This window comes from Acidobacteriota bacterium (assembly GCA_016716905.1).
Classification (GTDB): domain Bacteria; phylum Acidobacteriota; class Vicinamibacteria; order Vicinamibacterales; family SCN-69-37; genus SYFT01.
In genome coordinates, this window is sequence record JADJUS010000022.1 from 632,567 (window position 1) to 747,909 (window position 115,343).

General features: G+C 65.0%; 96 protein-coding genes and 2 pseudogenes (2 of these 98 running past the window's edge). 45 read left to right on the plus strand and 53 right to left on the minus strand.

Annotation, left to right across the window (positions count from 1 at the left end):
• A protein-coding gene (locus tag IPL75_18760) for a hypothetical protein (protein ID MBK9242238.1) crosses the window boundary here: on the plus strand, positions 1 to 1,755 show its 3' portion. The gene continues 6 nt to the left of window position 1, outside the view; only the last 1,755 of its 1,761 coding nucleotides appear in the window; the start codon falls outside the window, past its left edge; its stop codon occupies positions 1,753 to 1,755.
• An 8-nt stretch (positions 1,756 to 1,763) separates the two neighbouring features.
• Positions 1,764 to 4,115, plus strand: a complete 2,352-nt coding sequence (locus IPL75_18765) for a hypothetical protein (protein ID MBK9242239.1) — start codon at positions 1,764 to 1,766, stop codon at positions 4,113 to 4,115.
• Between the two features lie 62 nt (positions 4,116 to 4,177).
• Here the strand turns inward: IPL75_18765 and IPL75_18770 are convergent, their stop codons facing one another.
• Positions 4,178 to 4,348, minus strand: a complete 171-nt coding sequence (locus IPL75_18770) for an Rdx family protein (GenBank protein MBK9242240.1) — start codon at positions 4,346 to 4,348, stop codon at positions 4,178 to 4,180.
• A 261-nt stretch (positions 4,349 to 4,609) separates the two neighbouring features.
• Between IPL75_18770 and IPL75_18775 the strand changes: the two genes are divergently transcribed.
• Positions 4,610 to 4,840, plus strand: coding sequence for a hypothetical protein (locus tag IPL75_18775; GenBank protein ID MBK9242241.1), 231 nt, complete (start codon positions 4,610 to 4,612; stop codon positions 4,838 to 4,840).
• A gap of 67 nt (positions 4,841 to 4,907) precedes the next feature.
• On the opposite strand, the gene IPL75_18780 is transcribed toward IPL75_18775, so the two are convergent.
• From IPL75_18780 to IPL75_18815, 8 genes are all read right to left on the minus strand, one after another.
• Positions 4,908 to 5,651, minus strand: coding sequence for a hypothetical protein (locus IPL75_18780; protein ID MBK9242242.1), 744 nt, complete (start codon positions 5,649 to 5,651; stop codon positions 4,908 to 4,910).
• Between the two features lie 87 nt (positions 5,652 to 5,738).
• Positions 5,739 to 6,239: a nuclear transport factor 2 family protein gene (locus IPL75_18785; protein MBK9242243.1), complete on the minus strand. Its 501-nt coding sequence runs from the start codon at positions 6,237 to 6,239 to the stop codon at positions 5,739 to 5,741.
• A 40-nt stretch (positions 6,240 to 6,279) separates the two neighbouring features.
• Positions 6,280 to 8,694 (minus strand): ABC transporter permease, encoded by a 2,415-nt coding sequence (locus IPL75_18790; GenBank protein MBK9242244.1) that lies wholly within the window; start codon positions 8,692 to 8,694, stop codon positions 6,280 to 6,282.
• Positions 8,695 to 9,114: 420 nt separating this feature from the next.
• A complete protein-coding gene (locus IPL75_18795; GenBank protein ID MBK9242245.1) occupies positions 9,115 to 10,506 on the minus strand; it encodes a tryptophan 7-halogenase in 1,392 nt (463 codons plus the stop codon).
• A gap of 10 nt (positions 10,507 to 10,516) precedes the next feature.
• Positions 10,517 to 13,015 carry a hypothetical protein gene (locus tag IPL75_18800; protein MBK9242246.1) on the minus strand — a complete coding sequence of 833 codons (2,499 nt, stop codon included), beginning with the start codon at positions 13,013 to 13,015 and terminating at the stop codon, positions 10,517 to 10,519.
• Positions 13,012 to 13,266 (minus strand): acyl carrier protein, encoded by a 255-nt coding sequence (locus IPL75_18805; GenBank protein MBK9242247.1) that lies wholly within the window; start codon positions 13,264 to 13,266, stop codon positions 13,012 to 13,014. Before IPL75_18805 ends, IPL75_18800 begins: the two co-directional genes overlap by 4 nt.
• A gap of 15 nt (positions 13,267 to 13,281) precedes the next feature.
• Complete coding sequence (locus IPL75_18810; GenBank protein ID MBK9242248.1) at positions 13,282 to 14,430, minus strand: acyl-CoA dehydrogenase family protein; 1,149 nt, start codon at positions 14,428 to 14,430, stop codon at positions 13,282 to 13,284.
• Positions 14,430 to 16,004 (minus strand): amino acid adenylation domain-containing protein, encoded by a 1,575-nt coding sequence (locus IPL75_18815; GenBank protein MBK9242249.1) that lies wholly within the window; start codon positions 16,002 to 16,004, stop codon positions 14,430 to 14,432. Before IPL75_18815 ends, IPL75_18810 begins: the two co-directional genes overlap by 1 nt.
• A gap of 219 nt (positions 16,005 to 16,223) precedes the next feature.
• On the opposite strand from IPL75_18815, the gene IPL75_18820 reads away from it, so the two are divergent.
• Positions 16,224 to 16,733, plus strand: a complete 510-nt coding sequence (locus IPL75_18820) for a hypothetical protein (GenBank protein MBK9242250.1) — start codon at positions 16,224 to 16,226, stop codon at positions 16,731 to 16,733.
• 88 nt (positions 16,734 to 16,821) lie between these two features.
• On the opposite strand, the gene IPL75_18825 is transcribed toward IPL75_18820, so the two are convergent.
• The 8 genes from IPL75_18825 to IPL75_18860 all read right to left on the minus strand — a co-directional run bounded on the left by IPL75_18825 (position 16,822) and on the right by IPL75_18860 (position 22,087).
• Complete coding sequence (locus IPL75_18825; protein ID MBK9242251.1) at positions 16,822 to 17,784, minus strand: fatty acid desaturase; 963 nt, start codon at positions 17,782 to 17,784, stop codon at positions 16,822 to 16,824.
• Positions 17,785 to 17,819: 35 nt separating this feature from the next.
• Positions 17,820 to 18,461 carry a hypothetical protein gene (locus tag IPL75_18830; GenBank protein MBK9242252.1) on the minus strand — a complete coding sequence of 214 codons (642 nt, stop codon included), beginning with the start codon at positions 18,459 to 18,461 and terminating at the stop codon, positions 17,820 to 17,822.
• Between the two features lie 57 nt (positions 18,462 to 18,518).
• The gene (locus IPL75_18835; GenBank protein ID MBK9242253.1) at positions 18,519 to 19,412 is read right to left on the minus strand and encodes a DMT family transporter; all 894 of its coding nucleotides are present in this window, start codon (positions 19,410 to 19,412) and stop codon (positions 18,519 to 18,521) included.
• Positions 19,413 to 19,589: 177 nt separating this feature from the next.
• Positions 19,590 to 20,090 carry a F0F1 ATP synthase subunit B gene (atpF, locus tag IPL75_18840; GenBank protein MBK9242254.1) on the minus strand — a complete coding sequence of 167 codons (501 nt, stop codon included), beginning with the start codon at positions 20,088 to 20,090 and terminating at the stop codon, positions 19,590 to 19,592.
• A 60-nt stretch (positions 20,091 to 20,150) separates the two neighbouring features.
• A complete protein-coding gene (locus tag IPL75_18845; protein MBK9242255.1) occupies positions 20,151 to 20,414 on the minus strand; it encodes a F0F1 ATP synthase subunit C in 264 nt (87 codons plus the stop codon).
• A 42-nt stretch (positions 20,415 to 20,456) separates the two neighbouring features.
• Entirely contained in the window at positions 20,457 to 21,392 is a 936-nt protein-coding gene (atpB, locus tag IPL75_18850; GenBank protein ID MBK9242256.1) for a F0F1 ATP synthase subunit A, read from the minus strand.
• Between the two features lie 46 nt (positions 21,393 to 21,438).
• Complete coding sequence (locus IPL75_18855; GenBank protein ID MBK9242257.1) at positions 21,439 to 21,798, minus strand: hypothetical protein; 360 nt, start codon at positions 21,796 to 21,798, stop codon at positions 21,439 to 21,441.
• A 7-nt stretch (positions 21,799 to 21,805) separates the two neighbouring features.
• Entirely contained in the window at positions 21,806 to 22,087 is a 282-nt protein-coding gene (locus IPL75_18860) for an AtpZ/AtpI family protein (protein ID MBK9242258.1), read from the minus strand.
• A 175-nt stretch (positions 22,088 to 22,262) separates the two neighbouring features.
• Here IPL75_18860 and IPL75_18865 point away from each other — a divergent pair, with 175 nt between their 5' ends.
• The 3 genes from IPL75_18865 to IPL75_18875 are packed head-to-tail and all read left to right on the plus strand — an operon-like array spanning position 22,263 to position 25,668.
• Positions 22,263 to 23,183, plus strand: a complete 921-nt coding sequence (locus IPL75_18865) for a VWA domain-containing protein (GenBank protein ID MBK9242259.1) — start codon at positions 22,263 to 22,265, stop codon at positions 23,181 to 23,183.
• Positions 23,180 to 24,115 carry a VWA domain-containing protein gene (locus tag IPL75_18870; protein ID MBK9242260.1) on the plus strand — a complete coding sequence of 312 codons (936 nt, stop codon included), beginning with the start codon at positions 23,180 to 23,182 and terminating at the stop codon, positions 24,113 to 24,115. Before IPL75_18865 ends, IPL75_18870 begins: the two co-directional genes overlap by 4 nt.
• The gene (locus IPL75_18875; protein MBK9242261.1) at positions 24,112 to 25,668 is read left to right on the plus strand and encodes a uroporphyrinogen-III synthase; all 1,557 of its coding nucleotides are present in this window, start codon (positions 24,112 to 24,114) and stop codon (positions 25,666 to 25,668) included. The genes IPL75_18870 and IPL75_18875 overlap by 4 nt, the downstream gene beginning before the upstream one ends.
• A gap of 108 nt (positions 25,669 to 25,776) precedes the next feature.
• On the opposite strand, the gene IPL75_18880 is transcribed toward IPL75_18875, so the two are convergent.
• Positions 25,777 to 27,894 (minus strand): TonB-dependent receptor, encoded by a 2,118-nt coding sequence (locus IPL75_18880; GenBank protein MBK9242262.1) that lies wholly within the window; start codon positions 27,892 to 27,894, stop codon positions 25,777 to 25,779.
• A 33-nt stretch (positions 27,895 to 27,927) separates the two neighbouring features.
• On the opposite strand from IPL75_18880, the gene IPL75_18885 reads away from it, so the two are divergent.
• From IPL75_18885 to nadE, 3 genes are read left to right on the plus strand one after another with little or no spacing between them, the layout of a single operon-like run.
• On the plus strand, positions 27,928 to 29,886 hold the full coding sequence (locus IPL75_18885; protein ID MBK9242263.1) for a M1 family metallopeptidase: 1,959 nt from the start codon (positions 27,928 to 27,930) through the stop codon (positions 29,884 to 29,886).
• 1 nt (position 29,887) lies between these two features.
• The gene (locus IPL75_18890; GenBank protein MBK9242264.1) at positions 29,888 to 30,976 is read left to right on the plus strand and encodes a hypothetical protein; all 1,089 of its coding nucleotides are present in this window, start codon (positions 29,888 to 29,890) and stop codon (positions 30,974 to 30,976) included.
• 53 nt (positions 30,977 to 31,029) lie between these two features.
• Positions 31,030 to 31,797, plus strand: coding sequence for an NAD(+) synthase (nadE, locus tag IPL75_18895; GenBank protein MBK9242265.1), 768 nt, complete (start codon positions 31,030 to 31,032; stop codon positions 31,795 to 31,797).
• Positions 31,798 to 31,801: 4 nt separating this feature from the next.
• Here the strand turns inward: nadE and IPL75_18900 are convergent, their stop codons facing one another.
• Both IPL75_18900 and IPL75_18905 read right to left on the minus strand, forming a co-directional pair.
• Positions 31,802 to 34,777 carry a gamma-glutamyltransferase gene (locus IPL75_18900; protein MBK9242266.1) on the minus strand — a complete coding sequence of 992 codons (2,976 nt, stop codon included), beginning with the start codon at positions 34,775 to 34,777 and terminating at the stop codon, positions 31,802 to 31,804.
• 54 nt (positions 34,778 to 34,831) lie between these two features.
• Positions 34,832 to 36,682 carry a transketolase gene (locus IPL75_18905; protein MBK9242267.1) on the minus strand — a complete coding sequence of 617 codons (1,851 nt, stop codon included), beginning with the start codon at positions 36,680 to 36,682 and terminating at the stop codon, positions 34,832 to 34,834.
• Positions 36,683 to 36,754: 72 nt separating this feature from the next.
• On the opposite strand from IPL75_18905, the gene IPL75_18910 reads away from it, so the two are divergent.
• On the plus strand, positions 36,755 to 37,069 hold the full coding sequence (locus IPL75_18910) for a hypothetical protein (protein ID MBK9242268.1): 315 nt from the start codon (positions 36,755 to 36,757) through the stop codon (positions 37,067 to 37,069).
• On the opposite strand, the gene IPL75_18915 is transcribed toward IPL75_18910, so the two are convergent.
• Complete coding sequence (locus IPL75_18915) at positions 37,066 to 37,398, minus strand: HPF/RaiA family ribosome-associated protein (GenBank protein ID MBK9242269.1); 333 nt, start codon at positions 37,396 to 37,398, stop codon at positions 37,066 to 37,068. The genes IPL75_18910 and IPL75_18915 overlap by 4 nt on opposite strands.
• Before the next feature lie 28 nt (positions 37,399 to 37,426).
• Between IPL75_18915 and IPL75_18920 the strand changes: the two genes are divergently transcribed.
• The 5 genes from IPL75_18920 to IPL75_18940 are packed head-to-tail and all read left to right on the plus strand — an operon-like array spanning position 37,427 to position 43,207.
• Positions 37,427 to 38,461 carry an isocitrate dehydrogenase (NAD(+)) gene (locus tag IPL75_18920; protein ID MBK9242270.1) on the plus strand — a complete coding sequence of 345 codons (1,035 nt, stop codon included), beginning with the start codon at positions 37,427 to 37,429 and terminating at the stop codon, positions 38,459 to 38,461.
• Between the two features lie 6 nt (positions 38,462 to 38,467).
• Positions 38,468 to 39,409, plus strand: coding sequence for a proline dehydrogenase family protein (locus IPL75_18925; GenBank protein ID MBK9242271.1), 942 nt, complete (start codon positions 38,468 to 38,470; stop codon positions 39,407 to 39,409).
• Between the two features lie 18 nt (positions 39,410 to 39,427).
• The gene (locus tag IPL75_18930) at positions 39,428 to 40,336 is read left to right on the plus strand and encodes a hypothetical protein (protein MBK9242272.1); all 909 of its coding nucleotides are present in this window, start codon (positions 39,428 to 39,430) and stop codon (positions 40,334 to 40,336) included.
• Between the two features lie 30 nt (positions 40,337 to 40,366).
• A complete protein-coding gene (gene dctP / locus IPL75_18935; protein MBK9242273.1) occupies positions 40,367 to 41,398 on the plus strand; it encodes a TRAP transporter substrate-binding protein DctP in 1,032 nt (343 codons plus the stop codon).
• Positions 41,399 to 43,207, plus strand: a complete 1,809-nt coding sequence (locus tag IPL75_18940) for a TRAP transporter large permease subunit (protein ID MBK9242274.1) — start codon at positions 41,399 to 41,401, stop codon at positions 43,205 to 43,207.
• Positions 43,208 to 43,210: 3 nt separating this feature from the next.
• Here the strand turns inward: IPL75_18940 and IPL75_18945 are convergent, their stop codons facing one another.
• Positions 43,211 to 44,035: an aspartyl protease family protein gene (locus IPL75_18945; protein ID MBK9242275.1), complete on the minus strand. Its 825-nt coding sequence runs from the start codon at positions 44,033 to 44,035 to the stop codon at positions 43,211 to 43,213.
• Between the two features lie 34 nt (positions 44,036 to 44,069).
• Positions 44,070 to 45,212: a M20/M25/M40 family metallo-hydrolase gene (locus IPL75_18950; protein ID MBK9242276.1), complete on the minus strand. Its 1,143-nt coding sequence runs from the start codon at positions 45,210 to 45,212 to the stop codon at positions 44,070 to 44,072.
• A gap of 60 nt (positions 45,213 to 45,272) precedes the next feature.
• Here IPL75_18950 and IPL75_18955 point away from each other — a divergent pair, with 60 nt between their 5' ends.
• A complete protein-coding gene (locus tag IPL75_18955; GenBank protein MBK9242277.1) occupies positions 45,273 to 46,655 on the plus strand; it encodes an HDIG domain-containing protein in 1,383 nt (460 codons plus the stop codon).
• Here the strand turns inward: IPL75_18955 and IPL75_18960 are convergent.
• Together IPL75_18960 and IPL75_18965 are read right to left on the minus strand one after the other, a co-directional pair.
• Positions 46,623 to 46,862 (minus strand): DUF2007 domain-containing protein, encoded by a 240-nt coding sequence (locus IPL75_18960; protein ID MBK9242278.1) that lies wholly within the window; start codon positions 46,860 to 46,862, stop codon positions 46,623 to 46,625. The two genes, IPL75_18955 and IPL75_18960, sit on opposite strands and share 33 nt — an antisense overlap.
• Before the next feature lie 19 nt (positions 46,863 to 46,881).
• Positions 46,882 to 47,382 carry a DUF1572 family protein gene (locus IPL75_18965; protein MBK9242279.1) on the minus strand — a complete coding sequence of 167 codons (501 nt, stop codon included), beginning with the start codon at positions 47,380 to 47,382 and terminating at the stop codon, positions 46,882 to 46,884.
• A gap of 34 nt (positions 47,383 to 47,416) precedes the next feature.
• Between IPL75_18965 and IPL75_18970 the strand changes: the two genes are divergently transcribed.
• Positions 47,417 to 48,244, plus strand: a complete 828-nt coding sequence (locus tag IPL75_18970; GenBank protein ID MBK9242280.1) for a hypothetical protein — start codon at positions 47,417 to 47,419, stop codon at positions 48,242 to 48,244.
• Between the two features lie 108 nt (positions 48,245 to 48,352).
• Here the strand turns inward: IPL75_18970 and IPL75_18975 are convergent, their stop codons facing one another.
• Positions 48,353 to 48,892 (minus strand): YaeQ family protein, encoded by a 540-nt coding sequence (locus IPL75_18975; protein MBK9242281.1) that lies wholly within the window; start codon positions 48,890 to 48,892, stop codon positions 48,353 to 48,355.
• 36 nt (positions 48,893 to 48,928) lie between these two features.
• Here IPL75_18975 and IPL75_18980 point away from each other — a divergent pair, with 36 nt between their 5' ends.
• The 7 genes from IPL75_18980 to IPL75_19010 all read left to right on the plus strand — a co-directional run bounded on the left by IPL75_18980 (position 48,929) and on the right by IPL75_19010 (position 58,061).
• Positions 48,929 to 49,585 carry a hypothetical protein gene (locus IPL75_18980; GenBank protein ID MBK9242282.1) on the plus strand — a complete coding sequence of 219 codons (657 nt, stop codon included), beginning with the start codon at positions 48,929 to 48,931 and terminating at the stop codon, positions 49,583 to 49,585.
• A gap of 39 nt (positions 49,586 to 49,624) precedes the next feature.
• Entirely contained in the window at positions 49,625 to 49,843 is a 219-nt protein-coding gene (infA, locus tag IPL75_18985; GenBank protein ID MBK9242283.1) for a translation initiation factor IF-1, read from the plus strand.
• A gap of 16 nt (positions 49,844 to 49,859) precedes the next feature.
• The gene (locus IPL75_18990) at positions 49,860 to 51,122 is read left to right on the plus strand and encodes a DEAD/DEAH box helicase (GenBank protein ID MBK9242284.1); all 1,263 of its coding nucleotides are present in this window, start codon (positions 49,860 to 49,862) and stop codon (positions 51,120 to 51,122) included.
• A gap of 198 nt (positions 51,123 to 51,320) precedes the next feature.
• Complete coding sequence (locus IPL75_18995; GenBank protein MBK9242285.1) at positions 51,321 to 52,466, plus strand: IS30 family transposase; 1,146 nt, start codon at positions 51,321 to 51,323, stop codon at positions 52,464 to 52,466.
• A gap of 125 nt (positions 52,467 to 52,591) precedes the next feature.
• On the plus strand, positions 52,592 to 54,487 hold the full coding sequence (locus IPL75_19000; protein ID MBK9242286.1) for a carboxypeptidase regulatory-like domain-containing protein: 1,896 nt from the start codon (positions 52,592 to 52,594) through the stop codon (positions 54,485 to 54,487).
• Positions 54,484 to 56,280: a carboxypeptidase regulatory-like domain-containing protein gene (locus IPL75_19005; GenBank protein ID MBK9242287.1), complete on the plus strand. Its 1,797-nt coding sequence runs from the start codon at positions 54,484 to 54,486 to the stop codon at positions 56,278 to 56,280. The genes IPL75_19000 and IPL75_19005 overlap by 4 nt, the downstream gene beginning before the upstream one ends.
• On the plus strand, positions 56,277 to 58,061 hold the full coding sequence (locus IPL75_19010) for a carboxypeptidase regulatory-like domain-containing protein (GenBank protein ID MBK9242288.1): 1,785 nt from the start codon (positions 56,277 to 56,279) through the stop codon (positions 58,059 to 58,061). The genes IPL75_19005 and IPL75_19010 overlap by 4 nt, the downstream gene beginning before the upstream one ends.
• Before the next feature lie 240 nt (positions 58,062 to 58,301).
• Here IPL75_19010 and IPL75_19015 read toward each other — a convergent pair whose 3' ends face one another.
• Positions 58,302 to 59,372 (minus strand): tetratricopeptide repeat protein, encoded by a 1,071-nt coding sequence (locus IPL75_19015; GenBank protein ID MBK9242289.1) that lies wholly within the window; start codon positions 59,370 to 59,372, stop codon positions 58,302 to 58,304.
• A 38-nt stretch (positions 59,373 to 59,410) separates the two neighbouring features.
• On the opposite strand from IPL75_19015, the gene glk reads away from it, so the two are divergent.
• Both glk and IPL75_19025 read left to right on the plus strand, forming a co-directional pair.
• Positions 59,411 to 60,394: a glucokinase gene (glk, locus tag IPL75_19020; GenBank protein MBK9242290.1), complete on the plus strand. Its 984-nt coding sequence runs from the start codon at positions 59,411 to 59,413 to the stop codon at positions 60,392 to 60,394.
• A gap of 58 nt (positions 60,395 to 60,452) precedes the next feature.
• Positions 60,453 to 63,377: a TonB-dependent receptor gene (locus tag IPL75_19025; GenBank protein MBK9242291.1), complete on the plus strand. Its 2,925-nt coding sequence runs from the start codon at positions 60,453 to 60,455 to the stop codon at positions 63,375 to 63,377.
• A gap of 148 nt (positions 63,378 to 63,525) precedes the next feature.
• Here the strand turns inward: IPL75_19025 and IPL75_19030 are convergent, their stop codons facing one another.
• Together IPL75_19030 and IPL75_19035 are read right to left on the minus strand one after the other, a co-directional pair.
• Positions 63,526 to 65,571, minus strand: coding sequence for a sulfatase-like hydrolase/transferase (locus IPL75_19030; protein ID MBK9242292.1), 2,046 nt, complete (start codon positions 65,569 to 65,571; stop codon positions 63,526 to 63,528).
• 47 nt (positions 65,572 to 65,618) lie between these two features.
• A pseudogene (locus IPL75_19035) lies at positions 65,619 to 67,053 on the minus strand (aminopeptidase P family protein).
• Between the two features lie 143 nt (positions 67,054 to 67,196).
• On the opposite strand from IPL75_19035, the gene IPL75_19040 reads away from it, so the two are divergent.
• Positions 67,197 to 68,351, plus strand: coding sequence for a hypothetical protein (locus IPL75_19040; GenBank protein ID MBK9242293.1), 1,155 nt, complete (start codon positions 67,197 to 67,199; stop codon positions 68,349 to 68,351).
• On the plus strand, positions 68,272 to 68,862 hold the full coding sequence (locus IPL75_19045; protein MBK9242294.1) for a hypothetical protein: 591 nt from the start codon (positions 68,272 to 68,274) through the stop codon (positions 68,860 to 68,862). The genes IPL75_19040 and IPL75_19045 overlap by 80 nt, the downstream gene beginning before the upstream one ends.
• Before the next feature lie 104 nt (positions 68,863 to 68,966).
• Here the strand turns inward: IPL75_19045 and IPL75_19050 are convergent, their stop codons facing one another.
• Entirely contained in the window at positions 68,967 to 69,224 is a 258-nt protein-coding gene (locus IPL75_19050) for a hypothetical protein (GenBank protein ID MBK9242295.1), read from the minus strand.
• A gap of 47 nt (positions 69,225 to 69,271) precedes the next feature.
• Here IPL75_19050 and IPL75_19055 point away from each other — a divergent pair, with 47 nt between their 5' ends.
• Positions 69,272 to 70,186: a hypothetical protein gene (locus tag IPL75_19055; GenBank protein MBK9242296.1), complete on the plus strand. Its 915-nt coding sequence runs from the start codon at positions 69,272 to 69,274 to the stop codon at positions 70,184 to 70,186.
• Between the two features lie 12 nt (positions 70,187 to 70,198).
• On the opposite strand, the gene IPL75_19060 is transcribed toward IPL75_19055, so the two are convergent.
• The 8 genes from IPL75_19060 to IPL75_19095 form a co-directional block, all read right to left on the minus strand.
• Positions 70,199 to 70,696 carry a hypothetical protein gene (locus tag IPL75_19060; GenBank protein ID MBK9242297.1) on the minus strand — a complete coding sequence of 166 codons (498 nt, stop codon included), beginning with the start codon at positions 70,694 to 70,696 and terminating at the stop codon, positions 70,199 to 70,201.
• Between the two features lie 9 nt (positions 70,697 to 70,705).
• Positions 70,706 to 72,025, minus strand: a complete 1,320-nt coding sequence (rseP, locus tag IPL75_19065; GenBank protein MBK9242298.1) for an RIP metalloprotease RseP — start codon at positions 72,023 to 72,025, stop codon at positions 70,706 to 70,708.
• Between the two features lie 19 nt (positions 72,026 to 72,044).
• Entirely contained in the window at positions 72,045 to 73,220 is a 1,176-nt protein-coding gene (locus tag IPL75_19070) for a 1-deoxy-D-xylulose-5-phosphate reductoisomerase (GenBank protein ID MBK9242299.1), read from the minus strand.
• Positions 73,217 to 74,023: a phosphatidate cytidylyltransferase gene (locus IPL75_19075; GenBank protein ID MBK9242300.1), complete on the minus strand. Its 807-nt coding sequence runs from the start codon at positions 74,021 to 74,023 to the stop codon at positions 73,217 to 73,219. Before IPL75_19075 ends, IPL75_19070 begins: the two co-directional genes overlap by 4 nt.
• 3 nt (positions 74,024 to 74,026) lie before the next feature.
• Positions 74,027 to 74,815 (minus strand): isoprenyl transferase, encoded by a 789-nt coding sequence (locus IPL75_19080; protein ID MBK9242301.1) that lies wholly within the window; start codon positions 74,813 to 74,815, stop codon positions 74,027 to 74,029.
• A 42-nt stretch (positions 74,816 to 74,857) separates the two neighbouring features.
• Positions 74,858 to 75,589: a tRNA pseudouridine(38-40) synthase TruA gene (gene truA, locus IPL75_19085; protein MBK9242302.1), complete on the minus strand. Its 732-nt coding sequence runs from the start codon at positions 75,587 to 75,589 to the stop codon at positions 74,858 to 74,860.
• Between the two features lie 306 nt (positions 75,590 to 75,895).
• Positions 75,896 to 76,474, minus strand: coding sequence for an orotate phosphoribosyltransferase (locus tag IPL75_19090; GenBank protein MBK9242303.1), 579 nt, complete (start codon positions 76,472 to 76,474; stop codon positions 75,896 to 75,898).
• Entirely contained in the window at positions 76,456 to 78,987 is a 2,532-nt protein-coding gene (locus tag IPL75_19095) for a S9 family peptidase (GenBank protein ID MBK9242304.1), read from the minus strand. The genes IPL75_19090 and IPL75_19095 overlap by 19 nt, the downstream gene beginning before the upstream one ends.
• 136 nt (positions 78,988 to 79,123) lie before the next feature.
• On the opposite strand from IPL75_19095, the gene IPL75_19100 reads away from it, so the two are divergent.
• The 3 genes from IPL75_19100 (at position 79,124) to IPL75_19110 (ending at position 82,852) form a co-directional block, all read left to right on the plus strand.
• Complete coding sequence (locus tag IPL75_19100) at positions 79,124 to 80,725, plus strand: TolC family protein (GenBank protein MBK9242305.1); 1,602 nt, start codon at positions 79,124 to 79,126, stop codon at positions 80,723 to 80,725.
• Between the two features lie 262 nt (positions 80,726 to 80,987).
• Complete coding sequence (locus tag IPL75_19105; protein ID MBK9242306.1) at positions 80,988 to 81,755, plus strand: glycosyltransferase family 2 protein; 768 nt, start codon at positions 80,988 to 80,990, stop codon at positions 81,753 to 81,755.
• Positions 81,752 to 82,852, plus strand: a complete 1,101-nt coding sequence (locus IPL75_19110; GenBank protein MBK9242307.1) for a glycosyltransferase family 4 protein — start codon at positions 81,752 to 81,754, stop codon at positions 82,850 to 82,852. The genes IPL75_19105 and IPL75_19110 overlap by 4 nt, the downstream gene beginning before the upstream one ends.
• 209 nt (positions 82,853 to 83,061) lie before the next feature.
• Here IPL75_19110 and IPL75_19115 read toward each other — a convergent pair whose 3' ends face one another.
• On the minus strand, positions 83,062 to 85,818 hold the full coding sequence (locus IPL75_19115; protein MBK9242308.1) for a serine/threonine protein kinase: 2,757 nt from the start codon (positions 85,816 to 85,818) through the stop codon (positions 83,062 to 83,064).
• A 178-nt stretch (positions 85,819 to 85,996) separates the two neighbouring features.
• Here IPL75_19115 and IPL75_19120 point away from each other — a divergent pair, with 178 nt between their 5' ends.
• Complete coding sequence (locus tag IPL75_19120) at positions 85,997 to 86,329, plus strand: helix-turn-helix transcriptional regulator (protein ID MBK9242309.1); 333 nt, start codon at positions 85,997 to 85,999, stop codon at positions 86,327 to 86,329.
• A gap of 293 nt (positions 86,330 to 86,622) precedes the next feature.
• On the plus strand, positions 86,623 to 88,962 hold the full coding sequence (locus tag IPL75_19125) for an ABC transporter permease (GenBank protein MBK9242310.1): 2,340 nt from the start codon (positions 86,623 to 86,625) through the stop codon (positions 88,960 to 88,962).
• Positions 88,963 to 89,067: 105 nt separating this feature from the next.
• Here IPL75_19125 and IPL75_19130 read toward each other — a convergent pair whose 3' ends face one another.
• From IPL75_19130 to IPL75_19155, 6 genes are all read right to left on the minus strand, one after another.
• The gene (locus tag IPL75_19130) at positions 89,068 to 89,925 is read right to left on the minus strand and encodes a TIGR02757 family protein (GenBank protein ID MBK9242311.1); all 858 of its coding nucleotides are present in this window, start codon (positions 89,923 to 89,925) and stop codon (positions 89,068 to 89,070) included.
• 70 nt (positions 89,926 to 89,995) lie between these two features.
• Positions 89,996 to 90,595: a hypothetical protein gene (locus tag IPL75_19135; protein MBK9242312.1), complete on the minus strand. Its 600-nt coding sequence runs from the start codon at positions 90,593 to 90,595 to the stop codon at positions 89,996 to 89,998.
• Between the two features lie 235 nt (positions 90,596 to 90,830).
• Positions 90,831 to 92,171, minus strand: coding sequence for a dihydroorotase (locus IPL75_19140; protein ID MBK9242313.1), 1,341 nt, complete (start codon positions 92,169 to 92,171; stop codon positions 90,831 to 90,833).
• Positions 92,171 to 93,109 (minus strand): aspartate carbamoyltransferase catalytic subunit, encoded by a 939-nt coding sequence (locus IPL75_19145; GenBank protein ID MBK9242314.1) that lies wholly within the window; start codon positions 93,107 to 93,109, stop codon positions 92,171 to 92,173. Before IPL75_19145 ends, IPL75_19140 begins: the two co-directional genes overlap by 1 nt.
• Positions 93,106 to 93,651, minus strand: a complete 546-nt coding sequence (gene pyrR, locus IPL75_19150; protein MBK9242315.1) for a bifunctional pyr operon transcriptional regulator/uracil phosphoribosyltransferase PyrR — start codon at positions 93,649 to 93,651, stop codon at positions 93,106 to 93,108. The genes IPL75_19145 and pyrR overlap by 4 nt, the downstream gene beginning before the upstream one ends.
• Before the next feature lie 270 nt (positions 93,652 to 93,921).
• Positions 93,922 to 95,688: an alkaline phosphatase family protein gene (locus IPL75_19155; protein ID MBK9242316.1), complete on the minus strand. Its 1,767-nt coding sequence runs from the start codon at positions 95,686 to 95,688 to the stop codon at positions 93,922 to 93,924.
• Between the two features lie 50 nt (positions 95,689 to 95,738).
• Between IPL75_19155 and IPL75_19160 the strand changes: the two genes are divergently transcribed.
• The 3 genes and pseudogenes from IPL75_19160 (at position 95,739) to pyrF (ending at position 98,239) form a co-directional block, all read left to right on the plus strand.
• The gene (locus tag IPL75_19160) at positions 95,739 to 96,569 is read left to right on the plus strand and encodes a dihydroorotate dehydrogenase electron transfer subunit (GenBank protein MBK9242317.1); all 831 of its coding nucleotides are present in this window, start codon (positions 95,739 to 95,741) and stop codon (positions 96,567 to 96,569) included.
• Positions 96,569 to 97,480: a dihydroorotate dehydrogenase gene (locus tag IPL75_19165; protein MBK9242318.1), complete on the plus strand. Its 912-nt coding sequence runs from the start codon at positions 96,569 to 96,571 to the stop codon at positions 97,478 to 97,480. The genes IPL75_19160 and IPL75_19165 overlap by 1 nt, the downstream gene beginning before the upstream one ends.
• Positions 97,477 to 98,239 (plus strand): annotated as a pseudogene (gene pyrF / locus IPL75_19170) (orotidine-5'-phosphate decarboxylase). Before IPL75_19165 ends, pyrF begins: the two are co-directional and overlap by 4 nt.
• Positions 98,240 to 98,299: 60 nt before the next feature.
• Here pyrF and IPL75_19175 read toward each other — a convergent pair.
• Positions 98,300 to 98,857: an OmpA family protein gene (locus IPL75_19175; GenBank protein MBK9242319.1), complete on the minus strand. Its 558-nt coding sequence runs from the start codon at positions 98,855 to 98,857 to the stop codon at positions 98,300 to 98,302.
• Positions 98,858 to 99,011: 154 nt separating this feature from the next.
• Here IPL75_19175 and IPL75_19180 point away from each other — a divergent pair, with 154 nt between their 5' ends.
• Entirely contained in the window at positions 99,012 to 99,776 is a 765-nt protein-coding gene (locus IPL75_19180; GenBank protein MBK9242320.1) for a class I SAM-dependent methyltransferase, read from the plus strand.
• A 10-nt stretch (positions 99,777 to 99,786) separates the two neighbouring features.
• Here IPL75_19180 and IPL75_19185 read toward each other — a convergent pair whose 3' ends face one another.
• Positions 99,787 to 100,053, minus strand: coding sequence for a hypothetical protein (locus IPL75_19185; protein MBK9242321.1), 267 nt, complete (start codon positions 100,051 to 100,053; stop codon positions 99,787 to 99,789).
• A 33-nt stretch (positions 100,054 to 100,086) separates the two neighbouring features.
• On the opposite strand from IPL75_19185, the gene IPL75_19190 reads away from it, so the two are divergent.
• Positions 100,087 to 100,761, plus strand: coding sequence for a PilZ domain-containing protein (locus IPL75_19190; GenBank protein MBK9242322.1), 675 nt, complete (start codon positions 100,087 to 100,089; stop codon positions 100,759 to 100,761).
• Positions 100,762 to 100,895: 134 nt separating this feature from the next.
• Here the strand turns inward: IPL75_19190 and IPL75_19195 are convergent, their stop codons facing one another.
• A complete protein-coding gene (locus IPL75_19195; GenBank protein ID MBK9242323.1) occupies positions 100,896 to 102,848 on the minus strand; it encodes a heavy metal translocating P-type ATPase in 1,953 nt (650 codons plus the stop codon).
• The gene (locus IPL75_19200) at positions 102,841 to 103,134 is read right to left on the minus strand and encodes a winged helix-turn-helix transcriptional regulator (GenBank protein MBK9242324.1); all 294 of its coding nucleotides are present in this window, start codon (positions 103,132 to 103,134) and stop codon (positions 102,841 to 102,843) included. The genes IPL75_19195 and IPL75_19200 overlap by 8 nt, the downstream gene beginning before the upstream one ends.
• Before the next feature lie 301 nt (positions 103,135 to 103,435).
• Between IPL75_19200 and IPL75_19205 the strand changes: the two genes are divergently transcribed.
• Genes IPL75_19205 through dacB form a run of 5 tightly spaced genes read left to right on the plus strand, consistent with a single transcriptional unit; the run spans position 103,436 to position 109,816 of the window.
• Complete coding sequence (locus IPL75_19205; GenBank protein MBK9242325.1) at positions 103,436 to 104,482, plus strand: ABC transporter ATP-binding protein; 1,047 nt, start codon at positions 103,436 to 103,438, stop codon at positions 104,480 to 104,482.
• Positions 104,475 to 105,236, plus strand: coding sequence for an ABC transporter permease subunit (locus IPL75_19210; protein MBK9242326.1), 762 nt, complete (start codon positions 104,475 to 104,477; stop codon positions 105,234 to 105,236). Before IPL75_19205 ends, IPL75_19210 begins: the two co-directional genes overlap by 8 nt.
• A gap of 2 nt (positions 105,237 to 105,238) precedes the next feature.
• Positions 105,239 to 106,807 (plus strand): GldG family protein, encoded by a 1,569-nt coding sequence (locus tag IPL75_19215; protein ID MBK9242327.1) that lies wholly within the window; start codon positions 105,239 to 105,241, stop codon positions 106,805 to 106,807.
• A 4-nt stretch (positions 106,808 to 106,811) separates the two neighbouring features.
• On the plus strand, positions 106,812 to 108,167 hold the full coding sequence (locus IPL75_19220) for a DUF4340 domain-containing protein (protein MBK9242328.1): 1,356 nt from the start codon (positions 106,812 to 106,814) through the stop codon (positions 108,165 to 108,167).
• A gap of 44 nt (positions 108,168 to 108,211) precedes the next feature.
• On the plus strand, positions 108,212 to 109,816 hold the full coding sequence (gene dacB / locus IPL75_19225) for a D-alanyl-D-alanine carboxypeptidase/D-alanyl-D-alanine-endopeptidase (protein ID MBK9242329.1): 1,605 nt from the start codon (positions 108,212 to 108,214) through the stop codon (positions 109,814 to 109,816).
• Between the two features lie 262 nt (positions 109,817 to 110,078).
• On the opposite strand, the gene IPL75_19230 is transcribed toward dacB, so the two are convergent.
• The 4 genes from IPL75_19230 to IPL75_19245 all read right to left on the minus strand — a co-directional run.
• A complete protein-coding gene (locus tag IPL75_19230) occupies positions 110,079 to 110,984 on the minus strand; it encodes a hypothetical protein (GenBank protein ID MBK9242330.1) in 906 nt (301 codons plus the stop codon).
• Entirely contained in the window at positions 110,981 to 111,244 is a 264-nt protein-coding gene (locus IPL75_19235; GenBank protein ID MBK9242331.1) for a helix-turn-helix transcriptional regulator, read from the minus strand. Before IPL75_19235 ends, IPL75_19230 begins: the two co-directional genes overlap by 4 nt.
• Positions 111,245 to 111,554: 310 nt before the next feature.
• Positions 111,555 to 112,013 carry a hypothetical protein gene (locus tag IPL75_19240; protein ID MBK9242332.1) on the minus strand — a complete coding sequence of 153 codons (459 nt, stop codon included), beginning with the start codon at positions 112,011 to 112,013 and terminating at the stop codon, positions 111,555 to 111,557.
• Between the two features lie 197 nt (positions 112,014 to 112,210).
• A protein-coding gene (locus tag IPL75_19245) for a hypothetical protein (protein ID MBK9242333.1) crosses the window boundary here: on the minus strand, positions 112,211 to 115,343 show its 3' portion. It continues 674 nt past the right edge of the window; 3,133 of the gene's 3,807 nt are visible here — the last part of the coding sequence; its start codon lies beyond the right edge, outside the window; the stop codon is at positions 112,211 to 112,213.

Here is a 115,343-nt window from a genome sequence, read left to right on the forward strand (position 1 = left end):
CTGACTTTCGACTACTCCATCGTCAGTGCTCTGGAGACTGCGCGAGCGCAGCAGGACCCCGCCGTGCCCGATGTCGCGTTCCTCAAGAACGATTTCGCCGGGTCGCTGCAGTCGTTCTTCGCCACGATCGAGCGGGCGGTCGGAGCCAACCCGGTGCCGATGGTGCGACTGAAGGAGCTGTCGGCCAAGGCTCAGCTTGGCACCCTGACCGAGGCCGAGACGCAGGAGCTTCAGGGCATCAAGGTGCAAGCACTGCGCCAGGGCCGGGCCGTGGCCACGGTGATCGGGTTCTTCCTGAAGTTCAGAGCGTTCGACATGCTCGCAGAGGTGCGCAAGGCCGGCAAGCTCTTCCAGCCGGTGTTCGGGCCGGTACTCGTGGTGGAAGGCAACGCGGTGCGCGACGTGTTTCGGCGCGACCAGGAGTTTACGGTCGATCCGTACGGCGTCGAGATGAAGAAGGTGATGTCGCCGGCGTACAACGGCGGCTTCGATACGTTCATCCTGAGCACGGACAACGACCCGGTGTACGAACCAGACAAGCGCCTGCTCACAGCAGTGTGCACACGCGAAGATGCGCAGCTCATCACCACGTTGGTGCACGAAGAGTGCATGCGGCGCGTCGAGGCGGCGGTTGCGGCCGCGCGGTCGGCCGGCGGGAGGCCGACGATTGATGTGGTGCAGGCGCTGGCGCGTTTCGTGCCGGTGACACTCGGGCATCGGTACCTCGGCGTGCCCGTCGCGGCACAGCCCGGTGTGTTTGAGCTGACACCGGAGATGTTGAAGTACTACGGCACAGCTATCGAGGGCCAGGCCGAGACCGCACTGAGCAAGACGGACGGCGTCATCCCGGATGAGGCGGTGATGTACGGCTGGATCAAAGCGGCCTTCCAGCACTTCTTCAACAACGTCCAGAAGGACCCCGTGGTGCAGGCTCAGGGCCTGCGGGCGTGCCGGCAACTGCTTGCCTACTTGTTGCGGGAAGTGGGCATCCAGCGTAAGCGGATCATCGATGGGCTCCCGGTGGAGGACACGATGCTCACGCGCCTTGTCCGATTCCAACTCGGGAAATCCACGCCGACGGCAAAGCGCCCGTTTGATCTCGATCCCCGCCTGGTCAGCGACTTGCGCATCGCCGAGAACGTCATGGGCACCATCGTCGGTGCCGTGGCAGGACAGGAGGAATCCACCTGCCGCGTGGTTGATGCACTGCTTCGACTGAAAGAAGGCGAATACCCTCCGCCGGCGACGCCTGGTGCACGTGCCGGCACGTTTGCGGAGGCCGCGCAGATGGCGCGCAACATCGTGGATGGCACGGACGTGAAAGAGAGCCGTGCAACACTCCACCAATATTGCCTGGAGGCGTTGCGCCTTCGTCCGCAAGGTGAAGTCCTGCTGCGCCGATGCGCGACGGATGGTGCCCGCATTGCGGAGGGCCGTCCAATGTCGGCCGGCACGCTGATATTTGCTTCGCACGGGTCGGCAATGAAAGACGTGCCCGACCCGGACAGCTTTGTCCTTGACCGTCCGCGCGAACACTATCTGCAGTACGGCTGGAGCCGGCATGCCTGCCTGGGTCAACATGTGTCGCCGGTCATCATCGTTGAGTCGCTGATTGCGCTGCTGAGCCTGCAGGACCTGACGCGCCCGGAGCCTCGCGCCGGAGAAACGGCATTTCCCTTCGAGCGGCGTTTCGGCCATCTGCAGTTCGACGACCAGAACCTCTACGCCACCACGTTCACGCTGGCTTTTTCGTAAGGCTTCATATGCCCAACTCCAGACGCCGCACCCACATCGCCATCGCCGCTTCGCTGGTCATCCTGCTGCTCGCCGGCGCCTGCTCGGGTGACGATACGCCGCAGCCGGGGACGTACGCCCGGGGGACGACCGCAGACTTCGTGACGCCGCTCGCGGACGACTCGAGCGCCGATCTGGTGTCGTGGGTGGATGGACAACCAGTCACGGACTGGACCGCCGAAGTGGCCAAGCGTGACAAAGCCATCAATGGCTATTTGAATGACGACGACCCAGGGCGCGCGGCGAAGTACGGCTTCCGGGCCGGCCAGACCCCGCGACTGGCGTGGGACTGGTTCCGCCAGAACCCCGTGGGCTTCAACGGCGTGCCGTACGTGCTGTTCAAAACCATCCTCGACCTGAGTCCCGATCACGAAAACCCGACGCTGCGTACGCTGGCGAGGATCTGGAAGCGTCAGGCGCCGCTGCCTCAGGGCACCGGCGCAGCCGCCACCACATGGACGCTCGACCACCTCGGTGTGATTCCGAGTCCAGACGACTACGAGAACGGTGTGGCACGACCCGCGGCCAGTCGCCAGTCGCGGCTGCCGTACGGCTTCGCCTTCGAAAACCCTCGCACGTTCGAACCGTTGTCAGCCGCTGAAACGGCCGTCTACGACACGCGACTGCTGGCGCGCCGGGTCTTCAAGAACACGGCACTGCTCATCGCCAAGCTCAGCACGTCGGACCATGAGGACAACTGGGAGAAGGACCGGCCCGACTTCGGCAGCCCGGGCAAACTCGATCGCGTGTTTTTCTCGTGCGCGGCATGTCACGTGGGCCGTGTCGCGGTGGGCGGCAAGATGAAGTTCCTGCCGGGCATGCCCAACACCGAGCTTGAGGGCCAGTACTACTCGAAGCTCATCATGCTGACGGCCGCGGCGATGACCGAGTCGGGGTTCGACCCCACCACCCGGACGCCGGTGAATCCGACGGCCATCAAGCCCAATGCGTCGGCGGTCAAAGCGCTCTACACCGAGATGCTGGACAAAGCGCGTAAGCAGCCTGAGACCCTGTACGGATCGTCGCCGGCCGATATCGCGCGTGGAAAGATCCAGGCATTGGCCGTGGCCAGCGAGTTCCCGAGCGTGTTGAAGGACCTGATCGCGGCGGGCGTCAAAACGCACTTCATCTATCAGGTGGTGGCCAAAAACAACGGCTACAAAAACGCGCTGCCCGATGTGCTTGAGGATCGGCCGGGACAGATGGACGCGTTCGGCATTGCCTCGGGGCTTGTGGCCATCCACACGCGGCGTCCCGACAACAGCTTCATGGAATTTGTGCGCCGCGACAACCCGAAGAGCCCGATCTTTACCGGCTTCTCAAAGGCGAATGGCCAGCCGACGGATGTTGCCGGCATGACCGAGGCCACGACGGACGCCAAGGTGGCTGGAGAACGAATCCTGAAGAACCTCGCAGCCTGGGCCCCACCCGTGCCTGCGCCCATCGACATCAAGAGCATCACCTGGGCGAGCGAACGCGCGCACGCAAACTGGGACGGCAATCAGGGCGCCTCGTCGCGCACGCTGGCGTCGGGTGCGTCGGCCACCGGCGATCCGCGCATGGTGAACGTGCGTATTCACGAACCGCTGAATCCCTTCATCAACAACCTGCCGCCACCGCCCTATCCGTTCGCTGTTGATGTGAAGCGCGCCAAAGAGGGCAAGGCGATTTTCCAATCGGAGTGCGCCGGCTGCCACAAGCCGCGCAACGCGCAGATCTACCCGGTCTCGTCGCTGGGAACGGATGTGAACCGCACGCTCGTCAACACGAGCGTGTCGCGCTATGGCCTGTCGGCACTCGTCATGGAAGCGTGTGTGATCTACGGCGCCAACAACGCCGGTCAGCCGGGCGCGGACTGGTGCGTCCCGAAGGGCGACTGGCAGGCGCGCCAGGAGGAGTACTTCCGCGACACGCCGAGGCGCGTGGCCGAGGGCAGCCACGGCTACAAGGCCGACCTGCTGGACGGCATCTGGGCGCAGGCGCCCTACCTGCACAACGGATCGGTGCCCACCCTGGGCCAGGTGATTTGCCCGACCACGAGACCCGCGCGGTTCGTGCGCGGCAACGTCAACTATGACGAGGCGCTCGTGGGCTTCGAGTGGGCCGCCAAACCGGGCGCGCGCTACAGCCCCAACGACTCGTTGCTCGTCAAGGAATACGACACGACCGTAACCGGCAAATCCAATGCGGGCCACACCTTCGGTGCCGACCTGTGCCCCGACACCACCGGCCTGGACCCGGTCACCAATCGGCAGGAAATTGCCACGCGCCTGCTGGGTTCAAAGGTCGGCGCACTGCTGGAATACCTCAAGACGAGATAAGAAACGACCTCTGAGGTAATTACCGTTTTGTTACCCGCGGTAATTACCTCAGAGGTCGTTTCTCATTGTCGCGCGCGCAGCAACCTGACGATTTCCGCGTGCGTCGGAAACTTGTCGCCGCACGCCTTCTTCGAATAGATCAACTCCCCATCGGCGCGGACCTCAAAGATGCCCCGGTCGCCTTTGACGAGTTCCGCCGCGATGCCCATCTCCTTCTGTAACGCAGCCTCCAAACTGGAGGCCTCAGGAAGGTAGTTTCAACGGACGCAGTATTCGATACTGATCTTCATGGTGCACAAAGTGTAGCCGGCCTGGCCGGGGGGGGGGGGGGGGGTCTTTAGACCCGGCATGTCCGCTCATCGTAGGATGAGGTCGTGCGGACCACAGATACTGACGCGGGAACGTTTGGCTGGCAGTTACTGAAAAAAGGCGGTACGCCTGGTGCGGTGACCACGGACTGGGCGAAACGGGCGGAGTTCGATTCGCACAACCGGATCAGGTGCCCGAAGTGCGAATGGGTGCCGGAGTCGTCGAGCCGATGGACCTGCTGGAGCGGCGGCGGACCCGAGCCGCCGTTTACGTCATGCGGCACGTCGTGGAACACGTTCACCACACGCGGCAGGTGTCCGGGCTGCGCTCACCAGTGGAAGTGGACATCATGCTTGCAGTGCCACGGGTGGTCGCTGCACGAAGACTGGTACGAATTCGAGCAAAACGACCTCTGAGGTAATTACCGCCGATCCGGGACCGGTAATTACCTCAGAGGTCGTTTTGGCATCAGAGGCCGCTTTGTCATTCCTGCCAGCTGCCGTACATCGAGTTGGGCATGATGAAGTAGCGCACACCGAACTGGGCGTAGGCGGTCTCACCCTGGGCACGGAGCGCCTGGCTTCCTGCGGGGAAGTCATGGATGTTGTCGCCGACAAACGCGATGACTTCAATTGGTGTGCGGCTGGCGTCTGTCTGCCCGGCGGCAACGGCCTCGAATCTCGGGTTCTTGTCTGAACCGGACCCCGCGCCCTCGGGGCGGCACAACACGGCGTCGAACGGCAGCCCACGTTTGCGCAAGACGGCAGCAGTGTCGGGGCACTCAATCGCCAGCCGGTTGGTCACAATCGCGATGCGCCCGCCCAGGGCCCGCACACGTGCAAGGAACGCCGCGGCGCCTGGCACCGGCGTGGACGCCTGCGTCCGCACCCATGCGGTGAACCGCTCAGCCGTATGCGTGGCGCGCTCACGCGCGAGCCCCATCTGATACGGGAAGTTATTGATGACGGTGTCATCGGCATCCAGGACCACGGCCCACGCGCCGGCGGTGCGCGTCCGCGCCATGGCTTCCACATGTGCCGTCGCAATCCGGTACGTCTGGACCGTCAGCGCCGGATACTCAGCCGACGTCGTCATCCACTGGATGCTGGTGGGCAACGGGGCGTCGCCGGGCGGCGGCGGTGTGGGAGTGGCCACCTGCTGCGTTTGTGCAGCGCAGCCGGCCATCGAGAGCAGGAGCACGAACCCGACCGACCTGTAGAGTGTCATCCCGGCATTCTGACACCGCTTGAGGGAGAGAGACCTCTGAGGTTCTTACCTCAGAGGTCCTTCATTGCCTCAAACGTCCTGACCCGCTTACTTCGCCGGTGGCGGCGGGGGCAGCGGCACCGAGGCGTGGTCCATGACGAAGACCCACTTGCCGTCGCGCATCGCCTTTACATCCGAAAAGCGACCTTCCATAACCTGATGGCCCCCAGGGGTCGGGATGGTCATCTTCCAGGTGCCCGATCCGATGACCACATCGCCGTGGACATCGTTGTGTTTGGTCAGGTATTCGAGCGTCGCGCCAGGCATCGCCTTGAACATTTCGCCCGCGCCCGCCTTGGCCGAGGCCCATCCACGTACGCCCATGCCGTCGGGGCCAATGGACACCAGATCCGGACTGTTCCAGTACGTGTCAGCCAGCGCTTCCGCGTCGCCCTTGTTGAAGGCGGCAAGGAACCGGGCGTCGAGCGCGTCGGCGCCTGCCATCATTTCGGCCGGCGTCGGCCCAGCCGGCACCGCGGGCGCCGCCGGCGCGCACGCACTTGCCGCCACCACGATCGTCACAACCATTGCCAACAGTGTTCGTCGCACGGAGACCTCCTTGGGGAAGGCTCATCATACGCCCGCTGGCTCAGGAGTCTTTGAGGGCGAGCAATGGGCTTGCCTGCCCGGCCCGGCGCGCAGGGAACCACGCGGCTAAGCCGGCTGTCACCACGAGGAGGAGCGCCGCGGCGGTCCACACAGCGGGATCAAATGGGCTCATGTCGAACAGGAACTGGCGCGTGACGCGCGCCACGATCCAGCTGAGTAACCCGCCGCCGATCACGCCAATGGTGACGGCCACGCCGACGCCTCGCATCGCCAGGGTGACCAGTCCGCGAGGCGATGCACCAAGCGCCGCGCGAATCGCCATCTCGCGCCGCCGGTCTTCCACCATCTGCGCGATGGTCGCGTGAATGCCGAGCACGGCCAAGCCAAGCGTGACGAGCGCGAGCACGATGAGCACCGCCGATTGCGTGCGTGCCGTGGCCGTCTGCGCCCGAAGGCGATCGGTCAGGAGCGATGCGTGCACGTGCATAGTGGGGTCGGCTTTCCGCACCGCGTCTTCGATGGCGCGCTCAGACTCGCCGCCTGGTCGGGCTTCACGGCTCACGACGTGGAACATGCCCGGTGTGAGCCGTCTTGTCACGAGCAGCGGATACAGCACTGGCGTCATCGGCTTCGTGACGCCTTCTTCACGCACGTTCGCCACGACGCCGACGATCCGGTGCAGGACGCCGAAGTCGAACTCGCGTCCCACAGCCGCAGCGACGCCACCGAAGTATGTGCTCGCGAACTGCTCGTTCACCACTGCGACGGCCGGACCAGTGGCATCGGACGGGAGGAAGTCGCGGCCGGCGAGCACCGGAGTGCGCATGGCAGCGAAGAATCCGTCCGAGACGTGCTTCGTGGCAACGAATGCCGGTTCGCGATCCAGGAATCTCACCTGCATTCTTGATGCAACGGCCGCAAGTGGCGGGTCAAACGCGAGTGCCACTTCGCGTCGGCCAGGCGCCGCCAGTACTTCTCGCCGTATGTCGTTCATGACCTGCTGGTATCGCGGTCCGTCCAGGAAGAGTTTCTCCGTTGGCGTGACCCGCGCGATCACCACGCCGGTTGGGTCGAAGCCGAGCGGTTGCGAGAGCATGCGCCACAGCGTGGTGGACACCAGCCCCGCAGCCGCGAGCAGCGCCAGCACCAGCGCTGTCTGCACGGCAATCACCGCGCGCCGGACGAGCAGCGTGCGGCGAGGCGGCGTGAACGCCAGGCCGCTGGTGTGCAGCGCGCTGACCAAATCGCGCCGCCGACGCAACCAGCTCGGCATCAGGCCAAGGATCACGCAGAGGCCGGACGTGACTGCGGCCGCGATCAACCAGCCGCGCCAGTCCACATGAAGGCCCTCAATCCGTGGAATGTCCTGGGGAGCCATCCAGGCAAACGCGCGAGTCAGAACGATGGCCAGCACCCCGGCCAGCACCCATGAGGCTCCCGCAATCGCCGCCATCTCGGCCAACGACTGCCCCATGAGCCGCCTTGGGCTTGCCCCAAGCGCTGCGCGCACAGCGAATTCCCGGCTCCTCCGGCTGGCCATCACCGACATCAGACCGGCCGCATTGGCCAGCGTGACCAGCATCACAAACCCGGCCGCCGCCGTCAGCAACCACAGGAGCGGCCGCGTGCGACCGAACCAGACTTCCTGCAAGGGCACGATATCGGCGCGGCGCACACGGTTGAACAGAGGATGCTCATGGTCGATGTGCTGGAGGATTGGGGTCAGGACCTCCTCGACCTGTGCCTCGGTCACGCCCTCGTGCGGTCGGCCAATCAGCACGCGGTCGTAGATTCGTCGCGATTCCCCGCCGCCCGGGCGGCGTCCATCAGGCATCGCCACGAACAGATCAGCCGCGCCGGTCGGGCTGTAGCTCTGCGCGATGCCCTGCATCGATACGCCGGACGGGAGGACGCCCACGATTTCGATCGTGCGCAACTCAAACTCCGCGCTCACGGTGACCACCCGGCCGACAATGGATGGATCAGCGCCAAACACGCGGCGCCATAGGGCATCTGTGACCATGGCGCGCGGGACGCTGGCAGTCGCATCGGCGTCGGCCGGCTCAAAGCTGCGGCCCAGCGCGGGCCGAACGCCGAGCACGTCAAACAAGTTCGTGGTGGCGTAGACCGTGGCCACGGGCGTCAGCGAATCGCCGCTCTTCAGATACCACGCCCTCGTCACCTCGACGCCGGCGATATCCATGATGCTCTTCATGGCCGCCTGCAGGTCTACGTACTCATCGGCCGAGGTATTACCCATGCGATCGTCGCGGTTGGGCGCCGTCCAGCCTACTGATACCAGACGGTCGGGATCCGCAAACGGCAGCCGCTCAATCCACAAGCCGTACGCGATTGACCAGGTCGCAGTGGACACCGCCACCGCCACAGCCAGCACAGTCACCATCCACGCGGCCTGCAGCCGATGACGGATCCAGAATCCCAAGGCCTGTCGCATCGGTTGTCCTCCCCGCGATATTTGACACCGCAATCGTGTAGCCGGACCTGAAGGTCCGGCCTCCTTCCGGATGGAGGCCGGGTCTTCAGACCCGGCTACACCAATGTTTAAACCACCTTCTTCTTGGGAACCGAACTGCCCATCACGGGCGACGTGGGTACCTAAGTACCCGCGATTCGCCATGGTTTAACCGCGCAAATGCCGGCAAAACGGCTTTGCCGCATGTCCGGAACTGGCACACAGGTTGCTGTTGTCGCCGGCGGGAGGCTTCAATATGCGCCAGCACCGGCAAATCCACTTGTGGATCTCAGAGAGCGACTATCTGCTGCTGCACGAACAGGCGGCCGAGGAGCAAGACTCGGTCTCGGCCATCCTTCGCCGGTTGATCAGAAACGAGCGGCACCGGCTACGAGACGAGGGTCAACGCGGTCCGAGCCAGGCTTCCGTCGTGGACACGGGCGAATTCACGTCCCAGATGGCGGCCCGTTCGGGATGATACCGGGAGCCGATGGGAATTGAATACAGATCCTCGGACGCGTAAGACGCCTCGCGTTCCCCGGTGCGACCCAGGAGTTGGCGGAACGCATCCAACGCGATTGACGGCTGCCGCTCGTGTCCGTAGATCCGCCCGGCAAACATGTCGGTCATGTGCTCGGTGTACTTGGAGTGCACGGACCACCCGAATGCCAGCGGATGCTCCCAGAACGCATCGAGCACGTCCTCAAGGATGTCGATGCCCTTCTCGCAGAACAGCTGATGCTCGCCGAACGGATTCTCCGCGTCGCGATTGGCGCCATTCAGGTACGCCCGGATCGCGGGTGCCGCAAACTGCGCCTCACGAAGCGCCACCGTCAATCCGAACGAAAAAATGGGGTCGATGAACCGGTGAGAATCCCCAACACACATGAACCCTTTGCCGCAGAACTTCTTCACCTGGTACGAGTAGTTCGGGATGACGTGAATGTCTTCCACCAGAGGGCACCCGTCGGTGCGGCGCTTCAGCTCAGGATGCAACTCCTGTAGCTCGCGCAGGTAGAAATCGCGCAGTGATTCGTTCTTCTCCAGAAAGTAGGCCGACGGAATGACCACGCCGACGCTCACCACATCGGCATCCAGGGGAATGAACCACGACCAGTGGTACTTCTTCTGGTAGAAGATCAGCGTGTTGTCGCGGTGATTTTCGCGGTTCTCGTTTTTGTCGAGGCTCTCGTCACGGCGCGCGCCGGACACCTGCGAAAAGATCGCGATCTGCTTGTCGTAGGCGCCCAGGTACTTGGGGCCGGTCACGCCGCCCAGATTGGCCAGCCACGTGGCCTGCCCCGAGCAATCGAGCAGCACCTCTGATCGAATCTCCTGCACCCCGCCATCGTCCATCCGCACGTCGGCGCCGACAACCACCCCGTCACGCACGATCGGGGTGACGGCTTTGCCTCTCAGCACGGTGGCGCCCCGCGTCACCGCCTGATCGAGCGCCATCTTGTCGAAATCACTACGGCGCACCTGCCATGTGTCCCAGTTGAAGAGCTTCCACTCCTCGTCGCGCCCGGTCACCGGCACAAACCAGCTGCCGCGCGGACTCTGGCCAAAGACCTTCACGCCTTGTTTGGTGGGATAGCCGCGGCGATACATCTCGGCCTCGAGTCCGAGGTCGCGGATGGCCTTGCCGCACGCGCCCGTCATCGATTCGCCGATGTGGTAACGCGGAAACGACTCGGCTTCCACGATCACAGGCGTAATTCCCTCGGCCAGCAGGTTCATGGCACTGGCTGACCCGGCGGGGCCGCCTCCAACAATCAGTACGTCTGTCTTCATTGATCCTTCTCTACTTTTTCTCTTCCACAACGAGCGCATCCGCGCGCCTCGACAATTCACCAAAAAGCCTGCCCGCGATGATGCGATGTCCCTCGGCGTTCGGATGGCGATCCGAGGGGCTTAGCACCAAGGTGGAATGATCGTATCCGTCGAACACGTCCTGCATGTCGATGACGGTCATACCTGCCTGATGAGCAAGCGACAACAGCAATGGCCGTTCCGGGTCGTCGGTGGCATCAAACGGCATGGGAATGAGCGCGAACAGGGGCTTGGCACCGATGCGATGCACTTCGGCCACGATCTTGCCGAGAGCCCACTGCAGGATGTCGCGCCGGCGGGGCAACAATCGCTGCAGCACCTCCTGTTCCGACATGGTGGCCTCGATGCCGGCCTCGCGCGCCCACTGGTCCACCGGCGCAGGCAGCGGCCGGCCCTTCGCCAGTCGTCCGGCGAAGTACATGTCGATGGGGCCATGCCAGTTGGTATGCCCGACCACCAGGACGACCTGCGGCTGGAACTGACCGACCCTCCCGCTCTCCAGCATGCTGACTTGTTCGACCAGTGACGAATTGCCCATGGCCAGGTTGAGGAACTCGTAGTCAAGACCGGTCTGGGGCTTCCACTCGCGATTGAGGCGGTCTTCAAGCACCTGCTCAAACGGCTCGCCGTTGTTCACGCCCGACCCGAGCACAAATGACGGCCCGAGCACGGCCACCCGTACGGTGTTGGGCCGCGGCGTCTTTTTGTAGTCCTGGTCGCGAAAGCCCCAGCGATTCGTGCTGAACAATCCACCCCTGAATACGGTGCTTGCCGACGGCCGATAGACGCGATTGCCGAAGTGATCTTCGATAGCGCCCGGCTCTCCAGTGCCGACATGGACAGGCTCCTTGCTCCCCTGCGCCCGCGCGTACACTTCCCACAGTTCACCGTTGAACTGATTCACGCCGACAATCTCCTCGTAGTAGCCACGCTGCAAACGCTCGGCATCGTAGTTGTTGAGTTCCACGATGCGCGCGTGACGCGCCGCCTCCTGAGCCGGAGCAGGCACATAACCCGACAGCGCGGGCTCACCCGCCAACCAGAACAATGTCAACGGCAGCGCCCCGACAATCAGGGGATGCTGCCAGCGTGCGCGAACGGCAAGCGCCGACGGTGCGCCGAGCGAATAACGCCGGGTCACATACGCCGCCACGGTCACGACCGTCAGCGTGCCCAACACCGCCGCCACGTCGCTGGGCCGAATGGTGGCAGCCCGCACCATCACGCGGAAGTCCTCGAACGTGGGGCTGGTCCATACACCCCACAACACAGCCATGACGGTGAACATCCCGGCCGTCTGCATGGCGTCGCGCCACGCATGCGCCGACGCAGGTGCCTGCGCCGTCAACTGCCGCGCACGGCCACGCCGCTGTTCCCGGAGCGTATTGGCCACCAGCAGCAGGCCAATCACGACCCAGAACGCGATGTCGGTCGTGCTGAACAGCCAGGTGCCCAGCAACCAGAACCACTGGTACGAATGCAGCAGCCACGTGGTGATGACCACGCAGACGGTGGCCGCCACAAGCGCGGTGGTCTCGCTGCGCCGCTTCAGGCTGAAGACCACCGGCAGATAGACCATCTTCTGCATGAAGTCCTTCCAGTAGATGTTGATGCGCCGCCACAGGTCCGAGAAACTCGACGCGAGGTAAAAGAACCGATGCGTCTCAGGCAACCTGAACCCGAACAGGTGCAATAGGCCGACGATGACGTGAAACTGTCCGGACACGCGGAGGTAGAGCCCGTAGTTGCCCACCAGATACTGGACGATCCCGGCCGTGGACGTCACCTCCCCAGGCGACAACGTCACGTATTGATACAGGAGGCGATACAACACCAGGTGGATGAGGCCGCGGAAGATCCAATGGATACCCTCCGCATAGATGTCCATCGCCGGCCGGTCGAAATACGTTCTGCGGAATGTCTGAAAATCAATAACGGGAAACAGCAGGAAGACGGTGTTGGGCAGCAGAAAGAAATACGAGAGGACGATCCCCGGGCTCGCCGGCCCGCGGTGTTTGAGGTCGTAGAGATACAGCACCAGCCGGAACATGAACATGGACCCGAGGACGGGCCAGATCGCGCCAGGCCATGGCGCCGGCAGCCAGGTGGCGCGCATCGCGACGAGTACGCCTGTCGCGAATAACAGCAGCATCACGCGGTATTTGAACGCGACCGGCACATGGCAGATGGCAATCAGGCCCAGGCCCACGCCGACGAGCCACGCGCCTGGCGCGACACCGAAGATCAGCACGATGCCGGCGAACGAAAGTGCCGCAAAAAACGGCGGCTGGTATCGCCGTGGCAGCCAGTGGTGCACCAGGAAGCCGCCGAGGGCCAGCGGCAGCACCACGTTGTACAACGCCGGATTTTCGATGTGAAACGCCCGTGCCAGCAGCAGGATTCCGGTCAGTTGCGCGACGATCCAGACAAATCGCGCCACATCTGGCCAGACGATCGTGGCGGAGGTCATACCAACGGCTGTTTGCTGCGGACCAGTGCCGCAATCTGATCAAGGGTGCCCAGGTTGTCCTCGTTGATGTCGTAGGCCTGCAGTTCAATCTTGAAGTGCTCTTCGAGGTACGCCGCCAGGCGCACCGTGGCGAGCGAATCGAGAATGCCGCCGGCAATCAAGGGGGTCTCCGGAGTCAGATCATCGGGATTCGCGTCACGAAGAAACTGGTCCAGGATGTAGGCCTTGACGGTCGCTTGAATCGTATCCACCCTGCAATGCTCTCCCTATAGTCCCAGCCAGCCGGCGATGATGTTGCGCTGCACTTCCGACGTGCCAGAGTATAACTTGGCGCCGAATGCATCGCGCACTGCCCGCTCCACTTCGTACTCGGCGGTGTATCCGTATCCGCCGAATATCTGCATGACGTCGGTGGCCGTGGCCACCAGTGCTTCGCTGACAAACAACTTGGCGACAGCCGCATCAAGCGAGACGCCGCGCGTCTTGTCGAGCCTGGACGCCGCCCGATACGTCAGGAGCCGAGCCGCCTCAAGGCGCACCTTCATGTCGGCGATCTTGTGCGACACGGCCTGGTACTTCCCGATGGCCTTCCCCCCGGCCTCGCGGGTGCGCGCGTAGTCGATCGCGCGTTCCATGAGGCGTTCCATCTGCCCCACGTGAGCGGCAAACAGGCAGATGCGCTCCCAGTCCATCGAGTGCGTGAACACACCCGCCCCGGCGCCCACGCCGCCGAGCACACTCGCATCCGGCACCCACACATCCTCAAACACCAGTTCGCCGAACGGCGATGTGCGCAAGCCCATCTTCTCGATCTTCCGCCCGGCCGAGACACCAGGCGTCGAGCGCTCGAGGAGGAAGGCCGTGATGCCGCCATGAAACCGCTTGACCGGATCCGTCAGCGCGAACAGCACGATGACCTGCGCTTCGGGGGCGTTTGAGATGAAGGTCTTTGCGCCCGTCACCCGCCATCCCAGGCCGTCCCTGACCGCGCGCGCCCGCATTGCAAACGGGTCCGAACCCGATTCAGGTTCGGTCATCGCATTCACGCCGATCAGCGTGCCGTTCGACAAGCCCGGTAGGTACTGGCGCTTCTGCTCATCCGTACCGAACTTGCAGATGGGGACGACGCAGGCCATGACATGGGCGCAGAGGCTGAAGACCAGGCCGTGGTCGGTGCAGCCGTAGCCGAAGGCCTCAAGAGCAATCGCACACGACAGCGGATCTAGCCCACTGCCGCCGTATTCCTCCGGCACGGGCAATCCGGGCAGGCCCATCCCGCCGCAGGCGTTCCACAATTCGCGCGAGAACACCTGATCGCGGTCGCGCTCGATCACGCCGGCGTTGAGCGTGCCGCGCGAGAACGCCACGATCTCCTTGCGGAGGAGTTCCTGTTCCGACGTCAGTGAAAAGTCCATCAGCCGGCCTGCATCAGTCGCTGGTAATCGATCTTGTCTGTCGAGGTCTTCGGCAAGTGGTCGAGCACACCAAAGGAGTCGGGCATCATGTAACTGGGCAACGCCTTGGCGCAGAATGCCCGGATGGCGATCACCGACACCTTTTGCCCGTCTGCCAGCGCAAGAAACGCCTTGATCCGCACGCCACCCTCATCGTCTTTCACCGCCACGACTGCGGCTTCCTTGACGGCTTCGTGGCGATAGAGCCCAGCCTCGATTTCGCCCAGCTCGATGCGGTACCCGCGGCGTTTGACCATGCGGTCACGCCGGCCGACGAACGTGAAGACTCCTTCGCCTGCGTCAACCACCAGGTCGCCCGTCCGATACCATCGCCGCCCATCGTCATCCATCAGAAACGCTTCGGCGGTCCGCGCCGGGTTGTTGAAGTAGCCCTGCAGCATGCCGGCGCCATGCATCAGCAGTTCGCCCTCGGTGCCCGGCACCACCTCATGGCCGTCGTCGCCCATGACACGCGATTGAAAGTGAAAGCACGTCTTCCCGATGGGATACGGATCGACGCGGTCGTCTTCGACGTGATCGGGAATGGGATGCCACGTGCAGACATTGGTCTCGGTCGGACCGTAGAGGTTGAAGAATCGAGCGCGGGGCAGCAACGACTTCACGGCGCGTAGATGTTTGATCGGGAACACCTCGCCTGCAAAATTGACGATGCGCAACGAGACGTAGTGGTGCTCCGCCAGTTTGCCGAACTCTGCAAGGACCATCAGGATTGTCGGGGTTGAGTACCAGATGGTCAGCCGGCGATCGGCGATGAGCGCGGCCAGGCCGACAGGTTCTTTTCCCTGGTCGGCGTTGATCAACACCACGGTCGCGCCATGTTTCAGCGGCACGTAGAGGTCCGTGATCGACAGGTCGAAGTGAAATGGGGCGTGCGAGCTGAACCGGTCATCGTCGTTCGGCTCGAAGACCTCGGTACACCAGTCCACATGGCTCGTGGCACACAGGTGCGTCAGCATGACGCCCTTTGGAGTACCGGTCGAGCCCGATGTGTAGAGGATGTAGGCGAGGTCATCGCTGTCGAGCGGTTCGTTGGCGCCGCCCGTCGCGGCCTCGACGGCATCGGCGCGATCGAGTGCCGCGCGCAGGCCGTTGCCAGACGGCGCCACCGAAATTTCGATGGTGGCGGGTGGGGTGCCGAGCTTGGCGGCTTCCTCGTGCCACGCTCCAACGAGCCCGCCTTCGAGAACGAGTACCTTCACGGCGCAGTCGCTGGTGATGAAGGCGCTGCGCCAGGCCGGCGCGGATGGATCCACCGGCACGTAGACCGCCCCGGCCTTCATGGCGCCGAGCATGGTGGCGTAGGCGTCAATCGACTTGCGCAGATAGACGCCGACGCGGTCACCCTTCGTCACCCCCATCGCGCGCAGCCGGTCGCGGACGCGATTCGACAGGGCATCGAGTTCGGCGTAGGAGATCGAGCCGTCGGGCGGCTCTTCAACGGCGACGTGATCGGGCCGCCGCGCCGCCGAGGCCGCTAGGTAGTCGACGATCGTGCTCGGACGTGGTAGTTCCATGGGCCGGGCCGAGTGTACCTGAGGACCGGCATGGGAGGTTCAAGCCTCGGCCTTGAGGAACAGGCCGAGCTACGTTCGGCAGGGTCGGGTAGGCGCGGGAAGGGTCGGGCACGCACGGGAAGGGTCGGGTACGCGCGGGAAGGGTCGGGCACGCGCGGGAAGGTATCGAGTCGGTACGTAGCTCGGGCTGTTCCTCAAGCCCGAGGTTAGAATGGCGCCATGCTCCTATCGCTGCTCTTGTCCGTCGCCGTCTCCGTTGTGCCCGCCACGTTGACGTTCACGGCGCCGCCGGCGTGGACACCCAAGGCCGTCACCTCGATGATGCGCGTGGGCGAGTTTGTGCTGCCGAAGGCCGACGGCGACGCCGAAGACGCCTCGCTTGTGGTCTATTTCTTCGGCGGCACAGGGGGCACGGTGCAGGCCAACCTCGACCGGTGGTTCGGCCAAATCGCGCAACCTGACGGCCGCCAGACCAAAGACGTGGCCACCACATCAAGCCGGCTCATCAATGGGCTGTCCGTGACGCTGTTCGACGCGAGGGGCACCTACGTGGCAGAAGTCACACCAGGCTCACCGGAACGTTTCAACAAGCCCGGCTACCGGATGCGCGCCGCCGTCATCCAAACCAAAGGCGGTCCGTACTTCATCAAGCTCGTGGGACCGCTCAACACCATCGCGCGCTGGGATAAGGACTACGAGAGCTTCCTGCAGACGCTCAACTACAAATAGCGTCGGGGCTCTTCGGAGGCCGGGTCTTCAGACCCGGCGGACATGCCGGGTCTGAAGACCCGGCCTCCGAAGACCAATGATGTCCAAGCTACACGAGGCTCCAATCGGAGTGCGGGCGCTTGTTTTCCACAATCCATCCGTAGAGGAGCCCGCGGTACGTCTGCCAGCGCATCTGTTTGCGCGCGTAGAAGGGACCGAGTGCGCGCTGCAGCGCCGGCAGGTGGTAAAACGGCACACCGGGAAAGTAGTGATGCTCGAGGTGCAGGTTTGAGGTGAGGAACGCGAAGTTCCAGAACCAATGGCTGCGCAGCAGGGTGCCCCACTTGGCCGGGTCGTTCGGGTCGATGTCGTAGTGCTGCCCCAGCCGGTTCAGTGTGAACGCGATTGGAAAGATGAAGAACACGGGGAACGCATGCGCACGGAACGCTGCGGCCCCGCCCCACGCCCACCAGATGCCTGCCAGCACACCCACGTGAAAGAGGATTGAGATGCGCCGTTCCCACGCAATGGTCTTCTGCAGCTCGGCCGGATACGTGGACGACTCGAGGCGCGCCGCCCGGAAGTAGATCGGAAAGAGCACGGGCGTGGCGTAAAGCGCTTTGTACCACCGCGCATTCCGCTTTGGTGACAGGTAGTGCCGCTTCGGATCGTCGTCATTCGATCCGAGCTCGGCGTGATGGTCCAGGTGCCATCGGGTGAACTGGCTCGGCGCGATGCCACTCGGCACGGCATAGAGAAAGCCGAGCGCACGCTCGGCCAGAGGATGCCGCGTCTGGAACACGTTGTGATGCAGCACCTCGTGCAGCAACACGGTGAAATTGAATACCGTGAACCCCTGCACGAGCGCCACGGGCAGCCAGATCAGCGGATCGTCAAATCGGATCAGTGCCCACGTGGCCGCGCCCAGTATCAGGAACTGGCGCACGGCCACGACAAAATGCCGCCACGGCTGTTTGGTGTGGAACTCGCGCATCTGCTCGCGCGAGATGGCTTTTCCCAAATCGGCCCGGAGAGCCGTGGCGTGGGCGCTGTAGTAGTGCGTCTTAGACACGGGTCACCAAAGCCCACGGACCCGTGGCCCTGTCGTCATTTCTTGATCCCGAACCCCGTGATCATGACTTCGAGCTGGTGATTGACGCGCAGTCCGGCGATGCCGTCGGTTGTGCCGCCCAGGTCGGTTTTTGCCGCTGTGTGCACCACGGTGCCGTTGACGACGAAGTCCACCTTGTCGCCGGCCACGCGCACTTCGAGCGCGTTCACCGACGTGCCGTCAGCGCCCGGCGTCTTCACGGCCGCATTCGGCGTCCGCGGGACCACGGCCACAGGGCGCGGTGCATCAGGCGTACGGCGGCTGACCATGAACGTGCCGTTCTGCGCCACCAGGAAATACAGATACGCCTGCTTGTCGTTGTCGAGATTGCTGCCGCCCAGCACGAGGCCGTAGTAATTCACATGGCCGCTCGGCTTGAGCAACTGGAACGACGCGCCCACGGTGTAGTTGGCCGACGCCGTATTCGTCGGGTTCCAGTACACAGCCGCCGTAGGGTTCACCGCGTGGAACCCGCCGCCCATGGCCATGAACTTGATCTCGCCCGCACCATCCGGATCCGAGGCGCTCGTGCTCCGATCGGCCCGCACCATCCACCCCTTGGCCGACTGCGCCGACACCTGCGCCACCGCCGCCGCACACACCACCACCGCGCACACCGCCAACATTGATCGCTTCATGACACCCATCTCCATAGAGTCGGCTCCAGCGCCGGGATTGAATTTCTTTCGATGATACTACGCACTCTTCCCGAGCCGGCGCCCGAGCCTGGTCAGCAATACCCCAGAGAGCACTGCGGTGGCGCCGATGACTTTGTTCCACGTCAGGGGCTCGCCCAACCACAGCGTGGCCACGGCCATGGCGACGACAGGGACGCCGTTGGAGTAAATCGACGTCCGCGCGGGGCCAAGTCGCTGTACCCCCATGTACCAGATGACGTACGCGAGGTTCAGCGCCAGCAGGGCCGAGAGCACCAGCGCGGTCAGGGTCCAGGCGCTCACGTCCAGCCACGGCACGCGCAGGATTTGGGGCAGCGCCATCGCCACATACGGAATCCCGCCATACACCATCGTCATGCCGGTCACGTAGAGCGGGGAATGACGCTTGATGAGCGAGGCCGCCCCGAGCGTGAACGTCACCCAGCACGCCACTGAACACATGACACGAAGATCGCCCTGTAACGTCGCGCCACCAAACGACGCGCCATGACCCACGACGAAATAGATGCCGAGCGCGGAGACTGCCGCGCCGATCCAGTGGAGCCGGCTGATTTGCTCGCGGCCAAGCAGCGCGGACACGACCGCGAGCACGGCCGGTGTGGACCCGACAATCAGGGCGGCGTTTGATGCGCTGCTGAGCGCCACGCCGCCGACAAAGAAGAACTGGTAGCCAAAGTGGCCGACCAGGCCCAGCCAGACCAGGTCGATACGGTCGCGCCGCGTGAGCGGGTGTGTGGTGTGAAAGACCGTTGAGATGGGGTTGCCGCGCTGGGCGGTGCGGCGGGCGATGGCAATTGCGGCCAGGAAGACGGCCGACGCAATCAGCAGCCGCAGCGCGTTAAACGGCTGCGGCGGTACTTCCTCGAACGCGCGCTTGATGACACTGAAATTGGCGCCCCAGATGAGCACCATCAGGGCGAGGAGGAGATCAAGAAAGGGGACGGGTGTCGATCTGTGGAAAACTCCCCCAGGAAAACGACCTCTGAGGTAGTTTTTGTTGCTCACTTCTTAAAAACTACCTCAGAGGTCGTTTTCACTCAGGAGTTTTCCACAGATCGACACCCGTCCCCCTATGGGCCCAGATGCCCCCTATTGGACGCTTTTGAACTGACCGATCGCCTCGTTGATCAGCGCTTCGTTGTCGCCGGCCGAGATGTTGCGTCGCAGGAGTTTCGTGGCAATCGACAGCGAGAGTTCCACGGCCTCGGTGCGGATCTGCGCCACGGCGCGCGCCGTCTCGAGATGGATTTCCTTCTGGGCGTTTTTGACGATCGCCGCCGCTTCGTCGCGGGCCTTGGCCCGCAACTCTTCGCCAAGGCGCTCGGCATCAGCCCGGCTGCGGGTCACGATGCCCGACGCCTCGGTACGGGCGAGCGCCAGCAGGCGCGCCGACTCCACCTGCACCTGCTGCAGTTCGGCAGTCGCACGTTTGGCATCCTCGACCGACTTCTCGATCGTGGCGCGACGCTCTTCAAGCGCCTTGAGCAACGGTCCCCAGGCGTACTTCTTCAACAGAAAAAGCAGTACCAGGAACGTGAGAATGGTCCAGATGGCCAGCCCTGGACTGACCTGGACGAGCGGATTATCCACGAGTCTTTTCCTTTCCCAAAACGATCGGGTCCTTTCCGAGCGGGCGCGCCCGCAGGTCGGTTACTTCAGGAGGACGACGACCAGGCCGAAGACGAGCGAAATGATCGCGGCGCCTTCGAGCAGGAACAGTGGGAAGTTGGCCGCCGCGGTGATCTGCGCCGCTGCGCTGGGCTGCCGCGCCACGCCTTCAGCGGCCGCCGCTGCCAGCTTGCCGATGCCGATGCCGGCGCCGATGACGGTGAGTCCGAAGCCGATGGCTGCACCCATGTAGTGCCAGGTGGGCTTGATGATTGCGGCGACTTCGGGGGTGAGGGCTTGTTCCATGATGCTGTTTCCTTCTCCTGAGGGTCTGACTGACTGTAACGGTTAGTGGTGCGCGTGAATTGCCATGCCGATAAACACGGCAGACAGAAGGGTGAATACGTAGGCCTGCACGAGAATGACGATGAGCTCGAGGCCGGAGATGGCCACGGCCAGCGGCAGTGAGAATCCGAAGCCGATCCCCATGCCGGCCGCCGAACTGGCGAACATCTCGGTGAAGATAAACACAAACGAGAGAATTGCGAGAATCGCGATGTGGCCGCCCGCCATGTTCGCGGCAAGTCGCATGGTGAGCGCGAACGGCCGCACGAGCATGCCGATGAACTCAAGTGGCACCAGCAGGAAGTACACCGGCGTGGCCAGTCCCGGTGGCACCAGGTTCTTCCAGTGCTGCACGAAGCCGTGCTTCTTGGTGCCCGCGATCATGATTGAGACGAACGTGATGAGCGCGAGGCCCGCCGTCACATTAAAATTCGCCGTGGCAGTGGCGCCGCCGTGCAGGATGCCTTTGACGAGCGAGTCCTCAGCGCTGTGCAGGACGTAGTGATCCAGCAGCGTCAGCACGTCGAAGATCGGGATCATGCCCATGACGTTGGCCGTGAGAATGAAGAAGAACAACGTCAGCAGGAGCGGCGCCCACGCGCTCATGTACTTCTTGCCGAGGTTGGGCTCGGCGACGGTATCGCGCAGAAATTCGACGAGGAACTCGAGGACGTTCATGCCGCCGGTGGGCACGCGTTCGGGCTGCTTGAGGTAGCGGCGCACCAGCGAGGTGATGACCACAAACGTGACGGCCGCCACGAGCCACACCATGAACACGTGTTTGGTGACTGAGAAGTCGATGCCGAAAAACGGACCGATGTGAATCAGCGGATGGTCAGCGCTGCTGTTCGCAACGTGCCCAATGATGGTCTCGCCGGCATTGAACTTTCCGGCGGCGGCGTGACCGGCCTGCGCGGCCTCGTGAGCTTGTTCCATCATCGTCGTATCTAAACCCGTCTTCGCATCCAAGGCGCCCTGACGACGCCTACCCTGCCGCCATCAGCCGCCGCAAACAATACGCTTCAGCCAGATGCGTGGCCAGATACGCACCGATGAAGCTGAGGAGGAACGGCAAGGGTCGCGCGTCCACCACTTTCACCATCAGCACCACGTACGCCACGACGCACATGACCTTCACCGCAAAAGCCCTCAACATGACGGGCAACAACGCGGCCTTCTCCCGGGCCCACGTGCGCGTCGTAATCGTCCACGACGTGCCCGCCATCACCACCGGTCCGGCAATTCCCAACCACACCGCACGAACGGCGCCCTCGCCCAGCCCGACCACCGAGGCACCCACACCGGCGGCGATCGCGGTGCCGATGACCCACCACAGGGCGTTCATCGCGTCGCTACACCTGGCCCCGACGTGAAGCCATGATCAGCGCGTAAAACCCGACCACGATCCCGAGGACCAATCCCGATATCAAAAGCCACGGTGACGTCCCCAGCCACCGGTCTGCGACGTAGCCGAGACCACCCAGCAACAGAATTCCTCCAGTGAGGGTGTAACTGGCGCTGGCCGCCGGGCCCGCCCGCTGCACATTCTCCTGGAAGGCCCGCATCGAACGCTCAAACGACTTCAGCGTGTCGAGACGGGGCTTCTTGCCGCCCGGTCGAGGCACTTCCTGCATGTTGCCGCCTCCCGACCCCCCGGCACGCACCGCGCCCCGGGTGGCAAACAGCCAATCGTAACAGGCGGACCTCAGTACTGGGAAGGGGGGCGGGCTACCACCCCTGCGACGGACCGTCGGGCACTATACCATGGCTTGTGAACAAGTTCACGAGCGACCCCGATATACTGCGGTGATGACACAATTCCCCCTCGTACGGCGTCCCCTGGCGGTCGCGGCCTTGTGCGTCAGCGGGGCTGTTGTCGCTGCCACCGCCGGAACCGTCCTTCTGGCACAACGGACACCCAACCAGCAACGCGCGGTCATTTCGGTGGTGGACAAAAAGGGCGCACCCGTGGCCACCCTGGCCACGACGGACCTGACCGTCCGGGAGGATGGCATCGCGCGCGAAGTGCTCAAGGTGGAGCCCGCGACGGGCGCGATGGAAATCGCCATTCTTGTGGACACGAGCACCGCCACAACGGGCACCATCACGGACCTGCGCCACTCGGTCAAAGCGTTTGCGGCAGCGATCTGGGAAAAAAGTCCCGACACGCAGATTGCCCTCTACACATTCGGCGAACGGCCGACCCTGGAAGCCGATTTTTCGTCGAGCGCCGTGAACCTGAACCGCCGTGCAGACCGCCTGTTTGCCGCATCGGGATCGGGCGCGTATTTCATCGACGCGGTCATCGAAGCCTCCGGCGTACTCAAGAAACGCGCCGGCGCCCGGCCAGTCATCGTGGCCTACGTCGACGAAAACGGCCCGGAGTTCAGCAACCGGCGCAACGACCATGCGTTTGACGCGCTCGCCGCGGCGCGTGCGTCGTTGTGGACGGTGTCACGTCAGGGATTTGGCAGCAGCACATCGACGCCGGAAAACCGCGAGCGGGGCATCGTCATCGGCGACGTCACCACAAAAACAGGCGGGCGCAGTTCCACCGTGTTCGACGGGTCGGCGGTCAAGGGCCGCTTTGCCGATGTGGCCACGCAACTGCTGGCGCAGTTCGTGGTGACCTACGGCCGCCCCGAGACCCTGGTGCCGCCCGACAAGCTGGAGATCAAGCTGACGAACAAAGACCTGCGGCTCGCCGCACCGCGGTGGACCACTCGATGACACGTGTCGTGGCGCTGGCCGGCGTGCTGGCGCTGGTGGCCGGGACGACCGCGCCGGACGCGCAGGTCTTCCGCGTCGGCACCGACGTGGTGTCACTCAACGTCACCGTGACCGAGGGCGAGGTGTTGGTCCCCGGCCTGGAGCAGGCGCTGTTTTCGGTCTACGAAGATGGCGTGCAGCAGGACATTACGTATTTTTCCCGGACGCCGCAGCCCATCGCGCTCTCGCTGCTCATCGATACCAGCACGAGCATGGAGTTCAAACTCGGCGTCGCGCAGGAAGCGGCGATCGGATTCGCCCGCCGCCTCAATCCGACCGACGCGGCGCAGATCATCGACTTCGACAGCCGCCACGAGATCCTGCAGACGTTTACCGCCGACAAGGCCCTGCTCGAACAGGCGATCCGCAAGACACGCGTCGGTGGATCCACGTCGCTCTATAACGCCATCTACGTGGCGCTCAGTGAGCTGAAGCGCGTGCGCGCGGCGACGCCGGATCAAGTGCGACGGCAGGCGATTGTGGTGTTGTCGGACGGCGAAGACACGTCCAGCCTGATCGCCTATGAAGATGTGCTCGAGTCGGCCAAGCGCTCGGAAGTGGCGGTGTATGCCATCGGCTTGCGCTCGAAGACCGATCGCCCGACACGCGGATTCAACGAGGCCGAGTTCGTGCTGCGGACGCTCTCGCAGGAAACCGGCGGTCGGCCGTTTTTCGTCGAAGATGTCGCGCAGTTGCCCGGCATCTACCAGCAGATTGCGGATGAACTGGCGAACCAGTACTCGATCGGTTACACCTCGAAGAATCCCAAACGTGATGGCGCATGGCGAGCCATCGTCGTCAAAGTCAACCGCCCGAACACGGCCGCCCGCACCAAACGGGGCTACTTCGCGCCCGTGCCACCCAAAACGCCACGCCTCGAATTCGCGAAATGAACACCAACCAGCACACCACACGAGGACGAGTCATTTTCATCGGCGCAGGCCCCGGCGACCCCGGCCTGTTGACCACGCGGGGACGACAGGTACTGGCCGACGCCGATGTCGTGGTGTACGACCGCGCCGTGGCGCCGATCGTGCGCCTGGCCCGGCCCGACGCCGAGCGGATCGAGGTGGGTGCGCCCGCCGAAGGCGCGATGGCCCAGGACGCCATTGCGATGCTTGTGGCCGACAAGGCGCGCGAGGGCCTGCTGGTGGCCCGGCTGAAATGGGGTGACCCGTTCCTGTTCGGCAGCGGCGCCAAGGAAGCGCTGTTCCTGCACGAGCAGGGACTGAGTTTCGAAGTGGTGCCGGGCGTGCCGGTGGCGTTCGGCAGTGCGTACGCCGGCGTGCCGCTCTCGTACCCGGGTGGCCACGACGCGTTGATCCTGCTGCGGGGCCATGAAGCCACGCGGGAAGACGCGCCCGACGTGCACTGGCGCGCGCTCGCATCGCTTGAGGGCACCATCGCGGCGTACGCAAGTGCGCCGCAAGCCGCGGCCATCCTGCGTAAACTCGTGGCCGCCGGTCGCCCCGCCACACACATGGCCGCGCTCATTTACGACGCCACGCTTGTTTCGCAACGCGCCGTGACGGACACACTTGCCGGCCTCATCACGCAACTCGAGGCGGATCCCGACGCGGCGTCAGGCCTGCTCATCGTTGGCGACGTCGCGGGACTGCGCGCCCATCTGCGGTGGTTCGATGAACGCCCCCTCTTCGGGCGGCGCATCGTCGTGACGCGCTCACATGAACGCGCGCGTGACCTGTCGGATCGCCTGGAGGGCCTCGGCGCCCAGGCGATTGAAGCACCTACCTTCCGCCTGCTGCCTGCCGACGATCCTGAAGCGATCGAACGCGCCGTGGCGTCCGTGCAGCAGTACCAGTGGGTGGTGTGCGAATCGGCGAACGCCGCGCATCGGTTCCTGAAGGCCGTACTCTCGGGCACGCGCGACCTGCGCACACTCGGCGGTGTCCGGATTGCCGCGGTCGGCCCCTCCACTGCTGATCAGTTCCGCGCTGCAGGACTGGTACCCGATGTGGTGGTGCCCGAAACCGGCGAAGAGGCCACGTGTGACGCCATCGCCGCCCACGGAGCGCTCGCCGGGTCGCGGATGCTCGTGATTCGCCCCGACCACGGGCGCGCCGAACGTGGCGACGAAGGCCCGACGGCCGAGTTGCGTCGCCGCGGCGCTGATGCGCACGACCTGATCGCTTACCGCACGGTGCCGGGCGCCCCGGAGTCGGCCGCCGCGCAGGAACTGTATCGCCAGCTGCTCGAGGGCCGTATCGACGCGGTCACCTTCACGTCACCGACGGCCGTGCAGCGGTTCGTCGATCTCATCGGCCGCGAACAAGCCGCCGACCTGCTCAATACCACCGTGGTCGCCACCATCGGCCCCGTTACCGCCGCGGCCGCTCGCGCGCTCGGCGTCACGGCGCCGATTGTGGCCGACACGTTTACGGTCGACGGGCTGGTCGACGCGCTGGTGCGGCGGTTGAACCGCTGATTTGCCGGGTCTGAAGACCCGGCCTCCTTCTTCGGGGCCGGACCTTTAAGACCCAGCCTCCTTCTTTCTTCGGAGGCCGGGTCTTTAGACCCGGCGTGTCCGCTTGTTTCAGAACGCGAAACGAATCCCGCCGTTGAGCGTTCTGCCCTCGAGGGGCGCCCAGGCGGAGACGACGAGTTGGCCGATGGGGCTCGCGACGGGGCGAAGCAGCGGGTTGTAGTCGGACTGGCGGACGTCGGTCAGGTTCTCGAGATTCAGAAACGCGCGCAAACGGCCGAAGCGGCGTTCGGCGAGCAGACCAATGATGGTGTACGGCGCGCTTTCGGTGCGGTATGGGTTGTCTTCAAGTTGCTGGACGCCGGTGCGGTACACCTCCAGCCCGACGCGGGCCACGCCGTGTTTCTCCCATGCCGCAATCAGACTGAACGTCCTCCTGGGCGTGAGCGGGACGTTCTCACGGGGCATACCCGCCAGGTCGCCAGCCTGTGTGGCATTGACCCATGTATGCGTCGCTGTCGCCACCCACGGACCACTGCGGAAGCGGCCGAACAGCTCGGCGCCCCAGGTGCGCGTGGACGACGCGGTCCCCTGCGGCTGGTTGAACACCTCGAGCCGGGGAGGGCCGTTGGTGAAAACATGCGCGACCACAGGAGAGTGAATCCGCGAGCCGAACCACGTACCCGACACCTCCACCGCACCAACTTTGCGGCTGACGTCCGCTGACCAGGTCTCGGCGGTTTCCGCGCGCTCGAGGCGCACAGCGCCAACCCGCGTCACGCCGACTTCTTCCACCTCATCCACGAACACCGTGGGCGCGAACGCACCGCGGCCCGCCGAGAATCGCACATCCCACTCGCCAGGCTGCAATCGCAACGACGCCCTCGGGCTCCACAGGGCGCCGTACTCAGGATGCGCGTCCACGCGCGCACTCACCGAAAACGACACGGCCGGCGCGAGCGCGATGTCGTCCTGCACAAAGACGCCGGGAGTGGTCCAGCTGTAGTCGAACCCCGGGGCCAGCAGGTTGCGGTACTTCTGCAGTTCGACCGCCCCACCCACCACAATCAGGTGCCGGCCGAACGCCCGGCTTAGCGACGCCTCTGCCATCCCAAAGGTGTGGTCATCGTCGTACGCGTTGGTACCGAAGTCGTGATTGTGGTCGAGGAGAGAGAGGGCGCTTTTGGCAATCACCACGCCGCCGGCCGCACTTCGACGCCAGATGAGGCCCGCATCCGCGCGAGTCGTGTCCACCGACTGGACGGCGCTGGCGGCGGCGAGTCCACCGCCCCGACGCGACTCCACCGTCACGCCGCCCGACATATCCAGCGATCCGTGTTCGCCTGACGCAAACGTCAACTTCGGCCGCGCGATGAACCGCCGGTAACGCGGCAAATCCGCCCACCGATCGGCGTCTACATCCGATGCGTCCTGGCCGTGCGCTCCGGCGAGCAAGGTGTAACCCCATTCCGGTCGCACGGGGCCGCTCAGCCACAACAGGGCATCGGCGCCCGAGCGCGACGTCACGTTGAGCAGCGCCTCACCCGCGTGTTCGGGCGTGGGCCTCCGCGTCACCAGGTTGATGACACCACCAAGCGCCGACGGACCATACAGCGCCGAGGCTGCGCCCTTGATCACTTCCACCTGCTGCAGATCCATCGGGGGAATCTGAAGCAAGCCAAGCGACGCGACCTGGGTGCCGTTGATGGGCAGGCCATCGGTCAACACCGAGGTGAACCTTCCGGGCATACCCTGCACTCGCACGGACGCCGCGCCCAACGCCGGCGCGGTGGGCTGCAACCGGATGCCGCTGGTCTCGTTGAGCAGCATCACGATGTCGCCAGGCGTCATCAAGAGCTTTTCTTCGATCTCCTCTCGCACCACCACTTCCACCCGTGTGGCCTGGTCCGACGCCAGCCGCCCGCTTCGCGTGGCGGTGACGATGACCTCTTCCTCCACTTCCAGATCCTCTTCGAGTTCCACAATCAGTGGCGGCGACGTGGCGCCCACCGCCTGCGAGAACGGCATCAGACCTTCGCGACTCACCACAAGCGTGCACCCGGCTGCCGGCACCGGCACGGTGGCGCGGCCCTGCGCGTCCGTCTCCACCTTCGCCGCTGCGCACGTCACCACCGCCCCGGCCACCGGCGCGTCGTCGTGCCGAACGGTCACGAGTACGGGGGTCAGTTGGGTTCCTATGGCAATTGCGACGACGAGAATTGGAAACATTGCTGACTATCGTAATGCGATACGATTCGGGCGATGCGGCGGCGCTCCTCATGGACATTGATCGCGGCCTTCCTGCTGCTTGTTGCGCGGCCGGCGGGGTTCGCGCAGGACGCGGCGCCCGCCCGCTCTCCGCGCAACGCTTCCTACCAGTTGCTGGCCACACTCGACCCTGAGTCGCACACGATTCACGGCTCAGGCCGCGTCATCTGGCGCAACATCACCACAGTTCCAGCCAACGACCTGCGCTTCCATCTCTATTGGAACGCATGGCGCGACGCGAATTCGTCGTGGATGCGCGAACAGCGTCTGGGGCGCAGCTCGGCGCTCACCCGCCGACCAGCCGACCAGAGCGGCTCGATCGAAATCATTTCCATGGTCGCTCGCGGCACAGACCTGCGACCCAAGGCTACGTTTGTCGCGCCAGACGACGGCAATGCTGATGACCGGACGGTGCTGTCGGTGCCGCTCGATCGACCGGTGCTGCCGGGCGAGACGATTGACATCGATATCGCATGGACCTCGCGCGTGCCCGTAACATTCGCGCGCACTGGACGCCTCGGCCAGTACTACTTCATCGCTCAGTGGTTCCCGAAACTCGGCGTCTTCCAGAACAACGGCGAATGGAACGCGCACCAGTTCCACGCCGCCACCGAGTTCTTCTCGGACTTCGGCACATACGACGTCGCGTTGACCGTGCCGAAGGGCTGGACGGTGGGCGCCACGGGCGTGGCGTCGCCCGTCCTGCCCGGCGCCGAAGGCCAGGACACGCATCGGTTTGTGGCTGACGACGTCCATGACTTCGCGTGGACGACGAGCCCGAACTTCGTTGAACACGTCGAACGCTTTGAGCATCCGGGGCTGCCGCCTGTGACCATGCGCCTGCTGTTGCAGCGCGAGCACGCCAAGCAGGCCGAGCGCCATTTCGTCGCCACACGTGCCGCGTTGCGGTATTACGGGGAGTGGTTTGGGCCATACCCGTACTCCCACATCACCATTGTCGATCCCGTCACGCCGGTGAACCCTGACGAGCAGGGCGGATCCACGGGTGGGATGGAATACCCGATGCTGTTCACGGCGGGCACGCGCAACTGGGCGCCGCTCGACGGTTCACAACCCGAGAGCGTCACCATCCACGAAGCCGGACACCAATTCTGGTACGGCATCGTCGCCACAAACGAGTTTGAACATGCGTGGATGGACGAAGGGCTGAACACCTACGCAACCGCACGGGTGATCGATGAAGCCCTGCCAAACAAGTTCGTGACGGTGGAACGCTACTTCGGCGGATTCGTGCCCTGGGCGTTCACTGATGTCAGGTGGTCGCGGGCCATTGATGGCAACCGGTTGAACGCCTACCGGCCTGTGGCCACGTACGACACGCAGTCCACGCCGACATGGCGCTACTGGCCGGGCAGCGCCAGCCAGATTTCCTACAACAAGACCGCGCTCTGGCTGGCCACGCTTGAACGTTACCTCGGCTGGGAGACGATGCAGCGGGTGCTGGCCACGCATTTTTCACGAGGCGCGTTCCGGCACCCGACGCCTGAGGAGTTTTTTGCGATCGCCAGCGAGGTGGCGGGCGCAGATCTGACGTGGTTCTTCGACGCGACCGTTCGCAGCAGTGCGGCGTTTGATTACGCGGTGACGCAGGTGACCAATACGCCGGCGGCCGATGGGTTCGAATCCGTGGTGGTCGTGCGCCGCCTGCAGGATGGCGTCTTCCCGCTGACCATCAAGCGCACCTATGCGGACGGCACGACGGACATGACCGCGTGGGACGGCCAGAACCGATGGGAGGCGATCGTCGATCACGGCCCGTCGCCGATCGTGCGCGTGGAGGTCGATCCGAACCGCATCCTGATGCTCGACCTGAATTACACGAACAACTCGTGGACGGCGACACCACAAGCGCCCGCGGCTGCACGCAGGTGGTCGTTGCGCTGGATGGGCTGGCTGCAGGAAGTGATGCTGACGTATGCGTTCTTCTCCTGACGTGAAAACGACCTCAGAGGTCGTTTCCGCTAAGCCGGGTCCGGAAACGACCTCTGAGGTCGTTTTCACCCCGAGGGCGACCGCCCTGGGTGCTTTTTTAGAAGGGTGGCGCCGGGCGCTCGCCGCGCCTGCCATCACGCTGGGCGTGCTGGCCGCGCTGTTCCTGATGGCGTTGCCGCTGGGGCTCGCGCTGCGCGGCATGCTTGTCGAACACCTGGGCCCCAGCGTGGTCGCTGAGCGCGCGGCGTGGGGATGGGAGGCGGGATGGGCGGCCGAATTTGCCGCGCAGGCGCAGGGACTGGGGCGCACGTTCACGCACGAGATCCTGGGGTTCGGCGGAACCCTCTCGATCATCGGCGGGTTCTTTGACGCCAAGCCGCTGCCCCCGGTGGTGGCCGGCGCGGCGGCAGCCTACGCGGTGTTGTGGATCTTCCTCTCGGGAGGCATCCTCGATCGATTCGCGCGCGCGCGTCCGGTGCGCACGGCGGCGTTTTTTGCCTCGTGCGGCGTGTTCTTCTGGCGGTTCCTCCGCCTCGGTGTGATGGTGGGCGCCGCGTACTGGGCGCTGTTCGCGTGGCTGCATCCGTTCCTGTTCGGGACGTTGTGGAACTCGTGGACGGCCGGCATGACCACTGAACGTGAAGCCATGGCAGTGCGCGCGGGACTGTACCTGGTCTTTGCTCTCGCGCTCGCGCTGGTGAGCCTCATCGCCGACTACGCCAAAGTGCGCGCGGTGGTGGAAGACCGCCGGAGCATGATCAGCGCGCTGGGCGCGTCGATGCGATTCCTCCGCCGCCGCCCGTTCCGGGTCTTCGGCCTGTATCTGCTCAGCGCGCTCGCATCCATCGTGGTGGTGCGCGTGTGGTTCACCGCCGCTCCGTCGGCATGGGCCTCGGTGCCGGTCGCGTTCCTTCTGACGCAGGTGTACCTGTTGTTTCGGGTGTGGGCGAAACTGGCGTGGATGGCGGGCGAGGTGGTGTTCTTCCAGGGCGAACTGGCGCACGCCACCTACACGGCGGCGCCCCTGCAGATGTGGCCCGACTCTCCGGCAGCCGAGGCGATCGAGAATCTCGTCTCCAGGACCCGCTGAGATGTTTCACACGAGGCATGAAGGTCTGAAGGAACCCGGCTGTAGAATTTCTTATGTTTTCTAAACGTGCAAATGTGCTCGTTCAATGGTTGCGGGACCGCGCGGAGGCCGCCGGGGCCCACGGGTTTGTGCTTGGCCTGAGCGGCGGTATTGACTCGGCGGTGGTCGCCCGGCTGTGCCAGATGGCCACGCCCAATCGCGTGCTCGGCGTCATCCTGCCGTGTTACAGCCATGCGCAGGATGAAGCGGACGCCTATGTCATGGCGGATGCCTTTGGCATCCCCACCGCGAAGGTGGATCTGTCGGGCCCCTTCGACGCGCTCACCGGCGAACTGCACGCGGCCATCAAGAACCTGCCGCGCACGGTGCACGTGACCGACATCAAACAGCAGATGCCGGAGGCGAATATCAAGCCGCGCCTGCGAATGACGTCGCTGTATTTCATCGCCAACTCGCTGAACTACCTGGTGGCCGGCACCGGCAATCGCAGCGAACTGACCCTGGGCTACTTCACGAAATACGGCGACGGCGGCTGCGACGTATTGCCCATCGGCGCGCTGCTCAAGAGCGAAGTGCGCTCACTGGCCAAAGAACTCAGTGTGCCCAAGGCCATCATCAACAAGCCCCCGTCAGCCGGCCTCTGGATCGGCCAGACGGACGAAGCCGAAATGGGCTTCAGCTACGACACGCTCGAGAAGTACCTGACGGAAGGGCCTTCGGCGGTGCCGCCGGAAACGGCCGCACGGATCGAGACGCTGCGGCGCACGTCGGACCACAAGCGCGCCACTCCGCCGATCGCACCTCCCGAAACTGAGAAGTGATCGCCTAGCGCGCGCCATGAGAGCGCCGCGGCTCCGCCCCGCCCTCGACCGTCCCCTTCGCCGCATTCACCAGCGCCACCGCCGCGTAGCCCTGCGCCACTTCGCCCTTGCGGCCGACACGGGCGAACGCGTGGCCCATGGCTTCCAGTTTCTCAAGCAGCGATCGCGGGATGCGGTCTTCAATCTGCACGCGTGAGCCGGTGGCCGTGCTGCCGATGAGCATCCGCGGCGCCTCGATGGCGCGCTGCGCCCCCATCCCGCCATCCACCACGTTCAGGATGATGTTGTAGACCGAGGCCGGAATCCACGCATTGCCGGCCGCGCCCACCGCCAGCCGCGGCGTGAAGCCCTGAATGCCGTAGCGCCCCGGGTCACCTTCGCTTGGCGCGAACACGAGGGTCGGGACGCTCGTGGATGACGCACGCTGCAATGGCAGCATCGATCCGTACCCGGTGCCCCGCCCACCGCGGAAGTGGTCGTTGTAGAGGAACCCCAGGCCCTTCGAAACGTAGAAGTTGCCACCCCAAGTGGAAAGCGTCTGCGTCACCGCCACCATGTTGCCCTCGGCATCTGCCGCAGCAAATGACGTGGTGCCCGTCTGGATGCCGGGGCCGGCCACACCATCGGCCACCGCTCGATCAAACGCTTCGTAGTAATTGCCGGCCGCTTGTCCCAGCGGCGTGGGCGCCCCGCCGCGCCCTCGGCCACCCTGCGCCACGTACGCCTTCTGGGGGTTGATGAGTTTGTACCGCTCGAGCGCGTGGCCCGGTTGCAGGTGGTTCCCGAGGTCAATCGGCCACCTCTCCGGATCGGCGATCTGCACGCCGCCGTCGCGCACACGCCACGCCTCAATGACGTGGTGCAGATACTCCGCATCGGTCGTGTAGGTCGCACCAGGCTTCGGCGTGTAGTTGTCCAGAATCTGAAGTGTTTCGATCAGTTGCGCCCCTGTCGGAACAGGTGGCGGCGCCGAATACACGGCATGGCCGCGATACCGCCCTTCAAGCGGCTTCCTCTCCATGGCGCGGTACTGCGCCAGATCTTCGAGCGAGATGATGCCGCCATTCGCGGCCATGTCCTCGGCGATCCTGCGCGCGATGGATCCGCGGTAAAACGACTGGCCGCCCTCCTTCGCCAGCACCTTCAGGGTCTCGGCATAGTCCTTGTTGATGAAGCGATCGCCCTTCTTCGGCACCTGGCCGCCGGGCAGATAGATCTTCGCCGCTTCGGGGTACTTGGAAAATCCCGCGCGGCCTTCCGCAATGGTCGTGGGCAGCGCCTCGTCGAGGATGTACCCGTTTTCCGCCAACTCGATCGCAGGCGCAAGCACCTGCTGCCACGTCACCTTCTTGCTGCCGTACTTCTGGAACAGCAGATCGAGACCCGCCACAACGCCGGGAATGTTCGCCACCGTCGGCCCGTCTCCAGCCGTGCGCTGGCCCGCCGCCGTGAAGATCTTCGGATTGTCGAACGTCGCCCGCACCGGCGTCATGTCCTTGTATTCGATGACCACCGGTTCGGTCATGCCCTTCAGAAACAGGATGGCCTGGCCGTCGCCGCCAATGCCCGACGCATCGGGCTCCACCACACCCAACGCAAACGACGTGGCCACGATGGCGTCAACGATGTTGCCGCCGAGTTCAATCATCCGGGCGCCGGCCGCCGACGCCAGCGGATGCCCCGACGCCACGACGCCGGTCTTTGTTTCGACGACCGGCTTGATGAGCGGCTGCTCGGCAACCATCGCATCCACAACGTCTTCCACCTCGCGAGCGGTGCGCGCGGCAAGCGCCGCGGGGCGATGCTTCGTGCGCAGCGCATCCCACGCCGCTGCGGATTCACCAGTCGAGTAATACAGCGACTTCAGCGTCTGCCACGCGCGGTCGAACTGGCTCACCCATCGGCCGGCTGCCGGCGTAGGCGCAGTCACACCGCGGACCTGATCGTCCACACGCCGCGGCGCCGCCACACGCCACAGTTGCAGCGTGTCGGCTTCCGCAAACGCGGCAGGCGCATCGTCATCATTCCGCACAGGATTGCCGTTGTAGCCGCCGGCTGCGGCAGCCACCGTCGCGATGGCCATCGTCTGCCCATCGGGCGACCAGGCGGAAGCGCCGGCTCGGCGCGACGCCAGCACCACGGGCAGCACAGGCGCCGCACCTCCGCCGCCGCGGGCCCCGCCAGGGCCGGCCGCACGACCCCGTGCCGGAGCCTCCACGCCGCCGGCAACTGCAGGCGCAGGCAGCTCGGTCACGAACGTGCCGGTACCAAGTCCCGCACGCGACGCCAGGTACGACACGCGCTGGTTGTCGGGCGCCCACGCAGGGAATCGCTCCTCACCGCCGCCCCTGGTCACGCGAACCAGGCGCGCGGTCTCCGTGCCGGAAGCCAGATCGCGTACGAACACGTCGGCCCGATCGCCGGGTTCCAGATCGCGCTCCGACACAAACACCACGCGCCGGCCATCTGGCGACACCTGCGCCTGCCACTCGGAGACGTCGTCGGGTGTGATCTTCACTGGCGCGCCGGAGCCGTCAGTCCCTATCGCGTGAATCTGCCATCGTCCTCCTGCAGGACGATGGGAGAAGACGAGGCGGCCGTCGCGCGTCCATGACGGCCAGCGTTCGTCGCCGGCGATCGAGGTGACCTTGCGCGCCGGTCCACCGGCGGCGGGCACAACATACAGGTCGTACGCACCGGCGACATCGGCCGAGAACGCGATGGTCTTGCCGTCGGGCGACCACGCGGGGTCCCGCTCGCTCACCCACTCGCCTCGAGTCGTGACAACACGTTTTTCGTCACGGCCGTCCGGGGTGATGGTCCAGAGTTCGTCGAGCCACGAGACGGCGAGACGCCGCCCATCGGGCGCGAAGGCCGGATCGCGCATGCCGCTGAGCGACGCGGGCGCCTGTGCGGAAAACGCAGTGACGGCAAACGCGGCCATGGCCGCGGTGACAACCAGGGGGGATGATCGACGCATCCCGGGATGATACTGCGCTTGTCTTCGCCGGGTCTGAAGACGGCCTCCGAGGACTCAGGCGCGAATAGCTCTGACGATCGCTGCGGCCGAAATGCCGTAACGGTCGAGGAGTTCGTCGGGTGGGCCGCTGCGGGGGATTTCGCGAACAGCGAGGCGCTGTACGCGGAAGCCCTGATCCCACACGGCTTCAGAGACCGCGTCGCCCAGGCCGCCGGCCGAGTAGTGATCTTCGACGGTGAACATGCGGCCGCCTGTCGCCTTGCCTGCGGCGATGAGGCCGTCGCGGTCGATCGGTTGAATGGAATACGCATCCACCACACGAATGGCGATGCCCTCCTTGGCCAGCAGTTCGTGCGCCTTGAGCGCTTCGAACAGCGTCACGCCCGCGCCCACGACCGTGGCCACGTCCTTGGCGCTCTGCCGCACAACCTTGGAGCCGCCGGCATGGAACTTCTCTTCGGGACCATAGATCACCGGGGTCTTGGGCCGCGAGCTGCGAATGTAGACGGGGCCGTGTGTGGCGGCCGCGACGGCCACGAGCCGCTCCGCGCAGACAGCATCCGACGGATAGAGGACCGTGCAATTGGGCACGCCGCGCGCCATCGACAGATCTTCAAGCGCCATCTGCGACGGGCCGTCTTCGCCAATCGACACGCCGGCGTGTGACCCGCACAGCTTGATGTTGAGCATCGAGATGCCGGCCATGCGGATGAAATCCGCGCCGCGCTCCAGGAAACACGCGAAGCTCGACGGGAACGCAATCGCGCCGCGCGAGGCCAGGCCCATCGCCGCGCCGATCATCGCCTGCTCGGCGATGAAGGTCTGGTAGAACCGCTCGGGATACAACTTCTCGAAGCGGTCACTGAACGTGGAGTTCTTCACATCGGCATCAAGGGCCACCACGCGGGCGTCGATCCCGCCAAGCGCGGCCAGCGCCGTGCCATAGGCCTCGCGAGTGGCCACCAGATCGCCCAGCGCGTACGCCGGTGCGGGCATCTGGGCCACAAAATCAGGCAGCGGCCCTTCCGAACGGCGCGTCGCCGGCTTCTTGATGATCGGGGCCGGGTCTGACGTGGGCACGTACTGGGCTTCGAGTTCGGCCACCGCGGCGTCTGCCTCGGCGCCCTTCTTGAGCGGCTTGCCGTGCCAGTTGTCCTTGTCCTCGAAGAGCGCCACGCCTTTGCCCTTGAGCGTCCGCGCCACGATCATCGTCGGCCGCCCGGTCATGCCACGCGCCTCGGCCAGTGCCGCGCGCAGTTCAGCCACGTCGTGACCATCCACGGTGATGGCATGCCACCCGAACGCGCGGTACCGTGCGGCGAAGGCGTCCACATCGTGCGCCCACTGCGTCGCCCGGCTCTGGCCGTACGCATTGACGTCGGTGATGGCGCACAAGTTGTCGAGCTGATGGTGCGCCGCCACCTGCGCGGCTTCCCACACAGACCCTTCGGCGGTTTCACCGTCGCCGAGCAGCACGTACGTCCGGTAATCGGACCCGATGCGCCGCGCGTTGAATGCGATGCCCACACCGGCGGCCAGGCCCTGGCCCAGCGACCCTGTCGCCACATCCACAAACGGCAAACGCGGGGTCGGATGGCCCTCGAGGTCCGAGGTGATCTTGCGCAACTGCATCACGTCTTCGCGCGGAAACGCGCCTGCGGCCGCCCAGGCGGCGTACAGAATCGGCGCGGCGTGCCCCTTCGACAGCACAAACCGGTCGGCCTCCGGGTGCTGGGGGTCTTTCGGATCGAACCGCAGTTCGTCGAAAAACAGCACGGACAGAATCTCTGCCGCCGACAGGCATGTCGTGGGATGTCCCGATCCCGCTTCGGTCGTGGACCGCACCGAATCGATGCGCAGTTGAGTAGCTAAGTTGTGGAGAACGGTGTTGGATGGGGGTGTCATCGCTGGCGAGCGTCAGTTTACTGTACGGCCGGGCAATTGTGATCGTGCGACCGACGCGGCCATAATCAGTTGATGGTCGTCCTGCGCGTTGGATCACTTGCCATCATGGCGCTCTGGATTGGCGGCCTGGCGACGTTGGCCCTGGTGGCGGCGCCGACGGAATTCGTCGAACGATTCCGGCATATCTCCTGGGCCCTTGGCGGTGCCTTGCTCGCGCTCCTCGCAGTACGCGCCCTGCTCGGACCTCGACCGCGGCGCCTGGCGATACAGGTCTGGCTTGTGATCGCCATGCTCCTGGCCAGCGCCTTCATCCTGACCAACGGCGCCATTGTCCTGACGCTCGGCGCCGGCCTCGCCGTCTTCTGGATTGAAACCAAAGACGGTTAACGGCCCTTGCGGGCCGCCAGCTTCTTTCCGGTCACCTTCCGCATCTGCCGCGTCAACGCATCAAACGCCTGCTGCACAGCCTTCGCGGGCGTCGCCGCTGACGATGACTTCCGTGTAACGACGAGTTCACCTGGCAGCGCGAGGGAAATCCGCACCTCAACAGCGTTGCCGCTGTGATGGTGCTTGTGGGGCAACTCCACCGACACATGGCATCCGACGATACGGCCATGGAGCGATCCGAGCTCGTCCACCCGCTCCGCGATCTCACGTTCGATCGACGCTGCCCGCCGCATGTTGAGAAACTTGATTTGTAGAGGAATGAGGGCCATGAACCTAGTTATACACTAGGGGATGCGGATGGCTGGCACGACCCACACCCTCACACTCATTCCCGGCGACGGCATCGGCCCTGAAGTGACGACCGCGGTCGTCAGAGTGCTCGACGCCGCAGGCGTGTCGATCAATTGGGATCGTCAGGATGCCGGCCTGATCGCGTTCGAAAAGACCGGCCACACGCTGCCTGCCGAGTTGCTCGACTCGGTCACACGGAACACCGTGGCGCTTAAAGGCCCGTGCACCACGCCGATCGGCGAAGGCTTCACGAGCGTCAACGTGGGCCTGCGCAAGGCGCTGAGTCTTTACGCCAACCTGCGGCCCGTGAAGAACCTGCCCGGCGTGTCATCACGTTTCTCGAACGTGGACCTGGTCATCGTGCGTGAGAACACCGAGGACCTGTATGCCGGCCTCGAGCACGTGATTGTGCCGGGCGTGGTTGAGAGCCTGAAGATCATCACTGAGGCCGCGTCCACGCGCATTGCCGAGTTTGCGTTTTCCCACGCGCGGCGCGAAGGCCGGAAGAAGGTGACGGCCATTCACAAAGCCAACATCATGAAGCTGGGCGACGGCCTGTTCCTGGATTCGGTGCGGGCGGTCTCGAAGCGGTTCACCGACGTGCCGTACGACGAGCGCATCGTGGACGCCGCGTGTATGCACCTGGTGATGCGCCCGGAGCAGTTCGACGTCCTGGTCCTGCCCAACCTCTACGGCGACATTGTCTCGGACCTGTGCGCGGGACTCGTGGGCGGTCTGGGCGTGGTGCCGGGGGCGAATCTTGGCGACGGTGTGGCGGTGTTCGAGGCCGTCCATGGCAGCGCGCCGGACATTGCCGGCCGGAATGTGGCCAATCCCACGGCGCTTCTGCTCTCGGCCGTCATGATGCTGCGCCATCTGGGCGAAACTGACGCCGCGTCCCGCATACAGGCGGCGCTCGATACCGTGTTGATGGCCGGCCAGGTGCGCACACGCGACCTGGGCGGCACGGCATCCACCACTGATTTCACGCAGGCGATCTGCCTGGCCCTGGCTTCGCCAAGCTCGGGTACTATCAACTAGAGCCTCATGTTCGCTGCACTGCCCAAAGCCGCGTTTTCTATTCTCGCCGGGAGTTCGACCCTCAAGTCGCTGGCCTCCCGGTATGGCATGCGCAGCACCAATAGTTTTGCGCGCCGCTTCATTGCCGGTGAACAGGTCGAAGAGGCCATCGAAGCCGCGCGGGAGGTGGAACGCCAGGGCCTGATGGTCACGCTGGACCTGCTGGGTGAAAGTGTGGCCTCTCACGAGGAAGCCCGCGCCGCCACGTTTGCCTACATCGCGGTGATGGAGGCCATCGAACGGGCCGGGGTGGGCCGCAACATCTCACTCAAGCTCACCCAACTCGGCCTGGACATCGATCAGGCCACCTGCGTGGACAACCTGCGGCGCATTTTCGACATTGCCGCAAAGGCCGATTTTTTTGTGCGCATCGACATGGAGAATTCTCCGTATACCGATCGCACACTCGACACCTTCGAGACACTCTGGGGCATCGGCTATCACCAGGCAGGCGTGGTCATTCAGTCGTACCTGAAGCGATCGACGGCCGACATCAAGCGCGTCAATGCCCTGGGCGCGCGCATCCGCCTGGTCAAGGGCGCGTACCGCGAGCCGGCCGCGGTGGCCTTCCAGCAGAAGTCCGAAGTGGACGCCGCCTTTGTCGAGCAGATGAAGTTGCTGCTCACCGAGGGGACATATCCGGCGATCGCCACACACGATCCGGCGATGATCGACGCCACCACGGCGTTTGCGAAAGCCAACGGCATCGCGAAGGACCGGTACGAATTCCAGATGCTGTACGGCATCCGGCGCGACCTGCAGGCCTCGCTCTCGCGTGACGGGCACCCCTTCCGGGTCTACGTCCCGTTTGGCAAAGAATGGTTCCCCTACTTCATGCGGCGTCTCGGCGAACGGCCGGCCAACGTCGGGTTTGTGGTGGGAAGTATCCTGAAAGACAAGGGAAAATAGCCCCGGCGGGAGAGCAGTGTGTTGAGACAGCCATTGGTGCGTGCGATCGGGTGTGTGGTGCTGGCGGCCACGGTGTCGGGCTGCTCGCTCATCTCAAACAAGGCGATGAAGATGGTGGCCGACTCGCTGTCGGCCGGAGGCACGTCGATCAGTTCGGATAACGATCCCGAACTCATCCGCGCGGCCGTCCCGTTTGGCCTCAAGACCTACGAGTCCCTGCTGGAATCCATGCCCACCTACGTGCCGCTGCTGACGGCCACCTGCAGCGGGTATGCGGCGTACGCGTATGGCTTCCTCGCCACGGATGCCGCAGCCGTGCGCAACACCGACCGGCCGGCCGCCAAGGCGCTCGACGAGCGCACGCTCAACATGTATCTGCGGGCCCACGGCTACTGTGCCCGCGCGCTGGAGGAACGGTTCAAGGGTGTCACCACCCGCCTGCTGCAGAATCCCGCAGGCGCCCTGGCCAAGGCCAAGAAGACCGACGTCGAACTGATCTACTGGTCCGCGGCGTCCTGGGGTCTGGCCATGGCGCTGAATCCCGATACGCTGGCGATCGATTTCCCCGCGGTCCGCGAACTGACTGAGCGTGGCCTGGCGCTGGATGAGACCTGGTGGAACGGTGCGCTGCATGAACTGATGATCGTGCTCGACAGCGTGGAACTGCTCGGCGGCTCGCAGGAGCGCGCAAAAAAACACTTCGACCGCGCCGTGGAGATCCAGAAGGGCTTGTCACCAGGCCCCTATATTTCCTACGCCATGGGCGTGTCGGTGGCGCGGCAGGATCGCGCCGAGTTCGAGAAGCTCATGAATCTGGCGCTGGCCGTCAACCCGGATGCCAACCCACCCGAGCGCCTGACCACGCTTCTCTTGCAGCGCCGGGCCAGGTACTTCCTGGACCAGGCTGATTACTATTTCTTGAAGTAAGCACGTATTTGATTTTGATAGGGAGATAGCATGTCGAAACCTCTGACCCGTGTCCTTGGCGCCGCCGCCCTGGCGCTCACCGCCCTTATGGTGTCCCTGCCCATGCAGGCGCGCGCGCCGCTCACCGTCAAGCTGGCCACCTTCGCGCCCGCCAACTCGGCGTGGCACAAGGCGCTGCTCGACATGGGCGACGCCTGGACCAAGACCACCGAAGGCCGCGTCACGCTTCGCGTGTATCCCGGCGGCACGCTGGGGACCGAAGCCTCCACCGTCAAGATGATGAGCCCCGCCGTGGGGGAACTGCAGGCGGCACTGCTGCTGCCACCCGGACTCGCCAAGATCAACGACGCCGTTGATGTCTTCGGCATGCCGTTTTTCCTCGAGTCCGACGAAGAAATGCGCGCCGTCTTTGCGGCGCTGCGGCCGCTCATGACGCAACGCATCGAAGCCGCAGGGTTCAAGGTCCTCCATTGGGGAAATGCCGGATGGGTCCAGCTCTTCTCCAAGAAGGAAATCCGCACGCTGGCCGACCTCAAGGTCGTGAAGCTCTACACCACGGAAGGCGATGACAAGTCGGTGCAGTGGTACAAGAACAATGGCTTCCAGCCGATTCCGCTCTCGTTCAACGACATGGTGGGCGGCCTCAAGCGCGGCATGATCGACGCCGCACCAAGTCCGGCCTACGGCGCGTCGATGCTCCAGATTTTCCGTGACGCGCCATTCCTGCTCGACGTGAAACTCGCACCACTTCTTGGCGCCACCGTCCTGACCAATGCCGCGTGGGCCAAGATCGACGCAGCCGACCAGCCCAGGGTCATGGCCGCCGCATCTGCGCTGGAGCAGCGCTTCATGGGCGAGGCGCCCAAGATGGACGCCGATGCCGTGGCCACGATGTCGGCCCGAGGCCTGAAGGTCACGAAACTGACGCCCGCCGCCATGGTGGAATTTCGCAAGACCGCCGAGGCGCTCGTGAGCTCGATGCGGGGCACCACCGTCCCGACCGACGTGTACGACGCGGCGATGCAGGCCCGCACGGCCTTCCGCAAGACCAAGGGCAAGTAAGTGAAACAGTCGGCGATCCGCTTCGAGAATTCCGTCGCCCTTCTCGCGATGGCAGGCATCGTGGTACTGCCTCTCGGGGAAATCGTCCTGCGCAAGTGGTTTGCCACGGGCATTCCCGGGGCCGCGCCTTTTGCGCAGCATTTGACGATGTGGGTGGGGATGCTGGGAGCGGCCATCGCAGCCCGCGACGGCAAATTGCTGTCGCTGGCCACCGGCGAATTTCTCGCGCACAGCGCGACCGCACGCGTAGCCAAGTTCATCGCCGCGCTCGTGGGCGCTGCCGTCTCCACCCTGTTCGCCGTGGGAGGCGTGAACCTCGTCAAGATTGACCGCCTGGATGGCGCAGAGATTGCCGCCGGCATCCCCGTCTGGGTGGCCGACCTGGTGCTGCCGTTCGGGTTCGCGTTGATTGCGCTGCGCATGGTGTGGAACGCCTCCACCAACTGGATCCTGCGCGGCGTCGCCGTCATCGGCCCCATCGCCGGCTACTGGATCGCGACACACCCGGAACTTCTCGACGGCCAGCCGGCGCTGCCGTGGCTCGGCGTGATCATCTTCGCGGCGATTCTGGGCGCACCGATCTTCGTGCTGCTTGGCGGCTGCGCGGCCGTGCTCTTCATGGTGCAGGGCAGCAAACCCACGGTGCTGCTGATCACGGCCTACCAGGAACTGACCGGCTCGGCGGGCCTGGCGACGATCCCGCTGTTTACGCTCGCGGGATACCTGCTGGCGGAGGGCCGGTCATCCGAACGGCTGCTTCGGATGTTCCGCGCGCTGGTCGGCTGGATGCCGGGTGGCACTGCGGTGGCCTGCATTGCGCTCTGCGCGTTCTTCACACTGCTCACAGGCGGCTCGGGCGTGACCATCCTCGCGCTGGGCGGCTTGCTGCTGCCGGCGATGCTCAAGGAAGGGTACCGCGAACGTTTCTCCATCGGTCTGCTCACGGCGTCGGGCTCGCTGGGACTCCTGTTCCCGATGTCGCTGCCGCTGATTCTCTATTCGATCATCGCCAACATTGCGATGGAGGATCTGTTCATCGGGGGCCTGCTGCCGGGCATGCTGATGCTCGGAATGCTCGCAGCCTACAGCGTGCGCGAGGCCATCAGAACGGGCGCCGCCCGCACGCCGTTTGTGGCTCGCGAAGCCGGCGCGGCGTTGTGGAACGCCAAGTGGGAGATCGGCCTTCCGCTCGTCGTCATGACGGCGCTGCTTGGTGGATATGCCACGCCGGTGGAGTCGGCCGCACTCGCCGCCCTCTACGCGTTCATCATGCAGCGCTTCATACATCGCGACCTGCCGGCGATGCGGGACGTGGTGCGCGTGACCGCAGACTCGGTGGGCCTGGTCGGCGGCGTGCTCGTCATCCTGGCGGTGGCCGTCGGATTGACCAATTACATGGTCAACGCGCAAATTCCTGACGCGTTGATCGCCTGGACCACGACGCATGTCGAATCCAAGCTGATGTTCCTGCTGGCGCTCAACGCCTTCCTGTTGATCGTCGGCAGCCTGATGGACATCTTCTCGGCCATCGTGGTCGTCGTGCCGCTCATCTCCGGCGTCGCCGCCGCGTACGGCATCAACCCCGTCCATCTGGGTGTGATCTTCGTGGCGAACCTCGAGCTGGGCTACCTGCATCCCCCGCTCGGCCTGAACCTGCTGCTGGCGTCGGTGCGATTCAAGCGGCCGGTGCTGGACGTCATGTGGGCGACCATCCCGATGCTGATCATCCTCGCCATCGGAGTGCTGCTCATCACCTACGTCCCGTGGCTCACGCTCGCACCGCTCGAGTGGTTCGGCCGCAGCCAGTAGTCGTCATCGACCGAACGAGATCCGCCGGTTGGTGGAGTCCAGGACGAGGCTGAAGGTTCTCAGTACTTCGTAGCCCAGGTTGCCGGGCCCTGGCCCGCCACCGGGGCTGAGGTCGCTGAAGCGCACCAGCGGGACGTCAATCGTGAACTCACCGAGAGTGACGATGCCCTTGACGGGCGCGGTGAAGACCTCAAACTCGCCCACGTTGGTACGGGCCCGGCCCGCGAGTGAGAGTTCGGCAGCCAGCGGCACTTCTTTGGCCGCGCGCAACGGCAGCATGATTCCTGACGGAGATCCCGAATCCACGTGGATGCGGTATTCGTGACCGGCCACCATGACGGGCACCTTCGGTAGCGGGTCGGTGTCATCGTACGCAAACACGCGTTTGCCGTCGGCCTCAGGCAAGGCACCCTTGCGAAACGTCACCGTTTTATCCGGGTAGTCGAAGGTGACGAGGTAGCCGGGAAACGACAGGGCTGAGAACACACCACGCGGAAACTCCGGTGGCAACGTTCCGCCAAACAGGACCCGGCTCGAGACGTCCGCGTTCTGCATCACCAGCTCGCCGATGCGCACTTCCTTGACCGACTGGCGACCTGTGGCACCGCCGACCCAGGCCGGGTCGATGACCGTGTGACTCGCCCCGGTGTCGAGGATCACTCGAACCGGAGCGGCGCCGTTGATCGACACTTCGATGACGGGCCGCCCACCAACATTGAGCATCGGTACAGTGGCGCCGCCGGCTGGCGCAGTGATCTGAGCTGCGGCCGACACGCTGAGCAGGACAGGGGCCACGAGGGCCGTGAGGCAAACACGAAAAGTTTTCATGCAGGCATCTTACGAACGGCCTGCGCGGCGGGTGTTAAGCGCGTGTAGTGTTTTCGTTAAGACGCCGCACCACCTCAACCAGCACGTCGCGGCAGACATCGACGTCGGCGAGGGTGACGTACTCCTCAATGCTGTGAAGCCCCGCTCCGCCGGGACCAAACAACACGGATGGGATGCCGGCGCCGGCGAGGATGGCGGCGTCGGTCCAGAACGACATGCCTGTGGGCGCCGAAGAAAGACCGCGCGCCTCGAGCGAAGCCCCGAGCGCGACCGGTAGCGGAGCGGCCGGACTGAGGCGATACGGCGGCCGGGACGTCATCAACCGCACTTCGCCGCGGAACGCTGCGTCGTCGCCGCGCAGGCGCGCCAGGATCGCCTGCACTTCCCCAACCACCACACCATCGTCTTCCCCCGACACCGTGCGGCGCTCGAACTGCAGCACACATCGATCGGGATACACGCTGAGTTCACGGCCACCGGTGATGATCGACGCGTGCAACGACGGCGTGCCCTGGTGTTCGGACGATGGCCGGCCCTGCAGTGCGCGATCGGTTGCCTCGAGTGCGATCAACACACGCGCCATGTCCACGATGGCGTCGCGTCCCTCCAACGGACGGCTGCCGTGTGCCGCGCGGCCTGTGGTCACGACTTCGAGCCACGCGAAGCCCTTGTGCCCCACCGCCATGGCGAGGTCGGTGGGCTCGGTGACGATGGCCGCATCGGCGGTCCATTCTTTGACGAGCGCGTCGGCGCCAGCGCTCTCGTACTCTTCGTCCGCCACACAGGCGACGATGAGTCGGCCGCGGCGCCAGTCGCGTGCGAGTTCCACCGCCGCGGCGATCATCGCGGCCACTCCGCCCTTCATGTCCTGCGAGCCGCGTCCGTAGAGCCGTCCCCCAGCCACCCGCGGCGTAAAGGGATTCGTCATGCCCTCGACGCCGACGGTGTCGAGGTGCCCGCACAACATGACGGCCGGACCGGGTTCGCGGCCATCGAGCACACCAATCACGTTGGGCCGCCCAGGCGCTGCCTCCTGAAACACCACATCAAGGCCTCCGGCCTTGAGCGCCTGCGCGGCCACTTCGGCGACGGCGGCCTCGCCCGGGGCGCCTGGCACCAGCGATGGATTGATGGAGTTGACCGAGACGAGATCAGACAACAGGGACAGGGTCGTCATTGCAGTTGGCATGATCTCAGATCGGGCGAAGTATTAACATCGGTCAGTCGAACCTGTTTCATGCATAGCCCGCCGCCACTCGCCATCGATATCGCTCGCGCCGTTCGTGACCGCGGCGGGCGCGCGCTCGTGGTGGGTGGATGGGTGCGCGACCAGATGCTGGGTCGCGATGCGAAAGACCTGGACCTCGAGGTGTTCGGTCTCGAGGCGGGCGCGCTCAAGTCAACCCTGGCCGCATTCGGCCAGGTCAACACCGTCGGCGAGAGTTTCACCGTCTACAAATTGGGCGACCTCGACGTGTCGCTGCCGCGTCGCGAATCAAAGACCGGACGCGGCCACAAGGGCTTCATCGTGGAGGGCGACCCGGGGTTGTCGTTCAAGGACGCTGCGCGCCGGCGCGACTTCTCCATCAACGCGATGTCGTTCGACCCGCTTACTGAAGAAATCATCGATCCATGGAACGGGACCGGTGATCTCCAGGCGCGCATTCTTCGCGCGGTGGACCACAAGACGTTTGCCGAGGACAGCCTCCGAGTGCTGCGTGCGCTCCAGTTCGCGGCCCGGTTTGAACTGACGGTGGAAGACGGGACAAAGGACCTCTGCCGGTCACTTCCCCTCGACGATCTGCCGGCCGAACGTATCTGGGGTGAGGTCGAAAAGCTCCTGCTCCGCGCCCATCGTCCGTCTCTTGGGCTGGCGCTGGCGATGGAACTGGGCGTGGTGGACCGGTTGTGGCCAGAACTCCAGGCACTCTCCGGGTGTGAACAGGAGTACGAATGGCACCCCGAAGGTGACGTGTGGGTGCACACCTTGATGGTGGCCGACGAGGCGCGCAAACGCATCGACGACCTGGACCATCCCCGCGCGGTGGTGATGATGCTCGGCGCGCTTTGCCACGACATGGGCAAACCCGCCACCACGAAGTTTGAAGACGGGCGCATTCGCTCGAAGGGCCACGAAGAAGCGGGCGTGGCACCGGCCACGCAATTCCTCGACCGCCTCAACATCCAGACCATCGGTGGCTACGACGTGCGCTACACCGTGCTCGGCATCGTGGCGCACCACTTGAAGCCGACAATGTTCTTCAAGTCGGCGTCGCCGGTGGGAGATGGGGCGTTCCGCCGGCTGGCGCAGAAGGTGGACCCGGAACTGCTGGCACGGTTCGCGAAGGCAGACTGCCACGGACGGTTGGGCACATTCGACTGCGCGGCGATGGATTGGTTCCTCGAGCGTGCGCGCGCGCTGGGCGTGGAGCACCAGCCGCCGGCGCCTCTGCTGCTTGGGCGCCATGTGCTGGAGCGCGGAGTGGCGCCGGGTCCGGTGGTCGGGACGTTGCTGAAGGCCGTCTACGAACAGCAGCTCGATGGCGCGGTGACGACGCTGGAGGAAGCGCTGGCGGCGCTCGAACGGCTACTCGACCCAGGGGTCGGGCGTCCCGGCTGAGGCACCGAGCACTTCATCGGCGCGCGCGGCATCCTCGGCGGCCACAAGAAGTTCGACGCCGCCCATCCAGAGATGGGGGCGCACGCCGCCGCAATCGTCGGCCTGGATGAGCGATTCGATTTCTGCGGCTTCAAGAACGCTGCGCGCCAGTTCCGCATCAACGTTGGTCAGGAACGTTCGCACGACTACCAGAGATCGTTCGGTCATGGCCGCCTCCGTACTCCCATTATGGAGCCGCGATCGCCGCCAGAGGGAGCGGATTCGTACTGGTGCTGTCGCCGGTAATCACGCGGCGAAGATAGCCCGCCTGTCCAAGGTGGAAGGCCAGATGCGCGGCAAGATGAACGAGAAACGCGGTGGTGTTGATCGTCTTGCCGGCAAGCGGCATCGGGTAGTTCCCCGCCATCGCTTCGTCAGAAAGTTCCGGCATTACAGATTCGATGACGCCGATCGTGGTCCTGAGCTCGGCCACCAGGCTGGCGCGGGTCCCCTCGCGCTGACTGAATTCCAGCTCGCGGTTGCGCACGTACGATGTGCCGCCAAGCACGCGGCCGACAAAATCCTGGAGGTTCCCGCACACGTGCAATGCCAGATTCCCGGCGGAGTTCGTCACGCCGCGTCGCGTGTGCCAGACGCTGTCGTCACTGGGAAACGCCTCGATCTCGCGGATGAAGCCCTGCAGTTCGCGCACGATCTGGGTCGTCAGGATGGAAGTCAGGCTCGGCATGGGAGGATGATAGTCAGAGTCCGGAATGAGTTGAATGGCGACAAATGACGACATCGCGGCGCTGTATCGGTTGCCGCCCGGTGAATTCACGGCGGCGCGGAATGCGCTGGCGAAACAGATGGGAGCTGCGGGCGCGGAGGTGCGCGCGCTCGAAAAGCCGCAGGCTGCCGCGTGGGCGGTGAATCAGCTCTATTGGCAGCGGCGGCCGGCGTACGACGCCCTGATCAAAGCAGCGGGCGTGATGCGACAGGCGCATGCGCAGATGCTCTCGGGCCGCAAGGCCGACGTGCCTCAGGCCGAAGTGGCGCATCGAGACGCGATGCGCGCCGCCACCGCGGCGATTCGCGAAGTGGCACAGGCCGCCGGCGAAGTCCTGTCGGGAGGAACACTCGAAGCGGTCGCGGACACGTTGCGGTCACTGCCCACGAACGATCTGCCCGGCCAGCTCACCCGCCCACTCAAGCCACTGGGGATGGAGGCGCTGCGCGCCATAAACGTCCAGGGTCCAGAGTCCAGGGTCCAGAGTCCTGAGTCCAGGGTCCAGGGTCCAGGGTCCGGCGCCAAGAGCTCAACGACCGCGAAAAAAGAGGCCGCGGAGCGGGCGAAACGCGTCAAGGCGCTGGAGAAGGCACTCAAGGTGGCGGAGGCTGCGGAGCGTGAGGCCGAGGCGGCGATGAATGACGCGCGCAAGGCGGTCGCGAAAGTCGAACGCGACTACGCCGCGGTGCGCGATCGGCTGCAGTTCCTTGAGAAGCAGCGCTCCGATGTGGAGCAGGACGCCCACCGCAGGGCGCGCGAGTTGCAAGACGCCTCGAACGCGCGCACGCAGGCGGCGCAGGAGCTGCGGTCTCTCCGTACGTAGCGCGGCCTGGGTCTCAAGGCCGCGGAACTCGGCGCGCTTGAGGTTCAGCGCGCCCTACGAAATGCACGTTCCGCTGTCCACGTACCGCGCCACGAGGACAGCCACGCCCTACGACACCGCCACGCGCGTGACGCGGCCTTCGATCGTGCGATCGCCCAGCGCGATGTAGAGATCGTCGTCGCTCACTGAGAGCGAAAAGGTCATGCGGCGGTCGAGGGCGTCAACCATCGCATCGATGAGTGCGCGATCGAGGCGGTAGAGCTCGAGCGCCTCGATGCGGTGGATGCGTTCGTTCGCCCAAAGCCGCAGCATCTGCGTGGTGTCTTTGTGCGCGTAGACCGCAACGCGCGACGCAGCCTTTCCCGCTTTGTGCACGCGCGAGGCATCGGGCGTGCCAATCTCAATCCACGCGCCAATCGCGCCCGTCAGGTCGCGTACAGCGATCGTCGGCTCGTCGGGGTCGGAAATGCCCCTGGAAAATGCAATCCCGTCGGTGTACTCCAGGCAATACGCCAGCACCCTCGTGACCAGATAGTCCTCAGACTCCGACGGATGCCTGGCGACGCGCAGCTCAAGGTGTTCGTACACCCCGCGATTGCTGTCGGCCAGATCGATTTCGAAGTTGTAGATGGTGGATGTCTGCGCCACTGGCCGTAACTCTATCCCTTGCGGTACGCTTGGCGCATGCGAGCCGCTCTCGTCGCCACCCTACTGGTCCTGCTCGCCGTCCCGGCGGCCGCGCAAACGCCTGTGCAGCCACCAGTGGCGCCGCTGCCCATCGCGCCACTGCCCTGGCTGGTCTTCGATGCCCGGGGTGGATTCGCAAGCAGCGGACAGGACGGCACCACGGCCGCTGGCCTGAAAGTGGCCCCCACGGACATGCCCGGACGCCTGCGCACGGCGGTGGTCGGTGTGCACGTCTACCCATTCAGGCGCGGTGGGTTCAAACTCGGCTTCGGCGGCGAACTGCTGATGGGCTCCGCGTCAGGCCAGAAGAAAGACACGACGGGCAAAGCCGTGGGCCCGGTCATCCGGCGACGCCTCAACTCCGTGTCTGGCCAGATTTCCTTGAACTTCGGCAAAGGCGAAGGCTGGAGCTACCTGACCGCAGGCAGCGGCCCCCTCAAATTCGAGAGTTATCTGGACGAAGCCACCCCCGACGGCGTGGGTGCCACCACGCTCAACTATGGAGGCGGAGCCCGGTGGTTCACCAACTCCCACCTGGCCCTGGCCGTGGACCTGCGGTTCTACCTGACCCGGCCGGCCCTGGCCACGACGGTCACCGCCGCCCGGGCGCGCGAGCGCGTGTTCCTCCTGTCCCTGGGAATTTCGCTCAAATAGGCCTTCGGCTATACTTGAGAGCTTGAAAGGACTGCGAATTTGAGTAAGGACGATCTGATTGATGTCCAGGGCACCGTGGTCGCCGTGCATAGCGGCGGCCTGTATCGCGTGCAAGTGGATTCTGGCCACGAAGTATTGGCCCAGTTGAGCGGCCGGATGCGCCGCTTCCGCATTAAGGTCGTGCCGGGAGACCGGGTCACCGTGGGCGTCTCGCCTTACGACCCTGTCAGAGGCATCATCACCTTCCGGGCTCGCTAGAGTCGCACCAGAAGCTTTGTCCACACACTCAGAAGCTCCCAGACCACAACGGCGCAGGCGAAGCGGTGGAGGGGGAGGCGGCGGCGCGCGCCCGGCCAACCGTTCCACAGGCACCGTCAAGTCCACGTCGACGACGCGCGTCTCGCAGCCGTTTGACCCCGCACCAGTTCCCTTCACATCGCTCATTACCGAGCCGGCCGTACTCGACGCACTGGCGCAGCGCGGCTTCGTGCAGACCACGCCGATTCAAAGCGCGGTGCTGCCGTACGCCCTGACAGGCCGAGGCGTCATCGGCTGCGCGGAAACCGGCACGGGCAAGACGGCCGCGTATCTTCTCCCCATCCTGGTCAAGCTGATGGCCGCGGGCCACACGGATTCGCACAACACCATTCGCGCGCTGATCCTCGCGCCCACGCGCGAACTTGCCACGCAGATTGACGACGAGATTCAGGGCTTCGCGTATCACGCGCCCGTCGCGAGCGTCCCGGTCTACGGCGGCGTTCCCATGGAGCCCCAGGAGCGCGCCCTCAAAGCCGGCGTCGACATCGTCGTCGCCACGCCCGGACGGTTGCTGGACCACATGCGGAGCAATGTGGGCGACTTCTCCAACGTGGAAGTGTTTGTGCTCGACGAGGCGGACCGCATGATGGACATGGGCTTCTGGCCCGACGTGCGCCGCATCGCCGAGATCATGCCGGCCACGGCGAACCGCCAGACCATGTTGTTTTCGGCGACGATGCCGGAAGAGGTGATGCGATTTGCGGATGAACTGTCGCCCGATGCGGCGCTCATCCAGGTGGGGTCGAGCCGCGGACCTGCGGCGACGATCACCCATGAAGCGCGTATTGTGTCGTCGCGCGAAAAGCCCGCGGCCCTCGCACGAGAGCTGCGGCGCGAACGCGGCACGGCGATCGTCTTTGTGAACACCAAGATCGGGTGCGACCGGCTCTCGCGTGAACTGCAGCGATCCGGTCTGCGCGCGGCCGCGGTGCATGCGGACCGGCCGCAGAAAGAGCGCACGGAGACCATCGAGGCGTTCCGCTCTGGCCGCGTCAAAGTGCTGGTGGCGACAGACGTCGCCGCGCGCGGCCTGGATATTGACGATGTGGCGCTCGTGGTGAATTACGAAGTGCCTCGGTCTGTGGACAGCTACGTGCACCGCGTGGGCCGCACCGGCCGGAACGACGCCACGGGCCACGCCCTGACGCTGGCCGACGAACACGAGCGCTCGTACCTCGAAGACATCGAAAAGGCGTTCGGCCTCAAACTCCTTCGCTGATCACGACGGATCACAGGAGACGCAGAGACACGGAGGTTCGTTTTGAAGGGCCTCGCGTCACACCGCATCGGTATTTCGTAGGGCGCGCTGAACCTCAAGCGCGCCGGGTCCCGCGGCTGCTCTATCGCACTCGGGCTTGAGGAACAGCCCGGGTGAATTCATGCGGTCGTCGCAACGCCCTTCGACTGGAGGGACAAAATGCGACGATTCCGTATGAGTGATGCGGCGATTGGTGAGGCCTGGCAACGACGACAGCAGGGGGAGACGTACCGCGTGATTGCGGCGGCGCTGGGCTGTCATGAAGGGTCGGTCTACTTTCACATCCAGAAGCGCGGCGGGGTGCCGCCGCGCATCCGCCATCGGGCGGCGCGGGTGCTGTCTCGCGCGGATCGGGAGGAAATTTCCCGCGGCTTAGCGGCCGCCGAGTCGTTTCGCTCGCTCGCGCGACGGCTCCACCGCGAGCCGTCGACCATCAGCCGCGAAGTGGCGCGGCATGGTGGGCGGACCCAGTATCGCGCGACGGCGGCGGATGCAGCGGCGTGGCAAGCCGCGTGCCGGCCCAAACCCAGCCGCTTGGCCACGTGTGCGCGGTTGCGCCATCGGGTGACGCGGCAGCTGCAACGCGGGTGGTCGCCCGAGCAGATTGCAGGCTGGTTGCGGTGGCGCTGGCCCGATAATCCGGCCATGCACGTGTCGCACGAAACGATCTATCAGAGCCTGTATGTGCAAGCGCGCGGGGGCCTCAAGCGCGTCCTGGTCCAGCATTTGCGCCGAGGGCGGCCCCAACGCCGGCCGCGGCGATGGGCCGGACACACGGGCACGCGCATTGCCGATGTCGTCTCGATTCGCGAGCGGCCGGCCGCCGTCGAGGATCGCGCGGTGCCCGGCCATTGGGAAGGCGATCTGTTGCGCGGCGCGCATCAGAGCCACGTCGTCACACTCGTCGAGCGCCAGTCCCGCTTCGTGGTGCTGATCCGCCTGCCGCACACCGATGCGCCCACCGTCGCGCAGGCGCTCGCGCGACGCGTACAACGCTTGCCCGCCGCGCTGCGCCAATCGCTCACGTGGGATCGGGGCGGTGAAATGGCGCACCATCGCCGCTTCACCGTCGCCACGAATGTCCAAGTGTATTTCTGCGATCCGCAGAGCCCGTGGCAACGCGGCTCCAATGAAAACACCAATGGGCTGTTGCGGCAGTATCTACCCCGCGGCCGCGACTTCACCGGCGTCTCGCAAGTGCAGCTGAACCAGATCGCCCGGCTGCTCAACACGCGCCCTCGGAAAACCCTGAAGTACGAGACGCCGGCTGATAGACTCGCCGCGGCTGTTGCAGCGACCGCGTGAACTCAAGCGGGCTGTTCCTCAAGCCCGAGGCGCGTCTTGACCCCAGGACTCCAGGACTCCAGGACTCCAGGACCCCGACGCTGGACTCTGGACCCTGGACCCTGGACTCCCATACACTCGCGCGCATGGCACGCACTCATGTGGGAGCGCGCGCGGCGCTGATGGCGCTGGCGCTGGCGGGAGCCGTCGGTGCGCCGGCTGCTGCGGCTCGGAAAACGCAGCAGGCGCCGCCGGCGCAGTCTCAACAGGTCGGCACTGGGATGATCGCTGGTCGCGTGATCGACACAGACACACGGCAGCCCGTCCAAGGTGCGGTGATTACCCTGGCCCCGATCGTCTCCACGACGGGACGCGGCGGCGGGATTGGGCCGATTCGTCCTGTCAAGACCGACTCGCAGGGTCGGTTCGTGTTCACGGGCCTTCCTGTCGGGACCTATGCCCACCTCGCGCAAATGGAGGGCTACTCTGCGTTAGCCTCACGCGAGATCACCAACCTGACATCGGGCGCAACCGTCACGAACATCACGATCACACTGACGCGGCTCGGCACCATCAGCGGAACCGTACGCGACGACGCGGGTGACCCGGTGGTGGGCGTTGAGGTGGTGGCGTTTCGTCGCACAACTCTGCAGGGACGACCGCCGGTGTTGGCGGGAGCCGGTCGCTCCAGGACCGATGACCTGGGGCACTATCGCATCACAAACCTACAACCAGTGGAGTACTACATCTGCGCGTGCAATCGGGAACCGATTCCGTTCGACGGCCAGTTGCTGACCACGCTGGCGGGACGCCCGCTGGATTTGCTCGCGGTGGCCGGCCGCGCGGCCAAGGCCGGCGCCGATGCCGCGAGCATCGACACCACTCTTCGAACATTCGCTCCGACATTCCATCCGAACACGCCGCTCGCCAGCCGCGCGGTACGCGTCAAGGCGACGGGCGCACAGCCGCAGTCGGCGATCGACATCGAGGTGTCGGCGGTGCGAGCCGCGCGAGTCTCGGGCATGGTGCTGGGAGCAGCGAACAACAGCTTTTATTCGGGTGCCCTCGCGCTGGTACCGATCGGCGACATTCCAGAGGCGGCAGCCATCACTCAACTGGTACCGATGCTGGTGCAGCCCGATGGCCGGTTTGATTTCGTAGGAGTGGCGCCGGGCCAATACCTGTTGGAAGCCCGGTTCGTGCCGGGTCGGGCCGGTGGTGGGCCCTCTGGCGCAGCGCTGGCGTTCATTGGAGGAAGGGGTACGGCGGCCCCGAGCGGCGCGCGCGGAGGACAACCGCCCGGGAATTCGATGTGGGCCTCGCAGGTCGTGTCTGTTGGCGAAGAGGACGTGACAGGGCTCGTGATCGGAATGCAACCGGGCGCGACGATCACGGGCCGTCTTGAGTTCGTCGGCAACTCTCCCCCGCCACCTTCGGCGCCGCCGGTCCAGCCGGGTCAGCCGATGACGACTCGGCCAAACGGCATCCAACTCAATCCGCTGGATGCACCTCCGAGAGGACGGGCCTTCACCACCACGGTCACTCCCGACGGTACGTTCCAACTGCCAGGCGTCGTCCCTGGCCGCTACGTGGTGTCACCGGCGATCAACGTTCCTGGCTGGCCAACGCTGCAGTCGATCACGCTGGGCGGCGTTGATATCACCGACACGCTCCTCGACATTGATGGTCGCGACCTTGCCAACCTGGTGGTGACGATCACCGATGTCCCGATGGCGGAGATCCGCGGGACTGTCGCCGCCAGCCTCGGCAACGCTGAGGCCGAGACATGGGTTCGACTGTTTCCCGTCGACCGTCGGTACTGGGATGAACCGTTCGGCGCATTCGCACGATTCAAGAACATGCGAGTGGAAAACAACAGCTTCACGCTGGCGCGCATACCAGCCGGCGAGTACTACCTGATCGCCGTGAGTGAAGGCGGCCTGGAGTGGATGGACAAAGCCACGCTTGACGCGATGGCGCGGTCGGCGGAACGCGTGCGTGTGGTGAACGGCGACAAGAAAGTGCTGGAGGTACGACGATGAGGAGCCCGCGGAGCTGCGGCCTTGAGACCCAGGCCGCGCTACGAACACTCTTGTCTCTGGCCTTCACTTTTATCGCGGCCATTGCAGTAGCGGCGCAGGTCCCGCAGCGGGACACGCGGAAGCCGGCGACGGCTGGCGCGCCGGTCGCGCCGGCGCCGACCGGCACGGGAACGCTCGCCGGTGAAGTGGTGGCCGATGCCACGGGCGCGAAACTGCGCCTCGCGCACGTGGTGCTCATCGGCGCCACCACGGGCGTGCTGAAAGTCACTGCCACCGACGCCGCCGGGAAGTTCACCTTCACCAACCTTCCCGTCGATCGCTACACCGTGGGCGCCAGCAAACTGCCCTACCTCGGCGCCGTCGCAGGCGCGCGTCGCCCCGTGCGGCCGGGGGCGCCCGTGGCCCTCGCCGAGGGCGCGCGCATCGACAACGTCACCATCAGGCTGCCTATGGGCGCGGCCGTCTCGGGGGTCATCTACGACGAACAGGGCAAACCCGCGCCCGGCGTGGGTGTCACCCTCCAGCAGCGCAAAGTGCAGAACGGCGAACGTGTGCTGTCTGGGGCGGGCGTCGTGAGCACCGACGATCGCGGTGCCTACCGCGTATACGGCCTGGCGCCCGGCGAATACCTCGTCGCCGCGATGCCCACGCGTCAGAACACGAATGTGCGGACGCTCACAGACGCCGACGTGGATGCGATGTTGAAGGGCGGCGCAAGCGCCGCGCCACCTCCCGAAGAAGCCAACCTGACATTCGCACCCGTCTACTATCCGGGCACAACTCGCGTGAATGACGCACAGCCGATACTGATTTCGACCGGCGAAGATCGGCAGAACGTGGACCTGCGGCTCGAGCGAGTGAGAACCGTGCGCATCGAGGGCGTCGTCGCCACCGGCGACGGCCAGCCATTGCAAAACGCGAATGTGCAGTTTGGCACCACGGCCGGCACGAGCCCGCTGCAAATCGCGTCCACGATCAGAGTTGGTCCCGATGGGCGTTTCGGCATGGCGATGGGGCCGGGTTCGTACACGTTGATCGCGCGCGGTGGAGCCGGTCCACAGAACGGCCAGTTTGCGTTTGCCGTGGTGGACGTCTCCGGAGTGGAGGTCTCGGGCGTGCAGTTAACCCTGCAGCCACCACTGTCATTTGCCGGTCGATTAACAGCCGCCGGCACCGCGACCGCACCAGCGCTCGCCGGCCACAGGATTCAGGTGCGATCGCTCACGCGCGCGTCGGATGGCGCGGCGCAGGTGACCGCAACGACACCAGCCGGGGAGTTTACGGTCACGGGACTGGTCCCGGGTCGTTACGTAATTGGGAACGCACCGTTCTTTGGCGCCTCGACCGCGAGCGTGACGTGGGGACTTGAGTCGGTGATGGTCGATGGCAAGGACGTCACAGACCTTCCGGTGACCATTGCACCTGAAGCGATGCCGAAAGAAGTGGTCGTCACACTCGGCGACCGATGGCAGGAACTGTCGGGCCGTGTGGCCGATGGCGCGGGCAACGGCGTTAGCGATTACACCGTGATGGTGTTTCCCGTGAACCCGGAGTATTGGCTGTGGGGCTCGCGCCGGATCGTGACCGCTCAACCCGGCACCGACGGCCGCTTCAGCCTCGGCGGCCCCGGCCCGGCATTGCTGCCTGCCGGTGAGTACTACCTCGCCGCGGTCACCGACGTCTCGAAAGACGAACAGTACGACCCGGCGTTCCTGCAGTCTCTTATTTCCTCCTCGGTGCGCATCACGCTTGCGCCTGGTGAAAAGCGCACCCAGAACCTGGCGATTCGATGACGCAGACACAACCACCACGTGCTGGGGTGCTCGGTGCTGACGTGCTGAAGTGCTGGGTGCTGGGGTGCTGGGTGCTCATGTGCTCGGGTGCTGTTGTGCTGGTGGGTTCCGTCCAGGACCTTGGCACTGGCGTGATCGCAGGCGTGGTTCGCGACGTGACGAGCGGCCAGGCGGTGGAGGGCGTCACGGTGACAATGACCCTTCCCACCACGGGCCCGTCTCCACGGCCCACGCTTGAGTCGCCTCGCCCTTCCCCGCCACCCTCGAAGACCGTACGAACAGATTCCCAGGGACGCTTCGCGTTCTCGGCGCTTGCGGCCGGTCGCTACACCATGCGCGTGCAGCACTCCGGATATGCGCCGGTGCGAGGCGCGGCCGTGACGCTCAATGCGAGCCAGGTGGTCCCCGACGTCATTCTACAAATCGGCAAACACGGCAGCATCTCCGGCACAGTGCGCGACGACGCGGGAGATCCGGTAGTCGGCGTCAGCGTGAGGACGTTCAGCAGGCGTCTTGTCGGCTTCAGGCTCGGTCTCTTGCCCAGGGGCACTGCCATCAGTGACGACCGCGGCCAGTTCCGGATTGCCGACCTTCCCCCCGGTGACTATCTCGCATGTGCGTGTGCCCGAGACCCTCTGCCCATCGACAAGGAACTTCTCGAAAGGATGACGACGTTTTCGGTGCCTGTGACGGGTGTGGCGCGACAGTTGAACGACACGGTGCTGACATTTGCGCCGACCTTCCACACCGGAAGCACGCGCGTGTCTGATGCCGTGCCGATCACGGTGGGCTACGCCGATGACCGAACGGGAGTGGACATCACGATGCGGCCCGAATCACCGCGCCGAGTGTCGGGCCAGATCGCCGGTGGCGGCGCGAACGCGGGTGTCGCCTACTCACTGCTGCTGTTCCCCGAAGAAGATGATCCTGCCGCTGCGGTGATCTCCGAGATGGCACCAGTGGAACTGACGCCTGAGGGGACGTTCCACTTTGCCGCGGTCACGCCCGGAAAGTACACCCTGGAAGCCTTCACCAAAGACGGCACGCCTGGCCTGTCAGCCTCGGTCAGCGTCATCGTCGGCGACCGCGACCTCACAGATGTAGTGGTGCCCCTCAACGACGGGACAACCGTGCGGGGGCACGTGTACTTTTCAGGGTCCGCTGCCCAGCCGGGTGATGCTGCCCGAAGACCATCAGTCGGGCTGATGCCGATCTATCTCACGCCTGGCGCGTTGATCAGCATCGGCGCGTCCGGCACCCCCGTCGGCCGTGCGATGGGCGTCGGGCGGGATGGGTCGTTCACGATTTCCCGTGTTCGACCTGGCCGGTATCTCGTCAGCGTTGTTGGGCTTGATACTACCCGTCACACTCTGGAGTCCGTCCGCTCAGATGACGGTCCGCTATCCGATGCCGTCGTGGATGTGCCGCCAGAGGGCATCGAGAATCTTGTCGTCACGATGTCAAACGCCGCTCTGGCCACACTCGAGGCGACTGTCGTGCTCGGCAAGTACGAACTGCCGAACGAGATGCGCGTGGCGCTGTTCCCGGTGGATCGCACCTACTGGTCCGAGACCTTCCTGGCCCCAGGGCGGTTCACATCCGGTTGGCTCACGGCCAGCGGCACCGTCACATTCCCGTCGGTGCCTCCGGGTGACTACTACGTGTCTCTCATGCCGACCGACAGCGAGCCGTCGCCTGAGCGCATGACCGAGTGGGCAAAGAGCGCCGCCGTCGTGCGCCTTCGGCCGGGAGAGAAGGCCAGCGTGACAGTGAAACGGTGAAGCTGCTCGTCGGCGAACCGGCCTGAGATCCGTCCGGACGTAGCGCGGCCTGGGTCTCAAGGCCGCGGACCTCGGCGCGCTTGAGACCCAGCGCGCCCTACGAAATGCCGATGCAGCGTAGCGCCAGGCCCAGCCCTAACGAAATGCCGATGCAACGTAACGCGAGGCCCTTCGAAAAGTACCTCCAGAACTCCGAGACTCCTATGATCCGTCGTGATCGTTGATGCAGCGTGATCTCAATCAGTCCGAAAATTCCTTGGCGAGTTCCACAAACTCCCCATCCGGATCGAGGTCGCGATACTGCTTCCAGTGCGCGCGCGCCTCGGCGGACCGTCCGAGCTTTTCGAGCGTCACCGCCAGATAGAAGTGCGCCTCGGGATACGCGGGGTTGATCGCGAGCGCCTCGCGATACGCGAGCACCGCATCGGGGTACCGCGCCAGGTCGTGGTGGATGTTGCCGAGGTTGAAGTACGCCTCGAAACATTCGGGGTCGATGCGGATCGCCTTTTCGTAAATCGCATCGGCCTCGACCAACTCGTCGCGCTCGTAGTGGATGTTGGCAAGGTTGACCAACGCGGGCACCAGCATCGGGTCGAACAACAACGCCCTTCGGTAGGCGGACGCGGCGCCCTCCAGACTCCGATCATCCCCATCGTCGAGCTCGGCGCCTTCGAGGAAGTACTTGGCGGCCAGCGTGTAGTTCGCCGACTGGATCGCCTCGGCGCGATCGCTGGGGAACAGCGACGTCGCCGACTTCCGGCGCTCGGGCAGCGACACAACCCGCGCGTGCGGGCGATCGGAACGAGGCGGCTGGAAGTCGAACGCCATCTGGCCCGTGCGCTCGGCGAGCATCGCGCGCAGGATGGCGTGAAACGAAAGCCCGCGTTCCAGATCGGCAGCCGCGGCCTTCACCACGTGCAGGTCGGCAAACGAATAACGCCCGGCGACCGTGCGAATGAGTCCCCACTTCTCCAGGTACCGGAGGTGATCGTCGCGAAGGCCGGGGTACATGCCCTGCAAATCGCGCGAGGAGTAATACTGCGCGCGCAGGGTCTCCAAATCCGGGAGGCCGGCGATGCGACATAACTCGTCCTCGGTCATCACGCGCCGCACAGACGCGGGCCACTCGGCCGGCAACGGGTCCCCGGTGGTGACGATGATGGTGGTGTTGGGATTGAGGGTAAAGGCGCAGGTCCCGCCGAGGCGTTCAACGACCGAGCGCAGGTCTCGGCGCGAGAGCACACCGCCCTTGCCTACCACCGAGACGTGCTCCGCGGCAAACGGGTGATCGACAGGAATTGGCGCGGGCATGCTCACGGGCAGTCTGTGCCCGATGTTAGCATCTGCCCATGCTCCTCGCGGGTGACATCGGTGGAACCAAAACGCTCCTCGGACTCTTCGAGCGCGACCGGGGTCGTCCGCGAACCCTGGTGGTGCGCGAATACGCCACGCTCGACTTCGACAGTTTCGATGAATTGACGCAGGTGTTCCTCGACGACACGCGCGCCGCGTCGTCGCTCACGGCGGTATGTATTGGTGTGGCGGGGCCGGTGACGGGCCTGGTGGCGCGACTCACCAACGTGCCGTGGCTGGCCGACCTTTCCACGTTGGCCGACCGTCTGGGCGACTGCCCGGTGCAGTTGCTCAACGACCTCGAAGCGATGGCCCATGCCGTGACCGTGCTCGAACCTCACGAGATCGCGGTACTGCAGGATGGCGTGCGGGTGCCCGGGGGCAACGCGGCCATCATTGCGGCCGGCACGGGACTGGGTGAGGCGCTGCTGCACTACGTGGATGGACGGTTTGTGCCGTCGGCGTCGGAGGGTGGCCACGCGGACTTTGCCGCGCGCACGCCGCGCGAACTGGCTCTCGTTGAGCAACTGACCGCCATCCATGGCCGGGTGGACAACGACCGTGTGATTTCCGGTCCGGGCCTGGTGAACATCTTCCGGTTCACGCACGGGGCCACCGGCGCCGGCGTCGCCTGCGAAGTCATTGGACCGGGTGTTGAGGGTGGCGAGATGCCCGCGGCCATCAGCGCCTGCGCGCTCTCGGGCGAGTGCGAACAGTGCGTGGAAGCGCTGGACATGTTTGTGGAGGCCTATGGGGCCGAGGCCGGCAATCTGGCGCTGCGGTCGGTGGCCACGGCCGGGGTCTACATCGGGGGAGGCATCGCGCCCAAGGTGCTGGCCGCGCTTGAGTCAGGCCCGTTTCTTGACGCTTTTTGCGGGAAAGCCCCGCTGTCGGACCTGCTCCGCACCATGCCCGTATCGGTCATCCTCAATCCCGCAGCGGGGCTGCTTGGGGCGGCCGTTCGCGCGTCGGGGATGTAGTAGCATTCCCTGCGAATATCCAAGAGGAATTCTTGGAATCTTTACAGATGGAGGACAAATGCGTCACAAGTTCGTAATCCTTGCGGTGTTGGGGCTGTTGCTTGCCCCGGTTGCCGCTTTCGCCCAGTCGACCGGCGCGATAACCGGCCGCGTCTCGGCCACCGACGGATCGTTGCTGCCCGGCGTCACCGTGGAAGCCACGGGCGATGTACTGCCCGGCGGCCGTATGGCGGTGACCGGCACCAACGGTGACTACCGGTTGTCGGCGTTGCCCCCGGGCACGTACACAGTGACGTTCACGCTGTCGGGCATGCAGACGGTGACCCGCACGGCGCAGGTGCAGTTGTCGACCGACACCTTTGTCAACGCGACCCTGTCCATCCAGGGCGTCAGCGAGACGGTCACGGTCACGGCGACTGCCAGTCTCGTGGACCCGGGCGCTGCCACCATCAAGAGCGGCGTCACAGCCACGCAGATCGCCTCATTGCCCGTAGGCAACGAATACCGCGACCTGCTGAAGCTCATTCCCGGCGTGCAGTACTCGCAGGATGCCGTGCGCGGCCCCAGCGGTGGCGGCAGCGGCCAGGACAACGTCTACCAGTTCGACGGCGTCAACGTGACCCTGCCGCTCTTCGGCACGCTCTCGACCGAGCCGTCCTCGCATGACATCGCGCAGGTGACCACGATCAAGGGCGGCGCGCGCGCGGTGGACTTCGATCGGTCGGGCGGATTCACGATTGACTCGGTCAGCAAGTCGGGCACGAGCCGCCTGATTGGCGACCTCAGCTACAAGTTGCAGAACGATGCCATGTCGGCCGACCTCAAGAGCGGTCAGGTGTCGCAGTTCGAGCAGAAGCGCACCTGGATGACCGGCAGCCTCGGCGGCCAGCTCCTGCCGAACAAGGCGTTTTTCTACGGGTCGTACTACCGCCCCGAGATCTCGCGCGAGAACCGGGCCAACCTGTATGGTCCGCTTCCGCAGTTTGAGCGTGTGCGCAACGAATACTTCGGCAAGATCACGCTGACGCCGGTGCGCGACCTGCTGTTCAACGTCAGCTATCGCGACTCCAAGCGCGAGGATGTGAGCAATCTGTTCTCCTCCAACGCGTCCAGCACCACCGGATCGGGCGAAGAAGCCACCCAGAAGATCGCGATCGCCGAAGGATCGTGGGTGATCGGCTCGCGGAGTGTCGCGACCGCAAAATACACACGGTTCGAGAACCAGAGCCTGAGCAAACCCGACTTCCTGTCGGCGGCGCAGGCGTCGAGCACGCTCGGCTCGCGGCTGGACGTGAACGACCTGATTACGCAGGGCCGGCTCACACTCCCGACGCCGGTGAGCGGCAACGCCGCGTTTAACGCGTTCCTCCAGCCGTTCCTCGACAAATACGGCTACGTCAATGCCAGCGGCGTCCGGACGGCGGGCATCAACGGCTACGCCAGCCAGTTCAACGATCAGGACTTCTACCGCGACCAGATTCAGTTCGCGTACAACCTCACGTTCGGCAATACGGTCACCCATGAACTGCACGCGGGGTATCAGTGGTATGAAGACCGCGAAGACCTGCTGCGCGGCTCAAACGGCTGGGGTGAAATCACCATCCCGGGCGGACGCACCTCGGTCAGCGGCACGCCGGTCTACTTCACGGCCCGCTACCAGGCACAGTCCACGGGTGTGGCAGCGCCGATCAAGTCAAAGTACCGGTCGCAGAACCTTGAGCTCAACGACACGATCCGCTGGAACAACTGGTCGTTCAACCTGGGCGCGGTGATCAGCAATGACACCTTGTTCGGACAGGGCCTCAAGGAGGCGGCGGGCACATTGTCCGGATACGTCTCGTCGCCAGGCACCGAGTACGAGATGTACAACATCCCGTGGAAGAAGATGATCCAGCCCCGCCTGAGCGCGGTGCGGACCTTCGAGAACGGCGACACCATCTTTGCCAGCTTCGCCCGGTACAATCCGGCCGCCAGTTCACTGCCGCGCGCCGCGTCGTGGGACCGCAACCTGACCGGCACGTTCATCGACGCGCACTTCGATGCCAACGGCAACCTGTTCGCCGCGGTTCCGGTCGGCTCGTCGTCGGGCAAATTGTTCGTCGAGGACATGACGCCCCGCCGCACGGACGAATACATGATCGGCACCAGCATGCAGATGAGCGACAAGCTCACGGCGCGTGTCTACGGCCGGTACCGCTCGGGCAGCCACTTCTGGGAAGACACCAACAACAACGCGCGGACGGCGTTTAATCCGCCGGCCGGAGTGCCGCGTGAGTTGTACATTCCGGACCTGGACGCGAAGCGCGCGCAGATCGGTAGTGGCGGCGCGGTCGCGCTGGGGTCGTCGTACGTGATTGCTGAACTGGACGGGGCCTTCACGAAGTACTACGAAGCGACGGCCGAGACCGAATACCGGTCGGGCAACGTCTTCGTGCGTGGCTCCTACACGTGGAGTCACTACTTCGGCAACTTCGACCAGGACAACACCACCGTGGGCAACGACGCGGCCATCTTCATTGGTTCGTCGAACCTGGCCGACGGCGTCGGGCGGCAGATCTGGAATAACAAGGAAGGTGACCTGCGCGGCGACCGGCGTCACATGATGAAGGTCTATGGTTTCTACACCCTGCCGTGGCAGGCCACAGCGGGCGTGTTTGCGGTGGCACAGTCAGGCCAGCCGTGGGAGGCCTGGGACTGCTCGGTCTACGGGGTGGCCATCACGAGTAGCTGTGACACGATTCGCAACGCGGAGCCCGCTGGCACGCGGCGGACGCCGGCGCACTGGCAGATGGACCTGAACTACACGCAGAACTTCCGGTTCGGCGGACGGTACAACCTGCAGTTGGCGGCGGACCTGTTCAACCTGTTCGACAAGCAGACCGGCTACAACTTCGAACCCTCCAAGAACAGCTCGCTGTTCAACACGCCGCGGTCGTACTTCTCGCCGCGGCGGCTTGAAGTGGCGGCCCGGTTCCAGTTCTAGGACTGGGGTCGCAGACACACAAAGGCCCGGCGGGGGTTCTCCCCCGCCGGGCCTTTTTTTTCTGTGTACACGAAACGACCTCAGAGGTCGTTTTTATTTCCCCTCTCAAAATAAGAACGACCTCTGAGGTCGTTTCGTGTACCCACGCTCATTTGAACAAACGCTCGGTGGCGATGAGGCCGCGCGTCGTGGCATCCGCGCCACGACGCGCCGCCTCAATCCTCGCCGCCCGGTCCGGCTCGTTGAGCAACACACTCACCTGCGCGCGCTTGAACAGCGCCATCGCCCTCGCCGGATGCGTCGCCGACACCAGGTCCAGCGCCCGCCGCGCGTCGTCCAGACGACGGGCGGCGAGGTACAGGACGCCGAGCTCCAGGTGCTGCGCGAACGCCGCGCCCTGCGCGGCGCTCGCGCGCTCAAGCGCCCCAATCGCCACATCCGTCTGCTGCGCCCCCATCGCCACCTGGCCGAGCTGCACCAGCTCGGCCGCTGACGCCGGGCGCAGGGCGAACAGGCGCTGGCGCAGCGCCACGCTGTCGGCGAGCCGGCCCTCGCGCTCCCGCGCGAGGGCCAGCGCTTCAAGCGCCGGCACGCGCTCGGGCGACTCCGCCAGCACCTGCTCCAGGAGCGGCACGGCGCCGCGCCACTCGGCGCCGCGCGCCAGGTGCAGCGCCAGATACAGCCGCACGTCCTGAGACTTCGGCGCCAACTGGCCGGCGCGCCGAAATGCGTCCACCGCGAGCGCGTCCTTGCCAAGCGATGAATACGCCGTCGCCAAACGCATCGTGGCATCCAGATTGAAGGGGTCGGCGGCGAGGATCTGCTTGAGCAGCGGCACCACCTGTTCGTAGCGGCCCTGCACAAACAGCGTGGACGCCGCGTCGATCACCGGAAAGAGCTTCACCATGTCCGCCGGCCTGGGCGCATCGCGGCGCACCACCGGCGCGGTGGACCCGCTCACGTAGCCGAGGCTCGCCAGTTTCTGGCGCGCGTCGTTATCGAGCGGCGCACTTGACGCCGCCCCCGCATCGTCTACCGTCGGCACCGGATAGTCGTCGAGCACCGCCCGCACCGGCGCGGGCAATGACGCCGACGTGCCGAGCTCGCGCGTCTCGCCGGCGTCGGCCAGCACATCGTAAACCTCGATACGACCCGACAGGATTGCCTTCAGCGAGCCGGACACGGCCATGATCTGCGGTTGCCATCCCGCCTGCAGGAACGGCTTCATCGCTTCGCCGATCACCACTTCAGCGGTTGGCGTCGCCGCGCTCAGGCTTTCAGTCGAAGAGCGCCCCGCCCAGCCCGTCAGCGTATGGAAGATTCGACGCGTGCTCACCGGAGTGTCCGCAACTCCCGGCGAGACGCCCGCCCCCACCACGACCAGCGGCACCCGCATGGTGGACTGATACAGGAGTTGGCCGTGTTGCGGCTCGCCGTGATCACCCAGCCCCTCGCCGTGATCGCTTGCGACGACAATCGCCGATGTGCCACCTCGAGCAGCCACCCGCGCCTCGAACGCCTCTACCAATCGGCCTAATTGCTCATCCATCGCCGCCACTTCGGCGCGGTACGGGTCCTTCGGATAACGGCTGCGAAACGGCTCGGGTGGTTCGTACGGCGCGTGCGCGTCGAAGTAATGCACCCAGACGAACAACGGCTCCGGCCCGGACGCCTGCGACAGATGCGCCAGGGCGCGGTCTGTGGTCTCACGCGACGACCGCTCCGCGCGTCCGCCCGACAACTCATCGTCGTACACATCGAACCCGCGAGCGAGACCGAACCGTCGAGCGAGTACAAATGCAGACACAAAGGCGGCCGTGCGATATCCGGCGGCCTTCAGCGCCTCAGCCACCACCGGATGCGTGGCGGCGAGGAACCGCGCGTTCTCGTGGACGCCGTGCCCACCCGGATAAACGCCGGTCATCATCGAGGTGTGTGATGGCAGCGTCTCTGGCACGGTGGCGTAGGCCTGCGAGAACACGCGCCCGCGAGCGGCCAGGCGGTTGAACGCCGGCGTCTCTACGCCAATCGCGCCGGGCCCGATCGCGTCGGCGCGCGTGGTATCAAGGGTGACGAGAAGGATCGATGGCCGCGGCGCCGCGACGGGCGCGGGCGCGGTGGTGTCGCGGCCACAGGCGGCCGCGCCGAGCACGAACGCCACCGCAACAAAAAAGGAACGGGTGCAGCTCCTCACTTTCCACCTTCGCTCCTCCGGAGCTACGGCGGACAAGCCTAACTTCCTCACTTCCCAATTTTCCACAGGTCCGCGAGCCCGGGTTCTTTCATCACCTTCTCGATGTCGGCGATTTCCATCGGCAGCGGGCCCGACAGGTTTTCGTAGCCCGTGGCGGTGATGAGGATCGCGTCTTCGAGGCGGATGTAGATGCGTTCGTCGGGAATGGTGAGCGCGGGTTCGATGGTCAGCATCATGCCCGGCAGATAGACGCCGTCGAAGTTGGCGCCGGCCACATCGTGCGCTTCCATGCCGAGCCAGTGCCCAAACGAGTTGCGAGCCCGCGCGTAACCGGCCACAAAACGCTCGGCGGCCTCTTTGATCTTCGGGTCGGTAAACGTGAACGTCTCCATGATCGCGGTCATCTTTTTGTGCGCGTTCGCGAGCGACTCAGCGGCCGGCCCGGGCCGGATCGACGACATCAGCGCCTGGTACAACTTGACGTAGATGCCGTACATCTCGCGCTGTCTCGGAGAGAACGTGCCGTTGGCGGGGAACATGCGCGTGACGTCGGTGGTGTAGTTGGACACGTCGGGCGCGTAGTCCATCAGCACCATGTCGCCGTCCTCGAGCCGGCTTTGCGCGGCATGGTAATGCGGCCAGAATGCATTGGTGCCGGTCGCCACAAGCGCGTAGTAGCCAATGCCCTGTGCGTTGTGGCGTTTGAAGATGTAGTCAGCGATGGCCTCGATCTCGTACTCGTACATCCCGGGCTTCGCCGATTTCATCGACTCGAGAATCGCCAGGCTCGACAGGCGCGTGGTCTCGCGCATGATCTTGATCTCTTCGGCGCTTTTGATCATGCGCATGCGGTCCACGAACGGATCCAGATTCAGGATCTCGGACCTGGGCGCTGCGACGCGCAGCTTCTCGCGAAACACAGCGTCCTTAGACGCCCGGCCGTCCCACGGGTCAGCGGCGACCTCGCGCTCGTGGTTGGAAATGCGGTCGGGCGCCGCCGCGCCCAGTGACTCGCTCCGGAACGGGAAGTAGATCGACCGCCCTTCAGCCGCCACCGTCTTCACCACGCCGTCAAACGTGGCGCGATCCGCCACCTGCTCGATGCCCGTCAGTCGAGCCGCCTCGTCTCCCTGGGGCCAGCAGGGGTCCTTCAGACCGATCTGAAGCCGAGTTGCGCGCCGGCAGGAACAGCGTGGATGTCTTCGAGCGGCCGTCGATCAGCAGAATCGCGCGCGGCACCTCCACGCCGGAGAGATAGAAGAACTGCTTGCCCTGCTGGAACTTGGTATACGCCGCCGGCTCGGTGGCGCCCGCCAGAATGGCCACGCCATCCCCGATGGCGTCCATCACCTTGGCGCGACGCGCCTTGAACTCCCCGGGAGAGAACGCCTGGGTGAACAGCGGTTTGTCGGCTCCCAGTGGGAGCCAGGCCAATGCGACCATCGTCAGGACTACGCTCACTCGGATGAAGGTTCGGGGCATACGCGCGATTATAATCGTGGCCCAGAGGTTCCCTGACCAATGTCCCGATCCCTGCTTGCCCTCGCCATCGTCGCCGCCCTGCTATTCCTGGGCAGGCGCAACAGGCAGCGCCGCCGGCGCCGCAACCGCAGCCAGCAAAGCCGGTGTCCCTGCTCGACAGCCTCAGGACCGTCGCCGAGTCGTCGGAGTACCGATCGACGTCCACCTACGCCGAGGTGGTCGGGTTCATGAAAATTGTGGACGATGCGTCGCCGAACATCCGCGTCATCAGCTACGGCACCACGTACGAGGGTCGGATGATGCCGTTGGCGGTGGTGGGCACGGGCCTGAAGGACGCGAGCGCGGCCTCAGTCAAGGCCTCGGGCAAGCTGCGGGTGCACATTCAAGGCAACATCCACGCTGGTGAGGTGGAGGGCAAGGAAGCGGCGCTCGTCCTGCTGCGCGAGTTCGCGCAGGGCAAACACGCCGACTGGCTCGAGACGATGGTGTTCCTCATCACGCCGATCTTCAATGCCGACGGCAACGAGCGTTTTTCGCTGACCAATCGCGGCGTGCAGAACGGGCCCATCAACGGGCAGGGCACACGCGCCAACGGCCAGAACATCAACATCAATCGCGACTTCATGAAGCTCGAAACGCCCGAAGGCCGGGCGTTTGCGAAGCTCTGGAACGACTACGACCCGTACGTCGGGATGGACCTGCACACGTCTGACGGCTCCACGCACGGATACCACCTCACGTACTCGCCGCCGCTCAACCCCAACACCAACGCCGGCATCATGTCGATCATGAAGGACGAGTGGTTCCCGTTTGTGACCAAGGCCATTCGCGAGAAGTACAAGTGGGAGACGTTCTACTACGGCAATGCGAGCAACCCCGGGGGTGGCCGAGGCGGCCGCGGCGGTCAGGGTGCGCCTGGCGCGGGACGAGGCGGGCGGCGCTGCGGGCGCCACACCTCCTCCGGCAACGCCCCCACCGGCCACGCCTCCCGTGGCACAGCCGCAGGCGCCTGCCGTCCCGGCCGGTCCCAGGGCCTGGGGCACGTTCGAGCACGTGCCCCGCTTCCACAACAACTACGTCGGGATGCGCAACCGCTTTGCGCTCCTCAGCGAGGCGTACGCGTACGCGACCTTCAAGGACCGCATCCAGGCCACGAACTACTTCATCGAAGAGGCGATGAACTTCGCGCACCAGAACGTGGCGAAGATCCGGACCGCGGTGGACTCGGCCGATCGCGAAGCGCTGGCGGGCAAGACTCACGCCACGCGCGCGCAGATTCGCAGCGGCGGCATGGTTGAAATCCTGATGGGCGAGGTTGAAGACGAAAAGAATCCCATCAACGGCCGGAACATGAACCGCCGCAAGGATGTCATCAAGCCGGAACAGATGGTGGACCGCATGTGGTTTGAACCGACAACCACCGAGACGGTGCCGACCGAGTACTACATTCCGGCGGGCGCCACCAAGGCGCTCGACCTGCTGCGGGCCCACGGCGTGCAGATGCGGAAGACGACTGTGGCCACCAAGGGACTGGAACAGTTTTCGATCACGGCCAATACGCAGCGGCCGGCCACCAATTCGATCGATACCGGCAGCCACGGGCTCCGTACTCTGGACGGCACGTGGGCGGCCACCGACGTCACCGCCCCCATCGGCTCATTCGCCGTGGCGATGAACCAGAAACTCGCGCGTCTCGTGTTCTACCTCTTGGAACCGAAGTCCGACGACGGCTTGACGGCCTGGAACTACTTGGACGACGTGCTTGCGACGGAAGGCGTGAAGAGCTACCCCATTCTTCGCAAGAAGTGACACTTCCCGAAGTGCTGGGTGCTGGGTGCTGGGTGCTGTTGTGCTCGTGTGCTGAGGTGCTCGGCGCACGCCAGCACGCCAGCACGCCAGCACGCCAGCACAGATCAGGCGAGCTTCGCCAAGCGCTTCTCGACGTCCGCAATGGCGGCCTTGATCTGTTTCTGCCGGACGGGATGTTCGGTGGCTTCGAGCTGGCGGCGCAGTTCCGACAGTCCGAGCGTCAGAGACGTCACTTGCGCCTTTTTCACTGGATCAACCGGCGGTTGCGGCGACCGTTTCTCGCGTCGAGCGGCCTCTCGCTCATCGGCCAGTTCCTGAATTCTCGCGTCCGCGTCAATAAGGCCTTCGCCCGAATCACCCATTCCTCAAACATAGCAGAGGATCTTCCCGGTGGGATAGGATCGCGCGCATGGCGCGCATACTTTTTCTCCTACTGACGCTCGTAGTTGGCGGTCTCTCGGCCGTACTCACGGCCAGCATGCAGAATGCGGAGGCCACGTCCCTGCTGGGCCGGAAGCTCTCCACGCCTCCCATCGCGCCAGATGCGCAGGCGCGCATGGAGTCGCAGCTTGCGACCGCCGTGCAGGTATTCGAGACCAATCGCGAGGACCCGGATGCGCTGATCTGGGTCGGGCGCCGCACTGGGTATCTCTACCGGTTCCGCGAGGCGATCGGAATTTTTACTGAGGGGATCAAGCGCCACCCCACCGATGCGCGGTTCTATCGCCACCGCGGGCATCGCTACCTGACGATTCGTGAAATCGACCTGGCCATCGCTGACTTCGAGAAGGCGGTGACGCTCATCGCCGGCCAGCCGGATCAGGAGGAACCAGATGGGCAGCCCAACGTGCGCAACATGCCCACCAGCACCCTGCACTCGAACATCTACTACCACCTGGCTCTGGGTTACTACATCAAGAAGGACTTCAACCGCGCAGCCGACAACTGGCGGAAGGCCCGCGATGTGGTCCGCAACGCGGACAACCTGGTGGCCGCAAGCAACTGGCTGTACCTGTCGCTGCGCCGGGCCGGCAAGGCCGACGAAGCGGCCGCGGTGCTGTTGCCCATCGACGCGCGGCTGGACGTCATCGAAAACGGCAGCTATCACTCACTGCTGCTGATGTACAAGGGCGAGCGCACGCCGGAAGAAGTGCTGAAGGCGGCGGGCGAAGGGGCCAGCGGCACGTCGGCGCGTTACGGCGTCAGCGCCTGGTATCTCATCAACGGCAAGCGGCGCGAGGCGCAGCAGCTGTGGGCGACGATTCTTGCGGGAGAGGACTGGCCGTCGTTCGGCCACCTGGCGGCGGAAGCCGAAGCGCGGTAGCGATCCCACCCTTCAGCGAATGCGCTCGATCACGCGCACTTTGGGGGAGCCGCCGACGGCGACGGCGACGGGCTGCTTGGTCTTGGTTACCACCATCAGGGTGTTGATCTGCACGAAGGCGCTCTGGACCGACGTCCGGCTGCTCATCACCGACCGCCCGGCGCCAAAACCCGAGACGTTCTTGTCCGCGGCAATCACATAGATCGCGGGGCTGCCCTTCATTCGCATCGACCGAAGCTCCGGCACCAGCGCTTCGGGCAGGCCGCCCTGCACCAGTTCATCCCGGCCCAATTCACCGGCCGGATGAAGCACCACGATGTACCGGCCTTCCATTTTGATGTCGCAACTGGCGTGCACCATCGCGCGGGTGCCTTCGGCAGCCTTGATCGAGCGTTCCAGGCAGGTGGCCAGCCGCGTGGCCGGGTCTGAAAAGGGGTCGCAGTCGTACTGCGGCATCGAACTCATGGCGATCACCGCCAGCTTCAGTACGTTCGAGCGCCACAGGGACATGGGCAGGCGCTACCGGATCAACCGCACCACGTCGTTAAAGACCACAGTAACCATCAGCATGAGGATGAGCGCGAAGCCCGCAAAGAGGATCCGCTCCTTGACCTTCACGCTGAAGTCGCGACGGGCCAGGCCTTCGAGGGCGATGATCGTGATGTGGCCGCCGTCGAGGATGGGAATGGGCATCAGGTTCAGCAGGCCGAGCTGAAGACTGATCATCGACATCAGACCCAGCAGCGGGAGCCAGCCGAGCTGGGCCGTGGCGCCAGACATCCGCGCGATGCCCACCGGACCCACAAGGTTGTTGACCGGCGTCTCGGTGGTGAACAGCCCGGCGAGCGTGGTGACGGTCAACACCGCAGCTTCCCACGTCTGCGTCGCGCTCATGCTCATCGCCGTCAGCAGGTCCGGGTCCACGCGGCGGGTCTCCACCCCGGAAATCGACACGCCAATCACGCCAACGTCGCCGCTCTTTTCGGGCACGATGGCCAGGTCCTGCGCCACACCACCGCGCTCAATCGTGAACGTGATGGGCACGCCGGCGCTCTTCTGGATGCGCTCAATCACCTGCTCGCGCGTCAGTCCCCGCTCGCCCCCGATAGCGACAAGCACGTCGCCAGTCAGCAGACCGGCCTTCTGCGCGGGCTGGTCGGGCATCACCTGCGCCACCTGCGGCCGCACTCGGGGGCCGACCTTCAACTCGCCGAAATCGACAATGTCTCCCACGAGCTCCGGGGTGACCTTGATATCCAGGTACGAGCCGCCACGCTCGATGGCCAGCGTCAGCTCCCGGTTGGCCTTCGGCAGGACGGCCATGTCGAACTGGTCCCAGGTCTCCACCGCGGCGCCATTCACCCGCAGCACGCGGTCGCCCGCCTGCAGGCCCGCGCGCGCACCGGCCCCGTCGGCTGCCACGATGCCGATGACCGGCGGCGACGATCGGTACAGCGGCACATCGGCGCCCTGCGTCAGGATCGCGGTGGTCAGGATGAGCGCCAGCAGAATGTTCATGATCGGGCCCGCCAGATACACCTGGACTCGAACCCACTTGCTCTTGGAGAGAAACTCGGTCGGGTCCCCGGACGGCCCGTCCTCAGAGGTTTCACCCGCCAGCTTCACGTAGCCGCCCAGCGGGATGATGCTGATGCAGTACTCCGTGTCGCCCCGGGTGACCTTGACCAGCTTGGGCCCGAATCCCAACGAAAAGGCGAGCACCTTGACGCCGTACCACCGCGCCACCAGGAAATGCCCGAGCTCGTGGACGAAGATCAGGACCCCGAGCACAAACAGGAACGGCAGGATCGTCTCGAAGAACCCGATGATGTTGGCCATATGTGAAAACCCTGTAGGGCTATGACGATGGTAGCAGACCGGCGGTTTCAGCCGCATGGTGCCGGGCCCAGGCGTCGGTGGCCCTGACATCGGCCAATGAACGGGGCACGCTGGTTTCACGGCCAGCCGCCTCGAGCGCGCGTTCGATGACCACGGGAATTTGAAGGAACCCGAGCCGCCCTGTCAGGAAGGCCTCCACGGCCACCTCGTTTGCGGCATTCAGGACGGCGGGCCACGCGCCGCCGTGCTCGAGCGCGTCATACGCCAGCCGCAGGCACCGGAACCGGTCGGGGTCGGGCGGCATGAAGTCGAGCTGGCCCATCCGCGTCACGTCGAGCGCGGGGACCGGCGCATCCCAGCGATCGGGATACGAGAAGGCGTACTGGATTGGCAGGCGCATGTCCGTGACACCCAGTTGCGCGATCACCGACCCGTCACGCAGCTCCACCATGGAGTGCACGATCGACTGTGGGTGGACGACCACCGCAATCTGCTGCGGCGTCACGTCAAACAACCACCGCGCCTCGATCACTTCGAGGCCCTTGTTCATCAACGTGGACGAATCCACCGTGATCTTCTTCCCCATCTGCCACGTGGGATGACGAAGCGCATCGGCGGGCGTCACTCGCGCGAGGTCGTCGGCCGTCCACCCGCGGAATGGGCCGCCCGATGCGGTGAGAATCAGCCGCCGCAGTTCGCCGGCCGTGCGGCCGTGCAGACACTGGTGGATGGCGTTGTGTTCGGAGTCCACGGGCAGGAGCGACACGCCGCGGCTTCGCGCCGCATCGACCATGAGGGCGCCGGCCATCACGAGCACTTCCTTGTTGGCCAGTGCCACGGTCTTGCCGTGGTCGATGGCCGCGAGCGCCGCCTCGAGGCCCGCCGCACCCGACGACGCGCACAGGACCACGTCCACATCGGGATGTGTGGCGGCCGTGAGCAACCCCTGCGGGCCCGATTCGAGCGCTCCGGGCCGCGCACCGGGCGGCACCAGCGCCTTCAGGTCGGCCAGGCCCTCTTCTGTGGCGACGCTGACCAGTGACGGCCGGTACTTGCGCACCTGTTCGGCTAGACGAGAGGTGTTGTGACCGGCCGCGAGGGCAACAACCTGCAGGCGATCGGCGTGGGCGTCCACCACCGACAGGGCGCTCTGGCCGATCGATCCGGTGGAGCCGAGAATGGCGATGCGAATCATGCGGCGTACCGGCCAACATAAGAAAGGAACAGCAGGTACGCGGGGACGGCAAACAGATACGCGTCGATGCGATCGAGCACGCCGCCGTGTCCGGGAATCAGCGCCGAACTGTCTTTGACGCCCGCGCTGCGTTTGAGCAGCGACTCGAAGAGGTCACCCGTGATTCCGATGACGCACAACATCAGACCCAGGGCGATCCCCTCGAGAGGTGACACCACCTGGCCCCACACAGGCCCCAGGAGGGCGCCGGTAATGGCCGCGGCCACCAGACCTCCAACGGCGCCTTCAATCGTCTTGGCGGGGCTGATCGCAGGCGCCAGCTTCCGACGGCCGAATGCGCGGCCGGTGAAGTACTGCGCCGAATCACTGATCGCGATGGTCGCGATGAGGAAGATCACGGGGCGGGGGCCAAACACCACGTCGATCCACACGAGCGCGCCCATCGGAAGGCCCACATACAAAGGCGCCATCACCGTGACTGCCGCGGCGGTAATCATGGCCGGGGACGGCGGGCCTCCGGCCATCGTGACAATGCCGGCGCCCACCACCAGGGCCAGCAGCACCACGACAATCGCGGCACCGTTCGCCATACCGATGGGCACAACCGCACATGCGGCCATGGCCGCCACCGCGACGAAGAGGACAGGGACCGGAGCGCCGACTGCGGATGAGAAGCCGGCCACCTCGCCTGCGGCCAGTGCGGCGACGAGCGCGGCCAGGGCGAGCGTGGCCCACCAGGGCCCGAACCACAGGACCCCGCCGACGATCGCGACGAGTACGACGGCGCTGAGGACGCGGGTCACGCGTTAGTTTGTGACTCCGACCGGGTCCGACGACACAGCGCCGTAACGACGATCGCGCCGCTGATAGTCGGCCACGGCTTCAAGAAGGTGTCGCGCACGAAAGTCGGGCCAGAAGGTATCGGTCACCCAGATTTCCGCATACGCAATCTGCCAGAGCAGGAAGTTGCTCACGCGCATCTCGCCGCTCGTCCGGATCAGCAGGTCCGGATCGGGCTGCCCGGCTGTATAGAGGAGCGAAGAGAACACGTCCTCATCAAGCGCCTCTGGCGCGATGCCGCGGATAATCGCCTGCCGCGCCGCATCCACAATTTCGGCACGACCGCCGTAACTGAGCGCGATATTAAAGACCATCCCGGTATTGGTCGCGGTCCGGGCAACAGCAGCTTCCAGTTCTTCGCGCACGTCGGGACCGAGGCGGTCGAGCTGCCCGATCACGCGGAACTGGATGTTGTTCTTGAGCAGGGTTTTGAGTTCGGCCCGCAGGTAGTGCCGAAGCAAACCCATCAGCGCCGAGACTTCCGGCACCGGACGCTTCCAGTTCTCCACCGAAAATGCGTAGAGGGTGAGGACCGAGAGTCCGAGCCGCGCCGAGGTTTCCACGGTGTCGCGCACCGAGTCAATGCCGGCGCGATGCCCTTCCACACGCGGCAGGTGCCGTTCGGCGGCCCATCGGCCGTTGCCATCCATGATGATGGCCACATGTTTGGGTAAGCGGTCGAAGTCGAGCCGCCGCGAAATGGCCTCTTCGGGCGATCCCTTCGGCACGCCGGCCAGCACATCAGCGAGCGCCATGGAGCGAGTTTAGCCCGATGGCGCGGCTAAAGCCACGCCCTACTACGGGTAGTCCACCGAGACGAGCGTCAGCCCCTGCGCCGGGGCCGTATCACCCGCCTGCCCACGGTCCCGCGACTCAATGAGGGCGGCCATGGACGAGAGATCCCTGCGGCCGGCCCCCACCTCCACCAGCGTGCCGACAATGGCGCGCACCATGTGGCGCAGGAAGCCGTCACCGTGCACCTCGAACACCAGTTCGTCGCCGTTCACGCGCAGTTCGGCGCGATCGACCGTCCGGACCGTGTCGAGCACGTCGGAACCGCTGGACATGAACGCGGAAAAATCATGTTTCCCGATGAGCGCGGACGTGGCGGCCTGCATCGCGGGCACATCCAGCGGTTGCGGCGCCTGCCATACGTATCGATGCGCGAACGGCGACACCACTTCGCCGGTGGCAATGCGATAGCGGTAGGTCTTGCCGGTGGCGTCGAAGCGGGCGTTGAACCCTTCCGCCGCATCGGCCACGTCAAGCACGCGGATGTCGCGGTCCAGCTTGACGTTGATCGCCCGCCGGATCACGTCAACGGAATGCGCGGTGTCACACTCGAGTGACGCCACCTGCCCAAGCGCGTGCACGCCGGCATCCGTGCGCCCCGCGCCGAACAGCGGTCGCGCCGAGAACGGCTGCATCGCGTCTTCGATCGCCGCCTGGATCGTGGGACCGTTCTCTTGCCGCTGCCACCCGCAAAAGCGCGTGCCGTCGTAGGCGACGACCAGCCGCAGGACCCTCATGGATTTTCACCATGAAGGACATGAAGATCCATGAAGGGTGCGGCGTTGGGGGCCCGGCTCTGCCGGGGCCGCGCGATCGAAGGGACGTCACGCACGAGCACACGGCCTGGAAAAAGACGTCGGGTGTCTTTTTGGCGGCGGCAGGCAAAAAGACACCCGACGTCTTTTCCTCGCCCGGGTGTGTTCGTGCGTGACGTCCCTTCGATCGTGCGTGCCGCCGAAGGCGGCACCCAACGCCGCACCTTCTGACAGCCCCATAAAACCTCATGGATCTTCATGGAGCTTCATGGAGAATTCTTGTGATCCCTAAGCCCTTGACCCGGGCTTGGTCACGGGCTGCCCCGCCGCGCACAACGGGCACGACGCGGGATCGTACGTCGGCAACGCCAGCGCGACCAAAGCGCGGAACGGCACGTCGAGTGATGACGTGCCGCCGCTGCGGTCGATGATCGATCCCGCGCCCACGACCGTGGCGCCGGCCTGCCGTGCCACCACCATCGTCTCGCGCGTGGACCCTCCGGTGGTCACCACGTCCTCGATCACAACCACGCGGTCATCGGCCGACAGCGTGAAACCGCGGCGCAGCGTGAGGACGCTTTCCTGCCGTTCGGCAAAGATCGCGCGCACACCAAGGGCACGCGCCACTTCGTGACCGATGATCAACCCGCCGAGCGCGGGCGACAACACCACGGTGGGGTTCAGATCGCGCAGGGCGTCGGCCAGCGCGCTGCCCAGCGGCGCCGCATGTTCGGGATGCTGCAGCACAAGCGCGCACTGCAGGTAGCCTGAGCTGTGCAGGCCCGACGACAGCCGGAAGTGCCCTTCGTGGAGAGCGCCGGATTGGCGGAAGAGCGCAAGAACGTCAATCACCGGACGCCTCGCAATTCCTGTTCAAACAGCTTCAGGATGCGTTTGTATTCATCCGCCCAGCTGGTCTCTTCCGTGAAGGCATGGTTCTCCACCGGATACCCAGCCAACTCCCAGTTCTCTTTACGCAGTTCGATCAGCCGTTGCGCCAGTCGCACAGAGTCCTGGAAGAACACATTGGTGTCCACCATGCCGTGCAGGATCAGCAACCGGTTCTTGAGGCCGGCCGCATGGAAGATCGGCGAGCTCTTTTTGTACGCCTCGGGGTCGGTCTGCGGCGTGTTGAGGATGTTCGACGTGTAGCCGTGGTTGTAGTGCGACCAGTCGGTCACCGGACGCAACGCCGCGCCCGCCACAAACACCTCCGGTGTGGTGAACATCGCCATCAGGGTGATGAATCCGCCGTAGCTGCCGCCGTAAACGCCGATGCGCTTCGCGTCCACCTTCTCTGACGCGACCAGGAACTTCGCGCCATCAACGACATCTTCGAGATCCTTGCCGCCCATGAACCGGTAGATCCCCGTGCGCCAGTCGCGGCCGTAGCCAGACGATGCGCGGTAGTCGGGGTCGAGGACGACATATCCCTTCGAAGCGAGGATGTGATGGAACATGTACTCGCGGTAGTACGTGGACCAGTACTTGTGCGCGTTCTGCAGGTAACCCGCACCGTGCACGAAAATGACCGCGGGCTTCTTCGGGTCACGTTTCGCGCCCATCATCTCGGGCGTGTAGAGGCGGGCATACACGTCCTGCCCATCGCGCGCCTTGTAGGTGATGACCTTGGGGTCCATCCACTTGAAGGCCCTGAATTCATCAGACGGAGTCGTCGTCACCTGCACAGCCGGCGCACCGGCGGTGAAGGGCATCATGTGCAGTTCGGGAACCTTGGTGCTGTAAGAGTGGACGATGGCGAGCGAGCGCTCATCTGGCGAAATGGTGGCGTCGTTCGACCCGGTCATCGTGGTGATCTTCGTGCGTTCGCCGCCATCAACAGACATGGTGTAGAAGTGCCGTTCGCCGGGATGCACTTCGTTGGTCTGCAGGAACACTTTGGTGCGGTCGCGTGACAGCACGGCGTTGGTGACTTCCCACTTGCCGCTCGTGAGCGCCTTCGCGGACGGCTGCGCGGCGCTCATGTCCACCGAGTAGAGCTGCAGATAGCCGGTCTTCTCTGAGAGGAACAGAAAACGTTTGCCGTCGGCGAGCCAGGCGATGCCGGCGCCGCCGCCGAACGCACCACCGCCACCGATGCCCTGCTCGCGAATCCACGCATCATCGCGCTGGTTGTCGATGACGGTTGCCGCGCCTGTGGCCGGGTCCACCTTCACGAACCAGCGGTCCTTGTTGTCTGCAGCGCGTACCGCAATCACCGTATGCGCCCCATCGTCGGACATGTCGGGCGGTCCCCAGTTGACGATGCGGGGACCGGGTGTGGCACCCGGGACGGCAGACCACTCGCGGCCGGCAAACGGCGCGGCGTCGGCCCACACGTGTTTGTTTTCTTTCACGTCGAGAATCGCCAGCTTGCGCACGGGCGCCACGTCACCGACGTTGGTGCGGCCCGGAATCATTTCGGGGTACGCCGACTGCGTGATGTAGTTCGGCGTGTCCTGGCCGCGGGCCGACAGCGCCGGCGCTTCGTTGACGCCAATCCAGACAAAACGCTCGTCGGCTGACAGTTGAAGGTCAGCTGCTGTCTGTCGCTCCGCCAGCGTGAAGCGTGCGATCGGCGCGACCGGCGGCTGAGCACCGGGGGCACCGCCGCGTCCGCCACGACCGCCCTGGCGGCCTTCGGCCTGAGCGCGGAGGTAGTCCATCAACGCGAGTTCCTGTTCACGAAGCAGGCGCTGCGCCTCGGTCAGGGCTTCCGCCGCGCCGCCACCACCGGCGCGGCCGGCACCTCCGCCTCGTTGCCCGGCGCCACCGGCGCGCCCGCCGGCCGCGGCGGGAGCCGCCCCTGCGGCTGCACCTGCCGCCACAATGTCGGTCAATTGCTGGATGGTGGGCCCGGCCCCGGCGGCCAGGGACATGATGAAGAGATTGCCGTCGCGCTGGAACGTCACGGCCGTGTCGTTGCGGGCCCAGCGGGGATTGGTTTCCGCGACCGCAGTACGGGTCAGCAGACTGCGGGCACCCGAGGCCACGTCATACAAGACCAGGTCCCCGCCCTCGGCGTTGAGCAAGCGGCGGCCGGCCCGATCGGGACGACCAGCCTGGGGCACGTCCAGGTTGCGGCCTTCTTCTTCGGTCAACTGGCGCATCCCGGAGCCATCGCGATTCACGACGTAGGTTGACGACCGGGCGTCGCCGGCCTTCTGCCAGGTGAAGTAGGCCTTCGATGAGTCTTTGGACCAGCGAACGGCCGAGGGTGAGGCCCCCACCAACGCTGGTCCGCGCATGATGGAATCCACGGTCATGGGCATCACGACGGGCTTGGCGGCAGGGGCCGCGGGGGCGGCTGCGCGCTGGTCGGCGGCGAGCCAGGTACCGGTCAAAAGGACAAGGGCGGTGAGGGCTGTAAGTCGGCGCATGGTTTGCATTCTCAATGGCAATCAGTGGCAATTGCTTGCGAATATTGATGATACGTCCCTGGAGGCTCCGCGATCCGGGACAGGGTTGTCCCGGAAGCGGGAACAACTCTTTTGGCCGCGTAGTATAGACGGTAACGTGATTTCTGGAGAGATTGAGATGATGACTCGCAGCCCGTATTTCCTGATTCGCAGCGGTATTGTTGGCCTGGCCGTAATCGGGCAACTTGGGCTGACGCCCGATGTGGCGCTGGCGCAGACGACGCCGGCCGCGACGGCCCCGCAGGGACCGGTGCTGCCGTTGTCGATGAGCCAGGCCGAGGCCATGGCGCTTGAGTCGAATCTTGGCCTGAAGGCCGATCGGCTGGCCCCCGACATCGCGTCGGAGAATCTGGCTAGTGCGCGGTCGGCGTTCATTCCGATCCTCAGTTCGGCGTTCTCGCGCAGTTCAAGTGAGCGTGCCTCCACCAACGTGTTTGAAGGCAGCGCAACCTCGGTGACGAACAAGGGCGTGTCGATTAACACCACCGTGAACCAGTTCCTCCCCTGGTATGGGTCGAGTTTTCAGGTGCGGTGGAATGCGGGGCGCAATGAGTCGACCGAGGCGTTCTCGCGGTTCAACCCCACGCTGAACTCAGGCATCAACCTGGGCTTCAATCAGCCGCTGCTCGAAGGGTTCAAGATCGATAGCGCCCGGGCAGGCGTGCGGACGGCCGAGCGCAACCGGGTGATTGCCGATATTCAGCTCGAACAGGCGGTGGTCGTCACCCGCGTGCAGGTGCAGTCGGCCTACCTGACGCTGATCGGGGCGATCGAACGCCTGAAGGTGGCCCAGCAGAATCTGGACCTCGCTCGGGAATCGCTGCGCAACAACCAGTCGCGTGTCGAGGTGGGCACCATGGCGCCTATTGACGTCATCGAGGCAGAAGCCGAAGTGGCCAGCAACGAAGAGGCGGTCATCATCGCCGAGTCGTCGGTGGCTACGTCTGAAGATGCGCTCCGCGCGCTCATCTTTGAGCCGACGCGCCCCGACTACTGGCAGGTGCGCATCCAGCCGACCGACACGATTCAGATGCAGGCGGTGGACGTGAACGTCGATGCGGCCATCACCAACGCCCTCGCCAACCGCACGGACCTGCTGGTGGCAAAGCGCCAGCTCGAGAACACCGACCTCAACCTCGACCTCCTGCGCAACCAGACACTGCCGTCGGTAGACCTGCAACTCAGCTATTCGGCATCAGGCACTGGTGGCACGCAGAACAACTTCTCCAATGAGTTTCCGCCGGTCCTGATCAGCAGCAGCGAACGCGGCCTTGGCTCCGTGCTGGGTGACGCGTTCCGCAACACCAACCCCGCGTGGACGATTGGCGTCAACGTGGGCTACCCGGTGGGCAAGAGCAGCACGGAAGCCGCGTTGGCCACACGCCGGCTCGAGAAGCAGCGCGCGGAGATTGAACTGCGCGACGCCGAGTTGCAGGTGACCACGTCGGTGCGCGATGCGGGCCGCCAGGTCTCCACCAACTTCAAGCGCGTGCAGGTCACGCAGGTGGCACGCGAGCGCGCCCAGCGCCAGCTCGACGCCGAGCAGAAGCGCTTCGGCGTGGGCCTCTCGACGACGTTCCAGCTGCAGTCACGGCAGCGCGACCTGGCCACGGCGAAGATTCGCGAACTACAGGCGATCATCGACTACAGCCGCTCATTGATCACCTTCGAAGCGATTCAGAAAGCACCTGTTCGCTAACTTCGCAATGGCGAAATGGCACAAATGTCCGAAATGGCGAAGTGCGGACAAACCAATGCAGGGAAGAATCCTGGAATGTCTTTGCCCTCCAATGGTTGAATCTGCTGCTCCGGGGTCACTCTTTCATTGCGCGCCTTGGACATTCGAAGATTCTTCCCGGCATTGATCTGTCCGCACTTCGCCATTTCGGACATTTGTGACATTTCGCCATTACAGGCGAGGCGGCAAGACACCAGACGCGCCTCGTGGCTAGAATGCCCATGTGTCCCGCGTCTCCGCCATCGTCATCACCTTCAATGAGGCGAGCAATGTCCGAGAATGCCTCGCGTCCCTTGCGTGGGCGGATGAAGTCATCGTTGTAGATAGCGGCAGCACCGATGGCACGGCGGATTTGGCGCGGATTGCTGGGGCCAGGGTCATTGTGCGCGACTGGTCGGGGTACGCGGCGCAGAAGGACTTCGCGGCCTCGCAGGCGACCCATGACTGGATCCTGTCGGTAGACGCCGACGAACGGGTGACGCCCGAACTGGCCGCCGAGATTCGACGCGCCCTCGAGCAACCTTCGGATCGTGTGGGCTATCGCGTGCCCCGCATCACCTTCCACCTCGGCCGCTGGATTCGCCATACCGACTGGTACCCCGACTATCAGCTGCGTCTGTACGACCGGCGTCAGGCAAGCTGGGCGAAGCGGCTCGTCCACGAATCGGTCACCGCGCGCGGCCCCGTGGGTCAGCTGTCGCACGACCTGCAGCACTACGCGTACCGCGACATCAACCATCATTACGAGACGATGCAGCGGTATACGACGCTGGCGGCATCGCAGATGGCCAGTGAGGGCCGGAGGGCGGGGCTCTTCAGCGTGCTCTTCCACCCGCCCGCGGCGTTCCTGCGCAACTACGTGCTCAAGGCCGGCTTCCTCGACGGCATGCCAGGCCTCATCATCTCGGCCATGAACGCGCATTACGTCTTCCTGAAATTTGCAAAGTTGTGGGCGCTGCAAGTGGCGCTGACGGGAGTGAAGAAGGATTGACCTCCGTCCACCTCGACACGGCCCGGACCTGGCGAGGCGGGCAGAATCAGGTGCTGCTGACGGTCACCGGCCTCTGCGAGTTGGGGCATCCGGCCGTGCTCGTGGCCCAGGGCAGCGGCGAACTGTCACGCCGCGCGCACGAGGGCCTGCGCACGGTGGCGCTGAACCCGGCCGGCGAATTCGACGTGCAGGCGGGATGGCAGCTGCACCGCGCGCTGCGCACGATCAAACCGGACGTGGTGCACGTCCACGATCCGATGGGCGTCGCCCTTATTGCGATGGCGCTGAAGATGCAGCCCCGCCTCGCTCCCCGCCCGCTCATCGTCGCATCGCGCCGCGTCGATTTTCACCTGAAGCGGAATGCGTTTTCACGATGGAAGTACAGACACATCGATGTGTTCATCGCGGTGTCTGGGGTCATTGCGCGCATGCTGGTGGAGGACGGGATTCCCGCCGAGCGCATCGAGGTGGTGCACGACGGCGTCAACATCAGCGCCATCGACAAAATCGAGGTTGAGGACGTCCACAAGGCGTTCTTCCTGCCGCACGGCGCGCCGATCGTGGGCAACGTGGCGGCACTGGTGCCGCACAAGGGCCAGAAAGTGCTGATCGAGGCTGCCGCGCTGGTCACGCGCCAGGTGCCCGATGCGCGGTTCGTGATTCTCGGTGAGGGTGAGCTGCGCGACCCGCTCGAACGCCAGGTGAAGGAACTGGGACTGGAACGTCACGTGTTCCTGCCAGGGTTCCGCGCCAACGTAATCGCGCTGCAGAAGTCGTTCGATATCTTCGCGATGAGTTCGGTCACCGAAGGTCTGGGTTCATCGATGCTGGACGCGATGGCGTGCGGCGTCCCCGTGGTCGGCACGCGCGCCGGGGGCATTCCCGAAGCGATTGAACACGGCCAGAGCGGATTGCTCGTCCGTCCCAACCATGCGGACGAACTGGCCGCGGCGCTTGTGGATCTGCTCAAGAACCCGGCGCTCCGCGCACAACTCGGCGCCGCCGGCCGCCGGCGCGTGGAGCAGGAGTTCAGTGTGGAAAAGATGGTGGAAGGCACGCTCGCGGTGTACGAACACCGTCTTGGGGCGCGGCGTTAGTGCAAGAGCTATCACCATAAAGGGCCATGAAGATCCATGAAGGGCGCGGGGTTGGGGGCCCGGCTACGCCGGGGCCGCACGATCGAAGGGAAGCCACAAACGAGCGTAGCGGACCAAAACGACCTACGTTCGTTTGTGGCTTCCCTTCGATCGCGCGTGCCGCCGAAGGCGGCACCCAACCGCGCGCCTTCTGACACTGCCTTAAAACTTCATGGAGCTTCATGGTGAACAAGCTCTGCCTGACGTGATCGCGTCATCACAAAACCTGTGATGGCGATGGCCGCCACCAGTGCGAGGGCGACGAGGCCAGTCTCGAAGTAGGGACGATCGGACGCGAGCGTGATCGCGACGCCCCACGTCCAGAAGTGGCAGAAGAACCCGATGAAGCCGGCGAAGAGGCCGAAGCGGAAGATCACGCCGAGGATGATCACGACCAGGATCACACCGAACACCAGGTCAAACGCCAGCAGGCCTGACTGAAACTGGCCGCGCGCGGCCAGCGGTGAAAAGAGCATGGTCGCCACCGTGAACGCGACCCAGGTCCGGCCGAGCGGCGGCCACAGGCGTTGGAGCGCGGCGCGCAGCAACGCGAGACCCAGCACGCCCAGCATGGCGTTTTCCATCGCGCCGGAGATCTGGAAAAACACGCGGGCGATCAGCGCGCGTGTCCCAAGGAGCATGTCGGCCGTGTGCGGCGCAAAAGGCGGCCACGACAACCACTCGGGCGCGAGGTGAAACACGTACGAGATCACGGTCATCGCCAAACCGCAGGCCGCGCCGACGAGCAGGTCGCGGCCGACCATGCCGTCACGGTAGCGGCCGCCGAGCAGGCGCGTCCAGGTGATCAACATGTGCGGCCAGGTTTTGCGCACGTACGGCTCGGCCGCCAGATAGAACAGCCACATGGTGGCCGCGCCAAACAACGTATGACCGGCAGCCGCGAACAACCTCTGTTGTTCAATGCCGACATCAGCCACGTGATGGGCGGCGAAGAACCAGCCGCCAAGTGTCGCAATCGCCGCAACGGCCGCCAACCGGATCGCACCGCGGCGGTCTCCGCGTCCTGCGCGCCAGTTGGCGCGAGCCACAATCGCGGCTGCCACCATCAGCGCCGGCCCAACCAGAAGCGCGAGCAAGGCGATGGCCTTCACGGCACCACCGGGTGCCGTGTCTGCCTCGCTCTCGTTCCATGGGCCAAACGTACGAAAGTAGACCGGGCTCCCCAGGTATGACCCGGCTTCAATCCGGAGGGACGCCTCCGGGAGTCCGGGCCACGTGCCGAGCCAGGCCAGTCTCGTGTCGGCGAACGCGCGTGGGCTGTAGGTGGGAGCCGCCGCGGTGAGGCGAACAGCGCTGAGCCCCGCCGCTTCGAAGAACGAATCCCACGTCACGATCGGCGCACCAGGCCGCGCGTCCGGCGACAACTGCGGTGGCAGTCGCTCAAACGACAGCAGCTGTCCTTTCAGGTCGAGGACAATCAAGCTCATCCCGGTCATCGCTGACGGAGGATCGGCCACGCTCACCGCGTTTCCTGAGGGCACGAGCAGCGTGGGACTCGACCGATACCAGAAGACCATCGCGGGAGGACTGCCGCTCCGGAGGATCGCCGGTAGATCAGCCGGACCCTTTCGCCCACGAATCCACGAAAGAAATTCGCTCCGCTCCTGAATGCCCCACGCCCGATCCCCTGGGTCGGGGAACCCAAAGGATTTTTCCAGGTCGCGCGCGCGGTCGAATAAGGTCGACGGAGCCCGATCAAACGGTATCTGTGCGTTCAACGTCAGCCGGCTGGCGAGCATGGCGGTCAACACCAGCAGCACGATCGACGCGGTCAGCCACGCGCCACCGGCCCCGAACGTCAGCGCCGTGCTGTCGTCACCGGCGGCGGCCACCATTTGAGGCGATGGGGTTTCACCCGCGGCAAGCGCGGCTGCGAGTGGATCGCCTCCGGGAAGCGCCGCTGAGACGGCCATCGCGGACGCCGGCCGATCCGCCGGATCGGCCGCAAGACAGCGCATGATCGCGCGTTCGATGGCCGGGTTCAGTCCCGGCACAAGCGCCGACGGCGGCACGATCGCGCGGTTCTGGTGCTGCTCCACCAGGTCGCCCAGCGTCTTGGCCGTGAACCCCCGCTTGCCTGTAAACAGTTCGTACAACACCAACCCGAGCGCGAACACATCACTGAGCGCCGTCACGCCGGTACCGCCGAGTTGTTCCGGCGACATGTACGCCGGCGTACCGGCACGGACGTCGGTGACCGTCCCGATCGCCGCGAGACTGAAGTCCATCAGCCGCACCTGGCCGGTGCTGTCGAGCATGATGTTTGCCGGCTTCAGGTCGCGGTGAATCACACCGCGCGTGTGTGCCGCCGACAGGCCCGCACAGATCTGCCTGGCGATGTCGAGCGCCTTGTCTTCGGGCAGCCGGCCGATCCGTCGCAGCAGTGATGACAGATCCTCACCGTCGACATACTCCATCGTGATGAAGAGCTGCCGAGTCCCGTCGGTGACCGCCAGATCGCCGATGTCGTACACGCGGCACACGTTGGGATGCGACACCTGCCGCGCCGTGCGCACTTCGTTGTGAAACTGCATCAGCCGCTGCGGATCACTGGCGAGCGAGGCGGGCAACAACTTCAACGCCACCTGCTGCCCCAGTCGCAGGTCATCAGCGCGATACACCTCGCCCATGCCGCCGCGTCCCAGGAGTCCGATGACGCGATACCTGTTGTCGATCACCGTGCCTGGCGCAAAGCGCCCGTGGTCAATCGACCCAGCCGAGCTGAGCCAGCCCTGCCCCGCCCCCCCTGAGCGGGAAGAAGCAGATCCTGATCCCGATGGTGAAGGCGTTGCAGGTGTTGCCAGCCGGGTCGTCTCCGGCGCCAGCGTCGTCAAATCGGTGTCCGCACCGCAGGACGCGCAGAAGCGTCCGTCAGGTACGGTTGCGTGGCAGGCAGGGCACGTCACGACGCCATTCTAGTAGCAGGCACCGCGCGCAGATCACCGGGGCCGGCAAATGCCCTGAAGCGGACACTGTGTATCGCGCCTCGCTGGGTCTCAAGGCCGCGACCAGAAGGGGCAGTCGGCTTGCCATACCGAAGTCTCTATTGTAGACTCCGTCGAAGTCGACAACGGAGACTTCGACATGCCCAGCCCCATCTTCCTCGGCGAGTTTGAACAACTCGTCCTCATCGGCATTCTCAAACTCAGCGATGACTGCGGCGTGCTGGCCCTGAAGGCCTCACTCGATGCCATTGCCGGCCGACCCGTTTCGCGCGGCGCACTCTATCGCACCCTCGACCGACTGGCCGACAAAGGGTGGATCGACTGGACCATCGACGACCACGTGCGGCCCGAGCGTGGCGGGCATCCCAAACGGCAACTCCGCGTCACGAAGCCGGGAGTCGCCATGCTGAAGGCGTCACGCAAGACCCTGCTCCAGCTGTGGCGCGGCGTTGAGAAGGAACTCGGCTCGTGACCCCGCAATTGCCAGCGCCGCCGCGTATCGCTTGCTGGCTGCTCGCAGCCGTGCTGCCCGATGATGTGGCAGGCCGAAGTATTCAGGGCGATCTCATAGAGGAATTCCACGGCCGTCCGGCAGGCTGGCGTCGTCGAATCTGGTTCTGGAGAGCGGCGATTGGGCTCGTCGCCCGCTATGCACCCGCGCGACCATTCCGGGCGAGCACCACTCGAGGCCGGAGTTCGGGGCATTGGCGGCGCGATGTCCTGTACGCGGTCCGACTTCTCGCACGCAGACCCTTGCATACCGCGGTGTCCGTCCTGGGACTCGGCGTAGGGCTGACCGCCACGGTGACCGTGTTCTCCTTTTTTAGTGCCGCGTTGGGCGACCCACCCGGAGTTGTCGGTGCGAAAACGCTCGCCGTCGCCCGATTCGTCGGAGTTCAGACGGCGACGGGCTCCAGCGGCCGGTCGTTCACGCCAGCAGAGGTGGCGATTGCCTTGAGGGGTATCCCGGGACTCGATAACACCGCAGCATTCGGCACCAAATCCGTCACGATTCAGGTCGGCGCCGAGACGCAGAGCGTATTTGCGAAGTTCGTGTCGGCAACGTACTTCACGGCTCTCGGCACTCAGCCACTCGAGGGGCGCGTGCTGGGAACCGAAGACGATCGGGCCGACGCCAGCACCGTCGTGATTTCCGAGCGCCTCGCGCAACGGCTGTTCGCACGGCCGCGGGAAGCGCTCGGTACGGTGCTGCGCGTCGCCGATCGCGATCTGCTCATCGTTGGAGTCCTGCCCGACCGATTCGCCCGAGTCTTTTCTCCCGGGCTGAATGCTGCGCCGGATGACGCCGTGTACGTTCCTCTGGCACTCCACGGCGGTTGGCCCGCGTCGGACCCGTCGCTCGGCTGGCTGACCCTTGTTGGCCGGCTTCAAGACGGGTTCACCGAACGCGACGTGAACGCTGCCGTCGGTCCGGTCGCACAAGCGATCGAGACCGCGCGGTCGGCGCCAGGCCGGGTCACGATAGCCTTCGACAACTTCCTGTTCGGATTCGGTCCTTCGGCTCTGTTGACGTTCGCAAGCCTCTGCCTGGCGGCGCCGATCCTGTTGCTGGCCATCGGCTGCGCCAACGTCGCCAACCTGCGACTGGCTCAGGCGACAGAGAGAGCCCGTGAGATTGCGGTGCGTCATTCGCTGGGAGCCACCCGGGGCGACATTGTGCGCCTGCTGGTGTTGGAATCGGCGTTGATATCGCTCCTGGCGATGCTCTTTGCCTGGTCCGGCACACACGTGTTGCTACTCCAGTTCGCGGCGATGCTGCCAATCGCGGTGCCTCTTGACTGGACGGTCGCGGCGTTCGCGTGTCTCGCTGCGGTCGCGGTGACTATCTGCTCGGGGCTGATCCCGGCGTGGCTCGTCACAGGCCGTAATACAGAGCGGCAACTGAAGCAGTCCGGGGCGGGCGGCGGGTACGCGCGCACGCGCCTTCGTCACTCGCTGGTCGTCATCCAGATCGCGCTCTCGGTCACGCTGTTGACGATTGCCGCGCTGTTCGTGCGGACAGTACAGGAGATTTACGGACGGCAGCCAGCCGTCCTCGAGCAGATACTTGTCGCACAAATTGACTTGGCCAACGGCGCTGAGCCGAAGGACCCCGGACTCACGGCGCGATTCGAGGAAGGGCTTCTGAAACGCCTCGGTCCAGATCCTCGGGTGCAGGGAGTCGGTCTGTTGTTTGCGACGAGCCTCTACAGCGGTGGTGGCCCGGCTTACTGGCTGGCCGGCGAATCGCGCCGCGATTCTCAGACTACCGCGCTCCACCGCGTGACGCCGTCGTGGTTCATGGCGATGGACCTGGCGCCGCTCACGGGCCGGCTGCTCCAATCCGGTGATGAACCCGACGTGGCGGTGGTGAACGAAAGTCTGGCGGCATCGCTTGGTCCGGGCGCACCGGTCCTGGGCGCAACGATTCAACTCAGTCTCACAGGTGATGGCAGGCCGCCGACGCCGGTCACCATCGTAGGGGTCGTTCCTGACAGCGTCCGGGTGATCAATCGCCCACTCCGTCCGAGGCCGATTCTCTATCTGGCCCCGCCGACACCGATGCCTGCGCGCTTCACGATTGCCGTGCGTACCAATCGTGTCGACGACGTCCTGCGCGACCTTCCGCATACGCTCTCGGAGATTCAGCCAGAACTCACCTGGCGCGGCCTGGAGACGGCGGACAAAGCGATTGCGCGCGGCGCGGGGCCTTTCAGGTTTTTCGCAACCGGGATGGCCGCTCTTGGCGTGGTGGCTCTCCTCGTCGCCGGCGTCGGCCTGTTCGCCGTGACGGCGTATCTGGTGTCCCTGCGAACCCGGGAGTTCGGCGTACGGATGGCGCTCGGCGCACGGAAAGGCGATGTCGTGAGGCTCGTCCTTCGGCAGGTCGGTCTTGTTACGGCAGCGGGGCTCGGTCTCGGTGTTGTGCTCACGGCGCCCGCCGCCAACATGTTGCGGTTCCTGTTCCTCGGGTTGTCGCCAACCGATCCCGTGGCCATCGTCTCAATCGTGGTGCTGTTGGGCGGAACCACGATTCTTGCTGCGATCCTGCCGGCTCGACGTGCCGCCACCATCGATCCGGTGCGCGCCCTTCGTGTGGATTAAAGCGGTTTCGACATGCGTGTAGCCGGACCTGAAGGTCCGGCCTCCTTCCGGAAGGAGGCCGGGTCTTCAGACCCGGCTACGCACATGTCGAAACCGCTCTATAGATCACCGGGGCCGGCAAATGCCCTGAAGCGGACACTGTGTATCGCGCTGCTTCGTCTTGTAGCCGCACGCGCCCATCATGCTGAGGTGGCAGAGCGAGAAGTCATAACGCACGGGGTCGATCGGGTCGAGCGCGCGCAGTGATTCTGTGATGTCGGCGGCCATCTTCCAGCCCGGCGAAGCACGCTTGGTCAGTCGCAGACACGACCCCGCGCGAATGGTGTGCGTATCCAGCGGGATGACGAGCTGGCCCGGCAGCGGTGTTTTCCACCCGCCAGGATCGACGCCGTCCGTGCGCACCATCCAGCGAAGAAACAAATTGAGGCGCTTGCAGGCGCCACCGCTTGAGGGCCGGCTGAAGAAGAAGTACACCCCTGGCGCCTTCGGCACTTTGCCGTACGCGGGCTTCAGGTCGATGGCCCGAGCGCGGGTTGAAAACGACTCCAGCGAGTCGGACACATCGGCCGCGTCCGCCGACCACCCCTTAGCGAAGTAGGCTTCGAGCGACCCGGCCTCATCGAGCATCTGCCGAAGGATCCACAGGAGCGCGACAAGGTCGCGTCCCTTGATCCACCGATGCACCAGTGGCAGCAGTGCGGCGCCATCGCGAGCGGGCTCAAACCTGCGCACCGCCTTTGCCGGCGACGGCCCCAACACCTGACACACGGCTTCGATGGACGCAACAATCGACGCCACGCGGCCAAACGCAAGTCCGGCCGCGATGAACGCCACGATCTCGCGATCGTCGAGCCGCTCGTACCGCCGCACAACCTGGATGGGATCAAACGCCGACTCGGGATGGTTGAAGTCGGCGTAGAGGCGGTTCAAGCGAGACTGAAAGTCGCTGGGACGTTGGCGCATAAGGAAACAGCCTCGGGCTTGAGGAACAGCCCGAGCTACGTTATCGGACCCTGGACTCTGGACCCTGGACTCAGAATGCCGCCACCGGAATCCCCTGGCGGCACAGCGGACAATTGGCCGCCGGGTAGTTTTCAGGCGCTGGGTACTCCGCGAGAGCGATGTTCGGCACACCAAGGTCCACCACCGCCTCGAGGCGATCACAAATCTGGACCGTCGCGATGACGATGCCGCCGGCGTCTTCGAGGAGAGCCTTGGCACGTTCGAACGTCTTGCCGGTATTCCTCACGTCGTCCACCAACAAGACGCGTTTGCCGCGCACCACTTCACGGTAGAACGTTCGCAGCACCATCGACCCGCTGTGGTCCACCGACAACGGGGCGAAGAAACACGCTGGGTGGCTGAGCGGCCGGTGGCCATCCAACAGGCCGGCAACGGTGTGCGCCAGGAGCGCACCGCCCATCACGGGCCCCGACACCACCTCGGTCGCGTTCACCAAATCGATCGGGAGCTTGGCGATCAGATCCTGCGCCACACGCCAGATCGTCCCTGGCTGCTGGAACAACCGGTGGGGATTGAGATAGGCCGTGCCGTGGTAACCGTTGCCATAATCAAAATGGCTCTCCACCATCAGGACACCAAGCGATTTCAGTTCATTAAGCGATGTAGTCATATGCGATCAAGCACCTGTGTTGCGTCTGCGTAATGGCGAAATGTCACAAATGTCCGAAATGGCGAAATGTCTGCAGTGCGGGAATGGCAAAATGCCCAAATGTCCAAGGCGCGCAATTGGCGAATGACCTTGGAGCAGCAGATTCAACCATTGGAGGGCAAAGACATTCGAGCATTCTTCCCTGCATTGGTTTGTCCGGCATTTCGCCATTTCGGACATTTGTGACATTTCGCCATTACGTTGCGGCCGCAAAGCGCTCGGCCCCTGGCACGGTCGGGTTTGTATACAAGACTCGGCCGCTCACCACGGTCGCAGCAGTCGCGCCGCGGAGCTGCCAGCCGTCGAACGGTGAATTTTTCGACTTCGACACGAGCGCGGCTGTGCGGACCGTGACGGGCGCGTCCGGAGCCAGCACAGTGAGGTCCGCAGGCGCGCCGATCGTGATGGTGCCGCCGGGAATCTTCAGCAGCGACGCCGGGTTCGCTGACAGCAGCTCAACGAAACGTGACAGCGAAATCACGCCGGCGTGCACCAGACGGTCCAGGCACAGCGGCACACATGTTTCAAGGCCGACGATGCCGAAGGGGGCGCGGTCGAATTCGAGCGCCTTCTCGTCGGCGTGATGCGGGGCGTGGTCGGTGGAAATGATGTCCACGGACCCGTCCCGCAGTCCTTCGATCATCGCAAGGCGATCGGCCTCTTCGCGCAGGGGCGGATTCATCTTCAGGTTCGTGTTGTAACCCGCGCCGTCCTTGAGCGCCTCGTCAGTGAGCGTGAAGTGATGCGGCGCCACTTCGCAGGTCACACGGACACCGCGCGACTTCCCATCGCGCACCGCCCTCATCGTCTGCCTCGCGCTCATGTGAGCCACGTGGATGCGGCCACCGGTGAGTTCCGCCAGGCTGATGTCGCGCTCGGCCATGATCGACTCGGCCACACCTGGAATGCCGCGCAGGCCGAGCATCGCCGCCACCGCGCCTTCGTGGGCCACACCATCACCCTTGAGCGACGGATCTTCGCAATGCTCGATGATCGGCACGTCGAACATCCCCGCGTACTCCAGCGCCCGGCGCATCAGCAACGCCGTCGCCACCGGCTTGCCGTCGTCTGTGAACGCCACGCAGCCGGCGGCGCGCAGGTCGCCCATCTCGGTCATCTGGTCACCCATGGAGCCGAGCGAGACAGCGCCGATCGGATAGACACGCGCGAAGCCGGCTTCGGCCGCGCGCTTCAGGATGAACTGGGTCACCGAGGCCGAGTCGTTGACGGGGTCGGTGTTCGGCATACACGCGACGCCGGTGAACCCGCCGACGACCGCCGACCAGGTGCCGGTGGCAATCGTTTCTTTGTGCTCCTGACCCGGCTCGCGCAAGTGCACGTGCATGTCGATGAGCCCCGGCGTGATGACGAAGCCGGAGGGCACATCCACCACACGCGCACCGTCGAGCGGCAGGTCTTTACCAATCGCCGCGACCAAACCGTTCTCAATGCGGATATCAAAGTGGCCGTCACGACCCGCCCGTGGATCCACGACCCGGCCGCCCTTGAGCACGTACGCGGTTGTTGCTTGAGCCATTACGTCAATTCCTCGCCCGCCAGCAGGTACAACACGGCCATGCGCACGGCCACGCCGTTGGCCACCTGATCCAGAATCACCGACCACGGCCCATCCGCCACAGCCGAATCAATTTCAACGCCCCGGTTCATTGGTCCGGGATGCATGACGATCACATCGGAGGCCGCGTGTTCGAGTCGCGCGGGCGTCAAGCCGAACAAGTTGAAGTACTCGCGCAGCGACGGCAGGAAGAGGCCGTGCATCCGCTCGTGCTGCACCCGCAGCATCATCACGACGTCGGCGTCTTTCACCGCTTCGTCAATCGAGGTGGTGACATGCACGCCCAGCGCTTTGAGTCCCAGCGGAATCAACGTCGCCGGCCCGCACGCGCGCACTTCGGCGCCCATCCTTGTCAGCAGCAATACGTTGGACCGCAACACGCGGCTGTGCAGCAGGTCGCCCACGATGGCCACCTTGAGTCCGGCCAGCCGCCCCTTTCGCTCCCGCATCGTCAAGGCATCGAGCAGGGCCTGGGTGGGATGTTCGTGGGTGCCGTCGCCGGCGTTCACGATGCCCGCCTTGCAGATGGTGGACAGCAGATGCGGTGAGCCAGAGGCCGCGTGGCGAATGACGATGAGGTCGGGCGACATGGCTTCGAGGGTGCGAGCGGTATCGGCGAGGGTTTCGCCCTTGGTGACGCTCGAGCCGGCGGTGGTGATGCCCATCGTGTCGGCGCTCAGTCGCTTTTCGGCGAGTTCGAAGGACAGCCGTGTGCGGGTGCTGGCCTCGAAGAACAGGTTCACCACGGTGCGCCCGCGGAGGGCCGGAACTTTCTTGATCGTGCGGGTGCCGATTTCTTTCATCGCCACTGCAGTGTCGAGAATCAGCTCGATCTCGTCCGGATCCAGGTCGGCAATGCCCAGCAGGTGTCGGCTTCGGAGGCGTGTGGCCGCGCTCATGACGCACCTTCCACTTCGTCTACTTCCACTTCGTCGCGACCGTCGATCTCGAGCAGCCTGACTTGCACGCTCTGCTGACGCGAGGTCGGCACGTTACGACCGACGTAGTCGGCTCGAATCGGCAGTTCGCGATGGCCGCGGTCTACCAGGACGACCAACTGGATGGCATTGGGCCGGCCGAAGTCGATGAGCGCATCGAGGGCGGCGCGAATCGTCCGCCCCGTGTACAGCACGTCGTCGACCAGGATGATGGTGCGGCCGTCGATTGAAAACGGAATGTCGGTGCGCCGCAGAATCGGCTGGGGCCCCACCTGATGTTTCATCAGGTCATCGCGGTACAGGGTGATGTCGAGGGAGCCGGTGGGCACGTCCTGGCCGCCGGCGGTTTTGAGATTCGCGGCCAACCGTTCGGCGAGCGGCACACCACGGGCACGGATCCCAATGAGGGCCAGGTTATCGGCACCGCGATTGCGTTCGAGAATTTCGTGCGCGATACGCATCAGGCTTCGCCCGACGCGGTCGGCATCCATCACGATAGGCATGTCTTCCCCTCTTTGCGGCCTCTCGGGACCGCGTTAAAGAGCGGAGGTCAGTTTACCACGTCGGGGTCCTGGAGTCCTGGGGTCCAGAGTCCAGGGTCCAGGGTCCTGAGCTCGCGTTGTCAGACGGTTGACGATTCGTCGTGGTGGCTCGACTGCGAGCGACGCGACTCACGACAGTCCAAGAAGCACCGCGCAAGGGGGTGAGGTGTTTCTTCCGCGTCGACGAGCCGGAGAGCCACCACGACGAATCGGCGACCGACTGACAAGCGCTCACCGCTCGTGAGTGGAGATATAGGTTACCGGGTGCTCGCGGCGGAACGAGCGGACGAACATGTCCGAGCGCGCGAAGCCGTCCATGTCGCGCCCCACCGGCAGGCCGAGGTAATACAGCACCGTGGGCGCGACGTCCACGATGGCGCCGCGAGGGAGTTCGGCGTGAAAGACCTGCGAGCCGTGCGCGATGATGAAGCCATCGGGCGCACCTTCGTGGCTGCCCGTCGGGTCCGCCTGACGAAGGAGCCGCGCCAGGAGGCGCTTGGACAGACTCACGCGCTCCATGCCGAAGCCCGACACAACCAGAAGCAGGTCACCAGGCGCCTGGCGATCGATCACGCGCCCGATGTCCGCATCAATCTCGTCGTAGTAGGCATCGAGGAGCGCCACGCCGGCTGCCGCCTCTGGTGTGACGCGCGCGGGCCGCCCCGGGCCGGCACTGCCCCAATGCTGATGCGAGAGCGGGTCGATACCCTGATATCGCAGCGCGGTCACCCGGGGCGCGAACTGCGGCTCCAGGCGCCTGGCCACATCGCGGTACACGCGATCCCACCGCGCAGGCAAGCCCCCGTCGGCTTCAACTTCGGCCGGGGGCGTCACGGGGGAGTCGGCGCTGGCCCACCCCGAAAACTCCTCGGCATCAAAGACCTCGCGGGCGATTTCCACGGCGCTTGACGGCACACCGGCGCGCGCGTCGGCAAGCCGCAGCGGTGAGCTGGTGCCGCGATGGAAGCGATCGGAAATGAGGTACCCGCGCGAAAGCCGGGCGGGATACGTGAGCGGCCAACGGACAATCCCAGACGCGAAGCCGTAGTCGGCCGCAATGTCCCAGAACGTGCGCGCACGCACCGACTCGGCGGTGGCGGCGCCTTCGATCACGTAACCCTGCTGAATCAGGCCGTACGCAAAACAGTAGTCGGGGAGCAAGTCTACTGGATCGTCTTCGTCGGCTTCGATGCGAAACACCGCGTTTGAGCGCACGCCGCTCTTGGACGGGTACTTTCCGGTGGCCGCCGCGGCCCACACCGGTTCGGCCTGCGTCGGCTTGAGCGTGGCGAGGTCCATGACCGCGCCGCGATCGAGGATGCGGCCAAAGTTTGGCAACTGCCCGGCTGCCACGCGTTCGCGCACCAGACTCAACGACGCACCGTCGAGCAGGATCATGTGGACGCGCGGTCCCATCTGCGCCAGCACGGTGTCGCCACGCGGTGGCGGCGACGTGGCACGCGGCACCGCCGGCACGGGCAGGTCACCAGGGCCGCGGAACCACAGCGGGACCACCACTGACGCGATCAGTGTCACGGTGAGGAGGACGCCGGCCGCGCGTGTGCCCGAGCGCCCAAACGAATACCGCAAGGCCACGACACCAACGAGCACCACGGCAATCACCGTCTGGGCCACGGCTGCGCTCCACATGCGCGCGGCCGTCAACTCGCCGAGCACCGCCCTGAAGCCCTGCAGGTTGCCCCAAATCACGAGCGCCGTCGCCGCAGCAAACGCAGCGCCCAGCCAGGCCAGCATCCGGACACTCAACCATCCGGGCTTCAGCGGTCGCGACGCCAGGACCTCGCGGATCAGGATGATCAGATACACAGCCACCGTCAGAGGCAGCCCGTAATACGCCACCAGAGCCAGAAACCACTGGCCGGATGTTCGGGAAAACAGCGGGACCTGCGGATTGATCAGGAGGACGACCACCGCGAGATAGACCGCGCCGAGTACGCCACCGAGTATGGCGTTGGTCAACATCCTCAGGTAGCGCATGGGCGTCCCAATTTTAGTCTCGGAACCCATGGTCGTATACTTTCCTGCTGATGCCTGTTGATATCCCAGCCGCAGTGATTGGCAACACGCGGCTGACACCCGAGTACAACGTATTGTCGTTGGCCGCCCCTGGCGTGGCCGAACACGCCGCCCCCGGACAGTTCGTCATGGTGAAGACCGCACCCGGCCTGGACCCATTGCTGCGGCGGCCGTTTTCGATCTTCGAGATCCTGCGCGACGCGTCGGGCGCGCCCGTGGGTATCAGCCTCCTGAACAAACGTGTGGGTGTCGGCACGTCGCTGCTCTACGACGCGCGCGATGGCGATCGCATCGACTGCCTGGGTCCGCTCGGCAAACCGTTTGAGCCGGTTGACCCACCTGCAGAAGCGTGGATGGTGGCCGGCGGCGTCGGCTTGGCGCCCTTTGCCACGCTGGCCCAGGCGCTGGCGGCACGCGGCACGTCCATGACGCTCTTCTACGGCGGACGAAGCGCGACAGACCTGTTCCACGAATCGTTTTTTACCGGTCTCGGCGCGACGCTGGTGATCACAACCGAAGATGGCAGTCGCGGCGAACGCGGGCGCGTGACCCTGCCGCTCGAACGCGCGCTTGCGGCGCGCGCAGCCAACCAGCCGGTCACGCTGTACGCGTGCGGGCCAACCCCGATGATGCGCGCCGTGGCAGACCTTGGCGCCACGCACGCACGGCCCACGTTCGTCTCGCTCGAACCCGTGATGGGTTGCGGCATGGGCGGGTGCTACAGCTGCGTGGTGCGGGTGACGCGGCCCGGCGGCACTCATTTCGTCCGCTCGTGTATTGAGGGTCCCGTGTTTGATGCGGCCTCAGTCGTGTGGGACGCGCTGAAAGGGGGGCACCACTAATGGCCGACCTTTCCGTCAAAATCGGTTCGCTCACGCTGAAGAACCCCGTCATCGCCGCCTCCGGGTGCTTCGGCTACGGTCTTGAGTACGCGTCGGCGGTGGACATTTCCGCCCTGGGCGGCGTCGCCGTCAAGGGCCTCTTTCTCAACGAGCGCGAAGGCCATGCCCCACCGCGCATTGTCGAGACTCCAGCCGGCATGCTCAACGCGATCGGCCTTCAGGGCATCGGCGTGCACAGGTTCGTTAAGGAGAAGCTTCCCGAGCTCAGGCGCCTTGGCGTCACGACCATCGTCAACGTCTGCGGGTCCACGATCGACGAGTACTGCGAGGTCACCCGCGTGCTGTCTGATGCCGAAGGGGTTGGTGCGATCGAGCTGAACATCTCGTGCCCGAATATCAAAGAGGGCGGCATCCAGTTTGGCTGCAGCCTCACGGGCACGTACGACGTGGTAAGCGCCGTGCGGAAGGTCACATCGTTGCCGCTCGTGCCGAAGCTCACGCCAAACGTGACCGACCCGGCGTCGTTTGCACGCGCGTCCGAAGACGCGGGCGCGGACGCCATCTCGCTGGTCAACACGTTTCTGGCGATGGCCATCGATGTCGAGACGCGCAAGCCGAAACTCACCAACGTGATGGGCGGCCTGTCGGGACCGGCGATCCGGCCGATCGCGGTGCGTATGGTGTGGGAATGCCGGCAGGCAGTGAAGCTGCCGATCATCGGCATGGGCGGCATCGCCAATGCCACCGATGCGCTGGAGTTCATCATCGCGGGCGCCGACGCCGTGCAGGTGGGCACGGCCAACTTTGTGTATCCCACGCTGTGGGCAGACATGATTGACGGGATTGACAAGTATCTGGATCGACACGGGATTGCGCGTGTTGCCGATCTCGTCGGAAAGATGGAGCGATGAACCCAATATTGATTGCGCTGGACGTGCCGACGGCCGCCACCGCATTGGCCTTGACTGACACGCTTCGCGGCAGCGTGGGCGGCTACAAGATTGGCAGCCAGTTGTTCACCGCAGAGGGACCGTCCATCGTACGCACACTCGCCGAGCGGGGCGACAAGGTTTTCCTCGACCTGAAGTTCCACGACATTCCGAACACCGTGGCAGGCGCGATCGAGTCTGCGAGCCACTTGGGCGCGTGGATGATGAACGTCCATGCGTCGGGTGGCCAGGCGATGATGAGCGCGGCCGCGGAAGGCCGCCGACCGCGCGGCGACCGCCGGACGTCCCCGCCCGTTGGTGATTGCCGTGACGGTGCTCACGAGCATGAGCGCCGAAGTCCTCGCAAGCGTCGGCGTCCATCGATCGCCAGCCGAACAGGTGGTGCATCTCGCGTTGATGGCCAAGGCCTCCGGGATGGACGGCGTGGTGGCCTCCCCCCTCGAAACAGCCGCGATCCGCAACGCCTGCGGCCCCGACTTCCTCATCGTCACGCCTGGAATTCGCGGAGGCAGCGCGGAACAGACAACCGGCCGACAGGATCAGTCACGCACGATGGCACCGGGCGACGCGATGCGCGCAGGCGCGAGCTACCTTGTTGTGGGACGGCCGATAACTGGAGCGAGCGATCCGCGATCGGCGGCACAGGCGATCATCGAGGAATTGAGGGGGACGGGTCTGTTTTCCACAGATCCAGCCAAAAAAGGGACAGGCCCCATATAGGTTCCCCTACTGAGGCCTGTCCCCTTTTTGACCGGATCTGTGGAAAACAGACCCGTCCCCTTATTTTGCCGTGATTACGAACTGTCCGCGCCGGTTCGCCTGGAAGCAGGTTTCCGTCTCGTCCATGCACGTGGGCTGTTCTTCGCCCTTGCTCACGATGCTGACGCGCGCGGCGGCCACGCCCAGGCCCACGAGGTAGTCGCGCACGGACGCCGCACGGCGCTCGCCGAGCGCGAGGTTGTATTCGTTCGTGCCGCGCGAGTCGGCGTGCCCCTCCACCGTGACGCGCGTTGACGTCCAACGCATCATCCACGTGGAGTTCTTCTGGAGGCTGGCCTTGCCGGCGTCGCTCAAGTCCGCGCTGTCGTACGCGAAAAACACTGTATCGAGCGGCTTCTGCTGATTCAGCGCGTCCAGCGTCCAGCTCGCAAACACCTCGTCCTCAGTCGGCACAGGCGCAGCCTGTGGAACCGGTGGCGGCGGTGGTGGAGTCTGGGGCGGCGGCGCCTGCGGCGGCGGGGCCGCGACAACGGCTGGTGGTGGAGGCGGTGCAGGCGTCGGCGGCACAACCTTGGCGCCGCAGGCAACGGTGACGGCCAGTGCGCCCGCTGCGAGCACCCCCGAGGTGATTCTAAAAGAGTCTCGATACATCCACATTCTCCCGTGACGTCGTCATTGAGGTTTTCAGACCTGCCGAGCTTACAAACCCACGCCAGATGTGTCAACGACGAACGAAAGCGAAATCGCGATCTCCCCCCTACAATGGAGCCCGATGCACACGATTGACCCCCTGGACGCCATGGACGCAATGCTCACCGCCACGGCGCGTGCCGAGGATGACCATTTCTGGTTCAGGGGCCTGCGTCGCTCGGCGCGCATCATGCTCGATGCCGCCCTGGAGGGCCGCCGGTTGGGGCAGATCGTAGATTGTGGCGCGGGAACCGGCCGCAACCTGGACTGGCTTCGCGAGTACGGCCCGGTCGTGGGCATCGAGCGCTCACCCACGGGCCTTGGGGTGGCACGGGCGCACGGACGCCTCATCGTGCAGGCCACCGTGGCGGCGCTCCCATTGCCGTCTACATCGGTGGACCTGGCCACCTCGTTTGATGTGCTCTATTGCCTGCCGGAAGCCGACGAGCGCGCGGCACTTGCCGAGATGGCGCGAGTGCTTCGGCCCGGCGGGTTGGCGCTGGTCAATGTGGCCGCGCTGGACATGCTGCACGGGGCCCATTCGACGCTGACGCGCGAACTGCGCCGCTACAGCCGGGCCCGGCTGCGCAGCCGATTGGAAGACGCGGGATTCACGGTTGACCGGATGTCGTTCACGAACTTCTCGACGTTCCCAGCGACGCTGGCCGTTCGGGCATTCGATCGATGGTCGGGCCGCGCGGCACAGGCGTCGGACGCGGAACTGCGGGTGCCGTCACCGCCCATCAACCGGACCCTGGACCTGGCGCTTGCGGCCGAGGCCCAGGTCATGCGCTACATGAACCTGCCTGTGGGCACATCACTGATGTGCCTGGCGCATAAACGCTGAACGCGACGGACTATTCGTCCCAGTCGTCGCCGTCGGCGTCGTCGTCTTCATCATCGGCAACGTCGTCGTCACCTTCAGCGGCGTCGGCCTTTTCCTCTGCCTCTTCTTCTTCATCGTCGTCTTCTTCATCGTCCGACTCGAATTCGAGCGGATCGATGGACGCGAGTCGAAGGTTGCTGGCGCAGCCGTCACAGACCCACGGATCGCCGACCTCCATCTCTTCGAGGTCCGTTTCGTCGATCTTGATTTCGATATCGCATTCCGGGCAGGTCACCATAAACTCTCCTCCGACTTCAGACCGCGATTATAAATGATGCCGGACAAGATTATTCTGATCGCGCATCGCGATGCCGATGTGCGCCACCGATTTTCCTCGGCGCTGGCCGAGGCACGTCACACGCCCGTCATGGCGGCCACTGCGGCGGCGGCCGACCTGGCCGCGCGGGATTCGGCCCGGCCCGTCAGCCTGGCGCTGATTGATGCGGGCCTGCGCGAAGACGCGCCGTCGTGGATTCTTACGCTGCGCGGAGACATGGCGCGGCCGGTACTCGTGTTTGCGGGCAGTGTGGCGTCGTCGGCCGACGCCCGCGCGCTGCTGGCCGTCCCGATCGCCGGCTACATCAACGAACATGCGTCACCGGCCCAGATTTTACCCGCGCTCGCGCCCCATCTGTTTCCAGCCAGCTTCGATCGCCGACTGAGCGTGCGAGTGCCCTTGGGCATTCCGGTGTCGTATCGCGCCGGCCAGACGATTGCGACGGCTGTCACGCTGAACCTTGGCCGGGGCGGCCTGGCCGTTCGCACGCTGAGTCCCCTCAGTCCGGGGACCCTGGTCGACGTGAAGTTCAGAGTGCCGGGCAGGTCCGAGATCGAAGCGCGCGGCCGCGTGGTGTGGTCCGACCGCGCGGCCGGCATGGGCATTCAGTTCGAGTTCATGTCGGCGAGCGACCAGCAGGTCATTGACGGACTGACCGGAAATTCGTAGCGCGCCGTGGTGCGCGCATTTCGTAGCGCGCGCGGGGGCACGCATTTCGTAGCGCGGCGTGCACTTCAACGCCGCGGAACTTGGCGGCCTTGAGGTTCAGGCCGCCCTACGAGGAAACTGACACCCAGGCCGCCCTACGAGGAACGCCGCGACAACAAACCCGTGCCACGCAGGCCGTTGGCGACCACGAGCAGGGACGCGCCGGTATCGGCGAGCACGGCCATCCAGAGCGTGGCGAGGCCCAAGGCGGCGAGGGCGACAAACGCGAGCTTGAGGCCGAGCGCGATGGCCACGTTCACTCGAATGGTCTGCACCGTGGCGCGACCGAGACGGACGGCGAACGGCAGCTTGGATAAGTCGTCGGACATCAGTGCCACGTCCGCAGTCTCAAGCGCCACGTCGGTGCCGGCAGCACCCATGGCGATGCCGACATCGGCGGTGGCGAGCGCCGGCGCGTCGTTGATGCCGTCTCCGACCATCGCCACCGTGCCGTGCTCGCGCTGCAGCATCTGCACGAGCGTCACCTTGTCGGCCGGCATCAGGTCCGCGTACACCTCGTCAACGCCAGATGCCTTGCGAATCATCTCGGCCGACCGCCGCGTGTCGCCCGTGAGCAGCACCACATGTTCCACGCCCGCGTCACGCAGCGACTGCACCACTGAGGTGCTGCCTGCACGCGGTTGGTCGGCAAGCCCAATCACGCCGAGCGCGGCGCCGTCGCGACCAATGAACACCGGCGTGCTGCCGCTCGCCTCGATCTCCGCCATGCGCGCGTGAACGGCATCGGTGCAAAGCTCGCGCGATTCGAAGAACCTGTGACTGCCGATGACGGCCACGGACGCGGCCACCAGCGCCTCAGCGCCAAGGCCAGGCAACGCGCGGAACCGTTCGCCCGCGGTGACATCCAGACCCGCATCGCGCGCGCGGCCGACAATGGCGCGGCCGATGGGATGTTCGGAACGCGCCTCAAGCGATGCGGCCACCGAGAGCACGTCCTCTGCGCTGGCGCCGTTGACGCCGAGGACATCCGTGACGGACACGCGACCGTCGGTCAAGGTGCCGGTCTTGTCGAAGGCCACGCAGCGGACCGCGGCCAGGCGTTCGAGGCCGGCGCCGCCCTTGATGAGCACACCGGCGCGCGCCGCCACTGTCAGAGCCGACACCACGGTCACGGGCGTTGAGATCACAAGCGCGCAGGGGCACGCGACAACAAGCAGCACCAGGGCTCGATACGCCCAGGTGCCCCATTCCCCGCCTGCCAGCGACAGCGCTTCCACCGAGCCGATCACCGGCGGCACCACCGCGATCAATACGGCCAGGGCGACCACGGCGGGCGTGTACCGTCGCGCGAAGGTTTCCACCAGCGTCTGCGTCGGCGCTCGCTGTGCTTGCGCCTGCTCAACCATGTGCACGATGCGGGCGATGGTGCTGTCCTGTGCCAGGCGCGTCACGCGCACATCGAGTGAGCCGTTGCCGTTAATGCTGCCGGCGAACACGCTGTCACCCGCCACCTTTTCGACGGGAAACGACTCGCCGGTGACCGGCGCCTGGTTCAGCGCGGACTCGCCGGAAACGACAATGGCGTCGACGGGGACCTTTTCGCCAGGCCGCACGAGCACGATGTCGCCAAGCACGAGCTGCGCGACAGGCACGGTGGTCACCGTTCCATCCCTGCGCACCAAGGCCTCGCTGGGCGCCATGGTCATCAGGTCGCGAATCGCGCGGCGGGCACGAGCCATGGTCCGTGACTCGAGCCACTCGGAAACGCCGAACAGCCAGATGACGGTGGCGGCTTCGAGCCACTCCCCAAGGATGAGTGCGCCGACCACGGCAATGACCATCAGCACATGGATGTCGAGCACACGGCGTTGCACCGAGCGCCAGGCGTTGCGAGCCGGCCCGGGAATGGTGAGGACGATGGCGAGGGCGTAGAGCGCGAAGGCCCAGCCGTCATATCCCAGCGAGGAGAGGCCGCCACCCAGGGCGATGGCAGCGCCCCCCGCAGCCATGGTGGCGGTCAGGCGCGCGGCCGGTGGCGGAGGCGCCGCAGGCGAGCAGGCGTCGCCGCCACAACAGGCGTCACTCACGGTGTCCCCTCTTCGAGTGCGAGGGTTCCATGACGTGTTTTCGCGTGTCCTGGAGCAGACCGATTACATGGTGGTCATCCAGTGAATAAAAGGCCAGGCGCCCGGTCCGGCGGACTCGGACCAGCCTCGCCGTGCGCAGCAGCCGCAATTGATGCGAAACGGCCGACTCGGACAGGCTGACCAGGCTCGCCAAATCGCACACACACCGTTCGCCGTGTGACAGGGCGTCGAGCATCCGGACCCTCGTGGGGTCGCCGAGCAGCTTGAACACCTCGGCCACCGACATCAGGACGGGGCCCGTCAGCAGCTTGGCCCGGATGCGCTCGAGCAGTTCCGGGTCTGAGGTGTGGGGTTCGGCGCAGGTGGCGTTCACCACCCATTGATATATGAGCACTTGTTCATATGTCAAGATAGGTACCTAAAACGACCTCTGAGGTCGGTTGCTTTCTTCAGAGGGGAAAAAGAAACCGACCTCAGAGGTCGTTTTCGGCGTCGAGTTGAACGCAAAGGCCTCTCCGACTACGATCAACCTCTTAATTCATCGACCGACGGCCTCGCCGTCGCGTCTGACAACGCGGAGAGTACTGATGATCGAGGTTCAACACCTCACGAAACGCTACGGGCCTTTCACGGCGGTGGACGATGTCAGCTTCCGGGCCGAAAAGGGCGAAATCCTCGGGTTGCTCGGGCCGAACGGCGCGGGCAAGACCACGACGATGCGGGTACTGACGGGCTACATGCCGGCCACCGAAGGGTCGGCCACGGTCGCCGGTTACGACGTCTTCGCGAATCCCATCGAGGCCAAGCGCAGGGTCGGCTACCTCCCGGAAACGCCGCCGCTCTATCCCGACATGACGGTGCGCGAGTACCTCACGTTTGTAGCGAAGCTCAAGTTGCCGGCCTCGGTGTCGAAGTCCGAACGGATTTCGCGGGTCAACGGCGTGATGACGAAGACCAACATCACGGACATGGCCAACCGCCATTGCGCGAAGCTCTCAAAGGGCTACAAACAGCGCGTCGGCCTGGCGCAGGCGCTGATTCACGACCCGGAAGTGCTCATCCTCGACGAGCCCACCGCGGGCCTGGACCCGAAACAGATCATCGAAGTGCGCGACCTGATTCGCGCGCTCGCCGGCAATCACACGGTGGTGCTGAGCACGCACATCCTCCCCGAGGTGTCACAGACGTGCCAACGCGTGGTCATCATCAATCGCGGCCGCGTAGTGGCCGTGGATACCCCGGACAACCTGACGCAGCAGTTGAAGGGATCGGCCACGTTGTATGTGCAGGTGGACGCCGCTGGTGCTGACGCCGCGGCGGCCCTGTCGGCCATCGCCGGTGTGCGCCAGGTGTCTGAGCACGATCGTCACGAACAGTTGGTGGGCTTCGAAGTGGCCTCCGACACCGAGCGCGACATCCGACGCGACGTGGCGCGCATGGTCGTGGACAAGGGTTGGGGCCTGCTCGAACTGCGGCCCCTGCGACTGAGCCTGGAGGACATCTTCCTGCAGTTGACGACGGATGAGGCAATCGCCGGGTCTAAAGACCCGGCCTCCGAGGATCGCGGAAACCCGGCCCCCATCGCCGGGTCTGAAGACCCGGCCTCCGCACACCAGGAGACTCCCAATGCGTAATGTCCTTACTATCGCCGGCAAGGAATTGCGCGGCTTCTTCGCCTCGCCGATGGGCTGGATCGTCATGGGCCTCTTCGCCCTGCTCTTCGGCTACTTCTTCCTGGCGCATCTGGACTACTTCGTCGGCCAGAGCATGCAGGCGCAGCAGGGTGGCGGGCCGATCAACGTAAACCAGTTCATGATTCGGCCGCTCCTGCAGAACGTGGCGCTCATCAACCTCTTCCTGTTGCCGATGATCACGATGCGGGCGTACGCGGAAGAGAAGCGGTCGGGCACGATCGAGTTGTTGCTCACCTCACCGGTGACCGACGTGCAGATCATCCTGGGCAAGTTCCTCGGGGTGCTGGGCTTCTACGCGGCGCTCCTGGGAGTGACGATGGTCTACATCGGCATCCTGTTTGTGTTCGGCAACCCCGAATGGAAACCGGTGTTGACCGGCTACTTCGGCCTGCTGCTCATGGGTGGATGCTTCCTCTCAGTGGGTCTCTTCATTTCGAGCACGACGAAGAACCAGGTCGTGGCCGGCGCGGCCACCTTCGTGGTCTTCCTGCTGCTGTGGATCATCAGCTGGCTCGGCCAAAGTGCCGGCCCTGCGGTGGCGAGCCTGCTGGACTACCTGTCGATCGTCTGGCACTTCGATGACTTCGGGAAGGGCGTCATCGACACCAAACACGTGATCTACTACCTGAGTTTCATCACCTTCGGACTCTTCCTCACCCTGAAGTCCGTGGACACTGAACGGTGGAGGGGCTGATCGTGAAAAAACTCATTGGATTCCTCGGATGGTTTGGCGTGGCGCTGGTCGCCGGCGCTGTCGTCATTCGCTTCACGCAGCCTGAGCTGATTGAATGGTCGCAGCGGCTGGCCATTGCAGGCCTCGTCGTCACCCTGCTCTATACGCTGGGCCAGTGGCGTGACATCGCCCGCTCGTTCCAGGGGCGCAACGTCAAGTACGGCACCATCGCGGCCGGCAGCGTGGTGGTGTTTCTCGGCATCCTGATCGCCGTCAACTGGATCGCCAACCGGCAGAACAAACGCTGGGACGTCACCTCGACCAAACAGTTCGAGTTGTCAGACCAGACCAAGAAGGTTGTGTCATCACTCACCCAGCCGGTGGCGGTCCGGGTGTTTCACAGCACGGCCGACGTGCAGCGATTCCGCGACCGGCTCGCCGAGTATCAGTACCTCTCGTCGCAGCTGCAGGTGGAGTTTTTCGACGTCGAGAAGCAGCCCATCGAAGCGCAGCGGTACGAAGTGACGCAGTTCGGCACCATCGTCTTTGAATACGCCGGGCGGCGCGAACGCGCCAACACGGACACCGAGCAGGAGATCACCAACGCCCTGATCAAGGTGGTGGAAGGCAAATCGAAGAAGGTGTACTTCATCCAGGGGCACGGCGAACGTGATTCGGCCGGTGCGGACCCGCGCGGCTACAGCCAGATTGCCGAAGCGCTCAAGAGCGACAACTTCGAGGTGGCTCCGCTCGCGCTGGCGCAGGACGCGGCCGTGCCCGAAGACGCCACGATGCTCGTGATCGCCGGGCCAACCAGCGACTACATGGCGGGTGAAATGGACCTGCTCCGTGCCTACCTTGGCAAGGCAGGCAAAGTGATGCTCCTCCTCGACCCGCCCGACGCCACCGGCGGCATGAACGTGCCGAACCTGATGGCACTGGCGAATGAATGGGGTATCACCGTCGGTACAGACATCGTGCTGGACGCGAGCGGCATGGGTCGCGCCATCGGCGCGGGGCCGGAAGTACCGCTCGCGATGAGTTATCCCGCGCATCCGATCACAGACGGATTCAGGGTGATGACCGCATACCCGATGACCCGATCGGTGACGCCGGTTGAAGGCGGCACCTCGGGCAAGACGGCGCAGAGCCTGGTGCAGACCAGCCCGCGCAGTTGGGCGGAAAGCGACATCAAGGCGCTCTTCGCGACGGGCAAACCCGTGCCGGGTGAGGCGGGCGACAAGACCGGGCCCATTTCCATCGCCGCGGCTGTCACAGGCGAGGCGCCCGCCGCGCCGGCGCCAACAGAGCCCACCGCGCCGAAGCCCGAGGCCCGGCTCGTGGTAGTCGGCGACGCCGACTTCGGCTCCAACGGTGCGCTCGGCATCCAGGGTAATCGCGACCTGTTCCTGAACATGTCCAACTGGCTGGCGCAGCAGGAAAACCTGATCGCCATTCGCGCCAAGGACCCTGAAGACCGCCGCATTCAACTGACCGAAGACCAGAGCAGCCGCATCTTCTGGCTGGCCCTGGTGATCATCCCGCTCGCGCTGATCGGTGTCGGCGTGCGCGTGTGGTGGACGAGGCGATAGCGACATGCGAAGCGGGCGGTCGTTCCTTCTGATGCTCGTGGTGGCCGCAGGCCTCGGCGGCTACATCTATTTCGTCGAGATGAAACGCGATCCGGCAGCCGACACCGCCACGCCGGCGCGCGAGAAGGTGTTTACGATCCAGGCGGGCACCATTGAGGACGTGGAAATCACCAACGCCACGTCCCAGGTTGTGCGCGTCTCGCGAAAAGACGCTGTATGGTCGCTCGTTGCCCCTGAAGTCGCTGACGCGGACACGGCTGAAGTCACCACGGTGATTTCGTCGCTGGAATCACTCGAACGAGTGAAGGTCATCGATGAGAACCCCGCCACTGTCGCGCCGTTTGGTCTGGAGCCCGCGCGTATCAAGGTGGCGTTCAAGACGGCCGGCGATGCCACGCAGAAGGTGCTGCTCATCGGCAACAAGACGCCCACGGGCGGAGACCTCTACGCGAAGCTCGACAACGCCCCAGGCGTCTTCCTCATCGGCGCGTTTCTCGAAGACACTTTCAATCGCAAACCTTTCGACCTGCGGGAAAAGTCGGCGCTGAAGTTCACGCGCGAGGCGGTTGACAGCATCATGCTGGCGCACGGCACCACGCGGGTCATGCTCGCCAAGGCCGGCACCGACTGGCGTATTGGCGGGCCCACCGGCGCGCGCGCCGACAGTGCGGCCGTGGATGCGCTGATTGGCCAGCTGGCCCAGGCACGGATGACGAGCATCGCCGCAGCCGACGCCTCAACGGCAAAGCCTGCGGAATACGGCTTGGACAAACCCCAGGTGGTGGCCACCATCGGGGCCGGCTCAACCAAAGCGGAACTCGCGATCGGCAAGAAGGAAGACGACACCCACTTCTTCGCGCGCGATCTGTCGCGACCGCTTGTGTTCGGCGTGGACAAGGCCCTGCTTGATGAGTTGCTCAAGAAGGCCGATGATTTCCGCGTGAAAGACGTGTTCGCGTACCGCTCCTTCACCGCGACCGGCATGGACGTGGCCTTCGGCGGCCAGACCTACACCTTCGCCAAGAAGAAAGCCGAGGGCGAGACCTCGCTCGAGAAGTGGTGGCAGACCGCGCCGGCGTCGAAAGAACTCGAGTCTGCCAAGTTCGACGACTTCCTGATGACGATGTCGAACCTGAGGGCCGAGAGTTTTGTGGCCGCAGCCCACACGGGCGGCGAGGCCATCACGATCACGGCGCGCTTCGGCGATGCCGCCGCCCCGCAGACCGAAACCGTCACGCTGCGGAAGGTCGGCACGGTCGTCCAGGCGATTCGCGCAGGTGAAACGGGCGCGGCGGTCGTCTCCACGGCGGACTTCGACCGCGCGCTTGGGCTGTTCAAGGAACTCACGAGCGCGAAGTGAGTCCAGGGTCCAGGGTCCAGAGTCCAAGGTCCGGCATCCAGAGCGTGCCCGCCGTAGCGCGGAGCGCGAAGGTGGGTAGGGCGGCCTGGGTCTCACCAGCCTCCGCCAAGGCTACGGCGGTCCGCCGAAGCTTCAGCGAAGGCGGAAGGCCGCCGATCTTCCTGGCGCTCGTGCTGATGGCCGGATGCGCTTCAACGCCGTCCGCCTCTGCTCCTGTGGAGCTACGGAGCGACAAGCCGTCGCTTGAAGCACCGCCCGGCCCTATCGAGCGGCGCGAGGCGCTGGACGCCATTTTCAACGACCCACTCTTCGCCCGCGCCACCTTCGCCGTGCGGGTCGAATCCCTCGCCGATGGACGCGTGCTCTACACGCGCAACAGCGAGAAGCTGGTGGTACCGGCGTCCAACATGAAGTTGTTGACGATGGCGGTGGCAGCCGAGAAGTTGGGCTGGGACTTCCGGTTCGAGACGAAGTTGGATGCGGCCGGCACGGTGGCCGACGGCACACTCACCGGTGACCTCATCGTCGTAGGCGGCGGAGACCCGTCGATTGACTCGCAGAACTTTGGCGCCTCACCCCTGTTTGATGAGTGGGCAGAGAGCCTGCGAGCCGCCCGCATCCGGCGCGTCGAAGGCCGGCTCATCGGCGATGACAACCTGTTCGACGACACGGTGATCGGTCCCGGCTGGGCCTGGGATTACCTGGGCGATGGCTACGCGGCCGGCTCGAGCGCCCTCAACTACAACGAGAACACAGCCGTGATTCGCATCTGGCCGGGTGCCACGGTGGGCGCTCCCGCGAAGGTCGAACTGAGCCCGTCCGGCCACGGTCTGGTGCTCACGTCCACGGTAACGACATCCGCGGCCGGTGGAACCCCGTCGATGTCGCAGTTTCGTCAGCCCGGCAGCGACGCCCTTCTGCTAAACGGAACCATTCCACTCGACCGCGCGCTGGTTGTTCGTACGGCAGCGATCGAGAACCCGACGCAGTTCTTCGTCAACGGTTTCAAGGCAGCGCTTGAAGCGCGCGGGATAGCCGTTCGCGGCGGCGCCTGGGACATTGATGCGCTGGCAACACCGCCGGTTACGACCGCTCGGCGCACCATCGCGACCCGTCGTTCATTGCCGCTCTCGTCGCTCGGTGCGTACTTTCTGAAAGAGAGTCAGAACTTCTACGGCGAGGTCATCCTCAAGGCGCTGGGCCAGCGCGCGGGCCGCGGCGGCAGCACAACGGCCGGTCGTCGCGTGGTGAACGAAACGCTCACCACTTGGGGCATTCCCGAAGATTCGTACCTCATGTACGACGGCTCCGGTCTCTCGCGCTACAACTACGTCTCCGCCGACGCCATCGTCTTGTTGCTGAAGCACGTGTGGAATGACGAGCGGCTGCGAGGCCCCCTGCTGGCGGCGCTACCGGTCGGCGGACACGACGGCACGCTGGGCTTGCGGATGCGCAACACCGTGCTCGCCGGGCGGGTGCAGGCCAAAACGGGGACGATCTCAAACGTGCGCTCTCTCTCCGGATTCCTCGTCACCGAGTCTGGCGAACGGCTCGTCTTTTCGATGATCGCCAATCACTTCACTGCGACGAGCTCGCAAGTCGACGCCGTCGTGGAGCGAGCGCTCGCATATCTGGCTCGCTCTCGTTAGCGAGCTCGCCTCGCCGGCTCGCGCGCTGACCGCTCGCGCGTAATGGACAAATGGCACAAATGTCCGAAATGGCGAAATGTCTGCAATGGGCGAATGTCTCAATTCGGGAATGTAGGCATTTCGTAGCGCGGCCTGGGTCTCAAGGCCCCGGCACTTTTCGGAGACTCTCTTGCGTTTCGTAGCGCGGCCTGAACCTCACCAGCCTCCGCCAAGGCTACGGCGGTCCGCCGAAGCTTCAGCGAAGGCGGAAGGCCGCGGCTCTTCACGCGACCACCGAAGCGCGACCGCCACGACCGGCACCTCGTTCGGCCCGCGAAAGCGCGCGGGTGACAAGGGCGGCCGCGAGCAAGGCCGGCCACCAGCCGACATGGCCATAGATGGTGTTGGGGCTTGAGAACGGCAGCAAAAGAAACAGGACCGGCAACACGCTTCCAGCGACTCGCCTCCGGCCTTGCAGGGAGCGCGCGGTGACTCCGAGCACCAGCATGACCGGCACGGCAACCATGAACATCAGTCTCACGTTCAGGCCGGCAATTACCTTCCCCAGCTTCTCACCAGGCAGCATGCCAATCAGTTCAACGATCGATCGCTCGTTGATTCCGGGAGAAATCGCGCCGCTCCCTCCGCTCAGCGCAAACATCAGCTCCCGCCAGGCCTGGTTGGCAGCTGGCATGCCCCAGCCCATCGCTCCCAACATCACCAGGCCAGCCACAAGTGCCGGGCCAAGGCGGGGAACCTGTGCGCCGCCTCGTCGACCCGTCGCCGTAGACACAAATGCCACGAGTGGCAGAAACGCCAGTACCGACGAGACTGATCCCAACAAGACAGCAGTGGAACCGATCTGAACCTGAACGCCCTCTACAGGAATCGACCAGTTCCAATTGAAGGCCACGAACACCAGGACGCTCACAAAGGACCATGTCGCCAGGCGCAGCAACGGGGCGAGCCCTTTGCGAGTGCTGAGCTCCTTCGACGAGATCATCGCGATTGAGCGGAGCACCGACGCGACCGCGCGAAGGGACACGGTGGCTGAGCCCTGGGGCCCGGACGCCTTCGTTGCCTCACTCTTCCAGTCCGCCAGCGTCTCGTCGAAGACGCGCCGGCCGGCCTCATCGACTGGCAGCACGCTCAGGAACCACCGCACGACGCCGTAGAGCGGGCCGGTCATGGCTTCACTCCACTGACGTCTCCCATGATTTCCATGGCCGCGAGAGCGCGGTGGCCGAGGCCTTTGAGTTCGTAGATGCGCCGGCCGTCGGCCTGGAGCGAAGAGGACACGAGCCCCTTCTCCTCCATCTTGCCGAGGGTCACGTAGATACCGCCGCGTTTCAGGCGGCCTTTCGAGGACTCCACAAGCTGAAGGCCGTAGCTGGCGCCGTCGTTGGCCAAAAGCGACAGGATGAACTGTTCAGTGGGTGGCAGTCTCATGGGCGCCAGTCTTACAAACAATAAGATGCCTTGTCAAACTGCGCCCTGGCGTCCGCTGTGATGGACAAATGTCACAAATGACCGAAATGACGACTTGTCCGCCGTAGCTCCGCAGGAGCGAAGGTGGAAATGCGCGCAGTGATCGAATGCTTGAATGCGCGAATGTTCAAGGCGCGCAAATGGACGAATGACCTGGGAGAAGCAGATTCAACCATTGATCACCGAGGACATTTGGGCATTCTGCCCTTCAATGATTGTGCGCATTTCGCCATTTCGGTCATTTGTGACATTTCGCCACTACGCCGACTGGCTACTGGGTTTTCTTCGTATGAACGATCGTGACCGTCATGGGCGGCTGGCCTGCCTGCGTGCGGGTATGTTCGATCACCAGGCGGCCTTCAGCGTCGATGGTCCAGGTCTGTTTCGAGTCCATCTTCCGGCCGTCGGGATATGTGGTGGCGCTGGTGATGACCACCTTAGTACCGTCCCAAGCCGCCTTCGAGATGGTGACGATCGGTTCGCCGTGCGAGGTGAGTTCGTTGCGGCTCTCGCTGCCGTCGAGTTTGTATGAGGCGTTGTGGCCGTCGCCCTCCGACGCATGGCCCGTGGCGAGTGTCGTCGGCGTGTGCCGCACCACCTGCTCCTGCCCCGCCGCGTCAGCCGGAGTCACGATGACCCACGTGCCTGTGAAGTCCGGCTTCTGCTGAGACTCCAGCATCGCCGACGCGAACACAATCACCGCGAAGGGTGCGATTCGCCAGGTTTTCACAGCGTCCACCTTTCCCCAGTTGACAGATCGTAGCGTGCGCCCCATCTCAGGCGCACGCCAAACCGCGGCCTTGAGATTCAGGCCGCGCTACGTACGGACGGCCTTTGAGACATTTGAGCCAATCCAACCATTGACCCATTGCAGACATTTCGCCATTTCGGACATTTGTGTCATTTCCCCATTACGCGAGCTCTTGACTATTTCCCTCCGCCCTTCTTGGCGAGCGACTTGTAGTACTCCTCGATGAGGTTCCGGAAGTTGGCGGGAATCTCTTCGTTCGCGTTGAGGAAGAGCGCGTTGCTGGACGTGTCGAGCTTCTTGCGAAGATCGAACTCGAACTTCTTGAGCGTTTCGAGCGCGGCGTTGGTCAGTTCCTGGACGCCGAGCGGATCGCGGAACGCATTTTCGTTGTCGAGCTGGCGCAGCTGCCGCACCAGTTCTTCAAGGTCCTTCGCAGGCACGCCCGCCTGCTGCAGCGCCTGGCGCAGGGCCTGCGCATCCATCGTGCGCTCCGCGAGTTCGCGGCGGAACTGGCGAATGGCTTCAGCCGAGTACTGCTGGCCCGTGTTGCGGGCATCACCACTGGAGCCACCCGTCATCGCCGGACCGCGCTGCATGCCGCCGGTGGGATTCCCGCGGCCATCAGTCATCTGCTGACCACCCTGGCCATCACGCCCGCCCTGCTGGCCCTGACCCTGTCGGCCCTGCTGCCCTTGGCCTTGCTGACCCTGCTGACCCTGCTGGCCTTGCTGGCCTTGCTGGCCCTGCTGACCTTGCTGGCCCTGCTGACCCTGCTGGCCCTGCTGGCCCTGCTGGCCCTGCTGGCCCTGCTGACCCTGCTGGCCCTGCTGGCCCTGCTGGCCCTGCTGGCCCTGCTGACCTTGCTGGCCCTGCTGACCTTGCTGGCCTTGCTGACCCTGCTGGCCCTGCTGACCTTGCTGGCCCTGCTGGCCTTGCTGGCCTTGCTGGCCCTGCTGGCCTTGCTGGCCTTGCTGGCCTTGCTGGCCTTGCTGGCCCTGCTGGCCCTGCTGCTGCATGCGATCGCTCAGGGACTCCATGCCGCGCAACAGATTCCGCGCCTGATCGAGCGCCTGTGTCGCCGCGTTCTGGCGCATTCCCTGGCTCATCGCCTCGGACGCCTGGCCGATCGTCTCCTGCAGCTCTTTCAGGTTGTTCGCGATCTCCTGCTCGTACCCGCGTGAGTACTCAGGATTGCCCGAGAGCGCGCCCTTCGAATACCGGATCTTTTCCTGCACTTGATCGCTACGAATGCCGTCGGAGGCTTCGCGCAACTTGTTGGCGGCGTCACGCTGGTCGCCACGCATCTGTCCCGCGGCGCGCGAGAGTTGCTGCTGCAGGTCGTCCACCTTCTTCTCCATGGCGTCCTTGCGTTCGCCGATGGCCTTCACCTGCTCATCCCGTGCGGCGCCGGCCTGCGGCAGGTTCTGCGCCTGCGACTGCACGGCCTTCTGCTCCTGCACCAACTCCTGCGCCTTGCGCTGCGCATCCTGCACCGCCTGCTGCGGGTTGCCGTTCATCGCGTTCTGCAACCGGCGCTGCGCGTCCTGCAACTGCTGCGCGGCTGCCGAGGCCTGGCTGCCTCCGTCCTGCTGGCCGCTGGCCGCCGCCTTGCGCGCGGTATTCGCGGCTTCCTGCAGGCGCCGCGCTTCCTCGGCCAACTGCTGGCGCTGTTGCTGCTCGCGCTGCTGGTCGCGGCTCAGCTTCTCGAGCTGCCGCGCCATCTCTTCAAGTTCCTCTGCGAGCTGCCGCTGGCCAGACCCGGTGCCGGCCGCGCCCTGCTGGGCCGCCGCCTGCCGGCGCTGCCGCTCAGCCTCCTGCAACTGGCGCTGGGCCAATTCCTTCAGGCGCTGCGCCAACTCGTCCACTTCCTGATCGGCCTGCGCGCCGCCACCCTGCTGTTGTTCATTGGCGCGCTGCTGCAACTCGTACTGATTCGCAAGTCGATCGCGTTCGAGCTCAAACAGATCGGCCAGGTCCTCGGCCATCTGACCGCCACCACCGCCGCCACCACCGCCGCCTTGTTGTTGCTGGCGCTCGCGAACCTCCACCTCGTAGCTGGTCTCGGCATCCTGCAGATGCTTGAGCGCCACCTGCTCGGGCGACAACGCTTCCTTGGCCTTCTGGGCGCGCAGTTCCTTCTCGGCCAGCACCATGGCGTCTGACGCCTTCTTGAGCGACTGGGCAATGGGCTGGAAGTCTGAATCGCCACCCAGGCGCTGCGTCATCTGCTGAATCAGCGCGGCCACTTCATCGCGCAGCTTCGACTGCGACAGGGCGACCACAACGGCGTCTTCCTTGAACTGCTCGGCGGCCGTCTTGGCTTTGCCGCGTTCGAGGTTGAATGTGGCCGAGATGATCTGGCGCTGCTTCTCCGACAACGCACCTGGGCCTTCCTGCTGCCCACCACCTCCGCCGCCACCACCTCCGCCACCTTCGGCAGACTGCCCGGGCCTGAACGCCTGCTGGAACGGCCGGATCTTCACGAAATAGATGTCGCTCGTGGTGACCTTGCCGCCGGCCACGCTGTCGTTGTCGGACGCCTTGGCGTAATACGACACCGAGTCGCCCACCTTCACGCCGAGTTCCTCGAGATACACGGTATGACCGGCCGACACTTCAGCGCGGGGCGTTTCGCCCGCGCCGTACATCCGCACGGTCTTCTCTTCCCCGCCGTTCACCGAATACACCAAATCCAACGCCTTCACGCCATAGTCATCGTCTGCTCTGGCCTCGAGGAAGACTTCTTCGACGGCGCTTGCCGATGTGTCGCGGCCCGGCTTCACAAACTTCACCGAGGGCGCCATGTCTTCAATTACGTCAATCGTGTAGGACGGTGACGCGGCCACGGCTTCCTTGTTCGGGCCTTCGAGTTCGATCCGGTAGAAGCCCTTCTTGTCCACCACGAAGCTGCCGGTGAGCTTGCCGTCCGGCTGCACGGTGAGCGGCAGCGTCCGGTCATCGCCCATGACGATGCGGCCGCCGGTGGTGGGCATCGTGGACTCGATGTTCAGGTTGACCGTGGTGCCTTTGAGCGACGCGACGTCTCCGCCGCCTTCAACCACCTGCGGTGGCAGCCGCGTGTATGCGGGGAAGCGATACTCGAGGTCCAGCGTCTTGACAGCCGGCAGATCGACCAGCGTGATGATGTGGGTGCCAGACTTGATGCCGTCCGACTCGATGTAGTACTCCACGTTGAGCATCAGGTCGAAGAGCATGCCTTCGAACATGCCCGACTCGAGGCCGCGCACCAGCGGCACACGCTGGAAGTCGCCCTCGCTGCCTGTGCGCATCATCAGCATCACTTCGTCG

Excerpts from the sequence above, each read along its gene's own strand:
- IPL75_18900 (MBK9242266.1), bottom strand. The coding sequence starts at position 34,777 with ATGCGTCGATCATCCCCCCTGGTTGTCACCGCGGCCATGGCCGCGTTT.
- IPL75_19145 (MBK9242314.1), bottom strand. The coding sequence starts at position 93,109 with ATGAGCGCGGCCACACGCCTCCGAAGCCGACACCTGCTGGGCATTGCC.
- IPL75_18765 (MBK9242239.1), top strand. The coding sequence starts at position 1,764 with ATGCCCAACTCCAGACGCCGCACCCACATCGCCATCGCCGCTTCGCTG.
- IPL75_19185 (MBK9242321.1), bottom strand. The coding sequence starts at position 100,053 with ATGGTGACCTGCCCGGAATGCGATATCGAAATCAAGATCGACGAAACG.
- IPL75_18950 (MBK9242276.1), bottom strand. The coding sequence starts at position 45,212 with ATGACGACCCTGTCCCTGTTGTCTGATCTCGTCTCGGTCAACTCCATC.
- IPL75_18790 (MBK9242244.1), bottom strand. The coding sequence starts at position 8,694 with ATGCGACAGGCCTTGGGATTCTGGATCCGTCATCGGCTGCAGGCCGCG.
- IPL75_18960 (MBK9242278.1), bottom strand. The coding sequence starts at position 46,862 with ATGACCGAACGATCTCTGGTAGTCGTGCGAACGTTCCTGACCAACGTT.
- IPL75_19055 (MBK9242296.1), top strand. The coding sequence starts at position 69,272 with ATGGCGCGCATACTTTTTCTCCTACTGACGCTCGTAGTTGGCGGTCTC.
- IPL75_18795 (MBK9242245.1), bottom strand. The coding sequence starts at position 10,506 with ATGAAGACAGACGTACTGATTGTTGGAGGCGGCCCCGCCGGGTCAGCC.
- IPL75_18915 (MBK9242269.1), bottom strand. The coding sequence starts at position 37,398 with ATGGCCCTCATTCCTCTACAAATCAAGTTTCTCAACATGCGGCGGGCA.
- IPL75_19135 (MBK9242312.1), bottom strand. The coding sequence starts at position 90,595 with ATGACTACATCGCTTAATGAACTGAAATCGCTTGGTGTCCTGATGGTG.
- IPL75_18995 (MBK9242285.1), top strand. The coding sequence starts at position 51,321 with ATGCGACGATTCCGTATGAGTGATGCGGCGATTGGTGAGGCCTGGCAA.
- IPL75_18815 (MBK9242249.1), bottom strand. The coding sequence starts at position 16,004 with ATGGAACTACCACGTCCGAGCACGATCGTCGACTACCTAGCGGCCTCG.
- IPL75_19190 (MBK9242322.1), top strand. The coding sequence starts at position 100,087 with ATGATGCCGGACAAGATTATTCTGATCGCGCATCGCGATGCCGATGTG.
- IPL75_19095 (MBK9242304.1), bottom strand. The coding sequence starts at position 78,987 with ATGCGCCGACTTACAGCCCTCACCGCCCTTGTCCTTTTGACCGGTACC.
- IPL75_18860 (MBK9242258.1), bottom strand. The coding sequence starts at position 22,087 with ATGCAGGAAGTGCCTCGACCGGGCGGCAAGAAGCCCCGTCTCGACACG.
- IPL75_19140 (MBK9242313.1), bottom strand. The coding sequence starts at position 92,171 with ATGGCTCAAGCAACAACCGCGTACGTGCTCAAGGGCGGCCGGGTCGTG.
- IPL75_18810 (MBK9242248.1), bottom strand. The coding sequence starts at position 14,430 with ATGGACTTTTCACTGACGTCGGAACAGGAACTCCTCCGCAAGGAGATC.
- truA (MBK9242302.1), bottom strand. The coding sequence starts at position 75,589 with ATGAGGGTCCTGCGGCTGGTCGTCGCCTACGACGGCACGCGCTTTTGC.
- dctP (MBK9242273.1), top strand. The coding sequence starts at position 40,367 with ATGTCGAAACCTCTGACCCGTGTCCTTGGCGCCGCCGCCCTGGCGCTC.
- IPL75_18865 (MBK9242259.1), top strand. The coding sequence starts at position 22,263 with ATGACACAATTCCCCCTCGTACGGCGTCCCCTGGCGGTCGCGGCCTTG.
- IPL75_19200 (MBK9242324.1), bottom strand. The coding sequence starts at position 103,134 with ATGTCGGTGGCCGAGGTGTTCAAGCTGCTCGGCGACCCCACGAGGGTC.
- IPL75_18870 (MBK9242260.1), top strand. The coding sequence starts at position 23,180 with ATGACACGTGTCGTGGCGCTGGCCGGCGTGCTGGCGCTGGTGGCCGGG.
- IPL75_19050 (MBK9242295.1), bottom strand. The coding sequence starts at position 69,224 with ATGGGTGATTCGGGCGAAGGCCTTATTGACGCGGACGCGAGAATTCAG.
- IPL75_19000 (MBK9242286.1), top strand. The coding sequence starts at position 52,592 with ATGGCACGCACTCATGTGGGAGCGCGCGCGGCGCTGATGGCGCTGGCG.
- IPL75_18945 (MBK9242275.1), bottom strand. The coding sequence starts at position 44,035 with ATGAAAACTTTTCGTGTTTGCCTCACGGCCCTCGTGGCCCCTGTCCTG.
- IPL75_18925 (MBK9242271.1), top strand. The coding sequence starts at position 38,468 with ATGTTCGCTGCACTGCCCAAAGCCGCGTTTTCTATTCTCGCCGGGAGT.
- IPL75_19080 (MBK9242301.1), bottom strand. The coding sequence starts at position 74,815 with ATGGCGCTCGCTGATGTGCTGGCCGGCGTGCCGAAGGGATCGCCCGAA.
- IPL75_18830 (MBK9242252.1), bottom strand. The coding sequence starts at position 18,461 with ATGAAGCGATCAATGTTGGCGGTGTGCGCGGTGGTGGTGTGTGCGGCG.
- IPL75_18910 (MBK9242268.1), top strand. The coding sequence starts at position 36,755 with ATGGTCGTCCTGCGCGTTGGATCACTTGCCATCATGGCGCTCTGGATT.
- IPL75_18965 (MBK9242279.1), bottom strand. The coding sequence starts at position 47,382 with ATGCCGAGCCTGACTTCCATCCTGACGACCCAGATCGTGCGCGAACTG.
- nadE (MBK9242265.1), top strand. The coding sequence starts at position 31,030 with ATGTTTTCTAAACGTGCAAATGTGCTCGTTCAATGGTTGCGGGACCGC.
- IPL75_18880 (MBK9242262.1), bottom strand. The coding sequence starts at position 27,894 with ATGTTTCCAATTCTCGTCGTCGCAATTGCCATAGGAACCCAACTGACC.
- IPL75_19165 (MBK9242318.1), top strand. The coding sequence starts at position 96,569 with ATGGCCGACCTTTCCGTCAAAATCGGTTCGCTCACGCTGAAGAACCCC.
- IPL75_18855 (MBK9242257.1), bottom strand. The coding sequence starts at position 21,798 with ATGAACGCCCTGTGGTGGGTCATCGGCACCGCGATCGCCGCCGGTGTG.
- IPL75_19025 (MBK9242291.1), top strand. The coding sequence starts at position 60,453 with ATGCGTCACAAGTTCGTAATCCTTGCGGTGTTGGGGCTGTTGCTTGCC.
- atpB (MBK9242256.1), bottom strand. The coding sequence starts at position 21,392 with ATGATGGAACAAGCTCACGAGGCCGCGCAGGCCGGTCACGCCGCCGCC.
- IPL75_19210 (MBK9242326.1), top strand. The coding sequence starts at position 104,475 with ATGCGTAATGTCCTTACTATCGCCGGCAAGGAATTGCGCGGCTTCTTC.
- IPL75_18845 (MBK9242255.1), bottom strand. The coding sequence starts at position 20,414 with ATGGAACAAGCCCTCACCCCCGAAGTCGCCGCAATCATCAAGCCCACC.
- IPL75_19180 (MBK9242320.1), top strand. The coding sequence starts at position 99,012 with ATGCACACGATTGACCCCCTGGACGCCATGGACGCAATGCTCACCGCC.
- IPL75_18905 (MBK9242267.1), bottom strand. The coding sequence starts at position 36,682 with ATGACACCCCCATCCAACACCGTTCTCCACAACTTAGCTACTCAACTG.
- IPL75_19070 (MBK9242299.1), bottom strand. The coding sequence starts at position 73,220 with ATGATTCGCATCGCCATTCTCGGCTCCACCGGATCGATCGGCCAGAGC.
- IPL75_19130 (MBK9242311.1), bottom strand. The coding sequence starts at position 89,925 with ATGCGCCAACGTCCCAGCGACTTTCAGTCTCGCTTGAACCGCCTCTAC.
- IPL75_18800 (MBK9242246.1), bottom strand. The coding sequence starts at position 13,015 with ATGACCTCCGCCACGATCGTCTGGCCAGATGTGGCGCGATTTGTCTGG.
- IPL75_19160 (MBK9242317.1), top strand. The coding sequence starts at position 95,739 with ATGCCTGTTGATATCCCAGCCGCAGTGATTGGCAACACGCGGCTGACA.
- rseP (MBK9242298.1), bottom strand. The coding sequence starts at position 72,025 with ATGGCCAACATCATCGGGTTCTTCGAGACGATCCTGCCGTTCCTGTTT.
- pyrR (MBK9242315.1), bottom strand. The coding sequence starts at position 93,651 with ATGCCTATCGTGATGGATGCCGACCGCGTCGGGCGAAGCCTGATGCGT.
- IPL75_19060 (MBK9242297.1), bottom strand. The coding sequence starts at position 70,696 with ATGTCCCTGTGGCGCTCGAACGTACTGAAGCTGGCGGTGATCGCCATG.
- IPL75_19015 (MBK9242289.1), bottom strand. The coding sequence starts at position 59,372 with ATGCCCGCGCCAATTCCTGTCGATCACCCGTTTGCCGCGGAGCACGTC.
- IPL75_19010 (MBK9242288.1), top strand. The coding sequence starts at position 56,277 with ATGACGCAGACACAACCACCACGTGCTGGGGTGCTCGGTGCTGACGTG.
- IPL75_18835 (MBK9242253.1), bottom strand. The coding sequence starts at position 19,412 with ATGGTGCTCATCTGGGGCGCCAATTTCAGTGTCATCAAGCGCGCGTTC.
- glk (MBK9242290.1), top strand. The coding sequence starts at position 59,411 with ATGCTCCTCGCGGGTGACATCGGTGGAACCAAAACGCTCCTCGGACTC.
- IPL75_18920 (MBK9242270.1), top strand. The coding sequence starts at position 37,427 with ATGGCTGGCACGACCCACACCCTCACACTCATTCCCGGCGACGGCATC.
- IPL75_19005 (MBK9242287.1), top strand. The coding sequence starts at position 54,484 with ATGAGGAGCCCGCGGAGCTGCGGCCTTGAGACCCAGGCCGCGCTACGA.
- IPL75_18980 (MBK9242282.1), top strand. The coding sequence starts at position 48,929 with ATGCGAGCCGCTCTCGTCGCCACCCTACTGGTCCTGCTCGCCGTCCCG.
- IPL75_18780 (MBK9242242.1), bottom strand. The coding sequence starts at position 5,651 with ATGACACTCTACAGGTCGGTCGGGTTCGTGCTCCTGCTCTCGATGGCC.
- IPL75_19155 (MBK9242316.1), bottom strand. The coding sequence starts at position 95,688 with ATGCGCTACCTGAGGATGTTGACCAACGCCATACTCGGTGGCGTACTC.
- IPL75_19120 (MBK9242309.1), top strand. The coding sequence starts at position 85,997 with ATGCCCAGCCCCATCTTCCTCGGCGAGTTTGAACAACTCGTCCTCATC.
- IPL75_18955 (MBK9242277.1), top strand. The coding sequence starts at position 45,273 with ATGCATAGCCCGCCGCCACTCGCCATCGATATCGCTCGCGCCGTTCGT.
- IPL75_19230 (MBK9242330.1), bottom strand. The coding sequence starts at position 110,984 with ATGACCGGCCCGCTCTACGGCGTCGTGCGGTGGTTCCTGAGCGTGCTG.
- IPL75_19205 (MBK9242325.1), top strand. The coding sequence starts at position 103,436 with ATGATCGAGGTTCAACACCTCACGAAACGCTACGGGCCTTTCACGGCG.
- IPL75_19235 (MBK9242331.1), bottom strand. The coding sequence starts at position 111,244 with ATGAGACTGCCACCCACTGAACAGTTCATCCTGTCGCTTTTGGCCAAC.
- IPL75_18970 (MBK9242280.1), top strand. The coding sequence starts at position 47,417 with ATGGCGACAAATGACGACATCGCGGCGCTGTATCGGTTGCCGCCCGGT.
- IPL75_18875 (MBK9242261.1), top strand. The coding sequence starts at position 24,112 with ATGAACACCAACCAGCACACCACACGAGGACGAGTCATTTTCATCGGC.
- IPL75_18885 (MBK9242263.1), top strand. The coding sequence starts at position 27,928 with ATGCGGCGGCGCTCCTCATGGACATTGATCGCGGCCTTCCTGCTGCTT.
- IPL75_18820 (MBK9242250.1), top strand. The coding sequence starts at position 16,224 with ATGCTCCTATCGCTGCTCTTGTCCGTCGCCGTCTCCGTTGTGCCCGCC.
- IPL75_19220 (MBK9242328.1), top strand. The coding sequence starts at position 106,812 with ATGCGAAGCGGGCGGTCGTTCCTTCTGATGCTCGTGGTGGCCGCAGGC.